Raw genomic sequence first — 115,343 nt, forward strand, 5'->3', positions numbered from 1 at the left:
AAGCTAGACCTGTTACCGCTCGACTTGCATGTGTTAAGCCTGCCGCCAGCGTTCAATCTGAGCCATGATCAAACTCTTCAGTTTAAAATCATTGTAATCCTTACGTGTTACCCGAAGGCAACAAAAGCGGATCAAACTTGGCTCAAGGTTCAAACGAATATACTGTGATACTCCGAAGAGTATCGCTGTGTTCGTCTGCCTTGATATTTGGTGACTTGTCACCCTCATCGGCAAACGCCCACATGAATTACCTGATCAAATTGTTAAAGAGCGGTTTCGCTTGAAGAAAGCATCGACTCGATGACCGGAGCCGCTTGCCTCAGCGAGGAAAGCGTATTCTACGCATTTCCTGGTGTTTGTCAAGGGCGTTGTTTTCGATGTAGAACCTGCTACATCCAAAACCGCTAACTACCTGACAAACCAAAGGTTTTCACCTTCATGCACCGCTGGTAACGCTTGGCGCCCCCGGCAGCGGATGCGTACTTTACGGATTCGCTGCCGGTTGTGCAAGGCCTTTTTGCAAACAGGCTGAAAAAGTTCAGATAAGCGTTACGCGAGCGTAGCGCTTCTTGCCTGCCTGGATAACGTAGGCCTTGGCTGTCGCCAGCATGGTGTCCTGAGCAACCACTTCACCATCGACCTTTACACTGCCGTTTTTCAGCATGTCCTTTGCCTGGGCGCTGTTCTTGGTCAGGCCCGAACGGTTGAGCACGGTAGCGATGGGCGCCTGCTCACTACCCTCGAAGTCCACCTCTACTTCCGGCAGGTCTTCCGGCAGTTCGCCATCGGCCAGCTGGTTGCCCGCGGACTTGTGCGCATTGGCGGCCGCCTCATCGCCGTGGTAGCGGGCGATCAGCTCGCGGGCAAGCGCCATCTTCACGTCGCGCGGGTTCGCACCCTGCTCGACACTCTGCTTGAGCGCATCGATTTCTTCATTGGATTTCAGCGAGAGCAGTTCAAAGTAGCGCCACATCAAACTGTCCGGCATGGAGACCAGCTTGTTGAACATCGAGCCCGGCGCTTCGTCGACGCCGACGTAGTTGCCGAGCGACTTCGACATCTTCTGCACGCCGTCCAGACCTTCCAGCAGCGGCATGGTGATGACCACCTGAGGCTCCTGGCCGAAGTGCTTCTGAATCTCGCGCCCCATCAGCAGGTTGAACTTCTGGTCGGTGCCGCCGAGCTCGATATCCGCTTCAAGCGCGACGGAGTCGTAGCCCTGTACCAGCGGGTAGAGAAATTCGTGAATGGCGATCGGCTGGTTGGCCTTGTAGCGCTTCTCGAAGTCGTCACGCTCGAGCATACGCGCCACGGTGCTCTGCGCTGCCAGTTCGATCATCTTGGCCGCGGTCAGCTCGCCAAACCACTCGGCGTTGAAGCGCACCTCGGTCTTTTCAGGATCCAGGATCTTGAATACCTGCTCTTTATAGGTCTCCGCGTTGGCCTTGACGTCCGCTTCGGTGAGGGGCTTGCGCGTCACGTTCTTGCCGGTCGGATCGCCAATGCGCCCGGTAAAATCACCGATAAGGAAAATCACGGTATGACCCAGGTCCTGAAACTGGCGCATCTTGGTGAGCAGCACGCTGTGACCCAGGTGCAGATCGGGTGCAGTGGGGTCGAAGCCCGCCTTGATACGCAGCTTGCGCCCGGATTCGAGCTTCTTTCTCAGCTCGTCTTCCACCAGGATTTCATGCGTGCCGCGCGACAGCAGCGCTAGCGCCTGATCCACCTCATTCATTGCCACTCTCCACTATAAACTTTGCCCGACAGGGCCTACAGATGAACAATAGCCGACGATGTTACCATGCCTCATGGCCCTGGTTGAGCCTTCGCCCCGCTTTGGATGACGCTTTATGAAAACGCCCCCTGCCGCCACTCCGCTTTACTATATTGGCCTGATGTCCGGCACCAGTCTGGATGGCATCGATGCCGCCCTGATTGCCATCGAACCCGCCGCGCCACCTCGACTGCTCGCGACTCACGCCGAACCCATGCCCTATGCATTGCACGCCGCGCTTTTAACCCTGTGCCACGCCGAGCAGGCCGGTTTTGCTCAGCTCGCGGCGGCAGAAGATGCCTTTTGCCGACTGCAGGCTTTGGCTGTGCAGGCACTGCTCGATCAGCAGCGCCTTACGCCCGGTAACATCGAAGCTATCGGCAGCCACGGCCAGACCATCGAGCACGCCCCCGGCGGCCATCAAGGCGGCCCGTCCTACACCCTGCAACTGGATAACCCGAGCCTCTTGGCGGAACTTACCGGCTGCCGGGTCGTGGCTGATTTCCGCCGCCGCGATCTGGCCGCCGGCGGTCAGGCGGCGCCGCTTGCGCCCGCCTTTCACCAGGCGCTGTTTGGTCGGCAGAGCGCCGAGCAGCTGATTCTCAACCTGGGCGGCTTTGCCAACGTGACCTGGCTGCCCCGCGATGCTGAGCAGGCCGTACTGGGATTTGATACCGGCCCGGCCAATGTGCTGCTGGACGCCTGGTTTGCCAGGCACGCTAGCAAGTGCGAGCGGTTCGATGAAAACGGTGCCTGGGCCGCCAGTGGAGAGATCGATCAAGCGCTGCTTTCGCGAATGCTGGCCGAGCCGTTCTTCACCCAGCCGCCACCGCGCAGCACCGGGCGTGAGCTGTTTCATCTGGACTGGTTAGCGCAACACCTGACCGGCGAAGAGGCACCGGCCAACGTGCAGGCAACGCTTGCCGAACTGACCGCGATCAGCATCGCCCAGGCAATAGGGCAGCTATTGCCACCGGGCGAAAGCCTTACCTTGATCACCTGCGGCGGCGGCGCTCATAACGGCTACCTGATGGCGCGTCTGGCGCACCACCTGCCCGGCGCCACGCTGACCTCGCCTGCCGCTCATGGCTGGCCGGAGGACTGGATTGAAGCCGGCGCCTTTGCCTGGCTTGCGCACCAGCGCCTGCACCATCTGCCGGGCAATCTGCCCTCGGTGACGGGTGCCCGGGGGCCGCGCGTACTGGGCGGCATCTATGCACCATGAAAAGACACCGCACAGGCCGCACAACCCGTATCATGCTGGAAACCGACACGAAAACGGCGTCCGATGCATTCCGCTTTGCCGAGAATGCCGCCTGTTCGTTAATATCCCTATCTATTTTATGCGGTGAGGTGCTTGAGCATGACCGATAGCGCACTTCCAGCGTCGCTTGCCAGGGCGCGCGAACGCCTGAGCCAGGCGCTAAAAGAGGCAGGCCGTGCTAAAGACAGCGCGCACCTGCTGGCGGTGAGCAAGACCAAGCCTCCCGCCATGATTCGTCAGGCCTGGGAGCATGGGCAGCGGGCGTTTGGCGAAAACTACCTGCAGGAAGCCCTGGAAAAACAGGCGGAACTGGCAGATCTAACTGACATCGAGTGGCATTTCATTGGTCCGCTCCAGTCGAACAAGACCCGCGCGGTCGCGGAACACTTCGACTGGATGCACAGCGTGGACCGCTTGAAGATCGCCGCGCGGTTAAGCGAGCAGCGCCCCGACCACCTGGCGCCGCTGAATCTCTGCCTGCAGGTCAATATCAGCCGCGAGGACTCCAAGTCCGGCGTGATGCCCGAAGAGGCCGAGGCGCTTGCCATGGAAATCGCCAAGCTGCCCAACGTTCGGCTACGCGGCTTGATGGCCATTCCGGCACCGGCCGCCACGCGTGAGGCCCAGCGCGAACCGCTGGCGGCGCTGCGCGAGCTTCTGGCAGCTTTGCAGCAAGCCCTGCCTCAGGCGCCACTGGATACGCTTTCCATGGGCATGAGCGATGATCTGGAGGCCGCCGTGCTGGAAGGCGCCACGCTGGTACGCCTGGGCACCGCCATTTTTGGGGCGCGGGATACGCGCTGATTCATTCACGCTATCTTCATTCATATCATGAAAGGCTGCCGGCGCAGCCCATTCAAACGAACAGGACACGAACATGGCGAGCAGGATCACTTTCATTGGTGCGGGTAATATGGCGAGCGCCATTATCGGCGGGCTGATCGACAGCGGCGTAGCGCCCACCGACATCACCGCTACGGCACCCAACGCAAGCGAGCTTACCTCCATCAAGGAGCGCCTGGGGATCAATACCCAGACCGACAACGCCGCCGCCGTCAACGAGGCCGATGTAGTAGTACTGGCCGTCAAGCCGCAGATCATGCGCGCCGTGTGCGAAGAGCTCGCCCCCAGCATTCAACAGGCACGCCCGCTGATGATCTCCATTGCTGCAGGGCTCGACGCCGCCACTATCGACCAGTGGCTGGGCGGCAGCAATGCGCTGGTGCGCTGCATGCCCAACACCCCCTCTCTGGTAGGCATTGGCGCCAGCGGCCTGTATGCCAACGCCGAGGTAAGCGAAGAGCAGCGCGCCCTGGCCACCCAGTTGATGGAAGCAGTGGGTATTGTCGAATGGGTCGATGACGAAGCGCTTCTGGAAGCCGTGACCGCGGTTTCCGGCAGCGCCCCGGCCTACTTCTTCTTGATGTTTGAAGCCATGGAAGAGGCTGCGGTCAAACTGGGCCTGCCCGCTGAGACCGCCCGCCGCCTGGCGATTCAAACCGGGCTTGGCGCGTCGGCCATGGCCCAGCAGAGCGACCGCGACCCGGCCACGCTCAAGCAGAACGTCATGTCGCCGGGCGGCACTACCGAGCGCGCCATTGCGCACATGGAAGAGGCGCAGATGCGCACGATTGTTGCCGATGCCATGCAGGCCTGCGCCAAGCGTGCCCAGGAAATGGCCCGAGAACTGAGCGGTCACTGAACACTACTTTAACGAGACGGAGAATCATCCATGGGCAACCAACTGGGCAGTGCCGGGTTAATGCTGGTCAACTCGCTGATCAACATTTACCTGTTCCTACTGATGCTGCGCTTTCTGCTGCAGGCATCCCGCGCCGACTACTACAACCCGCTGAGCCAGACGGTGGTCAAGATCACCCAGCCGGTGGTGGGGCCTTTTCAGAGTTTTCTGGGCCCGGTGGCCGGGCGCTTTGATCTGGCCACCCTCGCCGCGGGTTTCGTGTTGAAGGTAGCCAGCATGATCGCCATCTTCATGGTGATTGGTTACGGCATGCCACCGATTGCCGGGCTTTTGATCGCCGGTGTAGCCGCACTCGCCAATGCGATCCTCAAGATCTACTTCTTTGCCCTGATCGTGATGATCATTCTGAGCTGGGTGGCGCCCAATGCAAGTCATCCCGCAGCACTGCTGGTCATGCAACTGGTCGAACCCATCATGGCTCCTGTGCGCCGTGTGATTCCGCCGCTTGGCATGATTGACCTGTCGCCGATTGTGGTATTTATCACCATCAATCTTATCGATGGATTCGTGATTGGCTCGCTGATTCGCGCAGCCGGCATTTCCGGTGCGCTGGTAGGCCTTTAAGGCTCGTTTCAGCTACCCACACATCAGCAGGACTAACGCTTTCGATGCCCGACTCAGATACGCTTGCCTTTGCTGACCGACCAGCGGACTCCGTTGGTCTTGTCACGCCGCATATTGCGCAGTTCGACACGCCGCTCGCCCTTGCCTGCGGCAAGGTGCTGCCGGAATACGAGCTGATTTACGAGACTTACGGCACGCTCAACGCCGAGCGCAGCAACGCCGTACTGATCTGCCACGCGCTCTCCGGCCACCACCATGCAGCGGGCTACCACAGCCCGGCTGACCGCAAGCCCGGCTGGTGGGATGCGCACATCGGCCCTGGCAAACCGATCGATACCAACCGCTTTTTTGTCGTATCGCTCAATAACCTCGGCGGCTGCCACGGCAGTACCGGACCGGTCAGCCATAATCCGGAAACTGGCCGCCAGTGGGGCCCGGACTTTCCCATGGTCACGGTGAGCGACTGGGTCGCAAGCCAGGCCCGCCTTGCCGACCACCTGGGTATCGAACGCTGGGCGGCGGCGGTGGGCGGCAGCCTCGGCGGCATGCAGGTGCTTCAGTGGACCATCACCTACCCCGAGCGGGTGGCCAATGCCGTGGTGATTGCAGCAACGCCCAGGCTATCGGCGCAGAACATCGCGTTCAACGAAGTGGCTCGCCAGGCCATCCGCTCCGACCCGGAGTTCTTTGGCGGCTGGTACGCCGAACACGACACGGTACCCAAGCGCGGGCTGAAGCTGGCGCGCATGGTGGGGCATATCACTTACCTGTCAGAAGACGCCATGGGCAGCAAGTTTGGCCGCGACCTTCGAAGCGAAGACCTGAGCTTCGGCTTTGACGTCGAGTTCCAGGTGGAGTCCTACCTGCGCTATCAGGGCGACACCTTCTCGACCGCCTTCGATGCCAACACCTACCTGCTGATGACCAAGGCGCTGGATTACTTCGACCCGGCCGCCGCCGCTGACGGCGACCTGGCGCAGGCGCTGGCCCCGGCACAGTGCCCGTTTCTGATTGTCAGCTTCACCACCGACTGGCGGTTTCCACCGGCCCGCTCCCGCGAGCTGGTGGATGCACTGGTGCGGGCGGGCAAGGCCGTCAGCTACGCCAATATCGAATCACCCCACGGCCACGATGCGTTCCTGTTGCCGGAGCCACGCTATGAGGCGCTGTTCAGCGCGTTCATGAACCGCACCGCCCGTGAGCTTGGCCTGGAGGAGACCCGTTGATGCGCGCCGACCTTGAACTGATCTACGACTGGGTGCCCCAGGGTGCCCATGTACTGGACCTCGCCTGCGGCGACGGGGCGCTGCTGGAAAGCCTGGCCCGCGACAAGAACGTAACCGGCTATGGGCTGGAGATCGACCCACAAGGCATCACCCAGTGCGTGGCACGCGGAGTCAGCGTGATCGAGCACAACCTGGATGACGGGCTGGGCAGCTTTGGCGACCGCAGCTACGATCAGGTGATCATGACCCAGGCGCTTCAGGCGCTGCGCCGCCCGGACAGAATGCTCGACGAGATGCTGCGCGTCGCCGACGAGGGCATCATCACCTTTCCCAACTTCGCCTACTGGCGCCACCGGGTTTATCTTGGCCTGCGCGGCTACATGCCGGTATCCAAGTCGCTGCCCCACGCCTGGTACGACACACCCAACATCCACCTGTCGACCTTCAACGACTTCGAGCAGCTGTGCCGTGAAAAGGGCCTGGTGATCGTGGACCGCGCGGTGGGCGTGGGGGAGCGTCGCGGGCACTGGACCTCGAAGTGGTGGCCCAACCTGTTCGGCGAGATCGCCATCTTCCGCGTACGCCGTCGCGAGCGCTAAAGACGTACCGGCAAGGAGCGCTCGAGGGCAATGCCCGACGGCGCTCCATCTTTCCACTCGATGCCCACCCCATAGGCCAGCACCTCCACCCCCTGAGCCGCGGCGCTGTGAAGGCCCGCCGCGTAGGCGGGGTCGATATGCGTGGCCGGCCCCACGTCGGCAATACCCTCGTGAGCGACACAGAACACCAGCACTGCTCGCTCGCCTTCCCGCGCCAGCGCCTCCAGCGCCTGCAAATGCTTGAGTCCCCGCGTACTGACGGAGGCGGGAAAGTAGCCGTGTCCGTCGTCCTCCTTGAGCGTGACCTGCTTGACCTCGATAAAGGCACGCCGCCCGCTTGCCTCGTCCTCCAGCAGGAAATCCAGCCGCGATTCGCCCACTTTCACCTCGCGACGCAGGTGTGAATAGCCCGCCAGCGCGTCAAGCCTTCTCGCCTCCAGCGCCGTCTCGACGATGCGGTTGGCGCGTCCGGTATGAATCGAAGCCATCACCGTCTTGCCACTTTCGTCGGGCAGCTCGATCAGCTCCCAGGTCCAGGCAAGCCGGCGCTTGGGGTTATCGCTGGGCGACAGCCATACCCGGCAGCCGGGTACGTTGACGCTTTTCATCGAGCCGGTATTGGGGCAGTGCGCGACCACTTCACGGCCGTCGTCCAGCAAGATATCGGCAAGAAAGCGCTTGTAACGACGCAGCAGAATGCCGGGCACCAGGGCTTTATAAGGTAACGCACAGCGTAACGGCGAGGTCAGGCTCATAGCCGCCCCACGAAACGGGTAATCCGCGCCACGGCCTCTTCCAGGCGGGCGACATCATTGGTAAACGCAATGCGCACGTGGTGCTCACCGCCGCGTACGGCGAAATCGATACCCGGGGTAATCGCCACATTCTCCTCTTCCAGCAGCCGCTGGCAGAAAGCTTGGCTATCGCGGCTGTAGCGTGAAATATCCAGCCAGACGTAAAACGCGCCCTGGGGCGGCAAATCCGGCGCAAGCCCAAGCGTTGCCAGCCCGTCGAGCAGCACCTGGCGACGCTTCGCAAGTAGTTCACGGCGTTGCTCAAGGATTGCTCGGCACTCAGGGGTAAACGCGGCAAGCGCCGCGTGCTGGGAGGGCGTGGTCGCGGCCAGAAAGACATTCTGGGCAAGCCTTGTCAACGGCTCGACCGCGCGCTGCGGGGCCACCAGCCAGCCCAGGCGCCAGCCGGTCATGCCGAAGTATTTCGAAAAGCTGTTCACCACGAAGGCGTCGCTGGAAAGCGAGGTTGCCGACAGCGGCGCATCGTCGTAATTGAGCCCCTGGTAGATCTCATCGACGATTACCTCCCCTGCGCGACGGGCCACGGCGTCGAGCACCTCCGTAAGCTGCCCGGCACTCAAGGTATGCCCGGTCGGGTTGGAGGGTGAGGCGAGCATCGCCAGGCGCGTAGTGTCGCGCCAGTGGCGTTCGATCAGCGCGGCATCCAACTGCCAGCCGCTTTCACGGCCCACCGGTACCGCGTCGATCTCGGCACCGGCCAGGGCCATGAAGTGGCGGTTGCAGGGGTAGTTGGGGTCGGCCATCAGCGCCCGGTCGCCGCTCTCGACCAGCAGTTGGCTTGCCAGCAGCAGCGCGCCGGAAGCGCCGGGGGTTACCAGAATGCGCGAAGGGTCTACCTCGGCATTGAAGTGCTCGGCGTAGTGTTCGGCAATCGCTTCGCGCAGGGCCGAAAGACCAGCGGCCGGCGTATAGCGGGTCTGGCCACGCGCCAGGGCCTGCTGGCCCGCCGCGATGACCGGCTCGGGGGTGGGAAAGTCCGGCTCGCCGACTTCAAGATGAATAACGTCATGCCCGGCCGCTTCACGCGCCTGGGCCATTTCCAGTAAGTGCATCACGCGAAAAGGCGCCACGCGGCTGACTCGTGAATTCCAGGCCATAACGGCTCCTTTGGCTTGCAGGATTAACACATGACCCAGGCCCTGAAAATGCTAGGACCATAGTCGAAAGCGCACTATTATGCTTGCAACGAGAACGTTTTTCAGCTAAACAAGCATCCCTTTGGCGTGAGATCGTGGCACACGCTCATGGTCGATCAGCAGTCACACATGTAAGGGGCAATCCCATGCCAGTAGCGGAAAAGAAACCGGAAGCGACCAAGTCCTTCACCCCGTATGAGCCGGCACCGGGTGAAGAGTACATGAACGATAAGCAGTTGGCGCACTTTCGCCAGCTGCTGTTGGACTGGAAGCAAGACCTCATGGAAGAGGTGGACCGCACCGTGCGCCACCTACAGGAAGACGCCAACAACTACGCCGACCCCGCCGACCGGGCAACGCAGGAAGAAGGCTTCAGCCTTGAGCTGCGCACGCGTGACCGCGAACGCAAGCTGCTCAAGAAAATCAACGAGACCATCGAGAATATCGATGACGACGATTACGGCTTCTGTGAAGCGTGTGGCGTTGAAATCGGCATTCGCCGTCTCGAAGCCAGGCCAACGGCGACGCTGTGCGTCGACTGCAAGACCCTGGCCGAGCTTAAAGAGAAGCAGCTGGGCGGCTAGGCAGGCGGGTCAAACCACCTGAACGCTAGCGCTGAAGGCGGGCACCTTGGGGTGCCCGTTTTTGTTTTGGCAAAAGGCTTTTATGACTTCCTTGGCTGACTACCGTGGGCGCTTTGCCCCGACTCCCTCCGGGCCGCTGCACTTTGGCTCGCTCGTGGCCGCACTTGGCAGCTATCTCGATGCCCGCGCCGCCGGCGGCCGGTGGCTGGTGCGCATTGAAGACATTGACCCGCCGCGCTGCCCTGAGGGCGCGGACACCACCATCCTGCGCCAGCTGGAAACCTTTGGCCTGGAGTGGGACGAGGCGGTGTGCTGGCAGCACGAACGTTACGCGGCCTACCAGCAGGCACTGGATCAGTTAATGCAGCAGAAACTTGCCTACCCGTGCAGCTGTTCACGCAAGCAGTGGCAGGGCCACGACATCTACCCCGGCTGGTGCCGCAACGGCGTATGCGAGCCCGGCAAGCCCGTGGCCTGGCGGTTGCGCAGCGATCTGGCCCAGCGGCCAATCACCTGGCAGGACCGGCTGTTCGGCCACCAGCAGTTCGACCCTGCCGAACTGGGCGATGTGGTGCTCAAGCGCAAGGATCACCTGTGGGCGTATCAGCTCGCCGTGGTGGTCGATGACGCCGCCCAGGGCATCACCGATGTCGTCAGGGGGCTTGATCTGCTCGACAACACGCCCTGGCAGCGCCAGCTGCAAATTGCCCTGCGCCTTCCCGAGCCGCGCTATCTGCACCTGCCGCTGGTGGTCACGCCGGAGGGCCAGAAGCTCTCCAAGCAGAACCTTGCCCCGGCGCTTGCCGAAGATGATAAAGGCGTGCGCCGTCAGCTTTTCCAGGCCCTTCAGGCACTTGATCAGGCGCCGCCAGAGGCGCTTGCCACCGAGCCACCGGCAAGCCAGCTACACTGGGGCGTAGCCCACTGGTCGGTTGAGCGGCTATCGCCCGTTCGGCACCGCATGTCGCCCTGAGGCCTGTCGTCCCAAGGAATCATCTATGTACGTCTATCGCATCATGCTGTTTCTGGTGTTTGGCGGCTACCTGCTTTCACCGCTTTTAATGGATGGCTGGAGTGACCCCAGCGCCGCCTGGTATCGCCCGTTTGCCATCTGGGGCGTGCTGATTGCGCTGACCCTGTGGCTTGAGCAAAAAAGGAAGTTGGATGAGCGTTGAGTTGACCGGCGTCTTGCTGCTGGGCCTTGGCTACCTGGCACTGCTGTTTGGCTGTGGCACCGCCGTGGAGCGCGGCTGGGTGCCCGCCCGCATTACCCGCCACCCGATGGTCTACACGCTGGCGCTCGGGGTCTATGCCAGCGCCTGGGCGATTTACGGCAGCATAGAGCTTGCAGCCAACGCCGGGTTCGGCTATCTGGCCTACTATCTGGGCGCGGCGGGCACTTTCCTGCTGGCCCCGGTGCTGCTGGTGCCCATTCAGCGCATTACCCGCACCTATCAGCTCGCCTCGCTGGCCGACCTGTTTGCGTTTCGCTTTCGCTCGCGCTGGGCCGGCACGCTGGTCACGCTGATCAGCCTGCTGGCAGTGCTGCCGCTTCTGGGCATTCAGGTACAAACCCTGAGCGATGCGATTCGCTGGCTCACCGGCAGCCCCTACAGCTCGTGGGCAGCACTTGTGTTTTGCGCCTTGATTGCCAGCTTCGCGGTCATGTTCGGCGCGCGCCGCAGCCACTCGCATCAGGACGCGCTGATCAGCATCCTGGCGTTCGAGTCAGTGATCAAGCTGCTGGCCATGCTGGGCCTGGGGGCGGCGGCGCTGTGGCTCGTGTTTGACGGCCCGCAGGATCTTCAGCGCTGGCTGGAAGGCCCCGGCCTTCAGGCCCAGCAGGCGACTCAACAGTTGGAAGCCGCTCAGTGGCGCACCCTGCTGCTGCTGTTTTTCGCCTCGGCCTTCATGATGCCGCACCTGTTTCATATCACTTTTGCCGAAAACCTCTCACGCCATACGCTGCTGCAAGCCAGCTGGGCGCTGCCGCTCTTTCTGCTGCTGATGGCACTGCCCATCCCACTGATCTGGTGGGCTGCCCAGTCCGTCAATGACGAGATTCCGATCACGGCCTACGCGGTCTACATGATGAGCGAGCACGTGTGGGTCAAGGCGCTGGCGTTTGTTGCGGGGCTTGCCGCCGCCAGCGGCACCATGATCATGATTGCCCTGGCGCTTTCGGGCATGGTGCTGAACCATATCGTCCTGGTGGCCAGGCCCCCGGAGGCGCGCAGCGACCTCTACGGCTGGCTGCTCTGGCTGCGCCGGGGTCTGGTGGTCGGGGTGATCGTCAGCGGCTGGCTGTTTTATGAGGGAGTGGGCCGCCACCACGACCTGGCCAATCTGGGTCTGGCCTCCTTTGTGGGTATCGCCCAGTGCCTGCCCGGCATGCTGGCACTGCTCTACTGGCCGGGGGCCAATCGCAAGGGCATGGTGGTCGGGCTGATCGTCGGGGTCGGAATATGGCTCTGGGGACTATGGCTGCCGCTGGTTCTCTCGCTGCCCACCCCGCCGCTGCCGTTCACTCACCTGATACCGAGCGATGCGCCGCCCTGGTACACCGTCACCCTGCTGTCGCTGGCCACCAATATCGTGCTGCTGATCGTGATCTCGCTTTTCACGCGTATCTCCGAAGGCGAAAAGTCGGCGGCCGAGGCGTGCTCGGTAGATGCGGTGATTCGTTCGAAGCGCCTGCCACTCGAGGCCGCCACGGCGGCCGACTTCACCCCGCATCTGGCCCGGGCGATTGGCGATGAAGCCGCTCAGCGTGAAGTATCCCGCGCACTGGCAGCGCTCAAGCTTGCCCCTCAGGAGCGTCGCCCCTATGCACTGCGCCGCCTGCGCGACCGTATTCAGGCCAACCTTTCGGGGCTGATGGGGCCGTCCGTTGCGCGCGATATCGTCGACCGCTACCTGCCCTACCGGCACGACGATGCGCCGGTGACCGACGATATCCACTTTGTCGAGAGCCGCCTGGAAGCCTACCGCTCGCGCTTGACCGGCCTTGCCCGCGAGCTCGACGGACTGCGCCGCCATCACCGCCAGACGCTGGCCCACCTGCCGGTCGGGCTGTGCGTGTTTGGCGACGACAAGGAGCTTTTGATGTGGAACCAGGCGCTTTCCCAGCTCTCCGGCATCAGCGGTGAAAGCATCATCGGCTCACGCTGTGACAGCCTGCCCGCGCCCTGGCCGGCGCTATTGGGCAACGTGCTGCTCGCCCCTCACGCGCCGCTTTACAAGCAGGCGGTCACGCTGCATGGCAAGGACTACTTCCTGACCCTGCACAAGGCCGAGCTGAGCGGCCACGACAGCCGGGGCGGCAGCGTTATCCTGGTCGAGGACCACACCGAGATGAAGTGGCTGGAGGACGAGCTGGTACACGCCGCTCGGCTGGCCTCGATTGGCCAGCTGGCAGCAGGCGTCGCCCACGAAATCGGCAATCCGATCACCGGTATTTCATCGCTGGCCCAGAACCTGCGCTACGATACCCAGGACCCCGCCCTGCTGGAAACCGCCGACCAGATTCAGGAACTGACCCAGCGCGTGACCCGGATCGTCAACTCGCTGGTTGGCTTCGCTCACGGCGGCCGCCATGCGGGCCTGCCGCCGGCTTCACCAGTGGCACTTACCACCATCAGCGAAGACGCATTACACTTGATTCATCTGGCGCGCTCGGGCGAGGATGTAACGCTCACCAACGCCTGCCCGGATGACGTCGTGGTACGCGGCGATGCGCAGCGCCTGACCCAGGTCATGGTCAACCTGCTCAGCAACGCCCGGGATGCCTGCATGCCCGATGGCCAGGTAACCATTACCGGCGGTTACGAGGCAGGCAGCGCCTGGTGGCGGGTCAGCGATAACGGCCAGGGAATCGATCCGCGCGTGCGCGATCATCTGTTCGAGCCCTTTACCACCACCAAACCGGCCGGTGAAGGCACGGGGCTTGGGCTATCGCTTGCGTATCAGATCATCAACGAACATCAAGGCAGGATAGAGGTGGCATCGCCACCGCCTGGAGAGCCCCGCGGCACGGCCATTACCCTTTGGCTGCCGCTCTACCAACAGGATGACCAGCGACCTCATGCCCAGGATTCTGATTGTTGAAGATGAAGCGATCATTCGCAGCGCCTTGAAGCGCCTGCTCGAACGCCACGACTACACGGTAAGCGAAGCGGGCAGCGCCGAAGACGCCGCCCAGCTGGCGCTTGGCGAGTTCGACCTCATCATCAGTGACCTGCGCCTGCCGGGAGAGCCGGGCACCACGCTGATCAGTGCCGCCGCCCCGGCGCCGGTACTGATCATGACCAGCTACGCCAGCATGCGCTCCGCCGTGGATGCGCTCAAGCAGGGCGCGGTCGACTACATCGCCAAGCCGTTTGACCACACCGAGATGCTGGAAACCGTCGAGCGCATCCTGCACCAGCAGTCGATGCAGCACGGCGAGCCGCCCGCGATTACCGACGACGGCGGCAGTCAGCAGATGATGATCGGCGACTGCGCCGCCATGCAGCAGGTATATACGCGTATCCGCAAGACCGCGCCTGCCGATGTCACCGTGCTGATTCAGGGCGAGTCCGGCACCGGCAAGGAGCTGGTGGCCCGAGCGATACACCAGCAGAGCAAGCGCGCCAAGGCGCCGCTGATCAGCGTCAACTGTGCGGCCATTCCGGAAACCCTGATCGAATCGGAGCTGTTCGGCCATGAAAAGGGGGCTTTCACCGGGGCCAGCGCGGCGCGCACGGGCTTGGTCGAAGCCGCCGACGGCGGCACGCTGTTTCTGGATGAAATCGGCGAGCTGCCGCTGGATGCTCAGGCGCGCCTTTTGCGCGTTCTCCAGGAGGGCGAGATCCGCAAGATCGGCTCGGTGGAGACTCGCCACGTCAATGTCCGCCTGATTGCCGCGACCCACCGCGACCTGCGCGCGCTTTCCCGCAGCGGCGAGTTCCGCCTCGACCTCTACTACCGCCTGAACGTGATGCAGATCGAGCTGCCCCCGCTTCGTGAACGCGAAGACGATGTGCTGAAGATTGCCGACATCCTGCTCGATAAAGCCTGCACGCGACACGAGCGCCCGGGTCTGCGCCTTTCCAGAGCCGCCCGTCAGGATCTGCGCGACTACCCGTGGCCGGGTAACGTGCGCGAGCTGGAAAACGCCCTCGAACGCGGGGTCATTCTTGCCGAAGGGCATCTGATTCATCCGGACGACCTGGGGCTTGCGCCCGCACCGCCCCGCGCACATGCCGGTAACGCTTCCTCACACGAAGAAAGCGTGGCCGAGGATGAGGACGATCTTTCGCTGGAGGATTACTTCCAGCACTTCGTGCTGGAGCATCAGGATGTGATGAGCGAGACCGAGCTTGCCCAGAAACTGGGTATCAGCCGCAAGAATCTCTGGGAGCGGCGCCAGCGACTTGGCATCCCCCGCAAGAAGACCGCCAGGCGCCCAGGCTGATGCCCCACAAAGAGGCCTTTCGCAGAATATTTGCACCGCTACTGCCGATCTGGGCCTCTCATGCCCACGGCTTACGACCAACGTCTAATATACTGATTTAAATAAAAAATAATCAAATTCCGTTACCCGCTCATTGTTACCTACCCACACAACCGGCCCGAAAAATCAGCCCAAATGCGGTAACACTTAAACCCCACAAACGTTACCTGGCACGCTCTTCAACATCCAACTTACTGAAATACATAAACTCCTCAACAAGTGGCACAGCGAGTGCAATATATCCAGGTAAGAAAAACAAACTGGGCCAAGCGGTGGGTCTCAAACAAGAACAACACGACACCACCCAGACCTGAGCCAAAACAAGAACAACACGGCCAGGCGAGATAACGGTACGAATAAAAATAACAGGCTTGAATCTCATTACTTGCTGGCGCTAAGAAGAATAAGCGCAGCTAACAAGAACAATAGATAGCAAGTGCCCAAAAAGGACGCGACGTACACCAGGTGATCTGCGCACCAACAAGAATAACAGCAGTGAGTGTGTACACCCCGGAACCAATAACAACACGCCGGGGAAGAGAAGTTCGCGGTTGGATTATTGTTTTGAATACGAGGCGGTCGTGAAACGCCTTCCGACTGCGGTGCGTATTCAGGGCGATGTGCCATCATGAAGAAAAACAGCAGCATGGACGCTGATTGAATACTTTACAGGGGAGGCTCTCTTAGCCTCCCCTTTCCGCGTTTATAGAATGAAGCGTTTGCAAACCCGTGAGCGAGACTTTGCAAGTGTTAAGGGGTCGGCTACACTCTCAGCCACTTACTATTTTTTTAATGGCCACTTTTTTAGCCACCCTGCGAGTCGATATCGCCGCATGTTCAAAGGATTTACCCGTTTCTTATCTAATCAGGGAGAGCAAGTGAAAACGCTGCTCGATCCCCAGGAGAGTGAAGCCACTCTCAGCCCCCGTGTTATCCCCCGGTCCGAGCACCCCGTTTCTCGCCAGCACATCAGCGACGCCGCGTTAAAGGTGCTTTATCGCCTTAACGGCGCAGGCTTTGACGCTTATCTGGTAGGTGGCTGCATCCGCGATGCACTGCTTGGCAAGATGCCCAAGGATTTCGACGTGGCCACCAACGCCACGCCCGAGCAGGTGCGTGACCTGTTTCGCAATTCGCGGCTGATTGGCCGACGTTTTCGCATTGTTCACGTCCGCTTTGGCCGCGAAGTCATCGAAGTCACCACGTTCCGCGGCAAGCCTCAGGACGAGCACGGCGAGAATATCGCTCACCAGTCGGACGCCGGCCTGCTGCTGCGCGACAACGTGTGGGGCAACATTGAAGAGGACGCCGTGCGGCGTGACTTCACCGTCAATGCGCTTTACTACAACATTGCCGACTTCAGCCTGCACGACTTTGCCAACGGTGCAAAGGATATCGAGTCGCGCACCCTGCGCCTGATTGGCGACCCGGCCACGCGCTACCGCGAAGACCCGGTGCGTATGCTGCGCGCCGTACGCTTTGCCGCCAAGCTCGACTTCACCATCGAGCCTGCCACCGAAGCGCCAATGCATGACCTGGCACCGCTGCTGCTGCAGATTCCGCCAGCGCGGCTGTTCGATGAAGTGCTCAAGATGTTCATGTCCGGCCACGGGCTTGCCACTTTCCGGCTGCTCAGCCACTACGGCCTGTTTGGCATGCTTTTCCCCGAAGCGGAAGAAGCCATGGCAGACGCGGCGTGGGCCGAAAAGCTGATCGAATTTGCTCTGGCCAACACCGACAAGCGCATCGCCGAAGATCGTCCGGTCACCCCGGCGTTTCTGCTGGCTGCATTCTTGTGGGCGCCGGTGGCTCACCGTCAGGCGGAGCTTGAAAGCGAAGGCATGCCGGCCATTCCGGCGCTACAGACCGCCTCTCAGGAGGTGGTATCGCGCCAGCTGGAGCATACCTCGATTCCCAAACGCTTTGGCATGCCCATGCGCGATATCTGGGAGCTGCAGACTCGCCTGCCCCTGCGACGCGGCAAGCGCGCCTTCCAGACCCGCGAGCATCCGCGCTTTCGCGCCGCCTATGACCTGCTGCTTCTGCGCGAGCAGGCCGGTGAAATACCGCGTGGCCTGGGTGACTGGTGGACCGCCTTCCAGCAGGGCGATGAGCACGAGCAGCGCCGTCTGCTGCAGAAAGTAGGCGGCGACCCGGCAAGCCAGGGCGACCGTCGGCGCAAACGGCGCCGCAAGGCACCACGCAACGGCGGCGAACAGTAAATCAGCCTCGACCCAACAGAGAGCAACGCATGACAACGGTATCGCTTGCGTACATTGGCCTGGGCAGCAATCTGGAAAATCCGATCACCCAGGTGCGTCAGGCTATCTCGGAGCTTGCTGCTCTGCCGCTTAGCCAGCTTCACCGCGCCTCCTCGCTTTACGCGAGCCGTCCGGTGGGCCCGCAGGACCAGCCGGACTTCATCAACGCCGTGGTAGCACTCAAGACGCGGCTCTCCCCCCTTGCCCTGCTCGACCAGTTGCAGGGGCTGGAGCAACGCCACCGGCGCCAGCGCGAGCGCCACTGGGGCCCGCGCACGCTGGATCTCGACCTGCTGCTGTATGGCCAGGAAACGCTTGCCCATCCGCGCCTGAGCGTCCCCCACCCGCATATGCAGGCCCGCGCCTTTGTGCTCGCCCCACTTGCCGAGCTCGACGCATCGCTCACTCTCGACCAGCAGCCTCTGCGCTACTGGCTTGACCAGATCGGTGAGCCCGGCATTCAACGCCTGGTCGAAGACGGCCCCGGCTAGACCGCCTTACGCCCATGAAGTGCCTGTCATCGGCATTGGTGTCAGGCCGGATGCTGCGCTGTGTCAAAAACTTCATGCCACAAGACAAAATGACCATGCACACTCTGCAAGACATTACCGACTTGCGTCGCACCCTGGATGAGTACCGGACGCGCGGTCTGCGTATCGCGCTGGTGCCTACCATGGGCAATCTGCATGCGGGGCATCTGGCGCTGGTCGCCACGGCTCACGAACACGCCGATATCGTGGTCACCAGCCTGTTCGTCAATCCCATGCAGTTTGGGCCCAACGAGGACCTTGACGCCTACCCGCGCACTTTTGCCGATGACCAGGCCAAGCTTCGCGAGGCGGGCTGTCATGTGCTGTTCGCGCCCTCCAACACGGCGCTCTACCCAAACGGGCTTGACGGGCAGACCCGCGTGCATGTGCCCAGGGTCAGTGAAGGGCTGTGTGGCGGCTCGCGCCCCGGCCACTTCGATGGTGTGTCCACGGTCGTCACCATGCTGTTCAATCTGGTGCAGCCAGATGTGGCCTGCTTTGGCGAAAAGGATTATCAGCAGTTAGCGGTAATCCGCAAGTTCGTCCTCGATCTGCATATGCCTATCGACATCATTGGCGTGCCGATCGAGCGCGCCGAGGACGGTCTGGCGCTCTCCTCACGCAACGGTTACCTGAATGCTGAAGAGCGTGCCGCCGCACCGGCCCTGTACCGTACGCTGTGCTTGCTGCGTGACACACTGGAACAAGGCGAGCCCGCGGAAGCCGTGCTGAAAATGGGTCAGCAACAGTTGGCCGCGGCGGGCTTTATTCCGGACTACCTGGAGCTTCGCGATACGCACCTGAACCCGGTGGATGGCACCACCCGCCGCGCCGTTTTGCTCGCCGCTGCCCGGCTTGGCCCGGCGCGGCTGCTTGATAACCTGAGTGTACAGCTACCGGCTCCTTCAGCCTGATAACCGAACCGCCAGGGGGATATTCTCTACAAAGCGCCGCCATGGCGCGTTTTGGTTTGCACCGAAAAGCGTATTGCCGCAATGCACAACCATCCCCTATGCTGAATGACACGGCTGACATAAAAAGTAGATAGCGCTCGTTTATCCTCTTCCAATAACAGGCTGTCTCGCTTACTCACTCCAGGAGTCATCTCATGCAAGAAGTGGTCATTGTTGCAGCACGCCGCACCGCGGTTGGCGCGTTTGGTGGTTCACTTGCAGATATTCCGGCAAGCGATCTGGGTGCCTTGGTCATCAAGGACATTCTCGCTTCAACCGGCGTTTCCCCAGACCAGGTCGATGAAGTGCTGCTCGGCCAGGTGCTCACCGCGGGCGTAGGTCAGAACCCGGCACGCCAGGCAGCAATCAAGGCGGGTCTGCCGGACAGCGTACCGGCCATGACGATCAACAAGGTGTGCGGTTCAGGCCTTAAAGCCGTGCACCTGGCAACGCAAGCCATCCGCTGCGGCGATGCCCAGCTGATTCTGGCCGGCGGCCAGGAGAACATGTCCGCCTCGCCCCACATCCTGCCCCACTCGCGCAAGGGCCAGCGCATGGGCGACTGGAAAGCCCTCGACACTATGGTGCACGACGGCCTGTGGGATGCGTTCAACGACTACCACATGGGCATTACTGCCGAGAATCTGGCCGAGAAGTACGGCATTACCCGCGAACAGATGGACGAGTTCTCTGCCCAGTCGCAGCACAATGCAGCCAAGGCGATCAAGGAGGGCAAGTTCAAGAGCCAGATCGTGCCGGTCGAGATTCCTCAGCGCAAGGGCGACCCCGTCGTGTTTGATACCGATGAGAACCCGCGCGAGGTCACCGCCGAGAAACTGTCTGCCATGAAGCCCGCGTTCAAGAAAGACGGCACCGTTACCGCCGGTAACGCCTCATCGCTCAACGATGGCGCCGCGGTGGTAATGATCTGCTCGGCAGAGAAAGCCCGTGAGCTGGGCCTTGAACCACTGGCACGCATTGCCGGCTACGCCAACGCAGGCGTTGACCCGGCGATCATGGGTATTGGCCCGGCACCGGCCACCCGCCGCTGTCTGGAGAAGGCGGGCTGGAGCCTGGAGGATCTGGATCTGGCTGAAGCCAATGAAGCCTTTGCCGCCCAGGCGCTGTCGGTCAACAAGGAGCTTGGCTGGGACACCTCCAAGGTCAACGTCAACGGCGGTGCCATTGCGCTAGGCCATCCGATTGGCGCTTCAGGTTGTCGCGTGCTGGTATCGCTGCTGCACGAAATGATCGCCCGCGACGTCAAGAAGGGTTTGGCCACGCTGTGCATCGGCGGCGGTCAGGGGGTCGCGCTTGCCATCGAGCGCACCTGATCAGGTTAATCAACCAAAAACGCCCCTGTCAGCGACAGGGGCGTTTTGCTATCGGCAGCTTTCACTGCGCCTAGCGGTACTTCATACCCACGATGCGTGACGGCGTACGCCATACCAGCAGCGCACCCAGCAGGAAGAGCACCGCCGCGGCCCACATGGTAACCGGCAAGCTGGTGGCATCCACGACGCGCCCCCCGACCATGGCACCCAGGCCGATGGAGAAGTTGAACACGAACGCCATCAGTGCAGTGGCGGCTTCCGTATTGGGCGCCGTGCGCAGAATCCAGGTCTGGATACTCACCGACACACTGCCAAATACCGCGCCCCACATCATCAGCATCAGCACACCGCTTGTCGGCTGCACACCCAGGAAGGGGAACGCCGCAACCACCACCAGCATCAGGCTGGGAATCGCCAGTACCGCCCGGTAAGGGTGGCGCGCGGCAAACATGCCGGCGGCGATGTTACCCAGAATACCCGCCGCCCCGTAGAGCAGCAGCAGGCTGCCGACATGACGCTGGGCAACGCCGCTTATCTCCTGCAGAATCGGGCTGATAAAGGTATAGGCAACAAAGTGGCCGACCACCACAAAGCCGGTGACCAGCACCGCTACCCGTACACCGCGATTGCTAAACTGCTGCGCCAGTACCTTGAGGCGCACCGGCTCCCGGGGCGGCAGCGGCGGTAACCAGCACCACAGCGCAAGCGCAGTAAGCAGGCTAAAGCCTCCCAGTGCCGCAAAGGCGACCCGCCAGTTGCTGAAATCACCCAGCAGCGTGCCTAACGGAACGCCCAGTACCGAGGCCGCCGCCACGCCGCCAAAGATGATCGTCATGGCCTTGGCGACCTTGTCAGCCGGTACCAGACGGGGGGCGATACTGCCCGCCACGGCCCAGTAACCGCCAATACTGATCCCCACCAGCACCCGTGCGGCCAGCAGCAGTACAAAACTGCTCGCCAGAGCGGTAAGCGCGCTGCCGATGACCATGACGCCCATCAGCAGCGTGAGCATGACACGCCTGTCCATACGCCCTACTGCCACGGGTAACAGCGGCGCCGAAAAGGCCGCCACCACGCCGGGCACTGTGACCATCAGCCCGGCAACCCCAGGCGTTACATCCATCGAGGCAGCCACCTGGGAGAGCAGCCCGATAGGCAACTGCTCGGCGGTCACCAATAAAAAGATGCCGATCATCACGGCCACCACCGCCCACCAGCGGGGTGCCTGCTCCGTTTCCATGCTACTCACTCCCTTTTCAACCCGATGTTACTCAACGTATAACTTCCTTCCTGCCAAACAACTCCGCCCCCGTAGCCGGGGGCTACGGGGGCGGAGTAGAGAACACGCGGCGGTTTATTCCGCGGCGTTCTCACTTTCAGCGGCAAACGCCGCTTTCTCTTCTTCGGTGATTTCCTTGATCGAGAGCTTCACGCGGTTGCGGTTGTCGATGTCGAGCACCTTCACAATCACGTCGTCACCCTCGTTGAGGAAATCGCGCACGTTGTTGACGCGCTCGGCAACGATCTGCGAAATATGCACCAGGCCGTCGGTACCCGGCATGATGTTCACAAAGGCACCGAAGTCGGCGATGCGCACGACCTTACCCTGGTAAAGCTTGCCGATTTCCGCTTCGGCAGTAATCGCCAGTACGGTATCGATGGCTTTCTTGGCAGCCGCCTTGTCTTCGGCGTAGATGCGCACGGTGCCGTCGTCGTCGAGATCGATGGAGGCGCCGGTATCTTCACAGATCTTGCGGATGGTGGCGCCACCCTTGCCGATGACATCACGGATCTTGTCCGGATCGATCTTGATAGTGGCCATGGAAGGCGCATTATCGGAGACGTCGGTACGGCTCTGGCTGATGACCACGTTCATCTGCTCAAGAATACCCAGGCGGGCCTTGTGAGCCTGCTGAAGCGCGGTTTCCATGATCTCTTCGTTGATGCCTTCGATCTTGATGTCCATCTGCAGGGCAGTGACGCCCTCTTCTGAACCGGCAACCTTGAAGTCCATATCGCCGAGGTGATCTTCATCACCCAGAATATCGGTCAGTACCGCGTAGCCGTCCTCATCCTTCACCAGACCCATGGCGATACCTGCCACCGGCGCTTTCAGCGGCACGCCCGCATCCATCAGTGCAAGCGATGAACCACATACGGAGGCCATGGAGCTTGAACCGTTGGATTCGGTGATTTCCGACACCACGCGAATGGTGTAGGGGAACTCTTCTTCGGACGGCAGCATGGCCTGAACACCGCGGCGCGCCAGGCGGCCATGGCCGATCTCACGACGCTTCGGGCCACCCATGAAGCCAGCTTCACCCACCGAGTAGGGAGGGAAGTTGTAGTGCAGCATGAAACGGTCTTTACGCTCGCCTTCCAGCGACTCGATCAGCTGCGAATCGCGCAGCGTACCCAGAGTTGCAACGGCAATCGCCTGCGTCTCACCACGGGTGAACACCGCAGAACCGTGCGTCTTGGGCAGCACGCCAACTTCGATGGCCAGCGGGCGCACGGTGAAGTTGTCGCGGCCGTCGATGCGCGGCTCGCCCTTCACCACGCGTGAACGTACAACGCGCTTTTCAAGGCCAGCAAAGGCACCTTTGACTTCATCCTTGCTGAACTTGTCGTTCACCGGCTCGCCATCAACGGCTGCCAGCTGCTCAACCGCCTGATCCTTCAGGGCTGCCAGAGCATCCTGACGCTGCATCTTGTCGGTGATGCGGTAGGCATCGCCTACCTTGGCTTCAAACGCATCGGCCATAGCGGTTTTCAGCGCCACGTTTTCAGCCGCCGGCTGCCAGTCCCAACGCGGTTTGCCGGCCTCTTGAACCAGCTCGTTGATGGCGCTGACGGCAACCTGCATTTCCTGGTGACCGAACAGTACCGCACCCAGCATTTCGTCTTCCAGAAGCTCTTTAGCTTCGGATTCAACCATCAACACGGCGTTTTCAGTACCGGCGACGACCATGTCCAGCTCGGAAGTTGCAAGCTCTTCAACGGTGGGGTTAAGGAAATACCCCTGCTCTTCGTTGAAGCCAACGCGGGCAGCGCCGATCGGGCCCTTGAACGGCACGCCGGAAATGCTGAGCGCCGCCGAGGTACCCAGCATTGCGGCAATATCCGGATCATGGTTACGGTCGGTAGACAGAACGGTACAGATGACCTGCACTTCGTTCATGAAACCTTTGGGGAACAGCGGGCGGATCGGGCGATCGATCAGACGCGAGGTCAGGGTTTCTTTCTCGGTAGGACGGCCTTCACGCTTGAAGAAGCCGCCAGGAATCTTGCCGACCGCGTAGGTCTTTTCCTGGTAGTGAACCGAGAGCGGGAAAAAGGGCTGGCTGGGGTTGGCCTCTTTACGGGCAACAACTGTACACAGCACAACGGTGTCGTCCATGGTGACCATGACGGCACCGGTGGCCTGGCGGGCAATACGCCCGGTTTCTAGGGTGACGGTGCTACGACCGTACTGAAACGTTTTTTTTACCGGATTCACGGCGACTTCCTTTAACATTAATAAGTACTTGAATAAGTACTTGTCTATTCGCTTGGGTCGTTTTGACTCGCCACTATTCTAGGCGCTGTGGCGCCCAAGGGCTACCAGAAACCCGAAATCCCCCCGTCGAGGCCGCTCTGACACAAGATACGGCCAAAAAAAACGGGCAGCCCAGAGGGCTGCCCGTTTTGCTTGCATCGCCGGTAGTGCTTAGCGACGCAGGCCCAGACGCTGGATCAGAGACTGGTAGCGTTCGAAATCCTTGCGCTTCAGGTAGTCCAGCAGTTTACGACGCTGGTTTACCATGCGGATCAGACCACGACGAGAGTGGTGATCCTGCTTGTTGGTCTTGAAGTGGTCCTGCAGGCCATTGATGTTGGCGCTCAGCAGTGCAACCTGTACTTCAGGGGAACCGGTATCGTTGTCGCCGCGGCCGTATTCGTTGACGATCTCGGCCTTCTTCTCAGCGGTTAAAGCCATCTGTCTCTCCAGTAAGCAATATGCCTAAAAATGAATGGGTGAGACCACGCATATTTGCAGTCTCAGGCGCTATTTTCGCGTAAAACGCCACGTCCTTGCAACGTCTACGAGATAGCGACCGTACTTAACAGCCGCTTGGGCGCTACTTCCTGAACGCCTTTTACTATCCCCAAGCCGATAAACGACTCGGCGTAATAAAGCCTTGCGATATCGTCAGGTCCAAGTTCACCGGTCGCAAGGACCGCTGACTGGCCGTGAGACAAGCGCGTGTGGGCCGTGTCATCGACTGAAAGCGACGGCAGATGATCGACCAGCACGTCCACGGGCATAAGTTCCGCTTCACGCGTTGGCTGATCTGCCAGGGCTTCCAGCGCCTCCAACGTCCACATTGCATCACCGGTAAAGGGCCCGGTCTTGAGCCTGCGCAGCTGGCTGATATGCGCACCGCAACCGAGCGCCAGGCCAATATCCTCGGCCAGCGTACGGATATAGGTGCCCTTGCTACAGCTGACTTCAAGCTCGAAGGCCTGACCGTCAAAGGCAAGCAGGCGCGCATCATACACGCTAACCCTGCGCGCCGCACGCTCTACCTGCTTGCCCTCACGGGCCAGCTCGTAAAGCTTTTTACCTTGGTGCTTGAGTGCCGAATACATCGGCGGCACCTGGTCGATCTCGCCACGAAAGCGCGCGATGGCGGCTTCGACGTCTTCCTCCGTCAAGGAGGGGACCTCACGGGTTTCGATCACCGTGCCTTCAGCATCACCGGTGTCGGTGATCACACCCAGTTCAACGCGGGTGCGATACATCTTGTCGGCTTCCAGCAGGTGCGCGGAGAACTTGGTAGCTTCCCCCAGGCAGATCGGCAGCAGGCCGGTTGCCATGGGGTCCAGCGTGCCGGTATGCCCTGCCTTTTGTGCTTCGAACAGACGACGCACGCGCTGCAGGGCATGGTTGCTGGAAACGCCCTTGGGCTTATCCAGCAGCAGCACACCGTTAACCGGTAAACCGCGGCGGCGACGAGCCATTAGCGCGTCTCCTCACCTTGACCAGACTCATCCTCTTCATCCGCCTGACGGGCGCGGTCGGTGGAAACCGCCTCGTCAATCAGGGACGAAAGGTGCTGACCGCGCACCACGCTTTCATCGTAATGAAAGCGCAGTTCAGGCACGTGGCGCAGCTTGATACGTTTGGCAATCTGGCTTCTCAGAAAACCGGCAGCGCGCTTCAACACCTGCAGGTTCTCCTTGATACGCTCGGGCTCCTGTTCACCCAGCAGGGTGACATAGATATCGGCGTAGCCAAGATCACGGCTGACGGTCGCGCCGCTTACCGTAATCATGCCCAGACGCGGGTCCTTGACCTCGCGCTGGATGAGTACCGCCAGCTCCTTCTGGAGCTGGTCGGCTACCCGGTCGGTACGCTTGAATTCGCGCATGATTGCTCCTCGCGGCCCTTACAGGGTGCGCTCGACCTTGACCTGGTCGAAGACTTCGATCTTGTCGCCGACCTGGACGTCGTTGTAGTTCTTCACGCCAATACCACACTCGACGCCGTTGCGAACTTCCTGCACGTCGTCCTTGTAGCGGCGCAGCGACTCAAGCTCACCTTCGTAGATGACCACGTTGTCACGCAGAACGCGGATGCGCTTGCTGCGCGATACGGTACCTTCGACGACCATACAGCCGGCCACGGCACCGATCTTCGGCGCACGGAACACGTCGCGAACTTCGGCAACGCCAACGATCTCTTCTTTCCACTCCGGCGCGAGCATACCGCTCATCGCCTGCTTGACCTCGTCGATCAGGTGGTAGATGACGCTGTAGTAGCGCAGATCCAGGCCTTCACGCTCGATGATCTCGCGGGCAGCGGCGTCGGCACGTACGTTGAAGCCGACCACGATGGCTTCACTTGCCAGCGCCAGGTTGGCGTCGGTACCGGTGATACCGCCCACACCCGAGGAGACCACCGCCACCTGTACTTCGTCGGTGGAGAGCTCTTCAAGGGCACCCTTGATGGCTTCCAGCGAGCCTTGCACGTCGGCTTTCAGTACGATGTTGACCTTGGCCACTTCGTCCTGACCCATCTGGCTGAACATGTTCTCGAGCTTGGCTTTCTGCTGACGCGCCAGGCGCACTTCGCGGTACTTGCCTTGACGGAAGTTGGCCACTTCGCGGGCTTTCTTCTCGTCCGCCACGACCATGAAGTCGTCACCGGCGTCCGGCGTGCCGTCCAGGCCCTGAATCTCTACCGGCATGGCCGGGCCAACGTTCTCGACCTGCTGGCCTAGCTCGTTGGTCAGTGCCCGTACGCGGCCGTAGTGCAGGCCTGCCAGTACGATGTCGCCTTTCTTCAGCGTGCCGTTCTGTACCAGTACGGTAGCTACGGGGCCACGGCCTTTGTCCAGGCGCGACTCGACCACTACACCTTTACCCGGTGCTGACGGTACCGCTTTAAGCTCGAGCACTTCAGACACCAGCTGGATCGCTTCCAGCAGTTCTTCGATGCCTTCACCGGTCTTGGCGGACACGTGAACGAACTGGGTATCGCCGCCCCAATCTTCAGAAATCACGCCATGCTGCGAGAGTTCGTTACGAATGCGGTCAAAATCGGCGCCCTGTTTATCAATCTTGTTCACTGCCACGACCATGGGTACTTCGGCCGCCTTGGAGTGCTCGATTGCTTCAATGGTCTGCGGCATCACGCCGTCGTCCGCCGCCACTACCAGGATAACCACGTCGGTGGCCTTGGCACCGCGGGCACGCATGGCGGTAAACGCCGCGTGGCCGGGGGTATCCAGGAAGGTAACGCCACCGTGGTCATCTTCGACGTGGTAGGCACCGATGTGCTGGGTAATACCGCCGGCTTCACCGGTGGCTACCTTGGCACGACGAATGTAATCCAGAAGCGATGTCTTACCGTGGTCAACGTGACCCATGACGGTCACGACCGGTGAACGGGTGATCTCTTCGCCTTCGTAGGAGATGCCTTCGAGCATTTCCGTTTCCAGCGCATCATCCTTCACCAGCTTGACGCGGTGACCCATCTCTTCCACCACGATCGCGGCGGTATCCTGATCGATGGTCTGGTTGATGGTCACGGCCGCGCCCATGTTGAACATGGCCTTGATCACTTCGTTGGCCTTGATCGACATCTTGTCGGCAAGCTCGGCGACGCTGATCGACTCAGGGATCGAGACTTCGCGCACGATCGGCTGGGTCGGCTTCTGGAAGCCATGCTTGCCGTTGCCGCTCTGGCTTGCGCCACCGCGACGGCCGCCACGACGTTCAGCACGCTTGACCTTCTTGGCGCCACCGCCACGCTTACGCTCTTCGCGATCGCCACGGTCATCGTCGTCGTCACGGCCTTTCTTCTTGGCCGCGGTTTTCTTGGGCGGCGCAGTGCGACGGTCGGTACGACCTTCTTTCGGCGGTGCCGGCGGCATATCTTCGCCAGTCGGCGCTTCCTCGTCGATCTGCAGCTCAGGCACGTCGAGCTTGGGTTCGGCAGCCGCCTTGGCTTCCGTCTCCTTACGCGCGGCGTCTTCTGCAGCCTTGGCCTTGGCCGCCGCCGCTTTTTCTTCCGCGTCGCGCGCATCACGTGCTTTACGCTCGGCTTCGGCTTCCGCCATATCGCCTACCAGCTGACGCGGGCCGGTGTGCTTGGGCTCGGCCGCTTTCGGCTTCTCGTCTTCTTCACGCTTGACGTAGGTCTTCTTCTTGCGGACCTGAACCTCAATGGTCTTGCCACGCTCGCCGGTCTTGATGCGGCTGCGCGTCTTGCGCGTCAGCGTAATGCGGTTCTTGCCTGCATCCGCTTCAGCGCCGCCGTGGCTCTTCTTCAGAAAGCTGAGCAGCTTCTGCTTGTCTTCTTCAGAAACGGCATCGCCTTCCGAGGCGTGCTTCAAACCGGCTTCTTTCATCTGTTCCAATAGGCGGGGCACATCACGGCCCACCTTTACTGCAAAATCTTTAACTGTCATATCTGACATAGTGACCCTCCTCAGCCCGTGACCTGTTTACTGTGTGTTCGAATCTGATGCGTCATCTTCGAACCAGGGCGCACGGGCAGTCATGATCAGTGCCGCTGCGCGCGCTTCGTCCAACTCCTCGATATCGACCAGATCGTCGACAGACTGTTCGGCGAGATCTTCCATAGTGACAATGCCGCGGCTGGCCAGAATGAAGGCCAGGTGGCGCTCCATACCGTCCATTTCCAGCAGATCAGCTGCTGGCTGGGCACCGTCCAGTGCTTCTTCCGAGGCAATGGCCATCGTCAGCAGCTCGTCTTTCGCACGCGCGCGTAGCTCTTCAACCAGCTCTTCATCGAACTCTTCGATTTCGAGCATTTCTTCAAGCGGCACGTAGGCGACTTCTTCAAGCGTGGTAAACCCTTCTTCCACCAGCAGGCGGGCGACATCGTCGTCCACGCCCAGATGCTGAACGAAGGAGTCCACCAGGCTATCGATTTCCTGCTCGCGCTTGGACTCGGCTTCCTCTTCGGTCATGACGTTGATACGCCAGCCGGTAAGTTCCGAGGCCAGGCGCACGTTCTGACCGCTACGACCAATCGCCTGGGCCAGGTTGTCCTGAGCGACGGCGACGTCCATGGCGTGGGCGTCTTCGTCCACAAGGATAGACCCAACGTCGGCGGGCGCCATGGCATTGATCACCAGCTGGGCGGGATTGTCATCCCACAGCACGATATCCACACGCTCGTTCTGCAGCTCGGATGAGACCGCCTGAACGCGTGAACCGCGCATACCGACACACGCACCGACCGGGTCGATGCGACGGTCGTTGGTCTTGACCGCAATCTTGGCCCGTGAGCCCGGGTCGCGGGCAGCACCCTTGATTTCGATAAGCTGTTCCGCGATTTCAGGTACTTCAATCTTGAACAGCTCAATGATCAGCGCCGGATTGGTACGCGACAGCTGAAGCTGGGCGCCACGCGCATCCGGATCAACTTTGACCAGCAGCGCACGTACGCGTTCGTTCATGCGGTAGCGCTCACCGTGAATCATCTCGTTGCGCGGCAGGAACGCTTCGGCGTTCTCGCCCAGATCGATGATCAGGCCGTCACGGGTCGTCTTCTTGACGATACCGGCAACCAGCTCGCCTTCGCGGTCGGCGTATTGGCGAACCACTTCGGCACGCTCGGCTTCACGCACTTTCTGGACGATGACCTGCTTGGCGGTTTGCGCCGCAATACGGCCAAACATCGCGTTCTCGATCTGCTTTTCGACCACGTCGCCCAGTTTCAAAGGCGGGTCGCGCTGCTCGGCGATGCTTTCCTTGATTTCGTAATCCGGCGTCTCGAATTCGTCATCTTCGACGACCGTCCAGTAGCGGAAGGTGTCGTATTCACCCGTGCGGCGGTCGATATGCACGCGCACATTGGCTTCTTCATTTTCAAAACGCTTGCGTGACGCGCTCGCCAGAGCGGCTTCTACCGCTTCGAAGATGACATCACGGGGAACGCCTTTCTCGTTGGAGATGGCGTCAACGACCATTAAAATTTCTTTACTCATGCGTTTGCCTCGCCAGAAAACCTGTCCTTTTGTGCATCACCCCGGCAGCCTGCCGGCAGCGTCGCCACCCGGTTAATCGTCGAACTGCGGTACGATGTGCGCTGAATCGATGCTTTCAATGGGGAAGCAATACTCTTCGCCATCCATCTGCAGCAGTACTTCATCGCCCTCGATACCCGCCAAAAGCCCCTGGTACTTGCGCCGACCGTCAAACGCTACGCGCAGTTTCAGCGCGACGTGATGGCCTTGGTAGCGAGTAAATTGGTCCAGGGTATACAGGGGGCGCGCCATACCGGGCGAAGAGACTTCCAGCCGATACTCACCGGGGATGGGATCTTCAACGTCCATGACGGCACTGACTTGGCGACTGATATCCGCGCAGTCTTCCACGCTGACGCCACTTTCGCGTTCGATGTAGATCACCAAGCGCGAATGCTTGCCCTGGGAAAGATGGTCGATGCCCCACAGTTCAAAGCCCATGGCGGCTACGACAGGTTCAATAAGCGCATGAAGCGCCGCGTGTTTTGTGGCCACAGACAAAGCTCCTATAGCCGTTGCATCAGGCACCTGGCCAGGAGTCGAGAGAAAAGCTAGGTGGCTGATTGGCGTTACCCGGAATGTGTCTCCGGCAACTCGGACGATATCCGCTCTGAGACACTCTTGTTAACAAAAAGCTTGCTAACAAAAAGCCCCTTCACAGGAAGGGGCTTTTCATAAGAAACCTGTAATACCATCTTAGCAACATGAAACAGGTTTTACCTGCCAGCGCTTTTCCTTGTTGGCGTATCACCAGGTGATACTGCCGGAAAAACCGCTTTACAACATGTTACCAGGAAATGGTAGCGGGGACCGGATTTGAACCGATGACCTTCGGGTTATGAGCCCGACGAGCTACCAGACTGCTCCACCCCGCATCAATCTAGATCGACAATACTAGACACTTGAACCACTTACGTCAAGCTATCTTTTTTGTCGCAGGTGCCAAACCTGGTTCTCCTTGTCTTGGCATTGCCTTGACAAAGATTCTGGGAAGCTGGCGAGCCAGCAAAACAGATGGTGCCGAAGGCGGGACTTGAACCCGCACGACCATACGGTCACTACCCCCTCAAGATAGCGTGTCTACCAATTCCACCACTTCGGCATCAGGGGAGGCTAGAAAAACATGCTCGACGATTACTCGCCGCTTTCCTCTAGCACTGGCGCGGTATTATCCACACTTGCAGGGCTGTCGTCAAGCGTCGGTACGTTTTGCTGCTGTTCAATCAGACGTGAATCGGGAATACCCGCTTCCGGTGCCTGACCTGCCTGCGTTGCAAAGTACGCCAGCGCCATGGACGTCACGAAAAAACCGGCCGCCAGAATACCCGTGGTACGTGACAGGAAACTGCCGCTACCGCGCGAGCCAAAGACGGTTTGCGAAGCACCGCCACCGAAGGCAGCACCGGCTTCGGCACCTTTACCCTGCTGAAGCAGGATCAATACCACCAGGGCGACCGCAATCACCACATGGACCATAAGAATTGCAACTTGCATGGCGTTATCCTGCTGACTGACAAATGGCGTAGAAATCGTCGGTTTTGAGCGAAGCACCACCCACCAAACCGCCGTCGATATCCGGCTGGGCAAGTAGCTCAGCCGCATTTTTTGCGTTCATGCTGCCGCCGTAAAGCAGCGTAAGCTGCTCGGCAAGCGCGGCATTGAATCCTGCCTGATAGGCGCGGATTCCGGCCATCACTTCCTGAGCCTGTTCCGGCGTGGCCGTGCGGCCGGTACCGATGGCCCAGACGGGCTCATAGGCAATGACCACCTGCTGGCGCTGCTCGGGGTCGAGCCTTGCCATGGCGTAACCTACCTGGCGCAGCACCACGTCCATGGTCTGCCCCGCATCACGCTCGGCAAGCGACTCGCCCACACACAGAATCGGCACAAGCCCGTTATGCAGCGCGGCCAGCAAACGGTCAAACACCTGCTCGTCGCTTTCCCGATAAAGCTCGCGACGCTCGGAGTGACCTACCAGCACGTACGTGACCTCAAGCTCCTTGAGCATACGGCCACTGACTTCGCCGGTATGTGCCCCTGAGTCGATCGGATTGAGCGTTTGCGCGCCTAACTGCAGCGGCGTATCGCGAAACGCCTGACGTGCCGCATCCAGGTAGGGAAAAGGCGGAATCACCACGACATCGACCGCCTCGGGCAGCGCTGCGTCGGCAAACGCGCGACCGAAGTCGTCAATCAGTGATGTGGAGCCGTTCATCTTCCAGTTACCGGCAATTAATCGCGTACGCATCGACACTCCTCACTCAAGGTGGAGCGAAATGGTATAGGAGCGGCCTTGTCAAGACAACCGCTGACAAGCACAGCCGCGTTATTTGAGCAAGGCCTGCACACGCTCAGCCAGCGTGTTGGCCAGTTGATCGACGTTCAGATGCTCGCGCCCTTCCACCATGACGCGAATCAAGGGTTCGGTTCCCGAGGGGCGCAGCAGCACCCGCCCCTGATCGCCAAGCTCTTGTTCCAGCGTGGCGACAGCCTCATCGAGCGCGCTCGAGGCCATTACATCGCTTGCCTTTGTACCGGCGGGCAAACGCACGTTGACCAGCGCCTGGGGCACTTTCTCGAGCCCCTGAAGCAAGGCAGGCAGTGATTTCTGCTCGCGCATCATCAGCGCCAGCACCTGCAGCGCCGAGACGATACCATCGCCGGTAGTCTGCACATGCCCACAAACGATATGCCCCGAAGCCTCGCCACCCAACTCCCAGCCGTTGTCCGCCATCATTTCCATGACGAAGCGGTCACCCACCTTGGCACGCTTGAACGGGATACCCAGCTTCTCAAGCGCCATGGCAAGACCGAAGTTGCTCATCAGGGTGCCCACCACACCACCTTCCAGCAGGCCGCGCTCAAAGCGGTCGCGCGCGATCAGATAGAGAATATCGTCGCCATCGACCTCACGACCATCGCCATCCACCAGCAGAACCCGGTCGCCGTCGCCGTCAAATGCTATCCCCAGGTCAGCGCCTTGATGAATGACCGAGGCACGCAGAGCAGCCGGATGCGTCGAGCCCACCTGATGGTTGATGTTCAGACCATCCGGTGACGCGCCAATGACGCTGACCTCCGCGCCAAGCTCGCGAAATACGCTGGGTGCGATGTGGTAGGTCGCCCCATGGGCACAGTCCAGCACCACTTTCAGACCGTGCAGGCTCAAGCGGTCCGGCAAAGTGGATTTGCAGAATTCGATATAGCGCCCGGCAGCATCGTTGATGCGCGTGGCCTTGCCCAGCTGTACCGCCTCGGCGGTCGTCAGCGGCGCCTCCAGCATGGCCTCGATACAGTGCTCGATATCATCGGGAAGTTTCTTGCCCTCCGCCGAGAAGAACTTGATGCCGTTGTCATCGAACGGGTTATGCGAGGCGGAAATGACGATACCGGCATCGGCCCGGAAGGTGCGGGTCAGGTAGGCGATTCCCGGCGTGGGCATGGGCCCCAATAGCGAAACATCCACACCCGCCGCCGAAAGCCCGGCTTCAAGAGCGGACTCGAACATGTAGCCTGAAATACGCGTATCCTTGCCGATCAGCACGCGCGTGCGCCCCTTCTCACGGCGCAGCACCTGTCCCGCCGCCCAGCCAAGCTTGAGCATGAAGTCAGCGGTGATGGGAGCCTGCCCGACCGTGCCGCGAATACCGTCGGTACCAAAATAGCGTCGTGTCATAGCTGACCTTCCTCGTTCATGGGCATTTCACACCCCTCCTGTAGCACCGCCCAGGCCATATTGACGGCATCCACCGTTGGCCCTACATCGTGTACGCGCAGAATCCGCGCACCGCGCTCGACGGCCATCGCCGACAGGGCCAGCCCGCCGGCCAGACGCTCCTCCACCGGGCGACCCAGCACCTTGCCGATCATGCTCTTGCGTGACATGCCGACCAGCAGCGGCAGCTTCAGTGCTTCCAGCGCGCGCATATATTTCAGCAGACGCAGGTTATGCTCGACGGTCTTGCCAAACCCGAATCCCGGGTCCAGCAGCATCCGGCTGCGCTCAAGCCCCGCAGCTTCGCATTCGGCCACCCGCTGTGCCAGGTACTCGGTCACCGCCTGCTCCACCGGCTGGTCATAGGCCGGTGACTGCTGCATATCCTGCGGCTCGCCCTGACGATGCATCAGGCAGACGGGAAGCCCGCTGCCAATTGCCGCCATCAAGGCGCCTTCACGCTCGAGAGCGCGCACATCGTTGAGCATGCCAGCGCCCAGTGCGCTCGCTTCACGCATCACCAGAGGGCTGCTGGTATCCACGGACACCAGCGCATCCAGCTCGCGCACCAGCGCTTCCACTACCGGCGCTACGCGGTCGAGCTCCTGCTGCTCGCTCAAGGGCGCCGCCCCCGGGCGTGTGGACTCGCCCCCTACATCGATGATGGCCGCTCCTTCGGCCAGCATCTGCTCGGCGTGGCGCAACGCATCCTCCGGGGCGATATGCCGGCCGCCGTCGGAAAACGAGTCCGGCGTGACGTTCAAGATGCCCATCACGCGGGGAAAGGAGAGATCGAGCCGGTGGCGCCCGCAGCGCATGTTCACATTATCATTCATTACTTGAGACTTAGGAGGGTCGATTATTGATTTCATGCTGACGCCTATAAAAAAGAAGCAGCGCTAGGGTTGACCACAGGATAACAAAAAGGCGCCCCATGATGGGGCGCCTTGATGAGCTGCCAGAAGTGCTTAGGGGCCGGTCGAGCCACCCAGCGGGTCCGAGGGGCGACGGCGCGGGCCATCGTCATCCTCTTCTTCGCCGTCATCGCCAGAGGCACTGCTATCCGGCGGCGTCGAGGTACCGCCCTGCGCCTTGGGTGCATCGTCGCTGACGCGCGTGCCGCCGCCTGATGAGTCGCCGTCGTTCCAGCCTTCCGGCGGACGCGGCTCACGGCCTTCCATGATGTCCTTCAACTGATTGGCATCGATGGTCTCGTACTTCATCAGCGCTTCGGTCATGGCATCCAGCTTGTCACGATTATCGTGCAGAATCTGGCGCGCCTGCTCGTAGCACTCATCGATGATCTTGCGCACTTCCTTGTCCAGACGCGTAGTGGTATCGCCGGACTTCAGCTTGCTGCCACCCTGACCCGGGCCGCCGAGGAACTGATGCGACTCGTCTTCGTCGTACATGATCGGGCCCATCTCATCGGAAAGACCCCACTTCGCGACCATGTTGTGGGCAAGCTCGGTGGCGCGCTTGATATCGTTGGAAGCACCGGTGGTGACCCCGTTCGGCCCCAGCGTCATCTCTTCGGCGATACGTCCGCCAAACAGCGAGCAGATCTGACTGAGAATCTGCTGACGCGACAGGCTATAGCGATCTTCCTCGGGCAGGAACATGGTCACACCCAGAGCACGTCCGCGCGGGATGATCGTGACCTTGTAGACCGGGTCGTGCTCGGGCATTACCAGGCCAATGATCGCGTGGCCGGATTCGTGATAGGCCGTATTGAGCTTCTCTTTATCGGTCATGACCATGGATTTTCGCTCGGCGCCCATCATGATCTTGTCCTTGGCAAGCTCAAGCTCCTCCATGCCGACCAGACGCTTGTTACGGCGCGCGGCAAACAGCGCCGACTCGTTGACCAGGTTGGCCAGGTCCGCGCCCGAGAAGCCCGGCGTACCGCGCGCAATCAGCGACGGCTTGACGTCTTCGGCCAGCGGCACCTTGCGCAGGTGAACGCCCAGGATGTGCTCACGGCCGCGGATATCCGGCAGACCTACGGTGACCTGACGGTCAAAGCGGCCTGGACGCAGCAGCGCCGGGTCGAGTACGTCGGGGCGGTTGGTCGCGGCAATCACGATGATGCCTTCGTTGGCCTCGAAACCATCCATCTCGACCAGCAGCTGGTTCAACGTCTGCTCGCGTTCGTCGTTACCGCCGCCCATGCCGGCACCGCGTGAACGGCCCACAGCGTCGATCTCGTCGATGAAAATGATGCAGGGTGCCTGCTTCTTGGCCTGCTCGAACATGTCACGCACACGCGAGGCACCGACACCTACGAACATTTCAACGAAGTCGGAACCTGAAATCGAGAAAAACGGTACTTTCGCTTCGCCGGCAATGGATTTCGCCAGCAGCGTCTTACCCGTACCCGGAGGACCCACCATCAATACACCGCGCGGAATGGTGCCGCCCAGACGCTGGAACTTGGTGGGCTCGCGCAGGAAGTCGACCAGCTCTTCCACTTCTTCCTTGGCTTCATCACAGCCGGCGACGTCGGCAAAGGTCGTCTTGATCTGATCCTGAGATAGGAGCTTGGCCTTGGATTTACCAAAGCTCATGGGGCCGCCCTTGCCGCCGCCGGCACCGCCCTGCATCTGGCGCATGAAGAACATGAAGATGGCCAGGATCAATAGAATCGGGAAGCTTGCAATCAGCAGACGCGTCCAGATGCTCTGCTGCTCTGGCTCCTTGCCTACGACGGTCACGTTGTTGCTGAGCAGGTCGTCCATCAGCTTGGGATCTTCCGCCGCCGGACGAATGGTCTGGAACTGCGACCCATCCGTACGCTCACCGGCAATGGTATAGCCATCGATGGTGACACTGCGGATCTGCTGGTTTTGCACCTGCTGCACGAACTGAGAGTAGTTCGTGTTTTGCGGAGCACTTTCCGTACTAAAATTGTTGAACACTGTCAGTAGCACAGCCGCAATGACCAGCCACAGAATCAGGTTCTTCGCCATATCGTTCAAGGGGCTACCCTCATTACAAGAATCCGTCAGTTAACCGCCGATACTAAGACCCTGCCGCAGTACCAGACGTTCAACCCTTGCCAAAGCGCCGTTGGCTTTGGGCCATCTGTGTCACGCTTATCTCATGCGCATAATGTGACACACCTTGCGCCTGCCTGTCTGGCAATCGCTGTGATAAATCTTTGCTATACACACTTCACTAGTTTAGCCGCGAAACCCCTCGGCTAAAAAGTAGACTTCCCGCGAACGTGCTCGCGAGGCGTCCGGCTTGCGAGTCACGACCCGATCAAAACTGCTGCGAAGCTCCTTGAGGTAAGCGTCAAACCCCTCCCCCTGAAATACCTTGGCCAGAAACCGCCCACCCGGGGGCAGCGTTTCGCGGGCCAGTTCAAGCGCAAGTTCTACCAGATACATGGCCTGGGGCTGGTCGATCGCGGCCATACCACTCATATTGGGGGCCATGTCGGACATCACAAGGTCCACGGGGCGATTTCCCAACCGCTCGAGGATCGCGTTCAGCACGCTCTCCTCGGTAAAATCGCCCTGAATGAAGTCCACGCCAGCAAGGGCATCCATTTCCAGTATGTCCGAGGCAATCACCACGCCTTCCGGGCCCACCTTCTCGGCGGCAATCTGGCTCCAGCCGCCCGGCGCCGCTCCCAGGTCGATTACCGTCATGCCCGAACGAAACAGCTTATCCTTCTCATCGAGTTCCAGCAGCTTGTAGCTTGCGCGGGAACGGTAGCCATCCTGCCAGCTCTGCTTCACGTACTGGTCGTCGAAATGTTCCTTCTTCCAGTTATTGCTGGTCTTGCTGACGGCGTGTTTGGGCTTTGGGGGCTTTTGCTGCATATGAGAATCTGACACTGGAATAAGAGATGGGCGCATTGACGCGATTGCTTTCACTCGGTGGCATTTCACCGTAAGATGGAGCGTTAAGCGCTAACCGGGATACCGCAAGATACCATGAGCTTGTCACAGGCACAAAAGAAAGCATTTCGCAGCATTGGCCACCATTTGAACCCCGTGGTCACCGTTTCTGAGAACGGCGTCTCCGAAAATCTGCTCGCAGAACTCAACCGCGCGCTCAACGATCACGAACTGATCAAGGTGAAACTTGCCCTGCCTGAACGTGACGACCGTGCGGCCATGCTCAATGAACTGGTGGCTGACAGCCGCGCCGAAGTGGTTCAGACGATTGGCAAGATGGCGCTACTCTATCGCCGCAACCCCAAGGCCAATCCGAAGCTTTCCAACGTGACGCGCTTCGAGGACCATCACGGCCGCCACTAAGCGCCGTTGACCGAACGTCAAAAAGCCCGCCAGCAGATGTTGAACTGGCGGGCTTTTTTGTGGGCGCCCGGTTGATCGGGCGCCTCTACGCGGCTATGAGCGCGCGTGCTTACAGATGCTCGACGCTTTCGACTTCATACTCGACGTCGCCGCCCGGCGTTTTCACCACGGCCACATCGCCCTCTTCCTTGCCGATCAGCGCGCGGGCAATGGGTGATGTCACCGAGATGCGGCCGGATTTGATATCCGCCTCGTCCTCACCCACGATGCGGTAAGTGACGCTGGCATCGGTATCCAGGTTAAGCAGCGACACCGTGACACCAAAGATCACCTTGCCGGTCTTGGGCAGCTTGGTGACATCGATCACCTGGGCCACGGAAAGCTTGCTCTCGATCTCCTGAATGCGCCCTTCGATAAATCCTTGCTGCTCGCGAGCGGCGTGATACTCGGCGTTCTCCTTGAGATCGCCATGCTCACGCGCTTCGGCGATCGAGGCAATCACTCGGGGGCGCTCCTCACCCTTGAGATGATTGAGTTCTTCGCGAAGGCTCTTTTCTCCCGCGACCGTCATCGGGACCTTGTTCATTGACTCGCTCCTGCATGCAGATCCTGAAGGCGCCGCACCGTAATCTCCCGACCGTACTCGAGCGCCATGCAAACGGCATTAGCCCCCGCCAAGGTGGTTGCATAAGGCACCTTGCGCGCAAGAGCAGTACGGCGAATGATCGAAGAGTCGTTGATTGCCTGACGACCTTCGGTGGTGTTCACAATGTAGGCGATTTCGTCGTTCTTCAGCAGATCGACGATATGGGGGCGGCCTTCGTAGACTTTATTGACGCGCTCCACTGCCAGGCCAGCCGCTTCAAGCGCTGCGGCCGTGCCGTGTGTTGCGCATAACGTGAACCCCAATGTTAGCAGAGAACGGCCTACTTCGATAATCCCCTCCTTGTCCGGCTCGCGCACGGAAAGGAACGCCTTGCGCTCACCCTCGAGCGCCGGGATCGCTTCACCCGCGCCCAGCTGCGCCTTGAAGAAGGCTTCGGCGAAGGTATCGCCCGAGCCCATCACTTCGCCCGTGGACTTCATTTCCGGCGAAAGAATCGGGTCAACGCCCTGGAACTTGTTGAACGGGAACACCGCTTCCTTGACGCTGTAGAAGTGCGGGATGATTTCGCGCTCGAAGCCCTGGCTTGCAAGCGTCGTGCCCGCCATGCAGCGTGCGGCAATCTGAGCAAGCGAGGTGCCGATGCACTTGGAAACGAACGGCACGGTACGCGAGGCGCGCGGGTTGACCTCGATCACGTAGATCTCGTTATCCTGCCAGGCCAGCTGTACGTTCATCAGCCCCTTGACACCCAGCTCAACGGCCATGCGCTTGACCTGATCGCGCATCTCGTCCTGCACATCCGCCGGCAGCGAGTAAGGCGGCAGCGCACAGGCGGAGTCGCCGGAGTGAACGCCCGCCTGCTCGACGTGCTGCATGATGCCGCCGATCACCACCTGCTGACCATCGGACACGGCATCGATATCCACCTCGACCGCCGCGCTCAAGAAGTGATCCAGCAGCACCGGCGAATCGTTGGAAACCTTGACCGCGTTGGTCATGTAGTTCTCGAGCTCGGAGGCGTCGTAGACGATCTCCATGGCCCGGCCACCCAGCACGTAGCTTGGACGCACCACCAGCGGATAGCCAATCTTCTCGGCCTTGGCGAAGGCTTCCTCGAAACTGCGCGCAGTGGCATTGGGCGGCTGCTTCAGGCCGAGCTTGTCGATCATGACCTGGAAGCGCTCGCGGTCTTCCGCGCGGTCGATGGCATCCGGCGTGGTGCCGATGATCGGCACGCCGGCAGCTTCGAGTTCGCGGGCCAGCTTCAGCGGCGTCTGACCACCGAACTGGACGATCACGCCGACCGGCTTCTCCTTGTCGGCAATCTCGAGTACGTCCTCAAGCGTTACCGGCTCGAAGTAGAGACGATCCGAGGTGTCGTAATCGGTAGACACGGTTTCCGGGTTGCAGTTGACCATGATGGTTTCGTAACCGTCATCGCGCATGGCAAAGGCGGCGTGAACACAGCAGTAATCAAACTCGATGCCCTGGCCGATCCGGTTCGGGCCACCGCCCAGTACCATGATCTTCTGACGATCGGACACGTCCGCCTCGCACTCCTCCTCGTAGGTGGAGTACATGTAGGCGGTGCTTGATGCGAACTCGGCAGCACAGGTGTCCACACGCTTGTAGACCGGGCGAATGCCGGCGGCCTGGCGCGTCTGGCGGAACTCCTTTTCGCTGACGTTCAAGAGCTTGGCCAGACGCGCATCGCCAAAGCCCTTGCGCTTGAGGCGGTAGAGCTCTTGCGCGGAGAAATCGGCCAGCGTGCGCTTGGCGACGGCCGCCTCAGAAAGCACCAGGTCTTCCATCTGAACCAGGAACCAGGGGTCGATGTTGGTCAGCGCGAAGATCTCGTCCACGCTCATGCCGGCGCGCATGGCGTCCGCCACATAGAAGATGCGCTCGGCGCCTGCGGCCTGAAGTTCGCCCTTGATCAGGGCCATGTTGTCCGGATTGAAGTCGGTAATGATCGGATCGAGGCCGTCGTTGCCGGTTTCCAGCCCGCGCAGCGCTTTCTGCAAGGACTCCTGGAAGGTGCGACCAATCGCCATCACCTCACCTACGGACTTCATCTGAGTGGTCAGGCGGTCGTTGGCCTGGGGGAACTTCTCGAAGGTGAAGCGCGGAATCTTGGTGACGACGTAGTCGATGGACGGCTCGAAGGACGCCGGGGTCGCGCCGCCGGTGATGTCGTTCTGCAGCTCGTCCAGGGTGTAGCCCACCGCGAGCTTGGCGGCGATCTTGGCGATCGGAAAACCGGTCGCTTTCGAGGCCAGCGCCGAGGAGCGCGACACCCGCGGGTTCATCTCGATGACCACCAGACGGCCGGTCTTCGGGTCCATGCCGAACTGAACGTTGGAGCCGCCGGTTTCCACGCCGATCTCGCGCAGTACCGCCAGGCTCGCGTCGCGCATGATCTGGTACTCTTTATCCGTCAGCGTCTGCGCCGGGGCCACGGTGATGGAGTCACCGGTATGCACGCCCATGGGGTCAAAGTTTTCGATTGCGCAGACGATGATGCAGTTGTCGTTCTTGTCGCGAACGACCTCCATCTCGTACTCTTTCCAGCCCAGAAGCGACTCGTCGATCAAGAGCTCGTGGTTGTTGGAAAGCTCGAATCCGCGAGTACAGATCTCTTCGAACTCTTCCTTGTTGTACGCCACGCCGCCGCCGGAGCCGCCCATGGTGTAGGAAGGCCGAATGATGGTCGGAAAGCCAAGCTCCGCCTGAATTTCCCAGGCCTCGTCCATGGTGTGGGCCACTTTCGCCTTCGGACACTCAAGGCCGATGCGCTTCATGGCCTGGTCGAACAGGTCGCGGTCCTCGGCCATGTTGATGGCATCGGCGTTGGCACCGATCATCTCCACGCCGTGCTTTTCGAGCACGCCATGCTTTTCCAGATCAAGCGCACAGTTCAGCGCGGTCTGGCCGCCCATGGTCGGCAGGATGGCGTCGGGCTTTTCGACCTCAATGATCTTCTCGACGGCCTGCCAGGTAATCGGTTCGATGTAGGTAGCATCCGCCATGGCCGGGTCGGTCATGATGGTGGCGGGGTTGGAGTTGACCAGAATGACCCGGTAACCCTCTTCACGCAGCGCCTTGCACGCCTGGGCGCCGGAGTAGTCGAATTCGCAGGCCTGGCCGATGACGATGGGGCCTGCGCCAATGATCAAGATACTGTTTAAGTCGGTACGCTTAGGCATAACGGTTCCCGCAAAAAATGGTGACGATGAGCGACAAGAGACGGCAATACGGTGATGCTGGGCGCCTTAGCGGCGCGCCTGCATCATCTCGATGAAGCGGTCGAAAAGCGGCGACACGTCTTTCGGGCCGGGGCTCGCTTCCGGGTGGCCTTGAAAGCTGAACGCCGGGCGGTCGGTGCGCTCGATGCCCTGAAGCGTGCCGTCGAACAGCGAACGGTGCGTGGCGCGCAGATTCGCGGGAAGCGTCGCTTCATCGGCCGCAAAGCCGTGGTTCTGACTCGTGATCATGACCGTGCCGGTGTCCAGATCCTGCACCGGGTGGTTGGCACCGTGGTGACCGTGGCTCATCTTGACAGTCTTGGCGCCGGAGGCGAGCGCCAGCAGCTGGTGGCCCAGGCAGATACCGAATACCGGGGTGTCGGTTTCGAGCACTTCCTGAATGGCCTTGATGGCGTAGTCGCAAGGCTCCGGGTCGCCTGGGCCGTTGGCCAGGAACACACCGTCCGGATTCATCGCCAGTACGTCCGCAGCGCTGGTCTGCGCCGGCACCACCGTCAGGCGGCAGCCGCGGGCGGCCAACATGCGCAGAATATTGAATTTCACGCCGTAGTCATACGCCACCACATGGTAAGGGCGCTCGCCCTGGGTGGTATCGGCATAGCCTTCGCCCAGCGTCCACTCGCCTTCTGTCCACTCGTAAGCCTCCTGGCAGGAGACCTCCTTGGCCAGATCCATGCCTTTCAAGCCAGGAAAGGCCTTGGCCGCCGCCAGCGCGCGCTCGACCGCGTCATCGCCTTCGGCATCGGCACCTGCCAGAATCGCACCGTTCTGGGCGCCCTTGTCGCGCAGAATGCGCGTCAGGCGGCGAGTGTCGATATCGGCAATGCCGAGCACGTTCTGGCTTTCCAGGTAGTCAGACAGCGTCTGCTCGGAGCGGAAGCTGCTGGCCAGTAGCGGGAGGTCGCGAATCACCAGGCCCGCTGCGGCAATCGAGGCGGACTCGATGTCTTCAGCATTGATACCGGTGTTGCCGATGTGGGGATAGGTAAGGGTAACGATCTGGCGGGAATAAGAGAGGTCAGTGAGAATTTCTTGATAGCCGGTCATGGCCGTATTGAACACCACCTCACCGCTCGTTACTCCCTCCGCGCCAATGGCTACTCCATGAAACACACTGCCATCTTCCAGGGCCAATATTGCGGGTTTGCTCAATGCGGGGTTATTCAAGTCAAGATCCTCCCATGCTGGTGGGAGCCTGTGGGCGCAGGCTCGGCGATCCGGTGTCGGCGTTTGTCGGTAAACGTCGGGTCGTAAAAAAGCGGGACGAAGCCGATAAAGAAAAAATCGGTTTCATCCCGCTTGTTGTTCTCTTCCGTGGCAGGTGGCCATGGTTTCGCGTACGGCATCATACAATCTTAATGTAGAGCTGGTGCAACAAGCGCAGCGCTTCGCCGTCTATTTCTTGCTCACATGCCACCGCCCGGCCAAAATTTTTGGAATGTTACAGGATTTAATCGCCTTCGGCCAGCCCTTTATTTTATCACTGGGCTTAACAGAGTTTTTCTGACCGTTATCCGTTCAGCGCCAGCACGTCCTGCATATCGTAGCGGCCGCACTCCTGACCCGCGACCCAGCGGGCGGCGCGCACCGCGCCCTTGGCAAAGGTCATGCGGCTCGACGCCTTGTGGGTAATCTCGATGCGCTCGCCTTCGGTGGCGAACATCACCGTGTGCTCACCCACGATGTCGCCGGCGCGCACGGTGGCAAAGCCGATCTCTTTATCGGTGCGCGGCCCGCACTGCCCTACCCGCTCGAACACGCCGTGCTCTTTCAGAGTGCGGTTGAGACTCTCGGCCACCACCTCGCCCATCTTGATGGCAGTACCGGAGGGGGCGTCTACCTTGTGGCGGTGATGCGCTTCGATCACTTCAATATCGTAGCCCTCATCGCCAAGCGCCCGGGCAGCGGTTTCCAGAAGCTTGAGGGTCAGGTTGACGCCCACACTCATGTTGGGGGCGAATACCATGGGAACGCGGTCGCGGTAGCTGTCCAGCTGAGCAAGCTCGTCATCGCTCATGCCGGTGGTGCCGATCACCATGCGCTTGCCGTGTTCGGCGCAGAACGCCAGATTGGCGAGCGTGACCTGGGGGGCGGTAAAGTCGATCAGCACGTCAAAATCGTCAACGATGGCGGCGAGCGAATCCACCGCCGTGACGCCTCGCTTGCCAACGCCTGCCAGCTCACCGATATCGGCACCGGCCAGAGAGCTGCCGGGCTCGACGATCCCGCCGGCAAGGGTGGCACCAGCATCCTGCTCTAAAGCACTTACCAGCGTACGGCCCATACGGCCGGCCACGCCCACAATGGCAACTCGGGTCATGCGAACTCCTGCGACGGTCAAAGATTAGCCGCCGATTATAACAGACGCACCGAGGGTTTCAGCGCCGGACGCGTTCAAGCCTGGCTTTTCCAGATGACCGTCAACGCTTCATCCTTGGCCATACGCACCAGATGGCTTTCCACCACGCCCTCGAGCTTGTCCAGATGCTCTTTTTCCTGGGTTTCAATCGATACTGAAAGCACCGCAGGCTCGGCGTGCATCACGCAGGTACCCATATCAGGGAACAGGATCTTGGCATCCTGCTGGGTGTGCTCGACCTCCAGCTTGTGCGCCCAATGCTTGCAAAGGCGGTTGATAATCCGCTCACCGGAAGCGGTGGCGATCTCGGCACGGGATAAAGGCATGCGTAACTCTCCACAGATAGGAATGGCCGCTAGACAAGCCATGAAGACACTGTCTCGACAGCTCTGGCGGTTTCCATGATAATGGTCCGCTATGCGAATGGGAATTATATTCAAACACATACTCGAAACGGTGTGTTCGACGTAACGCACTGACGCAGGGCCATGAGACAACGGCCAACGGTTAACCCTCTTGAGCAAGTGATGAGCAGGCCTATGAGATCCTACATGTTGAATATCCTGGCAAGCACCGTGGCCGCCCTGAGCTGCACGGCGGCGCTTGCCAACGAGATAACGGTTACCGACGTCACCGGACGCGAGATCACGCTGGATGGCCCCGCCGAACGGGTCATTCTCGGTGAAGGCCGGCAGATCTACCTGCTGGGCCTGCTCGAACCCGATGCACCTTTTACCCACGTAGTGGGCTGGCGTGAAGACTTCTCCCAGGCCGACCCGGACAACTACGCCCGCTACGCCGAGCGTTTTCCTGAAATCGCCGACATCCCCACCTTCGGCGGTTTCAAGGATGGCACCTTCGATGTCGAGCAGGCCGCCTCCCTCGAGCCGGATGTGGTGTTCATGAACCTGGAAGCCAAGGCGGCCACCGAAGACGCGGCTTACGACGCCAAGCTTGCCCAGCTGGGCATTCCGATCATCTACGTCGATTTTCGCGAAGATCCCATTGCGCACACCATTCCCTCGATGCGCATCATGGGACAGGTAATGGGCGATGAAGAGGCCGCCGAAGCGTTCATCACGTTTGCCGAAGAGCAGATGGCCCGCGTGACCGACGTCATCGATGAAGCCGACCCCGAGCGCCCAAGCGTGTTCATTGACCGCGCCGGTGGCTACTCCGACGAGTGCTGCATGAGCTTTGGCCCGGGCAACTTCGGCGAGTACGTTACCCTTGCCGGTGGCACCAACATTGCCGATGGCATCATCCCCGGCAGTTTCGGCACGCTGAACCCCGAGCAGATCATTGCCGCCAACCCGGAGCACGTGGTGGTGACCGGCGGCAACTGGGATGCCTACGTGCCCGGCGGTGACTGGGTGGGTGTTGGGCCGGGCTCGGACATGCAGGCGGCCCGTGCCAAGCTTGAAGCGCTGACGACGCGTACCGCCATGACCGGCATTCAGGCGGTGGAAGACGACAATTTCCACGCCATTTGGCACCAGTTCTACAACAGCCCCTACTACTTCGTTGCCGTGCAGCAGCTCGCCAAATGGCTGCACCCGGAGCTGTTCGAGGACCTGGACCCGGAAGCCACCATGCAGGAACTCCACAACCGCTTCCTGCCCATCGATTACGCGCCGGGCTACTGGGTATCGCTCCATGACGACTGACACCCTTGCCACCGTGACCTATACCAAAGGGCGCGCCTTCTACCGCAGCCAGGTCTTCCGGCGCCAGATGATTCTACTGGCGCTGGTCGTCGCCCTGTTCTTCAGTCTCTGCGTGGACCTGGCTCTCGGCCCTGCCCGCTACAGCCTGGGTGAAGTAATCGCGGCGCTGCTGACGCCGCAGAACGTCAGCCAGCAGGCGCGGGTCATCCTGTGGGAAATCCGCATGCCGGTGGCGCTGATGGCACTGGTGGTGGGCGCCAGCCTGTCGGTGGCCGGCGCGCAGATGCAGACGATTCTAAGCAACCCCCTGGCCAGCCCCTTTACGCTGGGCATTTCCGCCGGGGCCAGCTTCGGCGCCGCGCTCGGGCTTGCCTTTGGCGTGGCAATCATTCCTGCCGCCATCGAGTTCGTGGTGCCCCTCAACGCCTTTATCATGGCCATGTTCACCGCGTTTCTGATCCACGCGCTGAGCCTCAAGCGCGGCGTCACGGTGGAAACCATCGTGCTGCTGGGCATCGCCATGGTGTTCATCTTCAACTCCTTGATGGCGCTGATTCAGTTCTTCGCAAGTCAGGAAGCCGTCTCGGCGGTGGTGTTCTGGACCATGGGCAGCCTGACCAAGGCTACCTGGCCCAAGTTCTGGGTCGCGCTGGGCATTCTCGTCGCAGTCATGCCGCTGCTTGCCCGCCACGGCTGGGCGCTGACCGCCATGCGCCTGGGCGATGCCAAGGCCGAGAGCATGGGCGTCAAGCCCCGGGCGCTGCGTCTAGAAGTGCTGATTCTGGTGTCGCTGCTAGCCGCCGTGGCGGTGGCGTTCGTGGGCACCATCGGGTTTATCGGTCTGGTGGGGCCACATATCGCGCGTATCCTGCTGGGCGAAGATCAGCGCTTCTTCCTGCCGGGCTCGGCGCTGTGCGGCGCGCTGATTCTCTCGGTGGGCTCGGTGATCTCCAAGATCATCATTCCCGGCACCATCATCCCCATCGGTATCATCACCTCCCTGGTGGGCATCCCCTTCTTCCTGTTTCTCGTGCTCAACCACAAGAAGGCCTCATGGTAACTTTACAGCTCACCCGCGTATCCGCGCGCTACGGGCGCCGCACCATTCTGGAAGATATCACCACGCCGTGTTTCCAGGGTGGCCAGGTCGTCGCACTTCTAGGCCCTAACGCTGCAGGCAAATCGACGCTGTTCCGGCGTATCCTGGGGCTGTTGAAAGGCGAAGGCCAGGTGGCCATCAGCAACACCAGCGCCGAGCGCCCGGTGGCCTACATGCCCCAGGATACCGGCGCAAGAGCGGTGCTGACGGTGTATGAGTCAGTACTTCTGGCGCGCATGCAGGGGCGCAGCCTGAAGGTACAGCCCGAGGATCTCGCCCAGGTGGACAGGGCGCTTGAAGAGCTCAACATCACCGCCCTTGGCGAGCGCGATATCGGCGATTTGAGCGGCGGGCAGCGCCAGCTGGTGAGCGCGGCCCAGGCGCTGGTGCAGGAACCCGAGATTCTGATGCTGGATGAACCCACCTCGGCGCTGGATCTCAACCGCCAGATCAACCTTCTGACGGTGCTGCGCCGTCTGGCCGACGAGCGCGGCATGCTGATTCTGGTGGCGCTTCACGATCTGGGCCACGCGCTGCGCTTTACCGACGCGTCCATGGTGCTCGAAAACGGCCGCCTGATTGCCTGCGGCCCCACTGAAGACGTGATCACCCCGGCGCTCTTACGCCAGGTGTACAAGGTGGCGGCACGTATCGAGCCCTGCTCGAAAGGCCGCCCTCAGCTGATCGTCGAAGAAGCCGTCTAGCGCTTCTGGCCTGAAACTCTCGAAACCGGCAGGCGATCCCTTCGCCTGCCGGGATCACGATCAATCGCCTCGCAGCTCCTCCCGCATATCCGCCACTTCTCCCGCTGACACCGCCGGCGCCGCATTCCCCCAGCTGTTGCGCACGAACGTCAGCACGCTGGCGATCTCTTCATCGTTCAAATTCCAGGCAAACGACGGCATGGCGGGAGCCGTGGGCTTGGCATCGGTGGCCACCGGGCGACTGCCGGCCAGCACGACCCGAATCAGCGAGGTGGTGTTATCACCGTTCACCAAGGGGTTGCTTGCCAACTGCGGGAAGATGCCCTCCTCGCCGCCGCCGTTGGGCGTATGACACCCGGAGCAGCGATCAAAGTAGATATGGCTGCCGGCAGTGACCTGCGGATTGTCTTCAGGCAGCGGCTCTGGCGGCGCGTGGTCCCAGTCGCTCGACTCAAGACCTGCACCGCTGAGCAGGTAGCGCGCCACGGCGTAAAGGTCATCCTCGGTCCAGTGCTGGGAAGAGTGATGCACTTCATCGGCCATCGGGCCGGAAGCGAAGCCATAACGGTTGCCGCCGGTTTGCAGGTACTCGACCAGCTCATCCTCGCTCCAGCCCCCGATACCTACATGGGCGTTCGGCGTGATGTCGGGCGCGTACCAGCCCTCGATGGTGGCCCCGGCAAACTTGTCGCCACCCGCGCCGCCCATGAAGTTGCGTGGCGTATGGCAGGTACCGCAGTGTCCCAGGCCCTCGACCAGGTAGGCCCCCCGGTTGATCTCGTCGGACTGCTCCGGGTCGGGCTCGAAGCTACGCTCGTCGAAGTTCAGCCAGTTCCAGCCCATCATCACCGAACGAATACTGAACGGGAACGGCAGCTGGTTGGCCTCAATGGCGTTCTCGACCGGCGTCACCGTCTGCAGAAACGACCAGAGGTCGTGGATATCCTCCTCGTTCATCAGCGTATAGGAAGGGTACGGCATGGCCGGATAGAGATGATAGCCGCCCTTGCCGACCCCTTCGGTCATCGCGGCCTTGAAGTCCTCATAGTCCCAGCGCCCCAGCCCGGTGGTCGCATCCGGGGTGATATTGGGCGCGACCAGCGTGCCGAAAGGCGTCTCCAGCGGAACGCCGCCGGCAAACGGCTGGTCATCGTTGACGGTATGACAGGCCGCGCAATCCCCCAGCACGCTGATGTAGCGACCGCGCTCGATGTCCTGATATTCGGTGCTGGCCGCCCAGCCCGCCAAAGGCACCAGCGCCAGGGTAACCCCCATGAGCGTTTTCATGTGCTGATCATCTCCCCGGGGTTGCGCAGATAATGGTTGACGATGCCGTCGGCGGCCTTGAAGGCCAGCGCCCCCACCGTACCGGTGGGGTTGTAACCCGGGTTCTGCGGAAACGCGGAGGCCCCGACCACGAAAAGATTGGGCACACCCCACACCTGCAGATGCTTGTTGACCGAGCTGTTGCTCGGATCGGCGCCCATGACGAAGCCGCCCACCACATGAGAAGACTGATAAGGGCGGCCATCCCAGGGCCCGGTGCGCGGATTGGCGACGATCTGGCGCGGATTCATGCGCCGGGCGATTTCCGCGGTCTTCTCGGTCACGTACTGCGCCATGCGCAGGTCGTTTTGCGTAAAATCAAAGGTGATGCGCAAAAGCGGCCTGCCCAGCCGGTCGCGGTAGGTCGGGTCCAGCGAGAGGTAGTTGTTGGGCGAGGAGTAGTTGCTCGCCTCGCAGCCAATCGACATGGTGCTGGCGTAGTTATCCACCGTGGCACGCTTCCAGTTCGAGCCCCAGCGCGGCGTACCGGGCGGCGTGGGCCTTGCGTTGATCGGCGTAGCGCCGATGGGCGTGACCCGAGTGCTGCCGCCGCCGAAAAAGCCAAGCCCCGAATGGTCGAAGTTATCGTTGTTGAACTCGTCGATGCCCATGCCCACGGCGCCCGCGCCGATGTACGGGTTGAAGTTCTTGTCATCGAAGAAGAGCTGCACGTTGTTGGCGGTCTGGTAGGCGTAGTTACGCCCGGTGGTGCCGCGGCGCGTGGCCGGGTCGTAGGCCTCGCCGATGTTGGAGGTAAGCATCAGACGCACGTTCTCGAAGGTGAACGCGGCGATGATCACGATCTCGGCGGGCTGCTCCCAGCGGCGCCCGGCGGAGTCAACGTAAACGATGCCGGTCGCGCGGCGCCCATCCGAATCGGTCGTCACCTTCAGCACCTCGCAGTGGGTGCGCGCCTCGAAATTCTCCTTGCGGATCAGCGTCGGCAGCACCGTGGTGATGGCGCTGGCCTTGGAGTAGTTGGCGCAGCCGTAATTGGTACAGAAGCCGCAGAAGGTGCACGGCCCCATGGTGACGCCGAGCGGATTGGTGTAGGTCTCGGAGACCAGCGACGACGGCACCGGAAACGGCTGATAGCCCATTTCCCGGGCCGTCTCGGCAAACAGCGTCGGCGAGTAGGGTTGCTTCAGCGGCGGCGTGGGGTAGTCGCTCGAGCGCGTGCCCTCAAAAGGGTTACCGCCCTCCTGCCGGCCGCTTGCCAGCTGCCCCGCCCGGCCGGAGGTACCGGCGATCTTCTCGAAAGCGTCGTAGTGCGGCTCCATCTCTTCCCAGTCCGTGCCCCAATCCTGCAGGGAGAGCTCGTCGGGAATCGAGTCCGCGCCGTAGCGCTCTTCCAGGTGGCTCTTCAGCCGGAACTCTTCGGGCTGAAAGCGAAACGTGATGCCCGCCCAGTGATTGCCCGCGCCGCCGGTGCCGTTGCCGGGGTGGAACGACCCCCACTTACGCATCGGCAGTGCCGTTTGCGTGGGGTTGTTGCGCAGGGTGATGGTGTTCTGGGCGGTGCGCAGCATCAGTTCCTGGCGCTGGGCGTAGCGCAGCTCATCGGTGACCGAGGCGATATTGAAATCCTTGGCGGTATCGCGCCATGGGCCGCGCTCGACCCCCACCACTTTAAGGCCCGCATCGACGAGCTGATTGGCGATGATCGCGCCGGCCCAGCCGAGCCCGACCACCACGGCGTCGGTAGGAGGTAGTTTGGTTGCCATATGCTCTGCTATCCCTGCGTTTGCCAGTCAGGACGCCCGCCGATACTTACCGGCTCGAATCCCAGGTCTTCATTGTGTCGTTCGACGTAGTTGCGGTAGTCGTAGCGGGCGCCGGGGAACCCCAGCATCTTCCAGGAGACCATATCGCGGTTGCCGCCATAGATAGGATCGGCGAAGAAGCCCTCCATGGTGTTCGTGAGCACCAGCTCGAAGAACAGCTGCGTATCGATATCGTCGAGCTGAATCTCCTCTTGCTCCAGCTGGGCCAACAGCTGATCTCGCTGCTCCTCGCTCAGCTCGGCGAAAACAGCGCCATGCTCGTTGCGGCAGTGATCATTGAGCGCCCCCAGCCCCAGGCGGTAGCGCTGCTTGGGTGTCAGGGCGGACTGGTCGCCCTGCTCCGGGGTACCGTCCTGAAAGGGGCCATGCATGTAGAGGCGCTCATAACCGCCGTAGGCACCGGCCAGCTGGCGGTCGATAAATACCGCACAGCCCGCCTCCTTGCCGCTCATGCTCAGATCATCGGCGGGAATCAGGCGCTCGACGATGGCCTCGACCGTCGCCGCTTCCTCATCGGTAAAGAATTGCCAGGCGGTATCGGTATCAACGGGTTCGACAGCCACGTTGTCGAAGGGCTTCCACTCCGGCGTTCCCTGAAATGTCAGCCCCTTGGCGGCACCTGAAGCGCCCACCAGCAAGGCCGCCGAAGAGCCCAGCAGCTGCCTTCGCGTCAGGCCACCGGGCGCGGCGTCATCGTCTTTTTCTTTCATCACGGTTCCCTTGATTATTTTGGCCCGCTGGCGCGTACAGAGCGTCCAGAACGGGTCATTACAGTCAGCGCGTCCAGACCGCCAAACTATGTAACCTGCTAACTATTATGTAAAACATAGGAGACGTGACAACTTGCCGCAACATTAAAGCGCAATTTGGCGGGAAAAATGAGGTGAGGGGCTGCCCCGAGGCGGCGCTGAAGAAGCGCCGCCATCGGCTTATCGTTGAAAAAGGTGCCTGAACCGGCGGCCTTCCATAGCTGCCAGTGCCACGCCGGACAGCATCAGCGGCAGGGCCAGCACAAAACCGCCGGATACGGGAATACCGAAAAGCACCCAATCGGCCATCACCGGCCAGACCAGCGCAATATACTCAAACGGCGCCAGGCGCGAGGCCTCGGCGTAGCGCAGCGCCAGTGTCATGGCGATATGCGCCGCCCCGCCAAATAGCCCTGAGAGCACCAAGAGTCCGAACGCTTTCGGATCAAGCGCCGCCCACCCCAGGGGCAGTGTGGCCAGCCCCGCGAGCGCAGACACCAGAATAAAGTAAAAGGCGATAGAGGCAGCCGTCTCGGTGCGCGAAATCCGCCTGACGGTAAGCAGCGCTCCCGCCGTTAGCAGCGCACTTAGCGCACCCAGCGCATATCCGGTCATCTGGCCACTTTCAGCACTGGCATCAAGACCGGGCAGCACCAGCACGGCCATGCCCGCAAGCGCCAGCACAATGGCACCCGCCCGATAAAACGAGAACTTCTCGCCCAGCAGCAGCACGCCGCCCACGGCCATGAACACCGGGGTCAGCTGAGCAAGCAGCGTCGCCTCGGCCACCGGCAGCAGTGCCACCGCAGCAAAGGAGGCAAACATCGCCGCCGCCCCCAGCCCCGAGCGCAACGCATGCCCCAGCGGCCGCCGCGTAGCCAACCCGCGCGGAAACTCTCGGCGAATCATCAGAAACACCACAATCGGCAGCAACGCAAACAGCGAACGGAAGAACACCGACTGCCCTACCGGCACCGCATCGCTCACCGCCTTGATACACACCAGCATGCCGGTAAACAGCACGCCGGACAGAATGCGCAGCAAGATGCCAAGCCCAGGCCGGTCTTGAAGGTTATCCATTACTCTTGTTCCTTAAACGTCAAAAACCCCCGGCCAGGGCCGAGGGTCTAGAGAACCTAACGTTTACCACGGCGTCAGGATCAGGGCTTCATCTCTTCAAAGAACTTCTTCACGCTGTCGAAAAAGCCGGTTTTCTTGGGCGAGTGGCTGTGGCTGTTGCTGCCTTCCAGGCTTTCCTGGAACTTGCGCAGCAGGTCGCGCTGTTCGTCGCCCAGGTTGACCGGGGTTTCGATCACGACCTTGCAGAGCAGGTCGCCCGGGGCGCCGCCGCGAACCGGTTTCACGCCCTTGCCGCGCAGGCGGAAGAGCTTGCCGGTCTGGGTTTCCGGCGGGATCTTGAGCTTCACGCGACCATCGAGCGTGGGCACTTCAAGCTCGCCACCGAGGGCGGCATCCACGAAGTTGATCGGCACGTCGCAGTGCAGGTTCTTGCCGTCACGCTGGAAGATGTGGTGCGCCTTGATGGCGACCTGTACGTACAGATCCCCCGCCGGGCCGCCGTTGACGCCGCTTTCACCTTCGCCGTTAAGACGAATGCGATCACCGGTATCCACACCGGGCGGAATCTTCACCGACAGCGTACGGGTTTCGCGCACGCGGCCTTCGCCGTTACATTTATGGCACGGTACCTTGATGTGCTGGCCGCTGCCGTGGCAGGTCGGGCAGGTCTGCTGAACCGCAAAGAAGCCCTGCTGCATGCGCACCTGGCCATGGCCATGACACGTTGGGCAGGTCTCCTTGGTCGAACCGGGCTCGGCACCGTCGCCTTCGCAGCGGTCACAGTTGATATGCCGCGGTACGCGGATATCCACCGTGGTACCCGCCACTGCGCTTTCCAGATCAAGCTCGAGGTTGTAGCGCAGGTCAGAGCCACGCGCCGGTGCGTTGGGACCGCGCCGCCGGCCACCACCGCCGCCACCGAAAATATCGCCAAACACATCGCCGAAGATGTCGCTAAAGTCGCCAGCGCCACCCCCACCAAAACCGCCGCCGCCGAAGCCGCCGCCCTGGCCGTCCACACCGGCATGACCAAACTGGTCATACGCCGCGCGCTTCTCGCCGTCGCTCAGCACTTCATAGGCTTCTGACACTTCGCGGAATTTTTCCGCCGAGGTGTTATCGTCCGGGTTTCGATCAGGGTGAAATTTCTGCGCCAGGCGGCGGTAGGCCTTTTTGATCTCTTTCTGATCGGCCCCTTTATCGACACCCAGGACTTCGTAATAATCGCGTTTGGACATGGGTCCTACGCCTCCTGGTTAATTATGCACTCGATGACCATGCATCTGATTAGGGTCTCAACCGCGGAAACAGCAACGCGGGAGGAGTCTCCCGCGTTACCTTCTTCCTTGGCAGAAAGAGGATCTTACTGCTGTTTCTTGTCGTCGTTGACTTCTTCGTACTCGGCGTCAACCACGTCATCGTCCTGCTTGGTGTTGGCTTCTTCAGCGCCTTCAGCACCCTGCTGGCCGGCTTCTGCCTGTTCAGCGTACATCTTCTGGGCCAGCTGGCCGGACGCTTCGGTCAGGGCATCGAGTTTCTTCTGGATGTTGTCCTGATCGTCGGTCTTGACCGCTTCTTCCAGCTCGCTGATCGCGGTTTCGATGTTCTGCTTCTCTTCATCAGTCGCTTTGTCGCCCGCTTCCTGCACGGTCTTGCGCGTGGCGTGAATCATGCCGTCGGCCTGGTTACGCAGCTGCACCAGCGCTTCGAACTTCTTGTCCTCGTCCGCGTGGGCTTCCGCGTCGCGCACCATCTGATCGATCTCTTCATCGGACAGACCGCTGGACGCCTTGATGACAATCGACTGCTCTTTGCCAGTCGCCTTGTCCTTGGCGGACACGTTCAGGATACCGTTGGCATCGAGATCGAAAGCAACTTCGATCTGCGGAACACCGCGCGGTGCCGGCGGAATGTCGCTGAGGTCGAAACGACCCAGTGACTTGTTCTGCGCAACCTGTTTACGCTCACCTTGGGCGACGTGAATGGTCACGGCCGTCTGGTTGTCATCCGCGGTCGAGAAGGTTTGCGTCTTCTTGGTCGGGATGGTGGTGTTCTTCTCGATCAGCGGCGTCATCACGCCACCCAGGGTTTCGATACCCAGGGTCAGCGGGGTCACGTCGAGCAGCAGCACGTCTTTCACGTCGCCGCCGAGTACGCCACCCTGGATCGCAGCACCTACGGCCACCGCTTCGTCGGGGTTGACGTCTTTACGCGCTTCCTTGCCGAAGAAGTCAGCCGCTTTCTTCTGCACCATCGGCATGCGGGTCTGACCACCGACCAGGATCACTTCGTCGATTTCAGAGGCAGAAAGACCTGCGTCTTTCAGCGCCATCTTGCAAGGCTCGAGCGAGCGCTGAACCAGCTCTTCGACCAGCGACTCAAGCTTGGCACGCGTCACCTTTACGTTAAGGTGTTTCGGGCCGGTGTTGTCGGCGGTGATGTAAGGCAGGTTCACATCGGTCTGCTGGGCGCTGGAAAGCTCGATCTTGGCTTTCTCGGCCGCTTCTTTCAGACGCTGCATGGCCAGGTTGTCGCCAGACAGGTTGATGCCGCTGTCCGCCTTGAACTGGTCGACCAGGTAGTTGATCAGCGCCAGGTCGAAATCTTCGCCGCCCAGGAAGGTGTCGCCGTTGGTGGCGAGCACTTCAAACTGAGTTTCGCCTTCAACGTCGGCCACTTCGATGATGGAGATATCGAACGTACCACCACCCAGGTCATAAACCGCGATGGTCTTGTCGCCGCGCGACTTGTCCATGCCGTAGGCTAGGGCCGCTGCAGTCGGCTCGTTGATGATGCGCTTGACGTCGAGCCCTGCGATACGGCCGGCGTCCTTGGTCGCCTGGCGCTGGCTGTCGTTGAAGTAGGCCGGTACGGTGATGACCGCTTCGGTTACGGTCTCGCCGAGGTAGTCTTCGGCGGTCTTCTTCATTTTCTTCAGCACTTCCGCGCTTACCTGCGGCGGTGCCATCTTCTTGCCTTTGACTTCTACCCACGCATCGCCGTTGTCGGCTTCAGCGATCTTGTACGGCACCATCTTGATGTCTTTTTGAACGACGTCGTCCTTGAAGCGACGGCCGATCAGACGCTTGATGGCGTACAGGGTGTTTTCCGGGTTGGTAACCGCCTGGCGCTTGGCCGCCTGGCCTACCAGGGTTTCGCCATCGTCGGTGTAAGCGATAATGGAAGGCGTAGTACGGCCACCTTCGGCATTTTCGATAACCTTAGCACTGTCACCATCGAGTACCGCCACACAAGAGTTGGTGGTACCCAGGTCAATACCAATAATACGTCCCATAGCAAAAACCTCGAATTCAGTTGTTTCAATACTTGTAACGTTTGCGGGCTTCCCCGCAGGGTTGCCCCTTATCTGGGGGGCCGCCGGTGACTTTTCAAGGGCTTTTTTGCGCTTTACGTCACTAAAATCGGCTTAATTTGCCTTCTGGCTGACCACGACCATTGCCGGGCGAACCAAACGGCCGTTCAGCAGGTAACCTTTCTGCATCACGTCCATCACCGTATTGGGTTCAAGCTCGGGGTTGGGCACCATGGCCATGGCTTCGTGCACCTGCGGGTCGAAGGGCTCGCCGTGAGGTTCGATGCTTTCGACGCCGAAACGGTTGAGAACGTCGAGCTGCATCTTCAGCGTCATGGAAACGCCTTCACGGTGTACGTCCGAGGCGCCGTCCTGCATGGATTCCAAGGCCTTCTCCAGGCTATCCACCACGGGCAGCAGGTCCTTGACGAACTTTTCCAGGGCAAACTTGCGAGCCTTGTCAGCTTCCTGCTCGGCGCGGCGGCGCACGTTCTGGGCTTCGGCAGCGGCGCGCAGGGCCTGGTCCTTGGCTTCCGAAAGGCTCTGCTCAAGCTCTTCCACCTGGGCGGCCAGCATGTCAGCTTCCGGGTTGCCAAGACTTCCTTCAAGCGGCATTTCGTCGTTCACCAAGCCTTCAAGCTCGCCATCGACAAGGCGCTCCTGGGCGTCTTGATCGGTAATTTCAGCTTCCTGTTCCTGACGGGCCAACTCATTATCCAGCGGCGTTTGCGGTTCTTTTGCCATGCCATGCTCCTGAAAAGTGAAGGCGGGCCTTGGCAGGCCCGGCGTTATCTGTAAAACGTCGTCTATAAAAGCTCACCGAAGAGCATTAGATGCCTATGCACGCTATATGGGGGCCATAAAAGCCATCTCAAGAGGGGCATTGAAGTGAGTTATCGACTACTGTATAAAACACCAATTATTGGATAAGTATCCAGCTTCTGTGTCGCACCGCCTCAGGAGGCATCATGCTTACTCAGCTAGCGATTCAAGATTACGCCATTGTCGACCGCCTTGAGCTTGACCTGACCCACGGCATGACCGCCATTACCGGGGAAACAGGCGCGGGCAAATCCATTTTGCTCGGCGCCCTGGGCCTGTGCCTGGGTGAGCGCGCCGATGCGGGCAGCGTCCGCCACGGCTGCGAGCGCACCGATCTCTCCGCACGCTTTGATATTCAGCATCTGCCCGCCGCCATCGAGTGGCTGCAGTCGCGCGAGCTGCCGTTTGATGAGTGCCTGCTGCGCCGCGTGGTGACCGCAAGCGGTCGCTCGAAAGCGTGGATCAACGGTCATCCGGCCACCATCAGCGACCTGAAATCCCTGGGTGAGCAGCTCATTCAGATACACGGCCAGCATGCCCATCAGGCGCTGATGCGTGAAGAGATGCATCTTGCCCTTTTGGATGATTACGCCGGCCTGCATGCGGCCCGCACCGAACTGGCAGACACCTTTCGCGAATGGCGCCACGCCCGGCGGCGACTCAAGAAGCTCAGCGAGGAAGGCAGCGAGGTTGAAGCCAAGCGCCAGCTGCTGCGCTACCAGGTAGAAGAGCTTGATCAGTTGGGTCTTGGCGAAGGCGAGCTGAAGACCCTGGAGGAAGAGCAGCACACCCTGGCCCACGCTGAAGAGACGCTGCGCGAAACCCAGTTTGCTGCCGACTGCTGCGAAAGCGATGAAGGTGGCGCCCTCTCTCTGCTCAATCAGGCTTACGCCCACCTGAGCGCCCTGCCGGGCAGCGACAAGGGCACTCTGGCCAATACGCTGGCCATGCTGCGCGATGCGCGCATTCAGGTGGAAGAGGCTTCCGGCGAACTGCACCGCCTTGCCAGCACCACCGAACTCGACCCGGAGCGGCTGGCGTGGGTGGAAGACCGCCTGGCGGATGTACACCGCGTGGCGCGCAAGCATCACGTGGCACCGGAAGAGATTTACGCCCTGCATGAATCTCTGCAGCGTGAAGTGGCCCAGCTGGAGGCCAGCGACGATGACCTTGAATCGCTGAGCAATCAGGTGGCCGAATATCGCGAGCGCTACCGCCAGGATGCCAAGCGCATCAGCGAAGCCCGCCAGAAGGCTGCCGTACGCCTGGGCAAGGAAGTACAGCAGCAGCTGGCGTTTCTGGCCATGGGCAAGGCGCGCTTTGAAGTGGCGCTCTCCCCACGCGAAACGCCCTCTCCTGAGGGGCTCGATCATGCCCAGTTTTTGATCAGCGCCAACCCGGGTCAGCCGGCGCGCCCGCTTACCAAAGTGGCTTCCGGCGGCGAGCTTTCGCGCATCAGCCTGGCCATTCAGGTGGTAGCCGCCTCCCACTCCACCATTCCGAGCCTGGTGTTTGACGAAGTGGATGTGGGTATCTCAGGCGCCACCGCTGAAATTGTCGGCCAGCTGCTGCGCAAGCTGGGTGAAAACGGCCAGGTGATGACGGTCACCCACCTGCCCCAGGTGGCCGCACAGGCCCACCAGCATCTGCATATCGAAAAGCGCGCCAAGCGCGATACCACCCTCACCCATATGGCATTACTGGATGAGCGCGGCCGGATCAGCGAGCTTGCCCGCATGCTGGGCGGCGTGACACTGTCCGACCAGACGCTGGCCCACGCCCGCGAAATGCTCCACGCCAGCCAGCGCCCGCCCCACTGACGCTACCGCCCACTTAATCACCGCCACGCAAAATACCCCCATGCCGCTTCCTGTTGATAACAGGGGCGGCATGGGGGTTTTAGGCAGCGACTAAAACAGGCGGGCTGGCTGAGCGCCTATTTCTTGCTGGTGCTCACGTTGATCTGGCGTGTTACGTCCGACCCGCTGGGGCGCACGTAAAGAACCAGAGCGTGATCGACAAGCTCATAGCCGTGCTCTTCGGCGATCTCTTGCTGGCGCCGCTCGATGATGTCATCAAGAAACTCGATGATTTCACCGCTTTCCAGACACACCATATGGTCGTGGTGGTCTTCTTGGGTCATCTCAAAGACTGCGTGGCCACCGTCAAAATTGTGACGAATCACAAGCCCCGCTGACTCGAATTGAGTCAGTACGCGGTAAACGGTTGCCAGGCCAACATCTTCGCCCGCATCAATCAGTGTTTTATACACTTCTTCTGCGCTAAGGTGATGCTGACCCGAAGCATTTTCGAGAATCTGCAGGATCTTGACGCGCGGCAGGGTCACTTTCAGCCCGGCTTTGCGCAGTTCATGGTTCTGATCGGCCATGGTTGCTCTTCGCAGTAACAGGTTAGGTCGGGTATGATCGACCGAAACCACGATAGTGAAGAACAGGCTCAAATGCAAAAATTGACTCGCATCATCACCCTTTCCGTTGCCCTTACTGTAGTAAGTGGCTGTAGTTACGTTGGTGTTTACAAGCGTGACATCCCCCAGGGCAACCTGGTCACCGAGCAGATGGTCAGCAAGCTGCAGCCGGGCATGACCCAGGATCAGGTCGTTTATGTCATGGGCCGCCCGCTGATGGAAGCACCGTTTGATTCCAACCAATGGGATTACGTCTACCGTCTGGACGAAGCTTATGGTGACGTTGAGCAGCGGCGCGTAACACTCACCTTCGACCCCTCAGGGCGGCTGAGCAACGTGCAGCAGCAGGGAAATTTCTCGCGCGATATACCAGTCAGCAGCGATAGCGGCCTGGGTCCTGCCCTGGAAGGCGCCGATCCGATGGACGCGCTACCTGCCGAGCGCGTCCAGACCCAAGCGCCGGAAACGGCGCCGGCACCGCAGCCGGTCATTCGCGCCGAGTAACCTTACTGGCCGCTTGCCTGGCGCTTGGCACGCTCCAGGCGGGCGGCCTTGGGGTCGATCTCCAGCGGGCGATAGACTTCCACGCGGTCTCCGACGCGCAGCGTATGCGCATCGGGGTCGCGTAGCGCCTTGCCAAAAATCCCCAGTGCCGCCTGGCTGAACGCCGATTCCGGCAGTTCAGGAAAAAGCTCGGGCAGGCCGGCAAGGGCGACGGCCTGCCGGGCCGTTGTGCCTGATGGCACCTCCAGCGCCACGATGCGCTGCTTGTGGGGCAAAGCGAAGGCCACCTCTACCCGAAGAGTGCTAAGGGCCATACAGCTCGTCAGCGCGCTTGGTGAAGGCGTCCACGAGCTGCCCGGCAATCTGCTGGAACAGCTTGCCAAACGCCATGCCTAACAGGCGGCTGGCAAACTCAAAGTCCATCTCCAGGCTCACCTTGCAGGCGTTATCCCCCATCGGAGTAAACAGCCAGCGCCCTTTCAGACGCTTGAACGGCCCTTTCACCAGGGAAAGTTCGATCCGCTCCGGGGCAAACAGGTCGTTACGCGTGGTGATGGTCTGCTCCACCCCCGCACGACCCAGCGTCATTTCACCAATCAGGTGGTCGGCGTCATGCTCAAGCAGGCGCGCACGACGACAGCCCGGTAAAAATTCGGGGTAGTGTTCGAAATCGTTGACTAGATCGAACATTTGCTGGGGGGTGTGCCGCACCAAGGCGGAACGATTGACGGTTGGCATTGACCTCTCCGCTGACTTCACAGTGCCCAAAGCGTATCATGGGAAACATTTTTCAGACCTTGAATGGTATCACGCCTCCCCATATAACGAAGGGGGTGCCACCGACAGATTATAGATGAGGTTCCATGGCCACTAAGAAAGGTAACAGCAAGGGCCCTAGCAGCAGCGTTATTGCCCAGAACAAGAAGGCAAAGTTCGAATACCATATCAACGAGGTCTTCGAGGCCGGCCTGGCGCTTGCCGGCTGGGAAGTCAAAAGCCTGCGCGCGGGCAAGGCCCAGCTTACCGATACCTACATTCTGGTGCGCAACGGCGAAGCGTTTCTGCTGGGTAGCCACATCATGCCGCTCAATACGGCCAGCACCCACGAGATTGCCGACCCAACGCGTACGCGCAAGCTGCTGCTGCACCGCAAGGAGATTGCCAAGATCTTCTCGATCACCCAGGACAAGGGCCACACCTGCGTGCCGCTCAAGCTCTACTGGAAGCGCAACAAGGTGAAGTGCGAGCTTGCCCTGGTCACGGGTAAACAGCTACACGACAAGCGCGCCACGGAGAAGGATCGCGACTGGAGCCGTCAAAAAGGTAGAATTATGCGGGAACACAACAAGGCATAACTGGTCAATTTGCTGTGAGCACGTTAGAATGCTCGCCTGTAGTTAAGGGGGCGACATGGTTTCGACGCCGGTGACAACCCTTGCGGTGCATGCCGAGAGCGTGATGTATCTCGTAAATCCCACATCACGAAAAATAGTCGCAAATGACGAAAACTACGCTCAAGGCGCGCTGGCAGCTTAAACCCTGCTAGCTTCTTGTCTGGCCCCAAGGTGATGTGCCTATTCATCACTGAGGGGATATGAGCTAAAGCTGATAGGACCGCGGTTGGTGGTGTCTTCTCGTCAACCGTTAAACTTTAGAAGGCTCGCGTTGCTGAATCCTGATCGTCGGAGTCAGTGACGTTAAAGCAAATGACGAAATCTAAGCATGTAGAGCCAATAGGCGCGTGCTGGCGGACGCGGGTTCAATTCCCGCCGCCTCCACCAGACACCCCTACAAATCAAGCACCTAGCGGTGCTTTTTTTGTTTCTGAAATATGAAACTACCGCGAACAATAAAATCAGCCGGTATCGAACGACGTTCTATATGCCCTTGGCCGCTTCGCAGCGCGGCCAAGGGCATTAAAGCAAACAGCGCCTTACAACAGCACCAGCGACAGCCCATACACCAGCAGCATTGCGGTGACGCCCTGAACCAGGGTTGCCATCGTCTGCGCCCGGTAGGCAAGCCCTACGCTCATGCGGCTGAAGCGCGAGACGACCCAGAAGAAGCTGTCATTGGCATGCGAGACCGTCATGGCGCCGGCGCCAATGGCCATTACCGTGAGCGTGCGCCCGATATCGCTGCCCAGCCCTAACGAATCCAGCATGGGGGCAACGAGTGCGGAGGTTGTCACCAGCGCCACTGTGGACGAGCCTTGAGCTGACTTCAGCCCCGCCGAAACGATAAACGGCATCAGGATACCGATACCCAGCGTGGAGAGCGTACTGCCCAGGTAATCGCCCAGTGGCGAGGCGCTGAGCACAGCACCAAAAGCGCCCCCGGCACCGGTAATCAGCAAGATGGGCGCCGCCGCCAGAATGCCTTCACTGATACGCTCGCTGAACTCGGCGACCTTGTCATCGCTTTTCAGCAACGTGCAGGAAAGCAGCAGGCCGATCAACAGAGCCGTCAGCGGCTGTCCGAGCAGGCTGAGGATGTCCATGACCGCCCCGTCGCCGAAAGGCGCGGCCGGAAGGCGGGCAATGGTGCCGATACAGATCAGCAGGATGGGCACGATGATAGGCGCAAACGCTGCCATCGGCCCAGGCAGGCGCCCATAGCTTGCCTTGAGCGCCTCCCAATCCTGCCACTGATCATCAGCGTGCTGGGGCGTATCGTGTACGTCCGGGGAAGTATGGGCAAAGCGCTTCGCCCAGAGCATACCGGCGATGGCCGCGACCGCAGCAATGGGAATACCCGCTGCAATCACCAGCCCAAGGTTCGACTCAAGCCCCAGGTTGCCAGCCGCAGCAATGGGCCCAGGCGTGGGGGGCACAAAGGTATGCGTGGCATAAAGGCCGGTGGCGAGCGCCACGCTCATGGTGATCGACGAGGTATGCAGCTTCTTGGCCAGCGACTCCTTGAGCGAATTGAGAATGATGAAGCCGGAATCGCAGAACACGGGAATCGAGACGATATAGCCAATCATCGACATCGTCAGCGTGGGGAAGCGGTCTCCCAGCCGGGCAATGATGGCATCGGCCATGGTAATAGCCGCCCCGCTTTTCTCCAGAATTACCCCGATGATGGTGCCCAGCACGATTACCAGACCGATATAGCCGAGAATACCCCCAAACCCGGAGGTAATCGTGCTGACCACCGAATCAATGGGCAGCCGATACGCAAAGGCAGCAATGAAGGCCGCGCCAAGCAGTGCCAGAAAGGGATGTACTTTCCACTTGCTGGTGGCCAGTACGATAAATGCCACCACAATCAACAGTATTAACACCAACCCCATGCCTTTCCCCTAAATGGTTGCTTATTCAACGTGATGCGTATCACCCTCCGCTCAGCGCCTTGATCGCTCAAGCGGCCGGCATAACCTACCCGAAGTGGCTAGGGGGCGTACACTACAAGATGAAAAACCATTCAGGGCTTGCGACTTGAAGTCACTTAACCCGGGCAGCTCATATCCCCTTCTTCACAGCTGGCGTGCTCCTTCAGCCGTTCGGTACGCGCTCGAGTCCGCGTTTCAAGGCAGCCGTTGCGAACCATGGGCTGGGCGCCGGCATTTCTGCCAGCGCCCTGTTGATTGCCGGAACACTTGACGGCGTGAAAGCACGCCGATACGCGTCGGTTTAGTGAGCGAGCATCTCGTCAACGATTCCATCACCATCAAGCTCGGACGGATAGTAAGTCGGCCAGTGGGTAACTTCTTCGAGAAGAGCGGCACGATCATCGCCCCAGTAAAGGTGGAAGTGATGCGCGTCCGTCGGGTAAATATCGTGGTCGCTGAACTGGATATATTGGGGCATATTGTCAGCGTCATCTTCGAGTTCGAAGATAAACCGTACGCCGCGATTGCCTGCTGCGTAAGTCAGAATCTCGTAACCGTCGGCACGATACTCGCCGGTCGTCTCTTCACCGTTTTCGTAGAACGTAACGCTGTTGCCTTCTATCACGATGCGGTCTACGTCGGTTTCATAACCGGTGGTGTAGTACTGCTTGTACTCTTCGGCAGTTTTGTCGCCCTGCTCTGCCTTGTGCTCGAATACCTCGTCCAGCGTGCCATCTTCCAGGTATGGATAGACGGACTGCCAGTCACCTTCCCAGTCGGAAAGCGGGCGGTCAGCGATCTGATCATCGTCGAAATGACCCGCGTAGATATCGCTGTCGTGGGAGTGACTGTGCGCGTGGTCGTGGTCGTGGTCGTGGGCATGATCGTGCGAGTGGCCGTGTTCATGATCGTGGTGTTCGTGGTCATCGGCAATGGCAGTGCTGGCGCCTGCCAGTACCAGCGAACTGATGGCAAATGCACTGAGATGCTTGCTTGAGAAAAGCGCCATGGTGTCAGGTTCCTTTTTTGACAAGTAAAGTGGGCAAGTGCTTCCCGGCCCTTAAAATTACGATATAACATTGCATTAAGCAAACATGATTTTAATCGATATTTCACTGGGCACGTGTTCATCCCAGACTGGGCTTTTACAACAGCATCACGCCCACCTCCTCACAAAATGCTGACAGAAATACGACGGCCGCTGCGTTGAACGCATTAGTCTCGCTATCTTTCAGGCTCACATCTATAGTCGCTAATACAGGATTCTCCTGATTGTGCAGGCGCTGCTGTGGGGGTGGATATGCTGCTTTATGGGCTGAGTTTGTTTGCAGGGATTGTGCTGTTGACGCTGGGCGGTGAGGGCTTGATCCGCGGTGCGGTGGCGGGAGCAAAACGCCTGGGCGTATCGCCGCTGTTTACCGGTCTGGTGATTGTAGGGTTTGGTACTTCCTCGCCGGAGCTGGTGGTGTCCATTCAGGCGGCGATCAATCAGCAGCCGGATATCGCCATCGGCAACGTGGTGGGCAGCAATATCGGCAATATTCTATTGATCCTGGGGCTTTGCGCGTTGATCTGCCCGCTGACGGTGCAGCCTCAGGCGCTCAAGCGCGATGGCATGGTCATGCTCCTGGCGGCGGTACTGTTTATCCTGCTGGCCCTGAATGGCAGCCTGGCTCGTCTGGATGCCCTGCTGTTGCTGCTTGGCCTTACGGTTTATCTTGGCTGGGCCTACTGGAGCGAAAGCCGCCACAACGCCCCCGCGGCCGCCGTGCATACCGCCGAAGCAGAAGAAGTCACCCAACTGCCCATGAGTACGCTGATGATCGTGGTGGCCTTGGTGGGCGGCCTTGCGCTGTTGATCGGCGGCTCCCAGTTGCTGCTTTATGGCGCCGTGGGTGTGGCCCAGGCGATGGGCGTCTCGGAAGCGGTCATTGGTCTGACGATTGTCGCCGTCGGCACCTCCCTGCCCGAGCTTGCGGTATCGATCATTGCCGCACTGCGTCGCCATGCTGATGTGGCGGTAGGCAACATACTGGGCAGCAATATCTTCAACATCATGGGTATTCTCGGGGTTTCGGCCTTCCTTCAGCCGCTTGCGCTGGTGGAGCGCATGGCATCGTTCGACCAGTGGGTGATGCTGGGAGCCTCGGCAATCCTGATGGTGTTTCTGTATACCGGCCTGCGCCTGTCGCGCGGTGAAGGAGCGCTGCTGCTGCTAGGCTATGCGGCCTATTTGACGGCGAGCTTTACCATTATCAGCTAAGCACTGGCACACGTTGTCTTGTAACGACGCCGCTGCGGTAAAACCGCAGCGGCGTCTTTTATCGTATCCAGCGTCAGCAGCCAGGCCCTAGCGCAGCGCCTCGGGGATCTCGATATCCATTTCTTCGTAGTAGCGCAGTGCTCCGGCATGCAGCTTGCCGGCCATATTGCTCAACAGGTCGGGCGTGATGTCGCTCCACCAGGAAGACTCGGCCGCCATGTCGGTCAATACCTCCCAGAAGGTCTTGGTCAGGGTGTACGCCAGGTCATCATCCATTTGTGTCGTGGTGTAGGCCATGACTGGAAGCGACGTGGTCTGCACATTCTGGTTGACCCCCGGGTAAGTGCCGCCGGGAATGATGCGACGCGGCGTGCCGATCATTTCAATCTGCTCATCGCTCAGACTGACCATGGAAATGGGCATGCTGGCGGCCACGTCAAAGATATTGGGCGTAGGAAACGAGCTTGCCGTCACAAACCCGTCGATCTGGCCATTCTTGAGCGCATCCGGCCCGCTGCCCAGGGCCGCATCGGCAATTCGTATCTGTTCGTCCAACCCAAACAGGGTGAAATAGCGCGCGGCTTCGCGAGCGCTGAACGTTCCCCGGCCAATCAGAATATGCTTGCCTTTGAGTGCATCGGTGCTGACCACGCCGTTATCCCCGCCCAGAATAAAATGCATGGTCATGGCAGGTAGAGGAAACAGCCCGCGAATATTCTGAAAGCGTGGGTGCGGGCGCTCGGTAAACGGCCCCGTTGCCGTCAGGGCTTGCTCCACCAGATCTGAAGGCGTGGTAAAGACATAGTTACCTTGGCGGGCCATGACCTCCATCACGTTCTGAACCGACCCCTGGCTCTCCTCCTGAGTGAGTACGATCTGCCCATCGGTGGCCTGGTTGATCGCCTCGGAAAGCTCAACACCCATCTCATGATACGCGGTGCCAGCCGTTGCGGATTTATAGGTAATGCGGGTTTCAGCATGTACCGCCTGGCTTAAGGGAAAAAAGGCGGCTAGAAGTAATGAGAACGTGACAGCGGAGCGAAAAAGGGAGGGCATGGATCAACTCCTGGGGTTAACTAATACTTGTCTGCATCGTTCGCCCAGGCCGAACCAGTGGCGCAGCGAGCGCATAACATAGCATGACCTTTGCCTGACACAAACGTGCTTTTCTGGCTATCGATCAATCGCCGCGGGGCCCCTTTCAGGCTACCCCTCCTGGGTGAAAATTCTGATGTTTGAAGGCGCCCAACGCCGCCTTCTTGTGTAAAGTCACATCCGCCATTGCCAATGGCGCCGGTTATCCTCGCACGAACTCACAAAGCGTTAATTTTTATTATTAAAAAAGCACCTTCAATTAGCCAAATAAGATTTAACAGCCGCTTAACTTACGACATTAGTTTAATAAGAGAGAACGTTAGAAGATATGACACCTTATTGAAAAAGTTACCATTAGCGAAACGGTTAATTTACTAAAAAAAGATGCTTAACCAGATTAATCAACGCTCTTTATTCGTTTTTATTCTGTATTTCACGCTAAAGACGCTTGATAGACTAAGCGAGATTACTCCCCCCTTCATTCACTTCAGTCAGGATAAAAACGCCATGCCAACGCACTACGATGCCCCGGGCCAGCGACGAATCTCTCGTCGCTGGCTTTTTTTGTTAGCGGCTCTGCTATCGCTATATAGCGCTTCAACATTTGCCGTGACCGGCGAGATTGACCTGACCACTTCGGCCATCGGCTTTTTTGCCGTAGGCATCTTTGTGCTGGCTTACGCCCTGGTCATGGCGGAAGAAAAGATACACATGCGCAAGTCCAAACCGGTACTGGTGGCCGCCGGGATTATCTGGAGCCTCATTGGCTGGGTCTACGTCCAAAACGGCATGTCGGAAACCTCGGAATACGCGTTTCGCATGACCCTTCTGGAATTTACCGAGCTGATGCTGTTCCTGCTGGTCGCCATGACGTACATCAACGCCATGGAGGAGCGCCGGGTATTTGATGCTCTGCGCTCCTGGATGCTGCGCAAGGGCTTCAACTACCGCACGCTTTTCTGGCTAACCGGTGGCCTGGCATTCATGCTCTCTCCCATTGCCGATAACCTTACTACCGCACTTTTGATGTGCGCGGTGATTACCAAAGTGGCCGAAGGCGACAAGCGCTTCATCAACCTTGCATGTATCAACATCGTGGTAGCAGCCAATGCGGGCGGAGCTTTCAGCCCGTTTGGCGATATCACGACACTGATGGTCTGGCAGGCGGGCATTATCCAGTTTCAGGAGTTCTTCACCCTGTTCTTGCCTTCGCTGGTCAACTTCCTGATTCCTGCGGTGGTGATGAGCCTGTTCATCAAGGACCAGAAACCGGCCAGTGTCTATGAGGATGTCCAGTTGAAGCGCGGCGCACGACGTATCATCGGGCTTTTCCTGCTGACCATTTTGACCGCCGTGATCTGCCACACCTTCCTGCACCTTCCACCGGTACTTGGCATGATGACCGGACTTGGCTACCTTCAGTTCTTCGGCTTTTACCTGCGCAAGAGCCTGCCGCGCTCACTGGAGCGCAAACGCGAACGCTACAGCCGCTGCGGCGACAACAAGAAACTTGAACAGCTGGGTAGCGTGGTGCCGTTCGATGTCTTCAATCGCGTGGCGCGGGCCGAGTGGGACACTCTGCTGTTCTTCTACGGGGTGGTGATGTGCGTGGGCGGTTTGGGCTTCATGGGCTACCTGGGCCTGCTTTCCGAAGCGCTTTACACCAACTGGGATGCGACCTGGGCCAATATCGTGCTGGGCGTGGTGTCGGCGGTGGTGGATAACATTCCGGTGATGTTTGCCGTATTGACCATGCAGCCCGAGATGTCCCACGGCCATTGGCTATTGATCACGCTGACCGCGGGCGTGGGCGGCAGCCTGCTTTCCATCGGCTCCGCGGCGGGTGTGGCAGTCATGGGTCAGGCGCGGGGCTCCTATACCTTCATGGGCCATCTGCGCTGGGCACCGGTCATCATGCTGGGCTATATCGCCAGCATCCTGGTTCACCTGTGGCTCAATGCCGAAAGCTTCGCGGTTTACTAGCGCCTGAAGAGCCCCTTCACGGCACGCCGCGAAGGGGCAGCTCAATAGCTTTCAAACAGGTTTTCGATGGGCATGGGACGCCCGAACAGATAGCCCTGATAGCGGTAGCAGCCATGGCCTTTCAGCCAGTCCAGCTGCTCTTTTTTCTCGACGCCTTCGGCCACCACGGTCAACCCCAAGCTGACCGCCAGCAGAATAGTGGTATCCACAATCGCCGCATCCGCCCTGTCGGTCAAAAGCTCGCTGACAAACGACTGATCGATCTTGAGTTCATCCAGCGGCAGCCGCTTGAGATAGCTCAACGAGGAGTAGCCGGTTCCAAAATCATCGATGGCAAAACGGATGCCTTGGGCGCGCAGTTTCAACATCGTGTTACGCACCCTTTTAGGCTCGCGCATCAGCAGGCTTTCGGTCACTTCCAGCACCAGCCGCCCAGGCGGGGCCTGGGTCTGGGCAAGCAAGCCTTCCAGATTGCGCACGAACTCCGGCTGTTGAAACTGCACCGAGCTTACGTTGACGGAGATAGTGAGCGCGGCGTAAGGCGCCTGGTTGGACCACTTGGCCAGCTGCTCGCAGGCCGACTGAAGTACCCAGTAACCAATGGGTACGATAAGCCCGTTCTCTTCTGCCAGGGAAATGAACGTAGCAGGTGACACCCAGCCGCGCTGCGGATGGTACCAACGCAGTAACGCCTCCACGCCAACGGTCACGCCCTGGTGGTCCACCTGGCGCTGATAGTGCAGCGCCAGCTCGTTGCGTGCCAGCGCGTGGTGCAGGTCGGCTTCCAGATTGGCCCGCTCGATCAGGCTGGTTTGCATATCCTGATTGAAGAAGCGCAGCGTGTTGCCGCCGGCGGCCTTGGCCTGCTGCAGCGCTAGATCTGCCTGCTGGAGAACGCTGTTCATGCTGTGATCGACGCCGTCGAACAGCGTGATACCGATGCTGGCGCTGACCGGCAGCGAGTAGTCGGTGCGCAGTTGGGAAACCGCTTCCAGCAACTGCCGGGCGGCACGCTCGGCGCCAATGGCCGTATCGGCCTGATGCTCCCCCAGCTTGGCCAGTAGCGCGACAAACTCGTCGCCGCTAAAGCGTGCCAGCACCGCCCCTTCAGGCAGGTGCTGATGCAGGTGCTTGGCCACATTGATCAGCAGCTGGTCGCCACTTTCATGGCCCTGGATATCGTTCACCAGATGGAAATTATCCAGGTCGATCACCAGCAGCGCGCTATAGGGTCGTGCGGTGCTCTCCTGCTCGATTTCCCAGGCCAGCGACTCCATCAGCAAGCGCCGGTTGGGCAGTCCGGTCAAGGCGTCGTAAAACGCCAGATGATTGGAGCGCGACTGCATTTCCAGAAAGTCGGTCAGCTCCGTCGATATTCCGCACAGGCTCGCAGGCTCGCCCGGCGAGAGCACCAGCGGCATCTTGATGGTCAGAAACGTGCGCACATGGCTGTCGCTCTGAAGCACGCTGCTCTCTTCAATCGTGACCTTCTTGCCGGACTCCATGACATTGCGATCGACCAGGGCAACTTCCCGCGCCGTTTCACTATCAAAAAAGGCGTCATCGCTCTTGCCTACGATCTGCTCCGGGGGGAGACCAAAAAGTTCGCTGACGCGCCGATTGACGTAGTGATAGCGCAGCGCGGGCGTCTTGATATAGATATAGGCGTCAACGCTGTCCAGAATCGTTGCCAGCATTGCTTCATTGGCCTTGAGCTGCGCGCGGTTGAACGCCATGCGCCGCCGCAGCCACAGGACAAACCCCAATGCCAGAGCGCACGTGGCGGCCAGCAGCCCAAGGCACCACCACAACCAGGCGGGGATGATGCCGACCGGCGGCGCATCTGCCCGCCAGGCGCGCAGCGTGGTGAAGTACTCGGAGCGCGGGTCTTGCTTCCAGCGGCGCAGAACGTCGTCAATGCGTTCCAGCACCGTGGCGGAAAGCATGGGCGAACCTGCATAAAAAAGCCGAATCGGCTGAAAGATGATCGGCGTTTCAAAGAGCCCGTAGTTATGCGCCCGCCAGTCGCCAAACAGATGATCCGACACCGCAAGATCCGCATCCCCCCTGGCCACGGCTTGAAATCCTTCGGCGTAACTGTCCACCAGTTGCCAGGCCACCATGACATCGAAGCGCTCGGTCACGGCTCTCAAGTACTCCTGCTGGATGGAGCCATTCACGACTGCGACACGCTTTTGATCAAGGTCGAGAATCGCCTCTACCCCTTCGCCCTCGTGCTGATAGAGCTGCGACCAGGTGTGCATGATGGGTTCTTGATGAAACGCCACGCGCTCTGCACGCTCTTCGCTCCAGGCCACATCGGGCATCAGATCGATATCGCCGCGCTCAAGCAACTCCAGACAGCGCTGAAAATCACAGGCGATACTTTCAAGCGACCACTCTTCCTCACGCGCGATCGCCTCGAGCAACTCTCCTAAAACGCCACGCAGCTTGCCCTGATCATCCACAAACAGCTTGGGCGGGTTGTGATAGACCCCGACCAAAAGCGTTTCATTGGCACTGATTGAAGGAGTAACGCAGAGGCTGCCCAGCAGAAGGCTCGCTTTGAGAGCCCCGCCCAACCTCCGGCCATGCGAAAATATTCGCCCGGGTAAACGATGACCGCCCGTCACGTCCAACGCCGCAAGCATGGTGCTGCTTACCCGCCCGGCATGCTGAGCGGTCCAGCACGCTCGACAACGCGCTGCCAGGCAGGGTCGGCGTCGATACGTTGTACGAATTCAGCAATGGCAGGATACGCCGTCACGGCTTGCGTGCCGCTTATCGCCTGAAGCGGGAAGCTCATCTGGATATCCGCGCCGCTTGGCCACTCACCGGCAAAGTTTCCCTTTTTCGCCAGGTGCGCTTCGATCACGCTTAAATGCCGCTTGATCTGCGGATTCAAGAATCGTTGAACCGCCTTGTCACCGATTCCTTTAACTACTGGTTTAATAAACCACGGAGACTGTTTAGGCATCTTCTTGAATACCAGCTGCATTACCAATAAAGGCATTAAGGAGCCTTCGGCGTAATGTAACCAGTAACGATAGTCGACCCAGTCAAGCGTATTATCGGCAGAAGGTTGTAAATGCCCGTTACCGTAGCGCTGTATCAAGTAATCGATAATCGCCCCGGATTCGGCAATGACCAGTTCGCCATCGGTAATGACCGGTGATTTACCCAAAGGGTGAATATTCTTTAATGCGTCAGGCGCCAGCTGCGTCTTGGGGTCACGCTTGTAAACATGAATTTCATAATCCAGCTCAAGCACTTCGAGAAGCCACAGAACTCGATGCGAACGGGACTTTTCCAGATGATGAACGTGGATCATAAACTACTCCATGGTGGCGATATCGCGCGCAGGCCTTGCACCTGCGGAAGCTATCCTTTTACTGCAAGCCTGTTTAGCTTAGCAGCGTTGTTCACCACGGAGTAATTATCTAGGTAAAAAAGCGCAGATTAAATCAAGTTCGAGAAACGTGCCGCAAGCGCGTCCAGATATCCACAAGCGACCACTTACCTTGAAGCCACGGCGCCAGTAACCGTGTGGAAAGCGGGATAAATACAAAGACCATAATAGGCGTGAGCATTAATGTGCTGACAAGTACGCGGGGCACCAGCGCCCAGTCAGCCAATACACTCCCGAACACCCATTGAAACACCAGCGAGATCGGGAAAAAGGCCAACCATACGGCCACCGCCTGCTTCCAGCGTGGCGGCGGGCTGCCTGCCGCGGTTTGAAACCACGCATCCAGGCCCAGGGCACGATGCTCCTGAGGGGCGTCGTACAGGTCCTTGCCGCGCAACAGCCACGCGTGGCGTGAGGCTGAATGCTCCCAGGCATGCAGCGTATCGCTGCTGCTGAAGCGGAAGATGATTTGATACTCATCGTCATGGTTGGGCGGTGCCAGCACGCCCGAGCCCAGGTAGCCTGGAAAATCCGCCGCCAGTTCGCGGCCTTCGTTCAACCAGCGGTTGAAATCATGATAGCGGCCGCTGGCAACGCGCCGAGCCACCATCAGTGTGACGGGTGAGGCAGACATGATATATCTCCTGATAGAAACAGCCGGTGCCGGGTAGGCGAGGCTGCAAGCGCCCAGGCGGGTTAGCCCGAAAGCGTTGACGATAACAATCGATGGCACAGTATATAGACAATATCAGCGCCATGTACCAGCCGATTTGCACGGCTATTTGACACCACAATCGCGGCCCCGAGCCTCACGGCTATCGCCTTGCAAGTGGCTCGATACCGGCAAAGCGCCCCTGATCGGAAAACGCCAGGCGAAACACCCCGTGAACCCCGCTCGGGCCGACCACACGGCGAATCGCCTCAGCGGGAAATACCACCCAGCGCCCGTCCACGCTGCGCGCACGCACATTGGCGGCCCGGCCTTCATAATGGGCCAGACACTCGTCGGGGCTTAAATGGATAATGACGTCAATGGAAGGCATGATGATATTAACAGTGTCGATAATATTAACGGCGTCTATACGGCGTATCGGTCAGTAAATGCCAAGCAGACAGTATACGTTCTTGCACGGTTTTACGCTCTCACCGATACTTGTTTCAACCTAACGGCTCAGGCAGCGGTGATCGCTTATGGACTTTACCTCTATCAGTGCGTACCCCACGGTGGGTCCGGCGTATACGCGCCCGGCCAGCCCTTCAGTGCCTGGCGTGGATGAAACGGAAAAACCCGGCGACGCCCTGAGTCAGAGTGATGCCCGCGAAGCGGATAGCGAGACAGCGCCCGGCCCGACGCGGGCCGACGGCACGCCCCTGGCGCCGGAAGAAGCCCGACTGCTTGAACAGTTGAAGCAGACCGACCGCGAAGTGCGCCAGCACGAAATGGCCCACCAGATCGCTGGCGGCGCCCACACGGGCGGCGCTTCCTACGAATATGAAACCGGCCCCGACGGCAAGCGCTACGCGGTTGCCGGGGAAGTGCCGATCGACTACGGCCCGGTGCGCGGCGACCCGCAGGCCACCATCGAAAAGATGCAAACCGTGATTGCCGCCGCCATGGCCCCCGCCGACCCGTCACCCAAGGATTTGCAGATAGCCGCTCAGGCCCGCCAGTACCTGCTGGAAGCCAAGCTTGAGGCCGCCCAGCAGCAGGGCATGATGGCGAAAGCACGGGGTGACGGTGAATCAAACGCGGCGGACACGCCGCGTGACGCCGAGGCAGGCCTCCCGCCCGAACAGGCGGCCTGATCGCCGGGCCTGCTCACCGCGCGGCAAGCGCCTGCCAGTCGGCCCGTTTTGGCCAGCTGGCAAGCCACTCGGGTAGCGCTTCAGGCGGCATGGGTCTGGCGATACCGAAGCCCTGAGCCAGATGGCAACCCAGCTTCATCAGCGCCTTGGCATGCTCAAGCGTTTCCACCCCCTCTGCCAGCATGGGCCGCTCAAAGCGGTTGGCCATATAGATCACGCTCTCCACAATGGCCATATCGTTGGCATCAATCAGCATGTCGCGCACAAAGCTCTGATCGATCTTGATCAGGTTCACCGGCAGCTGGCGCAAATGGGTCAGCGATGAAAAACCGGTGCCAAAATCATCGATCGCGAACCCTACCCCCAGCGACTGGCAGCGCGCGATATTCTTGAGCGCGGCCTCTACGTCGTGCATCGCGGCACTCTCCAGCACTTCCAGCTTGAGCATGTCGGGCGACACCTGCGGGTAGCGCTCCAAAAGCTCCGCCAGACGTTGACTAAAGCCACTGGCCAGCAGATGGGTGGGACTGATATTGACGCTGACCGGTATCACGATGCCCAGCGCCTGCCATTTGGTGAGCTGTTCAAGCGCCTGGGTCAGTACCCACTCGCCCAGATCGACCTCGAGCGAAGAGGTATCGATGATCGGCAGGAAGTCACCCGGTGGAAGCAGCCCCTGCTCGGGATGCTGCCAGCGAATCAGCGCTTCGACGCCGACCACCCGGCCGCTGCGCATATCGACCTGGGGCTGGAAATAGAGCCGCAGCTCGTCGTGGTTGATGGCATCGATAAAGCGCTGGCGCTGCTCATGGCGAACCTGAAGCATTCGATCAAGGTCAGGGTCGAAGAAGTGAAAGGTATCGCGTCCGCGCTGCTTGGCGCGGTACATGGCCTGGTTGGCGTGGCGTAGCAGCACATCGCCCTGCACGTGATCGCGAGGGTAAAGCGTTACCCCCAGGCTAACGGTCAGATAGATGCTCTGCCCTTCGATCACGATGGGCTGGCGAATGGCCGTCAGCAGCTTCTCGAAAAAAGCGTCGTCCACATCGTGGTGCAGCAGCAGCACGAACTCATCGCCGCCGACCCGGGCCAACACGTCATCACCAAACAGCAGATGGCTTACGCGCTGGGCAAACGAAGCCAATAGAATATCGCCCACCTGCCCGCCCAGACGCTCGTTGACCGTTTGAAAGAAATCGATATCCAGCGAGCAGATGGCCAGCGGCTGCGCCTTTTGGTCGGCGTGCTGTATGGACTCCTGAATCAGCCGGGTCAGCAGCTGTAAATTGGGCAGGCCGGTCAGCGCATCAAAATAGACTTCACGGCTCAGGTGGCGGGCATGGGCGGGAATGGCCGACAGATCCGCCAGCACGACCACATGGTGATCAACGCGCGCCTGGGCATCGCGCACCCGATTCACCGACATCATGCCGGGGTAGTACTTCCCGTCGTGCCCCCGGTAGCTTACCTGGTGCTTGCTGCGATCGCGCAGCCGGTACTCCTCACGCATCAGCTCCTGGGCATGGCCAGTGTTCAGCGGCAGGATGCTGAAGGCTTCCGGCGTTTTATGCAGCACCTCTTCAAGCGTAAACCCGGTCAGCTCACAAAACGCCGGATTTACATCAACGACCCGGTTGTGCCTGTCGGTAATGATGATCGCTTCATTGGCATGCTTGAACGCGGTGGCGGCGGTAGCGCTTGTCTCATCGACGTTCTTGTTGGGCATAGCATCCACCTGGCGTTGGAAAGGCGTCTTCTGCGGCACACGGGTAGGCGGATACATGGCAGTGCTCCTTATTCTTGCGCATCCCAAACGCGCGCCTGGCGGCAGCCTCTCCACTGCCTGTTACGCGCTTTCTTATGAAGGGTAAGCAAACATACTACCACCGTGAATCGCCACCGTGCGCTGATATTGCCAGGCTACCCGACCCGAAGCGCTCGCCGGGCGCTCAGGGGGCCAGCGACGCGGCGCCCAGAAAGCGCTGCTGCCAGTAGTCGATATCCAGCGGGACGCTGACCACGGCGCGGCCGCTGCCGGGGGCATGAATCATCTGCTGATTGCCGCGATAGATACCCACGTGGGTGGCCCGGCTGCGCTCGCCAAAGAACAGCAGGTCACCGGGCTTGGGTGTATCCACGGCAGGCAGCGCGCGAAACTGGTCATCGGCGGTGCGCGGCACGCGCATGCCGGCGGCGCGGTAGGCAAGCTCCACCAGCCCGGAACAGTCCAGGCCGTCCGGCGTATTGCCACCAAAGCGGTACGGTGTACCGATGGCCTGCTGAGCGTGGGCCAGAATCAGCACGCGTTCCATGGAAAGACCGTCGCGTGGCATTGGCGAATCGGGTGTTGAAATGGCAACGTCGCGGCTCGCGCAGCCTGAAAGCCACGCGAGCAACATCAACGCAATGGTGAATTTTCCCAACGTGACGGGCATTGTCGACTCTCCTTGTGGCAACGCCCTCATCATGGCGCAAACCGGGTAAAGCGCCAAGCTCAACTAACGGCCAATCCACTCGATAAAGCTGGTTTCCCCCAGCGCATGACGCTCATGACGCACGCGGCTCATGGCAGCATAGGGCAAGTCCATGGCCAGCACCCGGTCAAGCGGCTGCTCAAGCACCTGGCGCAGCAGACCGTTGCACACGAAAAGATGCGCCACCACCAGCACGTGGCGCCCGGGCGGGTTGGCCAGCAGGTCGCGCCACACCTCGGCCAGCCGGCAGTCGAAGGCCGCCATGGTCTCGCCTTCAGGGGGCGACATCGTCGCCGGGCTGTTCCAGAAAGCGCTCATGGGGGCCGTGCCCTCTTCAGCAAACACCTGGCTATGGGTCTTGCCCTCCCAGCGGCCCAGGTTCAGCTCGGCAAGGTCATCCTCGATCTGTACCGGCAGATCGAACTCCTCGCCCAGCCACAGGGCAAACTCGCGGCAGCGCGAAAGCGGCGAGGTAATGATCGCGTCATAGGGCGGCCGGCCATTCGTCGCCTGGCGCATCACCGCCTCGGTTACCTGCTGCCAGCCTTTGTCGCTCAGGGGGTGGTCGGTTGCGCCGCGCAGCATGCGCCCGCCTACCGGTTCACCGTGGCGCAATAGGTCAATCGTGGTGATATCTGCTTCAGGAAAACGCATCCTGGCTCCTCTTTTACGTAGCCACTGCCTGGCTAGATGATCGCATGGCGCACCCGCGCCGAAATCCATTCGGATACCAGCACCGTGGCGAAGATCATGATGAAGATGACGCTGACCTGATTCCAGGCCAGGTTGTTGATCGAGGCGTTCAGCTGCAGGCCGATACCGCCCGCCCCCACCAGCCCGAGCACCGTGGATTCGCGAATATTGATATCCCAGCGGTACACGCTGATACCCGCAAAGGCCGGCATGATCTGCGGCAGCACGCCGTAGTTCATTACCTGCAGGCGGCTCGCGCCCGTGGCGCTGATGGCCTCGACCGGGGTGGGATGAATCTCCTCGATCGCCTCGTATAACAGCTTGCCCACAAAGCCGATGGAGCGCAGCGCGATGGCGATGATACCGGCCAGCACTCCCGGGCCCAGAATGGTCACCAGCAGCATCGCCCAGATCAGCGAGTTGATCGAGCGCGAAGAGACGATCACCATCAGCGCAGCACTGCGCACCAGCGGATGCGGCGTGGTATTGCGCGCGGCCAGAAAGGCCACCGGGAACGCCATCATGATGCCGATCGCGGTGCCTAGCGTTGCGATATTCAGGGTGTCCCACATGGGCTTCCACAGCACGTTGGCGTATTCCCACCTGGGCGGCAGCATGCGGCTGAGCAGATCACTCCCCTGGCGGCCGGCGTCTTCCACGAACACCCACATGGTGTTATCGGAAATCACCTTCCAGCACAGCAGAAACAGGCTGATACCCAGAAGCCAGGCCGCGTATTGCAGCCACTGGGCGCGGGTAGTGCGCCGCTGCCAGGCAGGCAGGCCCTGCGGGGTAAGCGAAACAGGCATTTACTCTCTCCAAAATGGCGGGACCGGGCATGGCTGGCCCGGTATCTCTAACCCGGCTCTTGTTTATTCGCTATCACTGGGTCCAGCGGCGCACGTGGCTCGAGCTGTATTCGCACAGCAGCACGATGGCAATGATGATCAGCAGGATCGCGGCAGAAGTGTCGTACTCATAGCGGCTCAGCGAGGTGTTGAGCGTAGCGCCGATGCCGCCCGCCCCGACGATGCCGATCACCGCTGACTCGCGAAAGTTTATATCCAGCCGGTACACCGAAAGCCCGATCAACCGCGGCATGACCTGAGGCTGAACGGCGTGGTTCATGGTCTGCCACCAGCTCGCGCCGGTGGCGCGCACCGCTTCTACCTGCCGCCAGTCCAGGTCCTCGATATCTTCGGCAAGCAGCTTGGCCATGAACCCGATGGTGGCAAATGCCAGCGTGATCATCCCGGCCAGTGGCCCGAAGCCGAACATCACCACGAACAGGATGGCGATGATGATCTCCTGAAAGGTGCGCGACACGGCGATGATTGCTCGGCAGAGCAGATAGAGGGGCAGCGGCGAGATATTGCGCGCCGCGCCAAGCCCTACCGGAATCGCCAGCAGAACGCCCAGTACCGTCGAGGTCAGCGTCATGGTCAAACTTTCCAGCAGCCCCGCCACGATATCGTTCTGGCGGCTGATGAAATCCGGCTGCATGAACGCACCCAGAAAATTCAACGCCCGGCCGGCGCCTTCGGCGACCCGCGCCCAGTTGACCTCGACAGAGGCCAGCGCCAGCACCAGATAAACCACCCCGCCAATGGCGATGCCCCAGCGCCAGCGCGGGTTCTCGATCAGCGGCAGCCGCCGCCACCGACCCTGGCGGGCTGCCTGAGCGCGCGCGGAAGCCAGCGCCTCTGCCTGGGCACTCATCGAGCGCCCCCGGCGGCCAGGCCTTGAAGGGTGGGTACGTAGGGCGGCGCGGCGGCGGGTTCGTCGTCCATGGGCTCCGGCGTGGTGTCCCAATCCTCTTCACCGTAGATGGTGGTCAGGATTTCGCTGGTCAGCTCGCTCGGCAGGCCGTCGAAGACGATTTCACCGGCACGCAGACCGACGATCCGGTCGGCAAACTGCTGCGCCAGCGCCACGTCGTGGATGTTGATGATCGCGGCCAGGTCGCGCTCGGCGCACAGCTCGCGTATCAGGCGCATGATCTGGCGCGAGGTTTTCGGGTCCAGGCTTGCGGTGGGTTCATCGACCAGCAGCAGCTTGGGGCTTTGCAACAGCGCCCGGGCAATACCCACCCGCTGGCGCTGGCCACCGGAAAGCGCATCGGCGCGCTTGTCGATGGCGTGGGGCAGGCCAACCCGCTCCAGCAGACGAAAGGCCTCGGCTACGGCGTCTTCCGGGTAGCGGCGCAGAAAGCTGCGCCAGAAGCCCACATAGCCAAGCCGGCCCGAAAGCACGTTCTCCATCACGCTCAGCCGGTCGACCAGCGCGTACTCCTGAAAGATCATGCCCATCGAACGGCGCGCCTGGCGCAGCGCGTTGCCGGAAAGCCGGGTGATCTCGGTGTCTTCCAGGCGAATGCTGCCCTGGGTCGGTTCCACCAGCCGGTTCACACAGCGAATCAGGGTGCTTTTACCCGCCCCGGAAGGGCCGATCAGCGCCATCACCTGGCCCTTGGGCAGCGTCAGCTGGATATCCGTCAGCGCCCGGTCGCCGGTCGGGTAGCGCTTGGTCACGCCGCGTAGTGTCAACATGTTCTCACCTCTCATGTATAGCGAAACGGCCAGAAAGGGGAGCCTTTCTGGCCGCACACAGCCGTTTATCTAGCGCATCAATCGCAGTCGTAAGTCACGCCGTTGGCGTCGGCGATGGTGCGCACCACGGACCAGTTTTCCTGGTAGGTGATGGGGATGAACTGCGCCTCGCCAGAGTTGGCGAACTCGGCTTCAAGCGGCGTGCCTTCCCAGTCGTAGTTGAAGAATGCGTCCTGAATCTTTTCGGCAAGTTCCGGGGTCAGGTTATGGGCCAGGCCGTACGCAGTGGTGGGGAAGGTTTCCGAGGTGTAGATGACCTCATAATCGCCCTCGTTCACCACGCCCCGAGCGATCATGCGCTTGGCCACCGAGTTGGCGATGGCCGCCGCGTCGTAGTCCTTGTTGACCACGCCCAGAATGGAGTTGTCGTGCGAGCCCGAGAAGGCCGTCTCGAAGTCTTCACCGGCTTCAAGGCCATACTCGGAGCGCAGCAGTGCCGAAGGCGCCCGGAAGCCGGAGTTCGAGGTTTCCGCCGTAAAGGCCATCTGGCGACCTTCCAGGTCTTCAACGCCTTCGATGCCGCTGCCCGGGTAGGTGATGATCTCCATCTCGTAGCCAAAGCTGCCGTCGTCGGCGGCCATCATGGCAAACGGGCGGAAGCCGCCGCAGTTGACGGCCACCGGCGTGCTCCCGGTGTTGAACCCGGCCACGTGCAGGCGCCCGGCGCGCAGAGCTTCAAGCTGCGCGGCGTTGGACTGCACGGGGAAGAACTGCACCCGCTTGCCGGTGGCCTCCTCAAGGTGGCTCAGAAAATCCGACCACACGTCGGCGTACACCGCCGGGTCTTCCACTGGCGTATAGGCAAATACCAGCGTATCCGGGTCTACCCACTGTGACTCATCGCTCGGCGCATCCGCCACCATATCGCCGTCGCTATCGGTATAGCGGGCGGACAGATCGGCCGATGCAGTGACGGCCGTCAGGGCAAAGGCGCTGGCAACGGCCGCGCTGAGAAGAGTACGGGGCACAGACAGAGTAGACATGGGTCACCTGAGGTGTTGTTCGAAGATAGCGCTATCCTGCCCACCGCATATGACAGGACGAAGACACTTCGGTGACCGCTTGGTGACGCCCGCAAGCGCTCAGGATGCCGCTACGCAGCAGCCTCGGCGCTCGACAAACAGGCTGTTGCCGGGAATCTTCTTGGCCTGATGCTTGAGCTCCGAAAGCTGCGCGGCGATATCCAGCGCCTTGCAGACAGCCGTATCCAGGACCGGCTTGACCGCAATGGAGACGCTGACGAAAGGGAAAAAGCTCGCCCTGCCCTGGCGGCCTTCGATGGTGATGCCACCCCGAGTGCGGTCGCTCTCATCATAAAACTCCGGCGCCATCCGCTCGAACGAGTGCAGTATCTGCCGGCATACGTGCTCCCAGTGGCCAAGGGGCAGCAGCATCATGAAGTCATCTCCGCCGATATGGCCGATAAAGCCCCCGGCGCTCTCCACCTGGGCCTGGAGCAGGCGCGACAGCGAAATGATCACATGATCCCCACGGGCGTAGCCGTAGGCATCGTTGAACGCCTTGAAGTTGTCCAGATCCACGTAGGCCGCGGCAAAGCCCTGACGGGCCGCCAGGTGCTGGGTCAGCGTCTCGTTGATGAGGATGTTGCCGGGAAGCCCGGTAAGCGGGTTGGCATGGCGTGCCTGGCGCACCTGAATGGCGGTGATCTCGCGCAGCAGATCGACAATGCTGCCCATGCCCAGGTAGTCGCCGCTGCCATCCACGATCACGAAATCCTCCTGCTCGATATCATGGCTGTCGGTGAGCTGCTGGCTGAGCAGTTCAAGCGGCATATCCGCATCGGCGATCAGCGGCCGGGAGTCTGCCACGTCCAGCACGCAGCGCTTGGCATACAGCGAGTGGCTGTAGGGATTGGTGAACAGGGTCAGAAACGCATTGCGGCGCACCACCGCGACCGGCTTTCCATTATCCACCACCGCTACGCAGCGCAGTGCCGGGCGGTGGCGAAAGCGCTCGGCCAGCATCGGGACAGAACAGTCCGGGGCGACGGCCTCCAGCGTGCGGAAGATGGAGCGCGCCGTGCGCCCAGCGGGGCTTGCCAGCTGGGCACTGGCGGCAGGCAGAAGCGTATGCAGCTGCAGCGGCGGCTCGGCACTTGGCCTGGCGAAGTAGAACCCCTGCAGCAAGGCAAGCCCGCGGTCGAGTTCCCACAGGCAGAGATGTTCGGCGGCGGTTTCCACGCCTTCGGCAATCAGCTGGCAGTCAAGGCTTCGCGCCACGTCCAGAATCGAGCGCAGAAACTCGCGCTTGGCCGGCTCCTGGTCGATGCCCGAGATGAAGTGGCGGTCCAGCTTGACGAAATCCGGGCGCAGCTCCGACCAGTGGCGCAGGCTCGAGTGCCCGGCCCCCAGATCATCCAGCGCTACCTGAAACCCCATGTCGCGGTAGTGATCCACGGCCTGGCGCATCAGCTCGTAGTCATGGATCGGCACATGCTCGGTCAGTTCGATCACTACCCGCTCCGGCGGCAGCCCGCTTTCGCGGATAAAGCCAAGCGTGATGCCTTCCCTGAAGTCGCGCTCGACGATGGTCAGCGGCATCACGTTGAGAAACAAAAGCCCCGGCAGCTCAAGCTCGGCAAAGCGGTGAATGGCCAGCCGCCGGCACAGGAGATCCAGCTCCACCAATAGCCCCGCCTGCATGGCCACATCGAAAAGGCGCAACGGTGAGTAAAGCGGCGAACCTTGCGGCCCGCGAATCAGCGCTTCGTAACCGTAAATGGCCTGCTGGCTGGCATCCACGATGGGCTGAAACAGCACGTGGAGATCTTCTGTAGCAATAATGCGGTCAAGCCAGTGCGCTTCTTCCTGTTGGGCGGTCATATACCTGCTGCCTTATCCAGCACCTGCCTTGCGGGCACTGAAAACGTCATGATGATTATTGGTAGAGACGGTCAATAAAGCCGGATTACCCCGCCGTGCAGCCAGCCTGGCTAGCTTGTCGGCTGTTTCAAAAGACTTTTCAGCGAGCTGGCACCGGCAGCAAGCGTGCGACATTCCCATGACACTTTAATGACGCTCAGGCGTCTGGCTTTCGGGCGTTTCCAGGTCAGTCGAAGGCGGAAACACAACGTCATCTCCACTGACATCCAGTTGACGGATATCTACCGGGCGGCCCTGCTCATCCAGCGTGACCAAGCCGATACCGCTGGCGTTCCAGAGCCGCTCACCGGCGCTTGCTCGGCTGGGGTCGCGCGGGTGAATGCTCATCTTGCGCCGCTTGGTCAACCAGTTGAGCGGCGACCAGGGCGCGTAGAGCCAGCGGTTGAGCCGGTCAAAGGTGTTGAGAAGCTGTACCGGAAAGGTGTTCTTGATACCGCTGGAAGTCACCTGCCACAGGTGCGGCGCCCGCTCCTGACGGCGCACGATGATGTCGTAGACAAACGAGTAGTGCACATCACCGGAGAGAATCACGTAGTTCCCGGGTGTCTTCGAGTGGCGCCAGATCTGCAGCAGCACGTTGGCCGCGCCCCGGTGGGCCATCCAGTTTTCGGCGTCCACCACCAGCGGCTTGCCCAGCACGGTGAAAAGCTTCTGCACGCCCTCGATCAGCTTGACGCCAAACATCGGCGCCGGTGAAACAATCACCGCACTCTTGCAGCCCAATAGCGCCTGCTGCATCTCCATCAACGCTTCCCAGTCCATCAACCCGGAAGGCCGCCTGGGGCTTCGCTCGCTGCGCCAACGCCGGGTGCGGGTATCCAGCACGATCAAGGCAGGCGTGCCCGGCACGTGAAACTCCCAGCCCTGAAAACGCAGCAGCCGCTCGATCAACGCGTCCTGCGCCTCCAACGGCAAATGCGTGGCGTCGGTGTGCAACAGTTCGGCCGCCTGGCCAAGCAGCGGCTCAAGCTTGTCCGGTGCATTGCCCCAACCCTGGCACAGCAGATAGGCGATCAGCGCATTGCCGATGATCCGCTTGGAAAACGGATGCCCGTAGGCGCAGCGTTCCCAGTCCGCGGTCAGGTTCCAGTCATCGGTAACGTCGTGATCGTCAAAGATCATCAGGCTCGGCAGGTTGGCCAGAAGCCTTGAACACTGGGGAAGCCCGGCCACGAAGTCATCTATCGCGCCCTGCTCCTGGCGGTAGGTGTCGGCATTCTCACGGCTGAGCGCGGGCATTACCGGGGCGATGATCTGCCAGGGCGTAGGCGACCACGCCAGGCAGTACATGGCGAGCATCTCCGCAAGTGTCATCAGGTGGTTGGAAGCGTTCGCCGAGGTGAACACCGGCTTCTTGACGCCGCCGAAGAACCGCTCCCGCAGGGCCACGTTGCTGGTTACATCCGGCAGCAGCGCTTCGCGGTGATAGTAACTCTGGGGCGAGATATACAGCGCCTGGCTGTCATTCACCGTGGCGCCTTCAAGCCGCTCATCGAAAAGCCCCAGACGCTCGATCAGCGCATGCACGGCGCGCAGCATGGGGCCGGCCACGTCGTCCACATACACCTGATCACCGGTCATCAATAGCCACGCCGGCCACTCTTCGGGCGCAGCCTGCCTCTCGGCCAGCCAATCGTCGGCGCGTACCAGGCCATCGGCACTTGGATGATGAGGCTTGCGGCAGGAGCCGTGCATCAGCCGGTGATGGCGCGAGGCCACCACGAAGGAGGGAAAGCGCTCACCCGGGTAACACAGCCAGGGCGCCCACACCGGTAGCGCCTGCCATTCGCCCTGAGTGGTCTGCACGCGCAGGTCGTACTCGATGCGCTCGTCTACGGGCAGTGCCCGGGGCAAGCGCAAATCGATCAGGTGAATAAACGCGCGTCGGCCGATGGGCAGGCACTGCTGATGGTCGTTCAGGCTGAAGCGCTGCTCATCCGCCGCGCCCGGGCGCAGTACCAGCGAGAGCGTCAGCGGCCGCGTGGCCACTAGCCACATCACCAGCCGGGTAGGGCTTATACGGCGCAGCAGCGGACCAACCAGTACATCGGGCAGCGCATCACTCATCAATCAGCTCTCCTTGGGCCTAGTTCACACTCTACCCAGCGTTTTACCCCGCGCCACCACCGGCAGCTCGATAACCACCTCAAGCCCCCCGATACTGGCGCGCTGCAGGCGCATCTGACCATGGTACAGCGTGACCAGATCCGCCACGATGGCCAGGCCCAAGCCACTCTGCGAGCGCTGCTCGTCCAGCCGGTTGCCGCGTCCGATGGCGGCCTGACACTCCTGTTCGGTCATCCCGGGACCGTCGTCGCTGACCGTCAGGCGAAGCGTTCGGTCAATCACCTGTACCTGCAAGGCCACTTCGCGCCGGGCCCAGCGCAGGGCGTTATCCAGCAGATTGCCCACCAGTTCCTGGATATCCTGAGTGTCGATATGCACGCGCGGCGTGGCTTCAAACGCGGTATCGAGGGTAATCTGGCGCCGCTGGGCCAGCCGGGCCAATCCGTTCAGCAGTGGCGCCAGGGTCTCGCGCAGCTCGATCGGCGCAAACCGTACCCCCTCCCCAGCGGCCGAGGCCCGCGCCAGGTGGTGGCGAACGGCGCTGTCCACCCGGGTAAGCTCGGTTTCCCAGGCGGCGCGGCTGGTCTCGGGCAGCTGGCGCACCAGCAGGCGCATGACGCTCAGCGGGGTCTTCAACGCGTGGGCCAGGTTGCCTGCGGTGTGCCGGCCCCGCTCGATCAGCCGCTGGTCGCGTGCCAGCACGGCGTTCATGGAGGCGGCCAGTGTCGCAAGCTCTTCAGGCAGGTCGGTGTCGAGCTGTTCGGTATCGCCGCGTTCCACTTCCTGTAGATTGGCCTTCATCCGCCGCAGCGGCGCCAGCCCCCAGCGCACCTGCAAGGCGAGTACCGCCAGCAGCAGTGCACCAAGCCCCAGCAGACCCAGCCACAGCAGGCGCTGAAACTCGCCTATATCGCGCTTCAGCTCATCGTTGCGGGCCGCCACGCTGACATGCAGCGGAGCTTCTAAAGGCGCGAGGTAGATGTCCTGTTCCATGACCCGCAGTAACTGCCCCCGAGGCCCGATGATGCTGCGCCCGCTGGCCTCTTCGCTGTCGGTGACCGGCAGGCGCTGGTCCCACAGCGAGCGCGACGTGGTGGTATGGCCCTGCTGGTCGGTAACCTGCCAATACCAGCCGGAAAACACCTGATCAAAGCGTGGGTCGCCCAGCGCCCCCTGGTAATCGAGCGCCTGGCGCATGGGATCAAACGCCACGCCGGCAATGATCACGTTGAGCGTGGCTTCAAGGCGCTCATCGAAGGCCTCGGTGGCGGCAGTGCGAAAGTGGTGCGAGAGCAGCACGCCTGCCACAGGCAGGGCAACGCCAATCATCAGCAGCACGGCCAGCAGCAGCCGCAGGCTGATCGAGCGGCCCGCCCAGCGTTTTCGCCATACGGGCAAGGCGCTCATTCGCCGCCCGGCTCATCGGCCAGCAGCCGGTAGCCCTGGCCTCTGAGCGTGGCAAACCGCCAGGCACCGAGCTTGCGGCGCAGTCGGCTGATCTGTACATCGATCACGTTGGAGTCGGGTTCGTGGTCGCGGTCGTAAACGTGTTCGGCAAGCTCGCTGCGGCTTACCACGCGAGGGGCGGCATGCATCAGATAGCTCAGCAGGCGGGTCTCCTGGGCAGTCAGGCCCACCGGCCGACCCGCCAGCGTCACGTGCTGAGTGTGAGTATCCAGGCTCAGCTCGCCTACCTTGAGCACCGGATGGGCGTGGCCGTGGCTGCGCCTCACCAGGGCGCGCAGGCGAAACAGCACCTCGGCGGATTCAAACGGCTTGGTGACGTAATCGTCGGCACCGGCGGTAAAGCCTGCGGCCTTGTCCGCCCAGCGCTCCCGGGCGGTGAGAATCAGCACTGGCAGATCGATGCCGTCATCACGCCAGGAGGCGAGCCAGCGGGTACCGTCGCCGTCGGGCAGGCCCACGTCCAGAATCAGCGTATCGTAGGTCTCGGTGCGAACCAGAAAATCGGCTTCCTGGCCATTTTCTGCATGCTCCACCAGCCAGTCACCGTCGCGCAGCGCCTGGCTGAGCTCCCGCGCCAGTGCCTGGTCATCCTCTACCAGCAAACACTTCATCGTCATACGCCTTAGGGGCGACGCATCTCGTTGATGCGCACCCCCTCAATGGACATTAACTGGCCGCTCTGGCCATCGAATTCAAACTCTACCACCTGGTTCTGCGGGCCAAGCAGCTTGATTTCATACTCGACGTAGCCGTTTTCGCGCTCTACCTCCACTTCAAGCACCTCGCCGATATAGTGTGCCTCGAGCCAGTCGAGAATGGTTTCAAGCGGCACCACGTCGCCGCGGCGCACCTCCGCGTGCAGCGCCTCCCAGTGCTGGTCGCCCAGCGCACCTGCAGATATCCCCGTGCCCAGTGAAACGGCCAGCGCCAGGAGCCCGGCGCCGATAAAACGTCGGGGCAGGCAACGGCCGAAACGGCCGGTAGAGGCAAGAGAATGCAGTGCGGCTTTCATGGTGTCAGCATGCCAAAGGCCACATGAACGTTAGATGAACGGCACGTTCAGTCTAGGGAAAGAACCCGAGTGCTATAACGTTCGTGTCGCATTCGCTGAATGCTGTTAAACAGATATTGTCTTGCTAAACCAAAGAAGGATTTTGCCATGAACGCCATGAAAAAAATGCTGATCATCCCCACTTCCGCTCTGCTGTTCGCCGCGGCGGTAGGTAGTGCCCAGGCCGACTCGCTGCCCATCGACCGCATCGACGACGTGCTGGGTCACGCATCCGCTTATGGTATCACCCAGTATGAAGAGATCAGCATCGATGGCCGCGGCCGTGCCGAAGTGGAAGGCTGGCTGGATGACGAGTGGTACGCCGATATCGAGTTCGCCATCGACAGCGGCGAAACGCTTCAGGAGCAGCGCGAGCGCCTGATCACCGGTGCCTGGGGCATGAGCGAAGACGATATCCGTCAGGCCCTGCAAGTCGCCCAGCAGGAAGGCATGACCGAGTTTGAAGATATCGACATCGACAAGAACGGCATCATCGATATCGAAGGCCGCGACGAAAGCGGCCGCGAGCTTGAGATCAGCGTACGCCAGGGCTCCACTGATGTGACCCAGATCGACCGCGACTAACCGTTTACTCTATAGCCTTGTACCCAGCGGGCTCCCTTCGGGGAGCCCGTTTTGGTTAAGCGCGTGCCTAGCGGCCATCCAGGCAGTTGCCCCGCGCCATGATGGCATCGGCGATACGCTCGATCCCCTGGCGGTAGGCAGCCTGACGATAGGTAATGCCCTCTTCTTCGGCGCGGCTCAACACGCGCCCGGCCTCTGTTTCCAGCAAGGCTTCCAGACGACGGTTCACCTCGTCCTCTTCCCAGGTTTCGCCCGCCCGGTTCTGCAGCCACTCGAAGTAGCTGACCACCACTCCGCCCGTATTGGCCAGCACATCCGGCAGCACTGAAACGTCCCGCTTGGCGAGGGCGTCGTCGGCCGCGCTGGTCAACGGGCCGTTGGCGATTTCCAGAATCGCGCTGGCCTGCACCTCGCCCACGTTCTCGCCGTGAATCTGATTTTCAAGCGCGGCCAGAGCCAGTACATCGACCTCCAGCGCCAGCAGCTCGGCGCCGCTGATGTGCTTGCCCGCGTCACTCTTGCTCAGCTTGCCGTGCTGGGTCTTGTCCTTGTGGGCGGTGGCAATGTCGATGCCGTCGGCGCAGTAGATCGCCCCGCTGGAGTCGGAAAGCGCCACCACCTTGTAGCCTCGCGCCTCGGCCAGGCGGGCGAAGTGATACGCCGCGTTGCCAAAGCCTTGCACCGCCACGCTCGTCTCTTCGGGCTTGCGCTCTTCACGCGCGGCCCACAGGTCCAGCACTTTCAGCGCCCCGCGCCCGGTAGCCGCAACCCGGCCTGGCGACCCGCCCAGCGGCAGCGGTTTACCGGTAATCGCCGCTGGCGCGTGGGTGCGTGTGATCTGCTCGTACTCATCGATCATCCAGCCCATGACGGTGGCGTCCGTATTGACATCCGGGGCGGGAATATCGCGATCCGGGCCCATCACATCGGCAATGGCGCGAATATAGCCGCGGGCCAGGCGCTCGCGCTCAAGCGCCGAAAGCGCTTTGGCATCCACCTGTACGCCGCCCTTGCCGCCGCCGTAAGGCAGGCCCGCCACGGCGCACTTGACCGCCATCCAGAAACTCAGGGTGGTGACTTCGTGCTGATTGACGTCCGGATGAAAGCGCACGCCGCCCTTGGCCGGGCCAAGGCTGGTATCGTACTGCACCCGCCAGGCCGGAAACGCCTTCAAGCTGCCGTCATCCATACGCACCGGCACGCTGACCTGGAGCGACAGGCTCGGCTGCATCAAACGCGCCCGCGCGTCCGGGTGGATCTCCAGCGCGGTAAACACGTCCTCAAGGCGCGAGCGCGCATCTTCAAACAGCGCCGCCCCGGTCTCCGGCGTCAGAGCCTGCGGGGCCGACTGCTGCGCCTGGGGCTTTTCTGACCGCGGCGCTTTTGGCTGGGATTTTTTATTCGCTGCTTTGGCTTTCCTGGATTTGGACTTACCCATTCAACACGCTCCTTTCCTTGGCTAGTGCGGGTTATCGCGTTAATGTCGCTCTTCAGCAAAGCGTAGCAGCTCGGCGGTAATTAGGGCGGCGCGCTGCCCCCATGTAGTGCCCAGGAGATCGCGTTGCCTACTCCCCCGCTTGCCGAAGGCGTAAGCCCCGCGCTTTATACGCCGCCCGACCGCCACGCGTCGGCACTGCTGCGCGATATTGCCTGGCTTGCGCACACGCCCGACCTGGTGGAACTGGCCCCACCCATTCCCTGCGCGGGGCGGCCCACGCTTTTTGAACTGGGCTTTGCAGAACACCCCCTTGAGCAGTGGCTGTTGACGCTTTCCAAGGCGTCGCTTGCCGGCGCCCACGACCCGCGGGCCACGCGTCTGGGCCACTATCATGAGCGGCTGTGGCATATCATGCTGGGTAACGCCCCCGGCACGCGCCTGCTTGCCCGTAACGTGCGCATCGCCCATCGGCGCAACACCCTGGGCGAGCTGGACATGCTCTACCGCACCCGCGCCAATCCGACGCCGGTGCACCTGGAAGTGGCGATCAAGTTCTATCTCGGTTTGCCGGAAGGCCCCGGGGATGCCAGAAGCCAGAGCCGCTGGATCGGCCCCGGCGGGCTCGATAGCCTGGCGCTGAAAGCAAGTCACTTGCACCGTCATCAGTTGCCGCTTTCCGCCACGCCCCTGGCGCTTGCCACGCTCGCCCACTGGCTGAATCCCCGGGATACTCAAAACCCGCTGGATCAAGAAGTCACGCTGAGCCAACGCCTCGCCATGCCCGGCGTGCTGTTCTACCCCTGGCACACGCCGCTGCCGGCACCTTGCGGCGCCACTGCCGAGCATCGCCGCGGCCGGTGGTGCTTTCTGCGCGACTGGCCCGCCCTGGCACAAAGCCTGGCCACCCCGTTTACCCTGGCGTGGCTGCAAAAGCCCCACTGGCTGGCCCCGCCCGGCCAGCACGCCTTTCGCTTGCCCCGCGTGGTGATGCCCGCCATTCAGCAGCAGATTGCCCAGCGCGGGCCGCAGCAGGTCATGCTTTACCTGCCCGAGCAGCAGCGCTTCGAGCGCGTGTTTATCGTGCCGGATGACTGGCCCCGCCAGGTGCCACTGCCGCCCGCCCAAAAGGGGTGAACAAAAAACGCCGCTTACCTGAAAAGATAAGCGGCGTTTTCTTAGGCCGTTACACGATGTTATATAACGGCAAGACGCTATATGACGACCAGATTATCGCGGTGAATCAGCTCGTGGGCCTCGACATAGCCCAGAATCGCTTCGATCTGGTGGCTGGGCTGACCGGCCAGCAGGCGCGCTTCATCCACGCCATAGTTGGCCAGCCCCTTGGCCACCGGCGTGCCCTGTTCATCCACGCACACCACCATATCGCCGCGCTTGAACTCGCCCTTGACGCCGCGCACGCCTACCGGCAGCAGGCTGGAGCCGCGCTCCCGCAGCACCTTGACCGCACCGGCATCCACCACCAGCGTGCCGCGCACCTGAAGCTGGCCCGCCAGCCAGCGCTTGCGCGCCGCCATGGGTGCCTGCTCCGGATGCAGCAGCGTACCCAGGGCCTCGCCGGCCATGATGCGGTTGATCACCTCCGGCTGGCGGCCGCTGGCAATGATCGTCACCGCACCGGAACGCGCCGCCAGCTTGGCCGCACGCACCTTGGTGCTCATGCCGCCCCGCCCAAGCGCCCCGCCACTGCCCGCCACTGCGGCCAGGCGCGGGTCATCGGCGCGCCCTTCGCCAATCATCTGGGCGTCAGGATTGTGGCGCGGGTCGGCGTCGAACAGGCCTTCCTGATCGGTGAGCAGCAAGAGCGCATCGGCTTCCAGCAGATTGGCCACCAGGGCACCTAGCGTGTCGTTGTCGCCAAAACGGATCTCGTCGGTGACCACGGTGTCGTTTTCGTTGATCACCGGAACCACACGCATCTCGACCAGGGTGCGCAGCGCGGACAGCGCATTGAGGTAGCGTTTGCGGTTGGAAAGGTCATCGTGGGTGAGCAGGATCTGTGCGGTCAGCATGGCGTGGCGGGCAAAATGCTGCTCGTAGCACTGGGTCAGACCGTTCTGGCCTACCGCTGCGGCGGCCTGAAGCTCATGCACGGCGCTCGGGCGGGCCTGCCAGCCCAGGCGCACCATGCCCGCCGCCACGGCGCCGGAGGAGACCAGCACCACTTCCACGCCCTGCTGGTGCAGCTTGGCGACCTGATCGACCCAGCCGCCAATGGCAGCCTCGTCCAGGCCGCGGCCATCATTGGTCAACAGCGCGCTGCCAATCTTGACCACGATACGCCGGGCGCGGCTCAGGGCCGCGCGGCCCAACCCCTGCTCATGACTCTCCATCCGCTTCTACCTTTCAAGGCACGTTTTTTTAAGTACGCCGTCAAGCAGCCAATTGATCACGGCGCGTATTCGACTTCCACATCGTAATCATCGTCATCAAAGTCGTCATCGCCTTCATCATCGGCCTTCTTGCGCCGGCGGCCAAGGCGCTCTTCGATACGCGCAACGGACTCTTCTTCCATGCGCCGGCGCATTTCCTGCTCGCGGGCATTGGCTTCTTCGTCCTCGTTCTCAAGCCGGCGCTGCTCGGTCAGCCAGCGGTAGGCCGCCTGAACCAGCTTGTCGGTGCCTTCGCTGGAGATCGCCGAGATGCGGAACACCGGGCCATCCCAGTTGAGCGCCGCGATGATCGCCTCGGCCCGCGCTTCGCGCTCCTCTTCCGGCAGCAGGTCGAACTTGTTCAGTACCAGCCAGCGCGGGCGCTCGGAGAGCGCGGGCGAGAATTGGCCCAGCTCATGCACGATTGCCTGGGCGGCTTCCACCGGGTCGGACTCATCAAAGGGCGCCACATCGACCACGTGAAACAGCAGCCGCGTGCGAGTCAGGTGCTTGAGAAAGCGCAGCCCCAGCCCTGCGCCATCCGAGGCGCCTTCAATCAGCCCCGGCACGTCGGCCATCACGAAGTGCTCGTGCATGCCCAGCTTCACGACACCCAGGTTAGGTACCAGCGTGGTGAACGGATAGTTGGCCACCTTGGGCTTGGCCGCAGATACCGAGCGGATCAGCGTGGATTTACCCGCATTGGGCATGCCCAGAAGACCCACGTCGGCCATCACCTTCATTTCCAGGCGCAGGTTGCGCCGGTCGCCTTCGGTACCCGGCGTGGTGCGCCGCGGCGCGCGGTTGGTCGAGGACTTGAAGTGGATGTTGCCCAATCCACGGCGTCCACCTTCTGCCACCAGCACGACCTGGCCGATTTCGGTAACGTCAGCAATGACTTCCAGCGTATCGACATCCACCACGGTAGTACCGACCGGCACCTTGACGTGCAAGTCAGCGCCGGCCTTGCCGCTCATCTGACGGCCCATGCCGCCCTGGCCGTTTTCAGCCTTGTAGAAACGCTGGAACTTGAAATCCACCAGCGTGTTCAGCGCATCGTCACCAATCAGGTAGACGCTGCCGCCGTGACCGCCGTCGCCCCCATCGGGGCCGCCCTTCGGGACATATTTCTCGCGGCGAAAGCTCAGACAGCCATTGCCGCCTTTTCCCGCCTCAACAATAATCGAGGCTTCATCGACGAACTGCATTGGATTCTCCCGGCCGCTTCCGCCGCCCTGATATGCAAAACCCTGCCCAATACGGGCGAACGGGTTCAAACAGACAAAAAAGCCCCGCCATAGCGGGGCTTTTCTTTCATCAACTACGTCCTGCGCAACGACGTTGCTTAGGCAGAAACGATGCTGACGAATTTACGGTTTTTCGGACCTTTGGTCTCGAACTTCACAACGCCTTCGTTCAGAGCGAACAGCGTGTGATCACGACCCAGGCCAACACCGGTGCCGGCGTGGAAGCGCGTGCCGCGCTGACGAACGATGATGCTGCCAGCGTTTGCTGCCTGGCCACCGAACAGTTTCACACCCAGGCGTTTGGATTCGGAATCGCGACCGTTACGCGTGGAGCCTGCTGCCTTTTTATGTGCCATTGCAAAATCCTCCTCTGAGGGAATTTAACCGCTTAAGCGGAAATTCCGGTAATTTTGACTTCAGTGAACCACTGACGATGGCCCTGACGCTTCATGCTGTGCTTACGACGACGGAATTTGATGATCGTCACCTTGTCACCGCGGCCGTGAGAAACGATTTCCGCGGAAACCTTGGCACCGCTGATCAGCGGAGCACCAATGTTGAAGTCGTCGCCATCTGCTACCAGCAGCACTTCGTCAAACTCGATCGTTTCGCCAGTGGCGACTTCGATTTTCTCGAGCTTGAGCGTTTGACCTTCTTGAACGCGGTACTGTTTGCCACCGCTTTTAATAACTGCGTACATGTCGCTCTCCGGACTTGTCGTTAATGCCGCTTTCGGCAGCGCTCATCGCCTTACGCTCTTATCGACCTGCTGCGAGTGGCGCCCCTTTTGGCAGCCATCTGACAGGGAGCATGATGAGTGGGTCGCGGATTATAACGACATTCACCCTCTATCACAAGATCTATCACGAGAGTACCGGCCATTGTCAATTGCCGATTTGCCCATACGCCCGGTCCCGGCCCCAACGCGCCTTGACGCCTTACCGGCAGCCCCATAGCATGACCTCAACTTACGGGGCACGCCCCTTCACCTGCCGCGATGAACGGAACCCATGACTGCCAACGTCTCCCCAACCCCGACTGCCAGCCCAACGCCTTCACCGCTGCACGCCGTGGTGGCAGATGACTTTGACGCCGTCAACCGGACGATTGTTGAGCAGCTCACCTCGAAAGTCCCGCTCGTCGAGACCATCAGCCAGTACATCATCGAAAGCGGCGGCAAGCGCCTGCGCCCGCTGTTAGTACTGCTGGCAGCCCGCTCGCTTGACTACCCCGGCGACAAGCACATTACGCTTGCCACACTGATCGAGTTCATGCACACCTCGACATTGTTGCACGACGACGTGGTCGATGAATCGCACCTGCGTCGTGGCAAGAAAACCGCCAACGACGCCTGGGGCAACGCGCCTTCGGTACTGGTCGGCGATTTTCTCTACTCGCGCTCGTTCCAGCTGATGGTGGATGTCGGCTCGATGGAGATCATGGCGATTCTTTCCAGTGCCACCTGCACCATTGCTGAAGGCGAAGTGCTGCAGCTGACCAATATCGGCAACCCGAGCATTTCCGAGGCGGACTACTTCGAGACCATTCAGGGCAAGACCGCCATGCTGTTCGAAGCCGCCACCCACAGCGGCGCGGTACTGGCAGATGCAACGCCCGCACAGGCCGAAGCGCTCAAGCTTTACGGCCGCTACCTGGGCCTGGCTTTCCAACTGATCGATGACCTTCTCGATTATCAGGGCGATGCCGATGCCATGGGCAAGAACGTCGGCGATGACCTGGCCGAAGGCAAGCCTACGCTGCCGCTGATTCACGCCATGGAGCAGGGCACGCCGGAGCAGGCCAAGCTGATTCGCCAGGTAATCCGCAAAGGCGGCCTGGAGCAGCTCGATGAGGTGCTGGCCATCGTTCACGAAACCGGCGCCCTTGAGTACACCCGCAAACGCGCCGATGAAATGGCCGATCTGGCACTTGCCCAGCTGGAGCTGCTGCCGCCCACCGCCTACCGCGACAGCATGGCCCAGCTCGCCCGCATGGCCGTTGATCGTCAGGCATAAATTTCATGTACAGGCGGTGCAGGGGCTTGAAAAATCCTGCCCGCCTGTGTAAGATTCAGCCCCGTTGTAGAGCACGTCTCGCAACTTTCGGAATATAGCTCAGCTTGGTAGAGCGCTGCCTTCGGGAGGCAGAGGTCGTAGGTTCGAATCCTGCTATTCCGACCAAGAACATCAATAAAAACGGCCACTTAGCTAAAATAGCAAGTGGCCGTTTTTATTAGTAACGGTTCTAGGTTCTAAATAGGTTCCAAGATGAATCATGCAGACTTCTTCTCAGCGTGGGGCGCTCGTAGATAAGCCAGCCTACCATGCTATCTCGTTCAGCCTGCTAAAGACTGATGGGGCTACAAGACTAGTACAGAGAGATCTTCTATCCTGCTTGGCACCTCAAGTTTTATCAGTTGTAATTCGATAAGTTACTTACATTACGGGATTAACTGTCAAATTAAAGAACATAGGGATATTTTAGGCATTGAAATAATCCTTCCTATCTATAATTACCTCAAACCGACCAAACTATTAAACCATTGCTATCGTTAGATGTTGCTTTCCTAATTACATCCATATCAAAAAAACCATAAGAGTACCTAGCCACAACCTTAACAACTATGCAGACCTCAATAGAAAACTTGTTAAAAAAGATATTAGGCTTTAAAGCGATGTTAGCAGATCCCTCATGAGCAACACTAGGATAGACTATACCATCAAGACTAGGATAACGGCCTTTTAGAAGTTTATATAAAATTCTAGAATATAAATAATTACTTATACTTGCGTTTTTATCTCTGAATATCTCAGAGGCCAGCGCATCCATATAAACAAAACTTTTCATAACCCGAGGCGGCATATCATTGATTACTTTTTTAACATCCTTAGTGATCGAATAATTAAAAAGTGCATTGCCATGATAAGCATTAACTATCTCGCCAACCATTAGCAAGCTCGGATTGCTTAATTCGCTTATCCCAATCATATGCACAAAATCGCCAGGCTGCGCCTCGATTTCTGATAAAGCAGTATTGGCAGCACCCGAGAGATAGAGCATGGGATCATTTGCTTCATTCATCCGCCCAGGTCTAACTAAGTCAGCTGGTGGAGCTAATAACTCGTGAACAAAGCTAAAGCCATCTTTGTTTGAGCATTTTCTGGCTCGCCAATGAAGCTGATTATAAGAAAGAGAGGTATTAATTGGCTCATAAAAACTTAGGAACCATTTCAGTTTTTCCTCTACAAACTGCGGATCACTGCTATTAAACAATTCCTGCCTAAATTTTTCTAAAAAATCAACATCAACTAATTTTAATGTATTCGTTTCTTTATCGTACATACATTACACCTTTTGCAAAAAAAAGCTTGAAACTTTAAAAAACCAATAATTTTCCATAAATTTACCATTGATCTACGATAACTCAATACATGCATAACTCCGCATGAAAACGCATAAAAATATTACCCCTTATAACCACCCTTCCGCCCAGCAACGGCGCGGCCCGAGTGCCTGCCGCAAAACTGCATAAAAACCACTACATTTAGCGCGCGGGCGGGGCGGGGTGACGATGGCGCGGCGTGGTAAAGCTTTTAGCTCGCCTGGTGCTCATCTACTATTCTCTTTAACTCTTGAACATGCGACTCCAAAGAAGCACTCTTAGTCGTCATTACTGTGATATAGATACCACAAGCCCCAGTGCTGATAAGTGCAGGGCCTAATGTTCCAAAGAAAAAAGTCAAAAATAAGAGAGCTTCTTTTGAATCGTGAAAGTCACTGAGTGAGGCTTTAATCCACAGCACGACCACTTCGGCTACAGCAAAAAAACCTGTGAATAGCAGAAACGCGGATGCAAAAAACAGGACAGGAGTTGAGAAAACTGAAAAAGCTTTCCAGGTTTTTGGATGCTTAAAACCCCACTTTTCTTTAATTGAATGGTTTGCATGATTCCATTGAATCAGCGCCGGGCTTGATTTGCCGAAAACTTCCCAAGCATTCATTGGTCCCCATGACACCTGAGCAAGGTCATCTATAAGCTTTGCAGAGGCTCTTTTTTTATAGCAGCGCCAGTAAGCCACCTCTAGACCAAATTGTGATGGTCGGTGATTGGGGTCAAAGAGATATTTATCATAAGCATCCTCTAAATGCTTATAATCCTTCGCTTTAACTGGCAATGATACTCCTGGGAGGCTAAGTGTAATCATTTGTCTTTTCCTGCATTTATCGAAAAACAAGCCGCCCCTTACGGAGCGGCTTAGCATGGGTAGTTGGCTAGAGATTTACAGGTTGGTGATAATGAACTCCCCGCGTGGATCGGTTGCCTGCTGACCCACAGCATACCTAATTAAAGTTGTTTTTAGGGTTAAACTCTTGAATGCATCGCGCATCTCCGGCGTGTCGTTGATACTGATCACAAACTGCCCCTTCCCTGTTCGGGTGAGCTCGCCCATACGGTAGTCCTCTCTGCTGGCTTTCTAGTGACTGTAGGTGAGTATTTATGGCGTCAATATCCATAAAATGGCCCTGAGCAAAGCGCCTAAAATAACCGACGATATATTTGGTGAACTGTTGGTAAAAATGACTTGGCGTTACCATATACATCATCGCCAGCGCCAGACGTGATTCGACGGTACCTCCCTTATTGACAACTAGAAATAGGCTTATCCCATGATTAAAGATGTGTGTCGCATAAGACCCTAAAGAAGTATAAGACGGCAACAGTGTCTTATGGCTTCTCCCGGAGTGAAAACAACTGTTGAGGTGAATAAGGATTATATCGAGCAGAAATAGTGGCCTGTCATCACCCACAAAAATTTGATTGCCGTGGTTCTGGATGATCTTGAAAAGAATAAATCCAGACAGCGTGTTCGAATGGGCCGCCAAGTGATGTATGTCGCTGAAAGTAAGAGGCAGTGGAAGCGCCCCAAATGCATAAAGCAAAAGCCCATGCCGCTTGTGTTCAAAGCAAAACGGTGAACTGACTATGGCCTTCTCTACAATGGCCTGAGCATTTGCTGTCGCATTTCGGTTGGAATAGTGAAGCGCCGCAAATGCTCCATCCATGCAAAACCATGGTATGTCATTAGCCAACGATAGTTGTATGGCGTCATAAACCGTAGAGTCAATGCCATCCTTAATCGAATAAATTTCAGTAGTAGTGTCATGCAAAACTGGGTGGGCAACAGATGCATTAGCTAGGATCAGACGTAACGCCTTAAGAATGTGTCCGCTGCGAGCTTGTAAATCCAGCGCAGTAGTACGAAACAGTTTGCCGTGATCAGTCACGTCCAGCAGCATGAAGTTATGATCAGAAATTTCATTAACCCAACGGAAAAGCGCCTCTTTAGTGGCTGCTGGCAGAACGAACGAGATACCAATATCTTGCATGCGCTGCGCAAGATCCGTGACAGCTAGATAGCCGATACCATAAGCATCAAGTACTATCTTATTAGGTGCAGCATTTCCATGACTAAAAAGCACTGATTTTGAAATACCTACATCAGTCCAACAACTTATCGCCACCTTGAAAGGATTATTAGGATCCAAAGCATAGCCACGAATGTAAAGAGGGATATTGTCTATCTTGTTCAACCGATTTCTATTCCCACTATATTGGCCTAATTTTTCCTCCAAAAACGGTATAAATTCTTGAGTATTCGAAGGCATTTTTAATAAGGCAAAGCAGTCGCTGCCGTCATTGTGTTTATGCCTAAGTTGAAGAGCAATCCGCACGCACGCCAAATAGGGAGGCAAGTGTTCCGTAACTTTGTAGCTGACCATTCCTAACAATCTACTCTCACCAATAGGCAAGCTTTGCAATAGCCCCCCTAACTGACTGGAAGCCTTCAGTGTACACATACTCGTGTTGTGATAATCATCGGTGATAAGCCTAATCAGCGTTTCTCCGTCTTGCTCGAACTGGAAGGCAGCCAAGCAGTGATCCATTTTAGATGAGAGTTCAAACTCCCCTCGCCTCGTACCGTCCATACTTAGCCCAAAATGAAAATCAACCAGTTCAACCGCGTGTGCAAGCGGGTCCTTGATAAACCACTCTACCCATAGTGACTCTGCCCGCTTGAAATTCCCTGCTTTCGTAAGGAAATAAAGAATACCTGCTACTTCAGAGGAATAATTTTGTAGCAGTAAGTCTGGAATCAGTTGTTGGAATTCATGTTGATCTGCTTCACTTAGGTAACGATCGCGTAGGTAGCACCCCCTGTGCCAGCAATAAGGTACATCTGGTGCGTGGTTAATCATCTGGTCGCTAATCTCGATAGCGCGTGTAATCTCTCCCATTTGCTCTGCTTTCGATGATTGGAAGCTCATTAGTACAAGAGACTTTTCTGCTTCAGCGATTCTTGCCCAGACACTATCATAAGTTCTGTATTGCTGAGCTTCTAACAGACATTTCATATGCATCAGAACGAATGGAGATGGCCATAAGGCTTGGTTGGGAATCAGTCGAGAAGTGAAGCATAGAGCCTTATGTGGCAACTTAGCGTAAAACAATTCATCAGCCAATTCGAATATTCGCTCAGGTGCGATACTTGTTATGTCATCCCCCCATTCACTTAAAAAGAGGTCAACCTGCTCAGCTAATTGGTGTCTCTGAGGCAAGCCATTATCTTGTTTAGCGCCCCGGGCTGCATTACCAAGAAGCCTTACAAAAGCCACTACCATTACTGATGCATCGTTAATTGGTGTTTTCTTAGATAACCAATCACCAATCTCTTCAGGTGTCGCAAGACGAATGAACGCAAGTACTTCTTCAAGAGTATGGCTATCCGCTTGAAGGAAACGCAAACACCAGCTGGTTTGCTTTTGAGGGCTTTCTTTTGCGTCTCGAACATCCCGCTGTATTTTTGTGAGAACAGAGTCATCCCCTGCGTTTGCTTTAAATCTCGCGGCTGTATGGGGATGAGCCTGTTCAAAGTACTGGAGGTATTTTTCAAGCATCTCAAACAGACTATTTAGCGCTAAGCCTTGATAGCATTCATAAATAGGGCAGGCCATATCGTAGAGGCGTTTATCGGTACCCTCCGATAACTCTAGCAGCTTGACCACTTGATCTGAAAGATCATCAAGACCCTGCTTCACCTCAGGCAAATTTAGCCAAAGGTGACGCTGAGCTATATCTTTATTAAGAATGGTGGCGCGTGCTAGAACTTGAAGCACCGAAGCATTGTAGGATGGGAACGTTTCTTTAAGGAGACTAGACGCTCGAAACGCTAAGCATCCTAGATTTAACCGTAAGGCGCCTTCAACAATACCTGTCAGCTCTCCTTCCGAAAGAAATAACTTTTGACTAGCGACCTCTAATTCGGACTCATCTGCGTAAAAACGCAGAAATGCCTCTCTGGTATAGGGCCCCAGGTCAGGCGCAGCAAGGTAATAGTTTTTTGCTGCCGCTTCTCGCGCAGTGTTGCGAGAAAGCCGCAACAGCGCCGCTAAACATACGTCTTTAACGATATCATTCTTAGCTGAAGCAGCTATTTGAGAAACCGTTCCCCAGACTGCGCTATGATCCTCAGCTTCGACCAGGTCGCCATAAATAGAAATTGCCTCAACCAATGCAGCCGCTTCAGGATCTCTTTGTGCCATCGATTTTAGCATCGCCACCTGGATCTTAGCTGTGGAACGATCCATCCTGCGGACACTTTCGAAGACCATCTCCATAGGAACAAGGAGATCAGCGGGCGCTAACGATTTGATCTCAAAATAGATCTTGTCTCTAACGTTATCCCCACTGCCTTCGTGGTGCTGCTCAATAGTGTTCAAGCGCGACGCCTTAGATTGAATTACTGAATTATTTTGTTGCCAGCGATGTTGTCACCACTCCCGCTGTGAGTCTGGGTTACATTAGTAATTGTGGAAGGAGCAACAAGCGTTGAGTTCGCATTTATATCGCCAATGAAGCTCATGATTTTCGACGATTGCTCGAGACGTCTAGTAATGGCCACTTCACTCATCTCATCGTTGATACCCAGCACGGTCAGCTCTTCTGATAGGGCTCCAGCGACAACGTCTTCTCTGATCCATTGCCCCAAACGCTCCTTGAGTCTCTTAGCACTCAATTTCAAGCCATTTTGCAGAACATCGTAGGCCGCATTTGCGATAATTCCAGTAGTGATAGGGTCCATTTCAAACGCTCCATAGAAAAAGACGAGACTATAATAGCGCATGAATTACGTCTAACGTCGGTTGAATCTTAATCTAGCCCCCTGATCAGTTCAGCGGAATTTCGCTTTTCTTACATTTTTTGCGCTGCCTTGCTTATGTCGGCTCTAACGTTTAGATATCCATCATTGACCCACTCAATAGCCTGCTAATAACTGTGCTACTATCGCGGCTTCCTTGAGCCTGCCTGGCTTTATAATTTTTTCAATAATTCAGACCTGGGATGCCTACCATCAGCCGTTTAGCCCACACCAAAGCCGTGCTGCTGTTTGCCAGCACCATGACCGTGATGTCGGGTGCGATTATCGCGCCTGCCCTGCCGGGTATCAGCCGCCACTTTTCCGAGCATCCGCAGGTGCTGATTCAGCTGATCCTGACGCTGCCCGCGCTGATGATCACGCTGTTCAGCCCGCTGATGGGCTATCTGGCCGACCGGTTTGGGCGCAAGCCCTTGCTGCTGCTGATGCTGAGCATTTACGGGCTGGCGGGGGGCGCGGGCTTTCTGATCGATAGCGTCGAGCTCTTGTTGGCCTCAAGGGCGCTGATGGGTGTCGCCGTGGCGGGCATCCTGAGTATCAGCACGACGCTGGTGGGCGACTATCTGGAAGGTTCCGAGCGGGTACGCTTTCTGGGGTTGCAGAGTAGCTGCATGGCGCTTGGCGGGGTGGTGTTCATCAACCTGGGTGGCTTGCTCTCCGACTGGAGCTGGCGCGGCCCCTTCTTGCTCTACCTGACCGGCGTGCTGCTGCTGCCTTACGCCTGGGCCATGCTTAGAGAGCCCCATTCGCAAGCCGGCGCGAAAGCCATTCACGCAGAAGAGCCGGTAAAGGTCGACCTAGGCCGCACGGCGCTGGCCTATTTCACGGGCATGCTGGCCATGATGCTGTTCTACATGTTTCCGGCTCAGTTGCCCTTTCTACTCTCGGAACAGGGCGAGATCAGCGGCTTGGCCATCGGCATTGCGCTTTCGACGGCGGCCTTTACCGCCAGCATCGTGTCGTTCTGTTATGGCTACTACAAGCCGTTTCTATCCGTCATGACCATTTACGTGGTCGGTTTCGTGCTCGCCGGGGCAGGTTTCTTCGTGGTAGGTACTACCCATAGCTATACCATGGCCATTATCGGCGCCGCGATTTCCGGGCTGGGTCTGGGTGCTTTCATGCCCAATACCACCGCCTGGCTGATGCGCATTACGCCGCAGCGAGTCCGTGGCCGGGTATTTGGTGGTTTTACCGCGACCTTCTTCTTTGGCCAGTTTATCTCGCCCATTGCGGTCGCCCCCGCCGTGGTCTGGCTGGAGTCCCTGCGCAACGTCTATCTTGGCATGGGCGTACTCTGCTGCCTGCTGGCTATCTTCATGGGCATTCTGGGTAAAACGTACCTTCGAGCAGACAGCAGGCTATAAGCCGCACTCAATCATTCGCCAGCAGCGTCTCGTAAAGCGCGACGTAATCCTCGGCCATGCGCGTGGCGGTGAAGCGCTCCAGAAACGCCTCACGAACGCGTCGGCGGTCAAGCTCAGGCAGGCGTTTGACCGCCGCCACCGCCTCTTCGTGAGAGTCGACCACAAAGCCGCTGACGCCCTCTTCGATGATTTCTTCCACCGAACCATTACGCCAGGCGATGACCGGCGTGCCGCAGGCCATGGCCTCGATCATGACCAACCCGAAGGGCTCTGGCCAGTCGATGGGAAACAGTAGCGCGGCCGCCTCGCCTAGAAACGCCTGTTTCTGGTGATCGTTGATCACCCCCACATGCTGGATGCGCTCATCAAGCTCAGGCGCTACATGGCGATCAAACCAGTCGGGATTACCCACATCGATACCACCGGCCAGGCGCAGCGGATAGCCCGTGGCGCGCGCCACTTCGATGGTCCGGTCGGGGCGTTTTTGATCGGTCATGCGGCCAATGAAGGCCAAATATTCTCCCGAACCTTTATCTAGATTAAAGCGCCGGGCGTCCAGGCCATGGTAAACCGTACCCAGGTGATTTTGTTCAGGCAGCGCGACGCCTTGTGCTTTTGAGATGGAAGCCACCGGCAGGTCGGCGAATCCCTTGAAAAAAAGCTGGCGGTCCAGCTCATCAACACGCCAGTGAACGGTCGTTACGCTGTGTCGCCGACGCTCGCCCAGTACCGCCGCGTGGCAGAACTCGCCATGGCAATGGATGATATCGAACTCATCCAGATGCTGGCGCAAACGCTCCAGCACCAGCGCTTCAAGAACGCCCGGCACGCCTGGCGGCACGTTGTCATGTAATTGCTGCCAGCGATAGAGGCTTGGCGAGGTTGCCAGATGGCGCGCGCTCGTCTGGCTGTCAGAAGGGGCAATCAGCGTGACCTCATGTCCCAGCGCCACAAGCGCTTCGGTCAGATCAAACACGATGCGCTCGGTTCCGCCGCTATCGGCAGGCGGTGTGGGAAAGATAACGGGCGCAACTTGAGCAATGCGTATACGCTTTTTCTGAAGCATAGATTGGGTGGACCCCATCCGGTGAAAAGGAATTCACGACATGCATATCGTACATCTGGCATTACAGGGCTGCCTGCGCGGCAGCGATATCGAATACGGCATCACGGCGGACACCGGCGGCCATATTCGCTACCTGCTGGAACTGGTTGAAGCCTCCGAGCAGGACCCGGCCATCGAGCGAATCACCCTGGTGACCCGCGCGTTTGAGTGTGAGTTTAGTAAGGTAGACTATAGCCGCGCAGTTGAGGTGATCAGCCCCAGAATTACGCTGGTACGCCTGCCTACCGACAACCCCGGCTACCTCTCCAAGGAAGCGCTCTGGCAGGAATTGCCTTCGTTCATTGCCGCTTTCGAGGATTGGTTGGCAAGCCTGCCCAAGCTGCCTGACGCTCTGCACGCCCACTATGCCGATGCGGGCGAGGTAGCCGCCGAGATCAGCGCCCGCCACGCCATTCCGTTCGTGTTCACGGCCCACTCGCTGGGGCGCTGCAAGCTGAAATGCCTGGCGACCGGCCAGCCGAACCTCGATACCCAGACCCAGCAGGCCCTGCAGCGCCGCATTGCCTTTGAAGAGCGCGCGATTCGCGATGCCACGCTGATCATCGCAAGTTCCCGCGATGAGGCCGAGGTTCAGTACGCCGACTACCTGCACTACGATATTGGCCGCATTCGCGTCATTGCCCCGGGCAGCCACCTGGAGGACTTTACCCGTGCGACCTCGACGCCTGCCGTTGACGCCATGATGCAGCCCTTCTTGCTGGACCCCGACAAACCCGTGCTGCTGGCCATCGCCCGCCCGGTGACCCGCAAGAACCTGGCAGCGCTGGTGACCGCCTACGGGCAGAGTAAAGCGCTGCAGCAGCGCGCCAACCTGGTGGTCGTCGCGGGCGTGCGCGACCAGATTGACGCACTCGAGCCCGAGCTTGCCGATAACCTTCACGAGCTCCTGACGCTGATCGACGACTACAACCTTTACGGCCACGTGGCTTATCCCAAGCACCACGCGCCGGAAGATATTCCCGCGCTCTACGCCTGGGCCCGCGAACGGGGCGGCGTGTTCATCAACCCGGCGCTCAACGAGCCTTTCGGACTGACTCTGCTGGAAGCCTCGGCCGCGGGCCTGCCCCTGATTGCCACGGACAGCGGCGGCCCCAGCGATATCATCGAGCAGTGCGGCAATGGCGTACTCATCAACCCCCGCCACAACGACGAAATCATCCGCCAGGCGCTCGACCTGTTCCAGAACGCCGAGCGCTGGCAGCGCATGGCCGACAACGGCCGCGAGGCCGTCAAGGCCTACGACTGGCAAAGCCATGCCGAGTATTATCACGACCTGCTCGCCCGATTAAGCCAGCCGGAACAGGCCCCCATACAGCCCCAGGCGCTGCTGATCTGCGATATCGACAACACCCTGACCGGCTCGCCCGATGGCATTCGTGCCTTTACCCAGTGGTATGAAGCACAGCCCACACTGGGGTTTGGCGTCGCCACCGGGCGCAGCTTTCACAGCGCGCTGTCGATTCTCGAGCAGGCCGGTATTCCCTACCCCCAGGTAATCATTTCCTCGGTGGGATCGGAGATCTACTACCGCAATACCAACGGTGTGACCTACCAGCAGGACACCGCGTGGTCGGCGCGGATCGACCGCCGCTGGCAGAAGGAGGCTGTCGAGCAGGCCGTGCGTGATATGCCCGAACTGACGCCCCAGGGCCCGTTGGAGCAGCGCCGCCACAAGCTCAGCTACTTCAGCGACGGCGACCCCTCTCTGATGGCGCGCATCCAGGCGCACCTGAAAAAATGCGGCCTGGCGGCCACGGTGATTCAAAGCCATGAGCGCTATGTGGATATTCTGCCCGTGGAAGCCTCCAAGGGTCAGGCCGTCGAGTACGTGCGCCAGCGCCTGGAGATTGACCGCCAGTCGCTTTACGCGGCAGGCGACTCCGGCAATGATCTGGATATGCTGCGCTCGGTGCCCTGCTCCATCGCGGTTGCCAACCACTGCGATGGCCTGCTGGATGGCCCCGATATGGCGCATGTCTACAGTGCGCGGGCCCGCCACGCTCAGGGCATCATCGAAGGTGTGCAGCACTTTCAAAAGCGCCGCAAGCTGGGGGGTGCGGCATGAAGGTAAGCGCTTTGACGCTGGTCAGACACCGCCGCGACCATCTGATCAATCTCATGCTGAGCCTTGATGCCCAGACGCAGCGCCCGGATGAGCTGATCATCGCCTGGATGCAGGAAGAACCGGAAACCGGGCTTCCCGAAACGCGCTTTCCCGTTCGTCATGTCATGGTGGAAGGCGACGCCCTGCCGCTGGCCAAGGCGCGCAACGCCGCGGTCAATGCCGCGGCGTTTGAGGCGCTGATATTTCTCGACGTCGACTGCATCGCCTCCCCCACGCTGGTGGCCCGCTACCACGACGCGCTGGCCGCAAGGCCGGCGCTTTATATCGGCGAAGTCCACTACCTGCCCGCAGACGCGGTGCGCCGCCACGAAGACGGCACGCTGGACCTTGCGCGCCTGGCTACGCTTGGCGAGCGCCACCCGGCGCGTCCGGCCATTGAAGAAGACGAGATACGTGGTGAGCCCGACCACGGCAACCTGTGGGGGCTCTCCTTTGCTCTGATGCGCCAGGACCACCAGCGCGCCGGGGGCATGGATGAAGGCTACCGGGGCTATGGCGGCGAGGAGACCGACTACGCGTGGCGCCTGGCGGCAGCCAGCGTGCCGCTCTACTGGGTTGGCGGGGCGCTTGCCTGGCACCAGCATCACGCCATGTACGCCCCGCCCTGGCCGCACTTCGAGGCCATCATTGCCAACGCGCGACGCTTCTACGCCCGCTGGGAGCAGTGGTGCATGGAGTATTGGCTGAACCAGTTCCAGCAAGCCGGCGCTATCCGCTGGTCACCGGCATCAACAGGAATCGAGATCGTCAGGCACCCCACGCAGGAGGAGATTGCCGCAGCGCGCCTGCCCACCAGCGCACGCTACGGCTGAATTTCCACTGCCCGACGCGCAGGCTCGGCTTCCAGGCGTTTAGCCGCCCCCTCCTCCGAAGCGGGTTCTGAAGAGCGCTGGGCGACGGGCGCTCCCGCCCAGAGCCGGTCAACGCACTCTTCAAGCCATGTGGCGGCGCGCTGGGCGGCGTCAGCGCTGTAAAGCTCGCTCAGCGCGCTGACATCCAGCCCCCGCGCCTCTTCCAGCACGGCCTGCCAGCCGGCAAAGTCACCGGGCCAGGCGGCCATATTGACCGCTGCCCTCAGCTCCGCCAGACGTTCGGCCTTGCGGGTCTGCTCGCCGAAGTAGCGCCACTCGGGGGCCACGATATAGGGGCGCTTGAGCATGGCGATCTCATGCACGGTGTTGTCGCCGGCAGACGCCAGTACGATATCGCTGGCGGCGAGATAATCCACCACGTTATCTACCCAGCCGGCGTTGATCAGGTTGGCAAAGTCGGTCTCGTGGCCTTCCAGGTGAAGCGGGCCAATGGTCACGAACAGCGTATTGGGCGCGGCGCGGGCGGCAACGGTCAGCGGCGCGTAAGGCGTGCCCGAACCACCGCCACCGGTGAGCACCAGAACGACTTCCCGATCCGGGTCGAGCCCCAGGCGGCGGCGCGCGTCTGCCTGCCCCGGCATGTCGGCAGCCGTGGTGCACAGCCCGCCGGTGTAGAACGTCTTCTGACGCAGATGCGCCGGGTAATCGTCCTGCTCCAGGCGCTCGTCAAAGGGGGCGAGCATACCTACGCAGGCTTCGTAAGCGCCCTGGTGCCCCGGGTCATTGCGGTCGCCGTGCATGCGGATCTTGACCGCCGGGACGCTGGCGATACGCGAGAGCAGGGCAAGCTCTGCGGAAACGTCGATCACGAACAGCCCGGCGTCGCGGTCATCCAGGTGGTCCAGAATGCGCCGCATGGTCTGGCGCATTTCGACTACGCCCATGGGCACGCAGTGCATGACTGACGGCGTGGGCTGGTCGAACAGCGCCTGGGTAGGCACGTCCGCGCCGATCATGTCGGGCAGCGCAATCAGCTCGATCTCGCGTTCGAAACCGTCGAACAGAGAGGTGTCTGCGGTCATCACGCTGACCGGGCGGTCTGGCGAGAACTGGCGGATGATGGCCATGGTGCGCCGCGCATGACCGCGCCCCTGGTGGTGGACAAAAAAGCTGATGGGTTTCTTCATGGCGTACACTCCCTGTATTGAGCGGCGCCGGGCCTGCCCGGCTACCGTGGCCGCCTCCGTGGCCTGATGGCGTTGCGTTCCATAAGCATAGCCGCCAGCGTGAAAAAAACCTGACCGGTTCACCGGGATGAAACCGGCCCCCACCAGTTGGGCAGCAGCGCCTGCACCCGGGGCCGGGCAAAGCGGTCGTCCATCAGCACCACCACGCCCTGATCCTCGGGGCTGCGGATGACTCGGCCGGCGGCCTGCACGACCTTGATAAGCCCGGGGATCTGATAGGTGTACTCATCGCCCTGCCCAAAGCGCCTATCCAGGCGCGCCTTGAGCGCTTCATTGAAGGTATTGAACGGCGGCAGGCCGAGCGTGGCGATAAAGGCGCCGATCAGCCGATCACCGGGCAGGTCGATGCCTTCGGCAAAGGCGCCGCCAAGCACGGCAAAACCAATCCCCCGCCCGCCCGGCGTAAAGCGCGCCAGAAACGCCTCGCGCGCGGCCTCCGGCATGCCCGGCGTCTGGGCAAAGACGGGTACGCCCGGGTGCTGCTCGCTAAACCGCGCAAGCGCGGCCTCGAGATAGCTGAAGCTGCTGAAAAACGCCAGATAGTGGCCTGGCGTTTGCTCGTACTGCCGGGCCAGCTCGGCAACAATGGGTGCAAGTGACGCTTCGCGGTCGCGATACCGGGTCGAGATATCCCGACGAATGCGCACCTCCAGCTGACGGGCGACAAAGGGCGAGCTGACCTCGCGCCAGACGGTGTCAGCGGGCAGGCCCAGCAGGTCGCGATAATAGTGCGCGGGGGTCAGCGTGGCGGAGAACAGCACCGTGCAGTGGGCCGCCTGAAAGCGTGCGGTCAGAAAATCCGCCGGAATCAAGTTGCGCAGGCCGATCAACGCCCGTCCGCGCCCCTTTTGCGTGATATCGCACAGCGAATGATCGCCAAAACTCTCCGCCAGGCGGCAGAACGCCAGCGCCTCGAATAAAAGCTCCTGAAGCTCGAGGGTGATGTCTTCCGGGTGCTCCCCCAGGTGGTTGGTGATCGTGGCCGCGGCGTTTTGCAGCGCGCCCAGCCACTTTTCGGGCAGGGACTCGCGCAGGCAGTAGTCGGCTTCACTCTCCTTGCCTAGCGCCTGCCACTGCCGGGCCAGGCTGCCCAAGGGTCGGCTGAGCGCTTTCGGAGCGCTGCGCCGCACGCGGTTGAAGCGTTGCTGGTCGCTCTCGGCGCTGTACATGCCCCGGGCGCGCTCGACCAGATTATGCGCTTCATCCACCAATAGTCCCACGCGCCACTCGTCGGCCTGGGCCAGGCCGTGAAGCAGCGCGTGGCGATCAAACCAGTGGTTCACGTCACCCACCACCACATCCGCCCAGCGCGCCAGCTCCTGGCCCAGGTAGTAGGGGCAAACGTTGTGGGCAAGGGCGATGTCACGCAGCGCTTCGCGGTCCCACCAGCCTTGTGCCACGGCGGCCTGGCGCGCGGCGGGCAGGCGGTCGTAGAAGCCCGCCGCCAGCGGACAGGCATCGCCATGACAGGCGGTTCCCGGATATTCGCAGGCCTTGTCGCGCGCGACCAGTTCGAGTACCCGGGGCGCCTCGCCCTCAGCCGTTGCGGCATCCTGCTTATCCGGGCGCAGCTGCGCCAGGGCGTCCAGCGCCAGGCGCCGCCCCGGGGTCTTCATGGTCAGAAAGGCAATACGGTCCAGGCGCTGGCGAGGCATGGCGGTGAGCATGGGAAACAGCGTCCCCAGCGTCTTGCCGATACCGGTGGGTGCCTGGGCCAGCAGGCAGCGCCCGGTGCTGGCAGCGCGGTACACGTCCTCGGCAAGCTCACGCTGGCCGGGGCGAAACGCCGAGTGGGGAAAGGCAAGCGCGCCAAGCGCTGCATCCCGCGCGGCTCGGTGCGCGGCCTCCTGCTCGGCCCAGGCAATAAAGCGCTCGCACTGGGTGATAAAGAACGTCTCGAGCTCGGCGGCACTCGCCTTCTGGCTGAGCAGGGTCTCTTTTTCGGTGGCGATATCCAGGTACACCAGCGTCAGCGTGACCTCATCGAGGCCACGCGCCTGGCACAGCAGCGCGCCGTAGATCTTTACCTGCGCCCAGTGCAGGGCCCGCTGGTTGTCGGCCATGCGCTCGAGATTGCCGCGATAGGTCTTGACCTCTTCCAGACGACATTCCGCAGGATCAAAGCCATCGGCGCGCCCGGATACGGTGAGACTTTTATAAGTGCCGGATAGCGGCATTTCAGCCACGTACTCCGCCCCGCGGCGGCTGGCGACCAACGTATGCCCAGCAATCCCTTCCTGGGCGCTGGGCGACGGTGTAAAGCGGTGGTCCAGGTCGCCTTCCCGGGCGGTGAAGTCGCACAGCGCGCGTACCGCTACCCGGTAACTTGCCTGCTCGCTCATGGCGTTTCTGACGCTTCCCGCCAGCGTACGTAGCACACCGCCACCGGGATATCGTGCTGATGAAAGAAGGTCAGCCAGCGGCGCTGGTTATCCTGAAGCCGGTCGCCGGGGCCTTTGACCTCGATCAACTGATAGCGCGGCTCGCCGGGCGGCGCATCTGGAAAGAACTGGATCAGATCCGGCAGGCCCGCGCGGTTGGCTTTCAGGTCCTTCAACAGCCGTTCAAAGCAGGCGCGCAGATGCGCCGCGGGAATGCACTCAAGGGCCAGCGCCAGCAGCGTTTCGTCCAGCAGCGGCCAGTGCACGAAGGGGGATGTCAGGCCGTGCTTGGCCTGCCAGGTTGCGTAAATCACCTGCCGGTAGCGTCCGCTTTCCAGCTGCGCCAGGCACTCATCGAACAGCGCGCGCCGGCGGGCAACGAAGTCGTCACGGTAAAGATCCGCCGGGCCGCTGTGAAACGGGTGAAAGAACGCACCGGGCAGCGGGGCAAAGATCGCCGGCCAGCAGAGCAGCCCGAAAAGCCCGGTAATCAGGGTGTTTTCGCTGTAGTAAACCGGGGCCTCGGGTTTGCCAACGTGCAGCGCCACACCGCGCTCGACGGGCTGTGGGCCGGGAAGCACGAGATCCCAGCGCGGGTAGGCAGGTTCGGCCACGGCAGGTTCGATCGCCATTTTCAGCTTGCGCTGCAGCCTTGGAATCAACCGGGCGAGCGCCTGGGCTTCGGTTTCATTGGGGGCGCTTGCGTGAGCGCGCGTGGCAAGCGCGAACGCCTCACTGTAGCGGCCCAAACGCTCCAGCACGCGCAGCTGGCGAACGCGAGCCTCGCTGCTGGCCGCCTCGGCGTAACAGGCAAGCGCCTGCTCAAGATGTCCGCTGCGCTCGGCCTCCCGACCTAGATGCAGCAAGAGCCGGGCACGGCGCGTGGCAAGCCAGGGGTTATCCGGGACGGGCGGCACTTCAAGGCTCAACGACTCGACTGTCTCGCCTTCCTCCAGGCGCGTGCGCAGTTGGTGCAGGGCGAGGTAGGCGTCTACTTCGTCACGTCGGTGAAAGGCGCGCGAGGCGTCGGTGAAGGCAACGTTGTCAAAGCGCTGCAGGCCAAGCTCGGTGAGCACAAACTCCGCCCAGTCCTGGCGCAGGTTGCCAAAGAACATCAGCCGCAGGCGGTCGCAAAGCGCCATGACGTCAAGGCGGACGATCCCATCCGGCGCCTGTGGCCACCACGCCTCAAGCGGTTTTACATCATCAAGCTCGGTAGCCAGAGAAGCTTCGAGCACCGCCTTGCCGGTTGAAGCGCCAAGCCCGGCCGCGCGGATAGGCTCTTTCAAGGCCTGACGAAGTTCGGCCAGACGCAGCTGCTTGAAAAGCGCCTGCACGTTGATCTCCGGGGCATCATCTACCCAGCCAAGCGCGATAAGCGGCGCCAAGGCCGCGGCGGTATCGCCTATTTCAGTGTAGGTAAGCCTGGAGAGGCGAAACAGCTCGCCCTTGCGCATCACCATGCGCACCAGCAGCGCCTGGGAGGCGCGGGGGAGCGCATCGAAACGGGTCAGAAAGTCGCGTTCGGATGGATTCAACAGATCGGCATGGCGTTCGCCTACCCAGGCCAGCACGAAACGGAAGTTCGTCAGGTAGTAGAAGGGATCATCCAAGGAGGCGGTAACAACGGCGGGAGCACTGTTCATTTATCCATTGTATCAGGGCGCTACCCGGCGCTGCCAGCTTTCCAGAAGTGCCTGGCACCAGGGTCTAGCCCACGCGGTGCTGCATCAATATCTCAAGTGCTTGATCCGGTTCTTTTTGCACGGATTCCACCGCCGTAGCAGGCCGGTCTCGGGTGCCGATTTTTGGCCCACCGCCGACCAGCACGTACCACTCGGCCTCGGTCAGATAGCGCTGACACCAGCGGCCCAGGCCATCGGCCACCGCTTCTCGGCTACGCTCGCCGGCACGAAAACCGTGGGCCAGATAGAGCAGGTCCTGACGGGCAGTCCGTGCACGCGCATTGCCGCCGTGCACCTTGGAAAGCGGGCAGCGCCGGTCGTAGGCCGCGTTGGTCAAGGCGTAAAGCCAACGCTCCAATTCATGTGCCTGAATACCGCCGTAAACTGCCACGCCTGCGCTCCCTGCCCGTTAAGTGGGGCATTAGCCTGCCCGAATAACGGGCGGCTGTCATCTATCCTGCGGGCTTTCCCGCTCAAAACCCTGTAATACATTGACTACGTTGACACCTATTTCCTCTACCGCATAGCCCCCTTCCATCAAAAAGGTGGTGGGCAGGCCCGCCTGGGCCAGCCGCTCGCCCAGCGCGATGAAGTCCGCACTCTTGAAGGTGAACGCGCTGATGGGGTCGTCTTCGAAGATATCCACTCCCAGCGAGACGATCAGAAGCTCGCACTCCTGGGCTTGAATGGCCGCCAGGGCCTGCTCCAGCGCCTGCATCCAGGCAGCGACGCTGGTGCCCGGGGGCAGAGGAAAGTTGAGGTTGTACCCCTGCCCTTCCCCCGCGCCGGTTTCGTCGGCGTACCCCAGGTAATAGGGGAAAGTCACTTCCGGGTCGCCGTGCAGCGAGGCAAACAGCACATCATTACGGGTGTAGAAAATCTCCTGGGTGCCGTTGCCGTGGTGAAAGTCCACATCCAGCACCGCGACACGGCGCTTGCCGGCATCGAGGGCGTACTGCGCGGCGATGGCGGCGTTATTGAAAAAGCAGTAGCCGCCAAACTGGTCCGACGCGGCGTGATGGCCCGGCGGGCGGCAAAGGGCAAAGCTCGGCGCCTGGGTGTGGAGGGTATGGGCAACCGCACCGAGTGCGGCGTCCTTGCTGCCCATGGCGGCGCTGAACGTGCCTTCGCAAAGGGAGGTGTCCGCCCCCAGCGCATAGTAGCCAAGCTTACCGCTGACCGAGCGCGGAACGTGGTCGCTACGCATCGAGCGGGCCGGCCAGATATTGGGAATCGCCTCGCCTTCGTGGCCAGCCGCTTGCCACGAAGGCCAGCAGGTCTCCAGGAAACTGACGTAATCCGCATCGTGAACGGCATGCACCGGCCCCAGCCCGTAGGCCTCCGGGGTACGCACTTCAAACCCGGCCTGTCGAATATGCCGGAGCACCAGGTCGATGCGCTCGGGGCACTCGAAGGGGCTGACCAGCGCGCCGTCGTGAAGCTCGGTACGCGCCCGGCGCAAGCGGCTATCTTCGGAGAAAAACGTCAGCATACAGGCTCCCTGCAGGTTAATTCACGCTATGTTAATCCACGTCAAGCGGAGGCGGCCACCCCGTCGCCCAGCGACGTTTCTGAGTGGGGGTCTGCTGTTTTAGCCGATACTCCGCCCGGCTGGCCTCGGCGCGGTCGGCAAACGGCTGGGCGCCCAGCAGCGCCACCGGCGGGTTGGCTCGGGTGTAGCGTGCCCCTTTACCCGTACAGTGGGCGCGATAGCGCCTGACAATGTCATTGGTGATGCCCACGTAGGTGCCGCGCTGGCACTCCAACAGGTAGACATACCAGGGGCTTGGTGAAGATGACGACATCCCTGCTCCTTGACGGGATCAGTTTTGAGATAGATTGCCAACGAATGCCTCCAGCGCTTCCAGCGGCATCGGCCTGGCCAGCACGTAGCCCTGGAAGATATCGCACTGGTAGGCAAGCAGGCGCTGGTGCTGCTCTTCGGTTTCCACGCCTTCGGCCACCACCTCAAGCCCCAGGTGGTGGGCCATGGAGATAATGCCCTGAACGATGGCCGAGTCATCCTCGCTGTGAGTCAGCTCCTTGATGAAACTGCGATCGATCTTCACCGTGCTGATGGGCAGGTGCTTGAGGTAACTGAGACTCGAGTAGCCCGTACCGAAGTCATCGATGGAGACGCCAACGTTCATGCTGCGCAGCGCGTGAAGCGTATCGATGGCATCTTCGGCGTTGTCCATCAGAATGCCTTCGGTCAGCTCCAGACTCAACTGCCCGGCGGGCAGGCCGGTAGTCAGCAGGGTCTGGCGCAGCGTGGCCAGAAAGCTTGAGCGCTGGAACTGCAGGGGCGACAGGTTCACCGCCACCCGAATAACGCCCAACCCTTTCTGGGCCAGCAGTTGCATATCCAGGCAGGCGCGCCTGAGTACCCACTCGCTGATCGGGATGATCTGACCGGTGGTTTCGGCCAGAGGAATAAAGCGCGCCGGGGAAATGAAGCCTTTCTCCGGGTGCTCCCAGCGCAGCAGCGCTTCCACCCCGGAAAGCTGGCCTTCGCGGTTGATCAGTGGCTGGTAGTGCAGCGCAAACTCTTCGCGTTCGATGGCTTCCTGAAGGTCGTTGCGCAGTACCATGCGCTCGCTCACCGTATCGGTAAACGCATGGGTAAACCATTCGTAGGCGTTACGCCCCTGCTGCTTGGCCTTGTACATGGCCATGTCGGCCTGCTGGATCAGCATCTGCGGCTGCAGGGTATCTTCCTGGCTGATCGCGATGCCGATACTCGCCGTCAGGTAGAGCTCGTGAGGGTCGATACGATAAGGGCGGGCAAGCGTAGGCAGAAGCCGCTCCACCAGGTCGATCACTTCAGCATCGTGGTCGATGCCGGCCTGGAGAATCACGAACTCGTCGCCGCCCATGCGCGCCACGGTGTCCTCGGGCCCTACCACGTTGACCAGCCGGCGGGCCACTTCCACCAGCACCTGATCGCCCACCGCATGGCCCAGGTTGTCGTTGATCGGCTTGAAATCGTCCAGATCCACGAACAGCACGGCCATGCGCTTCTTGCGCTGGCCAAGCGTTACGAACTGCTTGAGCAGAGCATCTTCGAAGAACATGCGATTGGGCAGGCGGGTCAGGTCATCGTGGGAGGCGTGGTAGGCCAGCTGCGCCTCATACGCCTTATGCTCGGTGATATCGTGCTGCACGCCTACATAGTGAGTCACCCGGCCGTCATGATCGCGTACCGGGGCAATGTACAGATCATTCCAGAACGGCGTGCCGTCCTTGCGGTAGTTGCAGATCGTCACGTTGACCTCACGCTGGGCGTGAATAGCGTGGCGAATCCGCTGGACGACCTCCGGTTCGCTCTCAGGCCCCTGCAGGAACCGGCAGTTCTTGCCAAGGATCTCTTCCTGGCTATAGCCGGTCATCAGGGTACACGCCTTGTTGGCGTAGATAATCGGCAGGTCGGGCTGCTCGGCATCGGCAATCAGGATGCCGTTGACACTGGCCTCCACGCTGCGCTCCAGGGTGCGCAGGCGCGAGTCCTGCTCGCGGGCGGCGGTGACTTCCTGGGCGATGGCGTGCACGCCCTTGACCGTGTCATTGACCATCATCGGCAGGTGAATGATATCCAGCAGGTGCAGATGCCCGGCGCGGTCCTTGAGGGTCAGCTCGTAGCGGTCGATGCCGCCGCGCATGGCCGTCTCGATATACGCCTGAACACGCATCACGTCCTGCTCGGCGATAAAGAAGGTAAATGGCTTGCCGAGGATCTCGTCGACCGAGTAACCGGTAAGCGCGGCACAGGTGGCGTTGGCCGTCACAAAGCAGCTCTTTTCATCCAGGGTGAATACCGCATCGGGGTGATGGGTAAACAGCGACCGGTAACGCTGCTCGCTCTCTTCCAGCGAGCGCCGCACCTGAAAACGCTCGACGGCCAGCGCCATTAGCCCGGTGGCTTTCTCGATCTGCTCGGTATCGGCGCCGCTTGGCGTACTGGGGCGCGAATAATAGACCGCCACCGTGCCCACCAGCTGCCCCTCGCCACCAAACACCGGGCTTGACCAGCAG

At 60.3% G+C, this 115,343-nt stretch carries 100 protein-coding genes, 3 tRNA genes, 1 rRNA gene and 1 other RNA gene (1 of these 105 running past the window's edge); 34 read left to right on the plus strand and 71 right to left on the minus strand.

The window, feature by feature from the left end; all coding sequences use genetic code 11:
* Positions 1-84, minus strand: a 16S ribosomal RNA gene (locus B0H98_RS09405); the annotation flags it as partial.
* A 454-nt stretch (positions 85-538) separates the two neighbouring features.
* Positions 539-1,738, minus strand: coding sequence for a tyrosine--tRNA ligase (gene tyrS / locus B0H98_RS09410; RefSeq protein ID WP_106374820.1), 1,200 nt, complete (start codon positions 1,736-1,738; stop codon positions 539-541).
* A 115-nt stretch (positions 1,739-1,853) separates the two neighbouring features.
* Here tyrS and B0H98_RS09415 point away from each other — a divergent pair, with 115 nt between their 5' ends.
* From B0H98_RS09415 to metW, 6 genes are all read left to right on the plus strand, one after another.
* Positions 1,854-3,002 (plus strand): anhydro-N-acetylmuramic acid kinase, encoded by a 1,149-nt coding sequence (locus tag B0H98_RS09415; RefSeq protein ID WP_106374821.1) that lies wholly within the window; start codon positions 1,854-1,856, stop codon positions 3,000-3,002.
* 138 nt (positions 3,003-3,140) lie between these two features.
* Complete coding sequence (locus tag B0H98_RS09420) at positions 3,141-3,845, plus strand: YggS family pyridoxal phosphate-dependent enzyme (protein WP_106374822.1); 705 nt, start codon at positions 3,141-3,143, stop codon at positions 3,843-3,845.
* Positions 3,846-3,918: 73 nt separating this feature from the next.
* Entirely contained in the window at positions 3,919-4,743 is an 825-nt protein-coding gene (gene proC / locus B0H98_RS09425; protein WP_106374823.1) for a pyrroline-5-carboxylate reductase, read from the plus strand.
* 30 nt (positions 4,744-4,773) lie between these two features.
* Positions 4,774-5,367 (plus strand): YggT family protein, encoded by a 594-nt coding sequence (locus B0H98_RS09430; RefSeq protein WP_106374824.1) that lies wholly within the window; start codon positions 4,774-4,776, stop codon positions 5,365-5,367.
* Positions 5,368-5,411: 44 nt separating this feature from the next.
* Positions 5,412-6,593 carry a homoserine O-succinyltransferase MetX gene (gene metX / locus B0H98_RS09435; protein WP_106374825.1) on the plus strand — a complete coding sequence of 394 codons (1,182 nt, stop codon included), beginning with the start codon at positions 5,412-5,414 and terminating at the stop codon, positions 6,591-6,593.
* A complete protein-coding gene (gene metW / locus B0H98_RS09440; RefSeq protein ID WP_106374826.1) occupies positions 6,593-7,192 on the plus strand; it encodes a methionine biosynthesis protein MetW in 600 nt (199 codons plus the stop codon). The genes metX and metW overlap by 1 nt, the downstream gene beginning before the upstream one ends.
* Here the strand turns inward: metW and sfsA are convergent.
* Both sfsA and B0H98_RS09450 read right to left on the minus strand, forming a co-directional pair.
* Entirely contained in the window at positions 7,189-7,947 is a 759-nt protein-coding gene (gene sfsA / locus B0H98_RS09445) for a DNA/RNA nuclease SfsA (RefSeq protein ID WP_106374827.1), read from the minus strand. The genes metW and sfsA overlap by 4 nt on opposite strands.
* Positions 7,944-9,104 carry an aminotransferase class I/II-fold pyridoxal phosphate-dependent enzyme gene (locus B0H98_RS09450; protein WP_106374828.1) on the minus strand — a complete coding sequence of 387 codons (1,161 nt, stop codon included), beginning with the start codon at positions 9,102-9,104 and terminating at the stop codon, positions 7,944-7,946. Before B0H98_RS09450 ends, sfsA begins: the two co-directional genes overlap by 4 nt.
* A 185-nt stretch (positions 9,105-9,289) precedes the next feature.
* Between B0H98_RS09450 and dksA the strand changes: the two genes are divergently transcribed.
* The 9 genes from dksA (at position 9,290) to B0H98_RS09490 (ending at position 20,299) form a co-directional block, all read left to right on the plus strand.
* On the plus strand, positions 9,290-9,727 hold the full coding sequence (gene dksA / locus B0H98_RS09455; RefSeq protein WP_106374829.1) for an RNA polymerase-binding protein DksA: 438 nt from the start codon (positions 9,290-9,292) through the stop codon (positions 9,725-9,727).
* Positions 9,728-9,809: 82 nt separating this feature from the next.
* Positions 9,810-10,700 (plus strand): tRNA glutamyl-Q(34) synthetase GluQRS, encoded by an 891-nt coding sequence (gene gluQRS / locus B0H98_RS09460; protein WP_106374830.1) that lies wholly within the window; start codon positions 9,810-9,812, stop codon positions 10,698-10,700.
* A gap of 25 nt (positions 10,701-10,725) precedes the next feature.
* On the plus strand, positions 10,726-10,902 hold the full coding sequence (locus tag B0H98_RS17050; protein WP_167392664.1) for a hypothetical protein: 177 nt from the start codon (positions 10,726-10,728) through the stop codon (positions 10,900-10,902).
* Positions 10,892-13,834 (plus strand): ATP-binding protein, encoded by a 2,943-nt coding sequence (locus tag B0H98_RS09465; protein ID WP_106374831.1) that lies wholly within the window; start codon positions 10,892-10,894, stop codon positions 13,832-13,834. Before B0H98_RS17050 ends, B0H98_RS09465 begins: the two co-directional genes overlap by 11 nt.
* On the plus strand, positions 13,812-15,182 hold the full coding sequence (locus B0H98_RS09470; protein ID WP_106374832.1) for a sigma-54-dependent transcriptional regulator: 1,371 nt from the start codon (positions 13,812-13,814) through the stop codon (positions 15,180-15,182). Before B0H98_RS09465 ends, B0H98_RS09470 begins: the two co-directional genes overlap by 23 nt.
* Before the next feature lie 872 nt (positions 15,183-16,054).
* Positions 16,055-17,443, plus strand: a complete 1,389-nt coding sequence (pcnB, locus tag B0H98_RS09475) for a polynucleotide adenylyltransferase PcnB (RefSeq protein ID WP_106374833.1) — start codon at positions 16,055-16,057, stop codon at positions 17,441-17,443.
* Between the two features lie 29 nt (positions 17,444-17,472).
* Positions 17,473-17,973, plus strand: coding sequence for a 2-amino-4-hydroxy-6-hydroxymethyldihydropteridine diphosphokinase (folK, locus tag B0H98_RS09480; protein WP_106374834.1), 501 nt, complete (start codon positions 17,473-17,475; stop codon positions 17,971-17,973).
* Between the two features lie 95 nt (positions 17,974-18,068).
* Complete coding sequence (gene panC / locus B0H98_RS09485; protein WP_106375062.1) at positions 18,069-18,926, plus strand: pantoate--beta-alanine ligase; 858 nt, start codon at positions 18,069-18,071, stop codon at positions 18,924-18,926.
* Positions 18,927-19,120: 194 nt separating this feature from the next.
* Positions 19,121-20,299 (plus strand): acetyl-CoA C-acetyltransferase, encoded by a 1,179-nt coding sequence (locus B0H98_RS09490; RefSeq protein ID WP_106374835.1) that lies wholly within the window; start codon positions 19,121-19,123, stop codon positions 20,297-20,299.
* Positions 20,300-20,369: 70 nt separating this feature from the next.
* On the opposite strand, the gene B0H98_RS09495 is transcribed toward B0H98_RS09490, so the two are convergent.
* The 16 genes from B0H98_RS09495 to rlmE all read right to left on the minus strand — a co-directional run bounded on the left by B0H98_RS09495 (position 20,370) and on the right by rlmE (position 37,389).
* Positions 20,370-21,539 (minus strand): MFS transporter, encoded by a 1,170-nt coding sequence (locus B0H98_RS09495; RefSeq protein ID WP_106374836.1) that lies wholly within the window; start codon positions 21,537-21,539, stop codon positions 20,370-20,372.
* 114 nt (positions 21,540-21,653) lie between these two features.
* Entirely contained in the window at positions 21,654-23,816 is a 2,163-nt protein-coding gene (gene pnp / locus B0H98_RS09500; RefSeq protein WP_106374837.1) for a polyribonucleotide nucleotidyltransferase, read from the minus strand.
* 192 nt (positions 23,817-24,008) lie between these two features.
* On the minus strand, positions 24,009-24,278 hold the full coding sequence (rpsO, locus tag B0H98_RS09505; RefSeq protein WP_009723734.1) for a 30S ribosomal protein S15: 270 nt from the start codon (positions 24,276-24,278) through the stop codon (positions 24,009-24,011).
* Between the two features lie 104 nt (positions 24,279-24,382).
* Entirely contained in the window at positions 24,383-25,303 is a 921-nt protein-coding gene (gene truB / locus B0H98_RS09510; protein WP_106374838.1) for a tRNA pseudouridine(55) synthase TruB, read from the minus strand.
* Positions 25,303-25,713 (minus strand): 30S ribosome-binding factor RbfA, encoded by a 411-nt coding sequence (rbfA, locus tag B0H98_RS09515; RefSeq protein ID WP_106374839.1) that lies wholly within the window; start codon positions 25,711-25,713, stop codon positions 25,303-25,305. Before rbfA ends, truB begins: the two co-directional genes overlap by 1 nt.
* An 18-nt stretch (positions 25,714-25,731) precedes the next feature.
* Complete coding sequence (gene infB / locus B0H98_RS09520; protein ID WP_106374840.1) at positions 25,732-28,266, minus strand: translation initiation factor IF-2; 2,535 nt, start codon at positions 28,264-28,266, stop codon at positions 25,732-25,734.
* A gap of 27 nt (positions 28,267-28,293) precedes the next feature.
* Positions 28,294-29,805: a transcription termination factor NusA gene (nusA, locus tag B0H98_RS09525; RefSeq protein WP_106374841.1), complete on the minus strand. Its 1,512-nt coding sequence runs from the start codon at positions 29,803-29,805 to the stop codon at positions 28,294-28,296.
* Between the two features lie 72 nt (positions 29,806-29,877).
* Positions 29,878-30,339 carry a ribosome maturation factor RimP gene (rimP, locus tag B0H98_RS09530; protein WP_106374842.1) on the minus strand — a complete coding sequence of 154 codons (462 nt, stop codon included), beginning with the start codon at positions 30,337-30,339 and terminating at the stop codon, positions 29,878-29,880.
* Between the two features lie 303 nt (positions 30,340-30,642).
* Positions 30,643-30,719 (minus strand) — tRNA-Met (locus tag B0H98_RS09535).
* A gap of 140 nt (positions 30,720-30,859) precedes the next feature.
* A tRNA-Leu gene (locus tag B0H98_RS09540) sits at positions 30,860-30,946 on the minus strand.
* Positions 30,947-30,978: 32 nt separating this feature from the next.
* A complete protein-coding gene (gene secG, locus B0H98_RS09545) occupies positions 30,979-31,338 on the minus strand; it encodes a preprotein translocase subunit SecG (protein ID WP_106374843.1) in 360 nt (119 codons plus the stop codon).
* 4 nt (positions 31,339-31,342) lie between these two features.
* Positions 31,343-32,092, minus strand: coding sequence for a triose-phosphate isomerase (tpiA, locus tag B0H98_RS09550; RefSeq protein WP_106374844.1), 750 nt, complete (start codon positions 32,090-32,092; stop codon positions 31,343-31,345).
* A gap of 78 nt (positions 32,093-32,170) precedes the next feature.
* Positions 32,171-33,520 (minus strand): phosphoglucosamine mutase, encoded by a 1,350-nt coding sequence (gene glmM / locus B0H98_RS09555; RefSeq protein WP_106374845.1) that lies wholly within the window; start codon positions 33,518-33,520, stop codon positions 32,171-32,173.
* Positions 33,517-34,395, minus strand: a complete 879-nt coding sequence (gene folP, locus B0H98_RS09560; RefSeq protein WP_479715054.1) for a dihydropteroate synthase — start codon at positions 34,393-34,395, stop codon at positions 33,517-33,519. Before folP ends, glmM begins: the two co-directional genes overlap by 4 nt.
* Positions 34,396-34,527: 132 nt before the next feature.
* Positions 34,528-36,537: an ATP-dependent zinc metalloprotease FtsH gene (ftsH, locus tag B0H98_RS09565; RefSeq protein WP_106374847.1), complete on the minus strand. Its 2,010-nt coding sequence runs from the start codon at positions 36,535-36,537 to the stop codon at positions 34,528-34,530.
* 204 nt (positions 36,538-36,741) lie between these two features.
* Positions 36,742-37,389: a 23S rRNA (uridine(2552)-2'-O)-methyltransferase RlmE gene (gene rlmE, locus B0H98_RS09570; protein ID WP_106374848.1), complete on the minus strand. Its 648-nt coding sequence runs from the start codon at positions 37,387-37,389 to the stop codon at positions 36,742-36,744.
* A gap of 114 nt (positions 37,390-37,503) precedes the next feature.
* Here rlmE and yhbY point away from each other — a divergent pair, with 114 nt between their 5' ends.
* Entirely contained in the window at positions 37,504-37,830 is a 327-nt protein-coding gene (gene yhbY / locus B0H98_RS09575) for a ribosome assembly RNA-binding protein YhbY (RefSeq protein ID WP_106374849.1), read from the plus strand.
* 109 nt (positions 37,831-37,939) lie between these two features.
* Here yhbY and greA read toward each other — a convergent pair whose 3' ends face one another.
* From greA to carA, 3 genes are all read right to left on the minus strand, one after another.
* Positions 37,940-38,416, minus strand: coding sequence for a transcription elongation factor GreA (gene greA, locus B0H98_RS09580; RefSeq protein ID WP_106374850.1), 477 nt, complete (start codon positions 38,414-38,416; stop codon positions 37,940-37,942).
* Positions 38,413-41,643 (minus strand): carbamoyl-phosphate synthase large subunit, encoded by a 3,231-nt coding sequence (gene carB / locus B0H98_RS09585; RefSeq protein WP_106374851.1) that lies wholly within the window; start codon positions 41,641-41,643, stop codon positions 38,413-38,415. Before carB ends, greA begins: the two co-directional genes overlap by 4 nt.
* Before the next feature lie 66 nt (positions 41,644-41,709).
* Positions 41,710-42,855, minus strand: a complete 1,146-nt coding sequence (carA, locus tag B0H98_RS09590; RefSeq protein WP_208623604.1) for a glutamine-hydrolyzing carbamoyl-phosphate synthase small subunit — start codon at positions 42,853-42,855, stop codon at positions 41,710-41,712.
* A gap of 175 nt (positions 42,856-43,030) precedes the next feature.
* Between carA and B0H98_RS16975 the strand changes: the two genes are divergently transcribed.
* Positions 43,031-43,210, plus strand: a complete 180-nt coding sequence (locus B0H98_RS16975) for a hypothetical protein (protein WP_146130247.1) — start codon at positions 43,031-43,033, stop codon at positions 43,208-43,210.
* Between the two features lie 3 nt (positions 43,211-43,213).
* Here B0H98_RS16975 and dapB read toward each other — a convergent pair whose 3' ends face one another.
* Both dapB and B0H98_RS09605 read right to left on the minus strand, forming a co-directional pair.
* On the minus strand, positions 43,214-44,023 hold the full coding sequence (gene dapB, locus B0H98_RS09600; RefSeq protein ID WP_106374854.1) for a 4-hydroxy-tetrahydrodipicolinate reductase: 810 nt from the start codon (positions 44,021-44,023) through the stop codon (positions 43,214-43,216).
* A gap of 74 nt (positions 44,024-44,097) precedes the next feature.
* Positions 44,098-44,388: a DUF2218 domain-containing protein gene (locus B0H98_RS09605; RefSeq protein WP_106374855.1), complete on the minus strand. Its 291-nt coding sequence runs from the start codon at positions 44,386-44,388 to the stop codon at positions 44,098-44,100.
* A gap of 225 nt (positions 44,389-44,613) precedes the next feature.
* On the opposite strand from B0H98_RS09605, the gene B0H98_RS09610 reads away from it, so the two are divergent.
* Genes B0H98_RS09610 through B0H98_RS09620 form a run of 3 tightly spaced genes read left to right on the plus strand, consistent with a single transcriptional unit; the run spans position 44,614 to position 47,532 of the window.
* Positions 44,614-45,729: an ABC transporter substrate-binding protein gene (locus B0H98_RS09610; protein ID WP_244183064.1), complete on the plus strand. Its 1,116-nt coding sequence runs from the start codon at positions 44,614-44,616 to the stop codon at positions 45,727-45,729.
* Positions 45,719-46,789: a FecCD family ABC transporter permease gene (locus tag B0H98_RS09615; RefSeq protein ID WP_106374857.1), complete on the plus strand. Its 1,071-nt coding sequence runs from the start codon at positions 45,719-45,721 to the stop codon at positions 46,787-46,789. The genes B0H98_RS09610 and B0H98_RS09615 overlap by 11 nt, the downstream gene beginning before the upstream one ends.
* Positions 46,783-47,532 (plus strand): ABC transporter ATP-binding protein, encoded by a 750-nt coding sequence (locus B0H98_RS09620; RefSeq protein ID WP_106374858.1) that lies wholly within the window; start codon positions 46,783-46,785, stop codon positions 47,530-47,532. The genes B0H98_RS09615 and B0H98_RS09620 overlap by 7 nt, the downstream gene beginning before the upstream one ends.
* 60 nt (positions 47,533-47,592) lie before the next feature.
* Here the strand turns inward: B0H98_RS09620 and B0H98_RS09625 are convergent, their stop codons facing one another.
* The 7 genes from B0H98_RS09625 to grpE form a co-directional block, all read right to left on the minus strand.
* Positions 47,593-48,819, minus strand: a complete 1,227-nt coding sequence (locus B0H98_RS09625; RefSeq protein WP_106374859.1) for a cytochrome c — start codon at positions 48,817-48,819, stop codon at positions 47,593-47,595.
* Positions 48,816-50,582 (minus strand): GMC family oxidoreductase, encoded by a 1,767-nt coding sequence (locus tag B0H98_RS09630; protein WP_106374860.1) that lies wholly within the window; start codon positions 50,580-50,582, stop codon positions 48,816-48,818. The genes B0H98_RS09625 and B0H98_RS09630 overlap by 4 nt, the downstream gene beginning before the upstream one ends.
* 8 nt (positions 50,583-50,590) lie before the next feature.
* Positions 50,591-51,352: a gluconate 2-dehydrogenase subunit 3 family protein gene (locus B0H98_RS09635; RefSeq protein WP_106374861.1), complete on the minus strand. Its 762-nt coding sequence runs from the start codon at positions 51,350-51,352 to the stop codon at positions 50,591-50,593.
* A 219-nt stretch (positions 51,353-51,571) separates the two neighbouring features.
* Positions 51,572-52,471: a DMT family transporter gene (locus tag B0H98_RS09640; protein ID WP_106374862.1), complete on the minus strand. Its 900-nt coding sequence runs from the start codon at positions 52,469-52,471 to the stop codon at positions 51,572-51,574.
* A gap of 80 nt (positions 52,472-52,551) precedes the next feature.
* The gene (dnaJ, locus tag B0H98_RS09645; RefSeq protein WP_106374863.1) at positions 52,552-53,709 is read right to left on the minus strand and encodes a molecular chaperone DnaJ; all 1,158 of its coding nucleotides are present in this window, start codon (positions 53,707-53,709) and stop codon (positions 52,552-52,554) included.
* 125 nt (positions 53,710-53,834) lie between these two features.
* Positions 53,835-55,766 (minus strand): molecular chaperone DnaK, encoded by a 1,932-nt coding sequence (dnaK, locus tag B0H98_RS09650; protein ID WP_106374864.1) that lies wholly within the window; start codon positions 55,764-55,766, stop codon positions 53,835-53,837.
* A gap of 132 nt (positions 55,767-55,898) precedes the next feature.
* A complete protein-coding gene (grpE, locus tag B0H98_RS09655) occupies positions 55,899-56,528 on the minus strand; it encodes a nucleotide exchange factor GrpE (protein WP_106374865.1) in 630 nt (209 codons plus the stop codon).
* 224 nt (positions 56,529-56,752) lie between these two features.
* On the opposite strand from grpE, the gene recN reads away from it, so the two are divergent.
* Positions 56,753-58,426, plus strand: a complete 1,674-nt coding sequence (gene recN, locus B0H98_RS09660) for a DNA repair protein RecN (protein WP_106374866.1) — start codon at positions 56,753-56,755, stop codon at positions 58,424-58,426.
* Between the two features lie 116 nt (positions 58,427-58,542).
* Here the strand turns inward: recN and fur are convergent, their stop codons facing one another.
* Positions 58,543-58,995: a ferric iron uptake transcriptional regulator gene (gene fur / locus B0H98_RS09665; RefSeq protein ID WP_106374867.1), complete on the minus strand. Its 453-nt coding sequence runs from the start codon at positions 58,993-58,995 to the stop codon at positions 58,543-58,545.
* A gap of 72 nt (positions 58,996-59,067) precedes the next feature.
* Here fur and bamE point away from each other — a divergent pair, with 72 nt between their 5' ends.
* On the plus strand, positions 59,068-59,538 hold the full coding sequence (bamE, locus tag B0H98_RS09670; protein WP_106375063.1) for an outer membrane protein assembly factor BamE: 471 nt from the start codon (positions 59,068-59,070) through the stop codon (positions 59,536-59,538).
* Positions 59,539-59,540: 2 nt separating this feature from the next.
* Here bamE and B0H98_RS09675 read toward each other — a convergent pair whose 3' ends face one another.
* Together B0H98_RS09675 and B0H98_RS09680 are read right to left on the minus strand one after the other, a co-directional pair.
* On the minus strand, positions 59,541-59,852 hold the full coding sequence (locus B0H98_RS09675) for an RnfH family protein (RefSeq protein ID WP_106374868.1): 312 nt from the start codon (positions 59,850-59,852) through the stop codon (positions 59,541-59,543).
* Positions 59,842-60,276 carry a type II toxin-antitoxin system RatA family toxin gene (locus tag B0H98_RS09680; RefSeq protein WP_106374869.1) on the minus strand — a complete coding sequence of 145 codons (435 nt, stop codon included), beginning with the start codon at positions 60,274-60,276 and terminating at the stop codon, positions 59,842-59,844. Before B0H98_RS09680 ends, B0H98_RS09675 begins: the two co-directional genes overlap by 11 nt.
* 125 nt (positions 60,277-60,401) lie before the next feature.
* On the opposite strand from B0H98_RS09680, the gene smpB reads away from it, so the two are divergent.
* Both smpB and ssrA read left to right on the plus strand, forming a co-directional pair.
* Positions 60,402-60,893 carry an SsrA-binding protein SmpB gene (smpB, locus tag B0H98_RS09685; RefSeq protein ID WP_106374870.1) on the plus strand — a complete coding sequence of 164 codons (492 nt, stop codon included), beginning with the start codon at positions 60,402-60,404 and terminating at the stop codon, positions 60,891-60,893.
* 46 nt (positions 60,894-60,939) lie between these two features.
* Positions 60,940-61,319: a transfer-messenger RNA gene (gene ssrA, locus B0H98_RS09690) on the plus strand.
* Positions 61,320-61,471: 152 nt separating this feature from the next.
* On the opposite strand, the gene B0H98_RS09695 is transcribed toward ssrA, so the two are convergent.
* Together B0H98_RS09695 and B0H98_RS09700 are read right to left on the minus strand one after the other, a co-directional pair.
* A complete protein-coding gene (locus B0H98_RS09695; protein WP_106374871.1) occupies positions 61,472-62,833 on the minus strand; it encodes a GntP family permease in 1,362 nt (453 codons plus the stop codon).
* Between the two features lie 340 nt (positions 62,834-63,173).
* On the minus strand, positions 63,174-63,881 hold the full coding sequence (locus tag B0H98_RS09700) for a metal-binding protein ZinT (RefSeq protein WP_106374872.1): 708 nt from the start codon (positions 63,879-63,881) through the stop codon (positions 63,174-63,176).
* A 294-nt stretch (positions 63,882-64,175) separates the two neighbouring features.
* On the opposite strand from B0H98_RS09700, the gene B0H98_RS09705 reads away from it, so the two are divergent.
* Positions 64,176-65,135: a calcium/sodium antiporter gene (locus tag B0H98_RS09705; RefSeq protein WP_106375064.1), complete on the plus strand. Its 960-nt coding sequence runs from the start codon at positions 64,176-64,178 to the stop codon at positions 65,133-65,135.
* A gap of 87 nt (positions 65,136-65,222) precedes the next feature.
* Here the strand turns inward: B0H98_RS09705 and B0H98_RS09710 are convergent, their stop codons facing one another.
* Positions 65,223-66,191, minus strand: coding sequence for a TAXI family TRAP transporter solute-binding subunit (locus B0H98_RS09710; protein WP_106374873.1), 969 nt, complete (start codon positions 66,189-66,191; stop codon positions 65,223-65,225).
* 546 nt (positions 66,192-66,737) lie between these two features.
* Between B0H98_RS09710 and nhaD the strand changes: the two genes are divergently transcribed.
* The gene (gene nhaD / locus B0H98_RS09715) at positions 66,738-68,213 is read left to right on the plus strand and encodes a sodium:proton antiporter NhaD (RefSeq protein ID WP_106374874.1); all 1,476 of its coding nucleotides are present in this window, start codon (positions 66,738-66,740) and stop codon (positions 68,211-68,213) included.
* 41 nt (positions 68,214-68,254) lie between these two features.
* Here the strand turns inward: nhaD and B0H98_RS09720 are convergent, their stop codons facing one another.
* The 4 genes from B0H98_RS09720 to B0H98_RS09735 all read right to left on the minus strand — a co-directional run bounded on the left by B0H98_RS09720 (position 68,255) and on the right by B0H98_RS09735 (position 72,665).
* Positions 68,255-70,864, minus strand: coding sequence for an EAL domain-containing protein (locus B0H98_RS09720; protein ID WP_106374875.1), 2,610 nt, complete (start codon positions 70,862-70,864; stop codon positions 68,255-68,257).
* Between the two features lie 8 nt (positions 70,865-70,872).
* The gene (locus B0H98_RS09725) at positions 70,873-71,544 is read right to left on the minus strand and encodes a glutathione S-transferase (protein WP_106374876.1); all 672 of its coding nucleotides are present in this window, start codon (positions 71,542-71,544) and stop codon (positions 70,873-70,875) included.
* A 133-nt stretch (positions 71,545-71,677) separates the two neighbouring features.
* Positions 71,678-72,256, minus strand: a complete 579-nt coding sequence (locus B0H98_RS09730) for an antibiotic biosynthesis monooxygenase (protein WP_106374877.1) — start codon at positions 72,254-72,256, stop codon at positions 71,678-71,680.
* A 181-nt stretch (positions 72,257-72,437) separates the two neighbouring features.
* Positions 72,438-72,665: a DUF2835 domain-containing protein gene (locus B0H98_RS09735; RefSeq protein ID WP_106374878.1), complete on the minus strand. Its 228-nt coding sequence runs from the start codon at positions 72,663-72,665 to the stop codon at positions 72,438-72,440.
* 148 nt (positions 72,666-72,813) lie between these two features.
* On the opposite strand from B0H98_RS09735, the gene B0H98_RS09740 reads away from it, so the two are divergent.
* A complete protein-coding gene (locus B0H98_RS09740) occupies positions 72,814-73,428 on the plus strand; it encodes a putative metalloprotease CJM1_0395 family protein (RefSeq protein WP_208623603.1) in 615 nt (204 codons plus the stop codon).
* A 13-nt stretch (positions 73,429-73,441) separates the two neighbouring features.
* On the opposite strand, the gene B0H98_RS09745 is transcribed toward B0H98_RS09740, so the two are convergent.
* From B0H98_RS09745 to B0H98_RS09800, 12 genes are all read right to left on the minus strand, one after another.
* Positions 73,442-75,211, minus strand: a complete 1,770-nt coding sequence (locus tag B0H98_RS09745) for a putative bifunctional diguanylate cyclase/phosphodiesterase (protein WP_106374879.1) — start codon at positions 75,209-75,211, stop codon at positions 73,442-73,444.
* 166 nt (positions 75,212-75,377) lie between these two features.
* Complete coding sequence (locus B0H98_RS09750; RefSeq protein WP_106374880.1) at positions 75,378-75,863, minus strand: C40 family peptidase; 486 nt, start codon at positions 75,861-75,863, stop codon at positions 75,378-75,380.
* 63 nt (positions 75,864-75,926) lie between these two features.
* Positions 75,927-76,556: a histidine phosphatase family protein gene (locus tag B0H98_RS09755; RefSeq protein ID WP_106374881.1), complete on the minus strand. Its 630-nt coding sequence runs from the start codon at positions 76,554-76,556 to the stop codon at positions 75,927-75,929.
* 32 nt (positions 76,557-76,588) lie between these two features.
* On the minus strand, positions 76,589-77,404 hold the full coding sequence (gene phnE / locus B0H98_RS09760) for a phosphonate ABC transporter, permease protein PhnE (RefSeq protein ID WP_106374882.1): 816 nt from the start codon (positions 77,402-77,404) through the stop codon (positions 76,589-76,591).
* 73 nt (positions 77,405-77,477) lie between these two features.
* A complete protein-coding gene (phnE, locus tag B0H98_RS09765) occupies positions 77,478-78,314 on the minus strand; it encodes a phosphonate ABC transporter, permease protein PhnE (RefSeq protein WP_106374883.1) in 837 nt (278 codons plus the stop codon).
* A complete protein-coding gene (gene phnC, locus B0H98_RS09770) occupies positions 78,311-79,144 on the minus strand; it encodes a phosphonate ABC transporter ATP-binding protein (RefSeq protein ID WP_106374884.1) in 834 nt (277 codons plus the stop codon). The genes phnE (B0H98_RS09765) and phnC overlap by 4 nt, the downstream gene beginning before the upstream one ends.
* Before the next feature lie 77 nt (positions 79,145-79,221).
* Positions 79,222-80,187 carry a phosphate/phosphite/phosphonate ABC transporter substrate-binding protein gene (gene phnD / locus B0H98_RS09775; RefSeq protein ID WP_106374885.1) on the minus strand — a complete coding sequence of 322 codons (966 nt, stop codon included), beginning with the start codon at positions 80,185-80,187 and terminating at the stop codon, positions 79,222-79,224.
* A gap of 99 nt (positions 80,188-80,286) precedes the next feature.
* Complete coding sequence (locus B0H98_RS09780) at positions 80,287-82,047, minus strand: bifunctional diguanylate cyclase/phosphodiesterase (protein WP_106374886.1); 1,761 nt, start codon at positions 82,045-82,047, stop codon at positions 80,287-80,289.
* A gap of 186 nt (positions 82,048-82,233) precedes the next feature.
* Complete coding sequence (locus B0H98_RS09785) at positions 82,234-84,174, minus strand: alkaline phosphatase D family protein (RefSeq protein WP_106374887.1); 1,941 nt, start codon at positions 84,172-84,174, stop codon at positions 82,234-82,236.
* Between the two features lie 24 nt (positions 84,175-84,198).
* Positions 84,199-85,581, minus strand: a complete 1,383-nt coding sequence (locus tag B0H98_RS09790; RefSeq protein WP_106374888.1) for a sensor histidine kinase — start codon at positions 85,579-85,581, stop codon at positions 84,199-84,201.
* Positions 85,578-86,252, minus strand: coding sequence for a winged helix-turn-helix domain-containing protein (locus B0H98_RS09795; RefSeq protein ID WP_106374889.1), 675 nt, complete (start codon positions 86,250-86,252; stop codon positions 85,578-85,580). The genes B0H98_RS09790 and B0H98_RS09795 overlap by 4 nt, the downstream gene beginning before the upstream one ends.
* Before the next feature lie 11 nt (positions 86,253-86,263).
* Positions 86,264-86,653 carry a PepSY domain-containing protein gene (locus B0H98_RS09800; RefSeq protein WP_244183068.1) on the minus strand — a complete coding sequence of 130 codons (390 nt, stop codon included), beginning with the start codon at positions 86,651-86,653 and terminating at the stop codon, positions 86,264-86,266.
* Between the two features lie 147 nt (positions 86,654-86,800).
* Between B0H98_RS09800 and B0H98_RS09805 the strand changes: the two genes are divergently transcribed.
* Positions 86,801-87,277, plus strand: a complete 477-nt coding sequence (locus tag B0H98_RS09805; RefSeq protein ID WP_106374890.1) for a PepSY domain-containing protein — start codon at positions 86,801-86,803, stop codon at positions 87,275-87,277.
* A 67-nt stretch (positions 87,278-87,344) separates the two neighbouring features.
* Here the strand turns inward: B0H98_RS09805 and B0H98_RS09810 are convergent, their stop codons facing one another.
* Positions 87,345-88,715: a Glu/Leu/Phe/Val family dehydrogenase gene (locus B0H98_RS09810; protein WP_106374891.1), complete on the minus strand. Its 1,371-nt coding sequence runs from the start codon at positions 88,713-88,715 to the stop codon at positions 87,345-87,347.
* Positions 88,716-88,838: 123 nt separating this feature from the next.
* On the opposite strand from B0H98_RS09810, the gene B0H98_RS09815 reads away from it, so the two are divergent.
* On the plus strand, positions 88,839-89,849 hold the full coding sequence (locus B0H98_RS09815) for a DUF1853 family protein (RefSeq protein ID WP_167392665.1): 1,011 nt from the start codon (positions 88,839-88,841) through the stop codon (positions 89,847-89,849).
* Between the two features lie 77 nt (positions 89,850-89,926).
* Here B0H98_RS09815 and proB read toward each other — a convergent pair whose 3' ends face one another.
* From proB to rplU, 4 genes are all read right to left on the minus strand, one after another.
* Positions 89,927-91,066, minus strand: coding sequence for a glutamate 5-kinase (gene proB / locus B0H98_RS09820; RefSeq protein ID WP_106374893.1), 1,140 nt, complete (start codon positions 91,064-91,066; stop codon positions 89,927-89,929).
* Positions 91,067-91,122: 56 nt separating this feature from the next.
* Positions 91,123-92,313 carry a GTPase ObgE gene (obgE, locus tag B0H98_RS09825; protein ID WP_106374894.1) on the minus strand — a complete coding sequence of 397 codons (1,191 nt, stop codon included), beginning with the start codon at positions 92,311-92,313 and terminating at the stop codon, positions 91,123-91,125.
* Between the two features lie 137 nt (positions 92,314-92,450).
* On the minus strand, positions 92,451-92,708 hold the full coding sequence (gene rpmA / locus B0H98_RS09830) for a 50S ribosomal protein L27 (RefSeq protein WP_106374895.1): 258 nt from the start codon (positions 92,706-92,708) through the stop codon (positions 92,451-92,453).
* 32 nt (positions 92,709-92,740) lie between these two features.
* A complete protein-coding gene (gene rplU, locus B0H98_RS09835; RefSeq protein ID WP_106374896.1) occupies positions 92,741-93,052 on the minus strand; it encodes a 50S ribosomal protein L21 in 312 nt (103 codons plus the stop codon).
* Positions 93,053-93,362: 310 nt separating this feature from the next.
* On the opposite strand from rplU, the gene ispB reads away from it, so the two are divergent.
* Both ispB and B0H98_RS09845 read left to right on the plus strand, forming a co-directional pair.
* Complete coding sequence (gene ispB, locus B0H98_RS09840) at positions 93,363-94,367, plus strand: octaprenyl diphosphate synthase (protein ID WP_106374897.1); 1,005 nt, start codon at positions 93,363-93,365, stop codon at positions 94,365-94,367.
* Between the two features lie 88 nt (positions 94,368-94,455).
* A tRNA-Pro gene (locus B0H98_RS09845) sits at positions 94,456-94,532 on the plus strand.
* 337 nt (positions 94,533-94,869) lie between these two features.
* Here the strand turns inward: B0H98_RS09845 and B0H98_RS09850 are convergent.
* The 4 genes from B0H98_RS09850 to gapS6a form a co-directional block, all read right to left on the minus strand.
* On the minus strand, positions 94,870-95,694 hold the full coding sequence (locus B0H98_RS09850; RefSeq protein WP_106374898.1) for an RES domain-containing protein: 825 nt from the start codon (positions 95,692-95,694) through the stop codon (positions 94,870-94,872).
* A 251-nt stretch (positions 95,695-95,945) separates the two neighbouring features.
* Positions 95,946-96,557, minus strand: a complete 612-nt coding sequence (locus tag B0H98_RS09855; RefSeq protein ID WP_106374899.1) for a hypothetical protein — start codon at positions 96,555-96,557, stop codon at positions 95,946-95,948.
* 136 nt (positions 96,558-96,693) lie between these two features.
* Positions 96,694-100,131: a GapS6b family protein gene (gapS6b, locus tag B0H98_RS09860; protein WP_106374900.1), complete on the minus strand. Its 3,438-nt coding sequence runs from the start codon at positions 100,129-100,131 to the stop codon at positions 96,694-96,696.
* Positions 100,132-100,151: 20 nt separating this feature from the next.
* On the minus strand, positions 100,152-100,493 hold the full coding sequence (gene gapS6a, locus B0H98_RS09865) for a GapS6a family protein (protein ID WP_106374901.1): 342 nt from the start codon (positions 100,491-100,493) through the stop codon (positions 100,152-100,154).
* A gap of 260 nt (positions 100,494-100,753) precedes the next feature.
* On the opposite strand from gapS6a, the gene B0H98_RS09870 reads away from it, so the two are divergent.
* Positions 100,754-101,935, plus strand: coding sequence for an MFS transporter (locus B0H98_RS09870; RefSeq protein ID WP_167392666.1), 1,182 nt, complete (start codon positions 100,754-100,756; stop codon positions 101,933-101,935).
* A 7-nt stretch (positions 101,936-101,942) separates the two neighbouring features.
* On the opposite strand, the gene B0H98_RS09875 is transcribed toward B0H98_RS09870, so the two are convergent.
* Complete coding sequence (locus B0H98_RS09875; protein ID WP_106374902.1) at positions 101,943-103,001, minus strand: glycosyltransferase family 4 protein; 1,059 nt, start codon at positions 102,999-103,001, stop codon at positions 101,943-101,945.
* A 40-nt stretch (positions 103,002-103,041) separates the two neighbouring features.
* On the opposite strand from B0H98_RS09875, the gene B0H98_RS09880 reads away from it, so the two are divergent.
* Complete coding sequence (locus tag B0H98_RS09880) at positions 103,042-105,126, plus strand: HAD-IIB family hydrolase (protein ID WP_106374903.1); 2,085 nt, start codon at positions 103,042-103,044, stop codon at positions 105,124-105,126.
* A complete protein-coding gene (locus tag B0H98_RS09885; RefSeq protein ID WP_106374904.1) occupies positions 105,123-105,998 on the plus strand; it encodes a glycosyltransferase family 2 protein in 876 nt (291 codons plus the stop codon). Before B0H98_RS09880 ends, B0H98_RS09885 begins: the two co-directional genes overlap by 4 nt.
* Here B0H98_RS09885 and B0H98_RS09890 read toward each other — a convergent pair.
* The 7 genes from B0H98_RS09890 to B0H98_RS17055 form a co-directional block, all read right to left on the minus strand.
* Positions 105,989-107,185, minus strand: coding sequence for a glycosyltransferase (locus B0H98_RS09890; protein WP_244183071.1), 1,197 nt, complete (start codon positions 107,183-107,185; stop codon positions 105,989-105,991). The two genes, B0H98_RS09885 and B0H98_RS09890, sit on opposite strands and share 10 nt — an antisense overlap.
* Positions 107,186-107,304: 119 nt before the next feature.
* On the minus strand, positions 107,305-109,587 hold the full coding sequence (locus B0H98_RS09895; protein WP_106374905.1) for an ATP-dependent DNA helicase: 2,283 nt from the start codon (positions 109,585-109,587) through the stop codon (positions 107,305-107,307).
* On the minus strand, positions 109,584-111,272 hold the full coding sequence (locus B0H98_RS09900; protein ID WP_106374906.1) for a VRR-NUC domain-containing protein: 1,689 nt from the start codon (positions 111,270-111,272) through the stop codon (positions 109,584-109,586). The genes B0H98_RS09895 and B0H98_RS09900 overlap by 4 nt, the downstream gene beginning before the upstream one ends.
* A 64-nt stretch (positions 111,273-111,336) precedes the next feature.
* Complete coding sequence (locus tag B0H98_RS09905) at positions 111,337-111,702, minus strand: hypothetical protein (RefSeq protein ID WP_106374907.1); 366 nt, start codon at positions 111,700-111,702, stop codon at positions 111,337-111,339.
* A 57-nt stretch (positions 111,703-111,759) separates the two neighbouring features.
* Positions 111,760-112,803, minus strand: a complete 1,044-nt coding sequence (locus tag B0H98_RS09910) for a histone deacetylase family protein (RefSeq protein ID WP_106374908.1) — start codon at positions 112,801-112,803, stop codon at positions 111,760-111,762.
* Between the two features lie 31 nt (positions 112,804-112,834).
* Positions 112,835-113,116 (minus strand): GIY-YIG nuclease family protein, encoded by a 282-nt coding sequence (locus tag B0H98_RS09915; protein WP_106374909.1) that lies wholly within the window; start codon positions 113,114-113,116, stop codon positions 112,835-112,837.
* An 18-nt stretch (positions 113,117-113,134) separates the two neighbouring features.
* A protein-coding gene (locus B0H98_RS17055) for a bifunctional diguanylate cyclase/phosphodiesterase (RefSeq protein WP_167392667.1) crosses the window boundary here: on the minus strand, positions 113,135-115,343 show its 3' portion. 1,766 nt of this gene lie beyond the right edge of the window; only the last 2,209 of its 3,975 coding nucleotides appear in the window; its start codon lies off the right edge, out of view; it ends in the stop codon at positions 113,135-113,137.

This window comes from Vreelandella songnenensis, from assembly GCF_003002925.1.
Taxonomy (GTDB): domain Bacteria; phylum Pseudomonadota; class Gammaproteobacteria; order Pseudomonadales; family Halomonadaceae; genus Vreelandella; species Vreelandella songnenensis.

Excerpts from the sequence above, each read along its gene's own strand:
- tyrS (WP_106374820.1), bottom strand. The coding sequence starts at position 1,738 with ATGAATGAGGTGGATCAGGCGCTAGCGCTGCTGTCGCGCGGCACGCAT.
- B0H98_RS09415 (WP_106374821.1), top strand. The coding sequence starts at position 1,854 with ATGAAAACGCCCCCTGCCGCCACTCCGCTTTACTATATTGGCCTGATG.
- B0H98_RS09420 (WP_106374822.1), top strand. The coding sequence starts at position 3,141 with ATGACCGATAGCGCACTTCCAGCGTCGCTTGCCAGGGCGCGCGAACGC.
- proC (WP_106374823.1), top strand. The coding sequence starts at position 3,919 with ATGGCGAGCAGGATCACTTTCATTGGTGCGGGTAATATGGCGAGCGCC.
- B0H98_RS09430 (WP_106374824.1), top strand. The coding sequence starts at position 4,774 with ATGGGCAACCAACTGGGCAGTGCCGGGTTAATGCTGGTCAACTCGCTG.
- metX (WP_106374825.1), top strand. The coding sequence starts at position 5,412 with ATGCCCGACTCAGATACGCTTGCCTTTGCTGACCGACCAGCGGACTCC.
- metW (WP_106374826.1), top strand. The coding sequence starts at position 6,593 with ATGCGCGCCGACCTTGAACTGATCTACGACTGGGTGCCCCAGGGTGCC.
- sfsA (WP_106374827.1), bottom strand. The coding sequence starts at position 7,947 with ATGAGCCTGACCTCGCCGTTACGCTGTGCGTTACCTTATAAAGCCCTG.
- B0H98_RS09450 (WP_106374828.1), bottom strand. The coding sequence starts at position 9,104 with ATGGCCTGGAATTCACGAGTCAGCCGCGTGGCGCCTTTTCGCGTGATG.
- dksA (WP_106374829.1), top strand. The coding sequence starts at position 9,290 with ATGCCAGTAGCGGAAAAGAAACCGGAAGCGACCAAGTCCTTCACCCCG.
- gluQRS (WP_106374830.1), top strand. The coding sequence starts at position 9,810 with ATGACTTCCTTGGCTGACTACCGTGGGCGCTTTGCCCCGACTCCCTCC.
- B0H98_RS17050 (WP_167392664.1), top strand. The coding sequence starts at position 10,726 with ATGTACGTCTATCGCATCATGCTGTTTCTGGTGTTTGGCGGCTACCTG.
- B0H98_RS09465 (WP_106374831.1), top strand. The coding sequence starts at position 10,892 with ATGAGCGTTGAGTTGACCGGCGTCTTGCTGCTGGGCCTTGGCTACCTG.
- B0H98_RS09470 (WP_106374832.1), top strand. The coding sequence starts at position 13,812 with ATGCCCAGGATTCTGATTGTTGAAGATGAAGCGATCATTCGCAGCGCC.
- pcnB (WP_106374833.1), top strand. The coding sequence starts at position 16,055 with ATGTTCAAAGGATTTACCCGTTTCTTATCTAATCAGGGAGAGCAAGTG.
- folK (WP_106374834.1), top strand. The coding sequence starts at position 17,473 with ATGACAACGGTATCGCTTGCGTACATTGGCCTGGGCAGCAATCTGGAA.
- panC (WP_106375062.1), top strand. The coding sequence starts at position 18,069 with ATGCACACTCTGCAAGACATTACCGACTTGCGTCGCACCCTGGATGAG.
- B0H98_RS09490 (WP_106374835.1), top strand. The coding sequence starts at position 19,121 with ATGCAAGAAGTGGTCATTGTTGCAGCACGCCGCACCGCGGTTGGCGCG.
- B0H98_RS09495 (WP_106374836.1), bottom strand. The coding sequence starts at position 21,539 with ATGGAAACGGAGCAGGCACCCCGCTGGTGGGCGGTGGTGGCCGTGATG.
- pnp (WP_106374837.1), bottom strand. The coding sequence starts at position 23,816 with ATGTTAAAGGAAGTCGCCGTGAATCCGGTAAAAAAAACGTTTCAGTAC.
- rpsO (WP_009723734.1), bottom strand. The coding sequence starts at position 24,278 with ATGGCTTTAACCGCTGAGAAGAAGGCCGAGATCGTCAACGAATACGGC.
- truB (WP_106374838.1), bottom strand. The coding sequence starts at position 25,303 with ATGGCTCGTCGCCGCCGCGGTTTACCGGTTAACGGTGTGCTGCTGCTG.
- rbfA (WP_106374839.1), bottom strand. The coding sequence starts at position 25,713 with ATGCGCGAATTCAAGCGTACCGACCGGGTAGCCGACCAGCTCCAGAAG.
- infB (WP_106374840.1), bottom strand. The coding sequence starts at position 28,266 with ATGTCAGATATGACAGTTAAAGATTTTGCAGTAAAGGTGGGCCGTGAT.
- nusA (WP_106374841.1), bottom strand. The coding sequence starts at position 29,805 with ATGAGTAAAGAAATTTTAATGGTCGTTGACGCCATCTCCAACGAGAAA.
- secG (WP_106374843.1), bottom strand. The coding sequence starts at position 31,338 with ATGCAAGTTGCAATTCTTATGGTCCATGTGGTGATTGCGGTCGCCCTG.
- tpiA (WP_106374844.1), bottom strand. The coding sequence starts at position 32,092 with ATGCGTACGCGATTAATTGCCGGTAACTGGAAGATGAACGGCTCCACA.
- glmM (WP_106374845.1), bottom strand. The coding sequence starts at position 33,520 with ATGACACGACGCTATTTTGGTACCGACGGTATTCGCGGCACGGTCGGG.
- folP (WP_479715054.1), bottom strand. The coding sequence starts at position 34,395 with ATGAATGATAATGTGAACATGCGCTGCGGGCGCCACCGGCTCGATCTC.
- rlmE (WP_106374848.1), bottom strand. The coding sequence starts at position 37,389 with ATGCAGCAAAAGCCCCCAAAGCCCAAACACGCCGTCAGCAAGACCAGC.
- yhbY (WP_106374849.1), top strand. The coding sequence starts at position 37,504 with ATGAGCTTGTCACAGGCACAAAAGAAAGCATTTCGCAGCATTGGCCAC.
- greA (WP_106374850.1), bottom strand. The coding sequence starts at position 38,416 with ATGAACAAGGTCCCGATGACGGTCGCGGGAGAAAAGAGCCTTCGCGAA.
- carB (WP_106374851.1), bottom strand. The coding sequence starts at position 41,643 with ATGCCTAAGCGTACCGACTTAAACAGTATCTTGATCATTGGCGCAGGC.
- B0H98_RS16975 (WP_146130247.1), top strand. The coding sequence starts at position 43,031 with ATGGTTTCGCGTACGGCATCATACAATCTTAATGTAGAGCTGGTGCAA.
- dapB (WP_106374854.1), bottom strand. The coding sequence starts at position 44,023 with ATGACCCGAGTTGCCATTGTGGGCGTGGCCGGCCGTATGGGCCGTACG.
- B0H98_RS09605 (WP_106374855.1), bottom strand. The coding sequence starts at position 44,388 with ATGCCTTTATCCCGTGCCGAGATCGCCACCGCTTCCGGTGAGCGGATT.
- B0H98_RS09610 (WP_244183064.1), top strand. The coding sequence starts at position 44,614 with ATGTTGAATATCCTGGCAAGCACCGTGGCCGCCCTGAGCTGCACGGCG.
- B0H98_RS09615 (WP_106374857.1), top strand. The coding sequence starts at position 45,719 with ATGACGACTGACACCCTTGCCACCGTGACCTATACCAAAGGGCGCGCC.
- B0H98_RS09620 (WP_106374858.1), top strand. The coding sequence starts at position 46,783 with ATGGTAACTTTACAGCTCACCCGCGTATCCGCGCGCTACGGGCGCCGC.
- B0H98_RS09625 (WP_106374859.1), bottom strand. The coding sequence starts at position 48,819 with ATGAAAACGCTCATGGGGGTTACCCTGGCGCTGGTGCCTTTGGCGGGC.
- B0H98_RS09630 (WP_106374860.1), bottom strand. The coding sequence starts at position 50,582 with ATGGCAACCAAACTACCTCCTACCGACGCCGTGGTGGTCGGGCTCGGC.
- B0H98_RS09635 (WP_106374861.1), bottom strand. The coding sequence starts at position 51,352 with ATGAAAGAAAAAGACGATGACGCCGCGCCCGGTGGCCTGACGCGAAGG.
- B0H98_RS09640 (WP_106374862.1), bottom strand. The coding sequence starts at position 52,471 with ATGGATAACCTTCAAGACCGGCCTGGGCTTGGCATCTTGCTGCGCATT.
- dnaJ (WP_106374863.1), bottom strand. The coding sequence starts at position 53,709 with ATGTCCAAACGCGATTATTACGAAGTCCTGGGTGTCGATAAAGGGGCC.
- dnaK (WP_106374864.1), bottom strand. The coding sequence starts at position 55,766 with ATGGGACGTATTATTGGTATTGACCTGGGTACCACCAACTCTTGTGTG.
- grpE (WP_106374865.1), bottom strand. The coding sequence starts at position 56,528 with ATGGCAAAAGAACCGCAAACGCCGCTGGATAATGAGTTGGCCCGTCAG.
- recN (WP_106374866.1), top strand. The coding sequence starts at position 56,753 with ATGCTTACTCAGCTAGCGATTCAAGATTACGCCATTGTCGACCGCCTT.
- fur (WP_106374867.1), bottom strand. The coding sequence starts at position 58,995 with ATGGCCGATCAGAACCATGAACTGCGCAAAGCCGGGCTGAAAGTGACC.
- bamE (WP_106375063.1), top strand. The coding sequence starts at position 59,068 with ATGCAAAAATTGACTCGCATCATCACCCTTTCCGTTGCCCTTACTGTA.
- B0H98_RS09675 (WP_106374868.1), bottom strand. The coding sequence starts at position 59,852 with ATGGCCCTTAGCACTCTTCGGGTAGAGGTGGCCTTCGCTTTGCCCCAC.
- B0H98_RS09680 (WP_106374869.1), bottom strand. The coding sequence starts at position 60,276 with ATGCCAACCGTCAATCGTTCCGCCTTGGTGCGGCACACCCCCCAGCAA.
- smpB (WP_106374870.1), top strand. The coding sequence starts at position 60,402 with ATGGCCACTAAGAAAGGTAACAGCAAGGGCCCTAGCAGCAGCGTTATT.
- B0H98_RS09695 (WP_106374871.1), bottom strand. The coding sequence starts at position 62,833 with ATGGGGTTGGTGTTAATACTGTTGATTGTGGTGGCATTTATCGTACTG.
- B0H98_RS09700 (WP_106374872.1), bottom strand. The coding sequence starts at position 63,881 with ATGGCGCTTTTCTCAAGCAAGCATCTCAGTGCATTTGCCATCAGTTCG.
- B0H98_RS09710 (WP_106374873.1), bottom strand. The coding sequence starts at position 66,191 with ATGCCCTCCCTTTTTCGCTCCGCTGTCACGTTCTCATTACTTCTAGCC.
- nhaD (WP_106374874.1), top strand. The coding sequence starts at position 66,738 with ATGCCAACGCACTACGATGCCCCGGGCCAGCGACGAATCTCTCGTCGC.
- B0H98_RS09720 (WP_106374875.1), bottom strand. The coding sequence starts at position 70,864 with ATGCTTGCGGCGTTGGACGTGACGGGCGGTCATCGTTTACCCGGGCGA.
- B0H98_RS09725 (WP_106374876.1), bottom strand. The coding sequence starts at position 71,544 with ATGATCCACGTTCATCATCTGGAAAAGTCCCGTTCGCATCGAGTTCTG.
- B0H98_RS09730 (WP_106374877.1), bottom strand. The coding sequence starts at position 72,256 with ATGTCTGCCTCACCCGTCACACTGATGGTGGCTCGGCGCGTTGCCAGC.
- B0H98_RS09735 (WP_106374878.1), bottom strand. The coding sequence starts at position 72,665 with ATGCCTTCCATTGACGTCATTATCCATTTAAGCCCCGACGAGTGTCTG.
- B0H98_RS09740 (WP_208623603.1), top strand. The coding sequence starts at position 72,814 with ATGGACTTTACCTCTATCAGTGCGTACCCCACGGTGGGTCCGGCGTAT.
- B0H98_RS09745 (WP_106374879.1), bottom strand. The coding sequence starts at position 75,211 with ATGTATCCGCCTACCCGTGTGCCGCAGAAGACGCCTTTCCAACGCCAG.
- B0H98_RS09750 (WP_106374880.1), bottom strand. The coding sequence starts at position 75,863 with ATGCCCGTCACGTTGGGAAAATTCACCATTGCGTTGATGTTGCTCGCG.
- B0H98_RS09755 (WP_106374881.1), bottom strand. The coding sequence starts at position 76,556 with ATGCGTTTTCCTGAAGCAGATATCACCACGATTGACCTATTGCGCCAC.
- phnE (WP_106374882.1), bottom strand. The coding sequence starts at position 77,404 with ATGCCTGTTTCGCTTACCCCGCAGGGCCTGCCTGCCTGGCAGCGGCGC.
- phnE (WP_106374883.1), bottom strand. The coding sequence starts at position 78,314 with ATGAGTGCCCAGGCAGAGGCGCTGGCTTCCGCGCGCGCTCAGGCAGCC.
- phnC (WP_106374884.1), bottom strand. The coding sequence starts at position 79,144 with ATGTTGACACTACGCGGCGTGACCAAGCGCTACCCGACCGGCGACCGG.
- phnD (WP_106374885.1), bottom strand. The coding sequence starts at position 80,187 with ATGTCTACTCTGTCTGTGCCCCGTACTCTTCTCAGCGCGGCCGTTGCC.
- B0H98_RS09780 (WP_106374886.1), bottom strand. The coding sequence starts at position 82,047 with ATGACCGCCCAACAGGAAGAAGCGCACTGGCTTGACCGCATTATTGCT.
- B0H98_RS09785 (WP_106374887.1), bottom strand. The coding sequence starts at position 84,174 with ATGAGTGATGCGCTGCCCGATGTACTGGTTGGTCCGCTGCTGCGCCGT.
- B0H98_RS09790 (WP_106374888.1), bottom strand. The coding sequence starts at position 85,581 with ATGAGCGCCTTGCCCGTATGGCGAAAACGCTGGGCGGGCCGCTCGATC.
- B0H98_RS09795 (WP_106374889.1), bottom strand. The coding sequence starts at position 86,252 with ATGAAGTGTTTGCTGGTAGAGGATGACCAGGCACTGGCGCGGGAGCTC.
- B0H98_RS09800 (WP_244183068.1), bottom strand. The coding sequence starts at position 86,653 with ATGAAAGCCGCACTGCATTCTCTTGCCTCTACCGGCCGTTTCGGCCGT.
- B0H98_RS09805 (WP_106374890.1), top strand. The coding sequence starts at position 86,801 with ATGAACGCCATGAAAAAAATGCTGATCATCCCCACTTCCGCTCTGCTG.
- B0H98_RS09810 (WP_106374891.1), bottom strand. The coding sequence starts at position 88,715 with ATGGGTAAGTCCAAATCCAGGAAAGCCAAAGCAGCGAATAAAAAATCC.
- proB (WP_106374893.1), bottom strand. The coding sequence starts at position 91,066 with ATGGAGAGTCATGAGCAGGGGTTGGGCCGCGCGGCCCTGAGCCGCGCC.
- obgE (WP_106374894.1), bottom strand. The coding sequence starts at position 92,313 with ATGCAGTTCGTCGATGAAGCCTCGATTATTGTTGAGGCGGGAAAAGGC.
- rpmA (WP_106374895.1), bottom strand. The coding sequence starts at position 92,708 with ATGGCACATAAAAAGGCAGCAGGCTCCACGCGTAACGGTCGCGATTCC.
- rplU (WP_106374896.1), bottom strand. The coding sequence starts at position 93,052 with ATGTACGCAGTTATTAAAAGCGGTGGCAAACAGTACCGCGTTCAAGAA.
- ispB (WP_106374897.1), top strand. The coding sequence starts at position 93,363 with ATGACTGCCAACGTCTCCCCAACCCCGACTGCCAGCCCAACGCCTTCA.
- B0H98_RS09850 (WP_106374898.1), bottom strand. The coding sequence starts at position 95,694 with ATGTACGATAAAGAAACGAATACATTAAAATTAGTTGATGTTGATTTT.
- B0H98_RS09855 (WP_106374899.1), bottom strand. The coding sequence starts at position 96,557 with ATGATTACACTTAGCCTCCCAGGAGTATCATTGCCAGTTAAAGCGAAG.
- gapS6a (WP_106374901.1), bottom strand. The coding sequence starts at position 100,493 with ATGGACCCTATCACTACTGGAATTATCGCAAATGCGGCCTACGATGTT.
- B0H98_RS09870 (WP_167392666.1), top strand. The coding sequence starts at position 100,754 with ATGCCTACCATCAGCCGTTTAGCCCACACCAAAGCCGTGCTGCTGTTT.
- B0H98_RS09875 (WP_106374902.1), bottom strand. The coding sequence starts at position 103,001 with ATGCTTCAGAAAAAGCGTATACGCATTGCTCAAGTTGCGCCCGTTATC.
- B0H98_RS09880 (WP_106374903.1), top strand. The coding sequence starts at position 103,042 with ATGCATATCGTACATCTGGCATTACAGGGCTGCCTGCGCGGCAGCGAT.
- B0H98_RS09885 (WP_106374904.1), top strand. The coding sequence starts at position 105,123 with ATGAAGGTAAGCGCTTTGACGCTGGTCAGACACCGCCGCGACCATCTG.
- B0H98_RS09890 (WP_244183071.1), bottom strand. The coding sequence starts at position 107,185 with ATGAAGAAACCCATCAGCTTTTTTGTCCACCACCAGGGGCGCGGTCAT.
- B0H98_RS09895 (WP_106374905.1), bottom strand. The coding sequence starts at position 109,587 with ATGAGCGAGCAGGCAAGTTACCGGGTAGCGGTACGCGCGCTGTGCGAC.
- B0H98_RS09900 (WP_106374906.1), bottom strand. The coding sequence starts at position 111,272 with ATGAACAGTGCTCCCGCCGTTGTTACCGCCTCCTTGGATGATCCCTTC.
- B0H98_RS09910 (WP_106374908.1), bottom strand. The coding sequence starts at position 112,803 with ATGCTGACGTTTTTCTCCGAAGATAGCCGCTTGCGCCGGGCGCGTACC.
- B0H98_RS09915 (WP_106374909.1), bottom strand. The coding sequence starts at position 113,116 with ATGTCGTCATCTTCACCAAGCCCCTGGTATGTCTACCTGTTGGAGTGC.